The organism is Providencia sp. UF-183 (assembly GCF_058246155.1).
The window spans coordinates 1-115,343 of the sequence record NZ_JBSICD010000002.1 but is presented as its reverse complement, the minus strand read 5'-3'; the positions used below and the strand labels follow the sequence as shown (position 1 = coordinate 115,343).

General features: G+C 39.5%; 84 protein-coding genes (1 of these 84 running past the window's edge). 51 read left to right on the top strand and 33 right to left on the bottom strand.

The window, feature by feature from the left end:
- The 3 genes from AC4IFT_RS01940 to AC4IFT_RS01930 form a co-directional block, all read left to right on the top strand.
- A protein-coding gene (locus AC4IFT_RS01940; protein ID WP_490750496.1) for an MFS transporter crosses the window boundary here: on the top strand, nt 1–985 show its 3' portion. The gene continues 230 nt to the left of window position 1, outside the view; only the last 985 of its 1,215 coding nucleotides appear in the window; its start codon lies off the left edge, out of view; its stop codon occupies nt 983–985.
- Between the two features lie 86 nt (nt 986–1,071).
- Nucleotides 1,072–2,154: a bifunctional DNA-binding transcriptional regulator/O6-methylguanine-DNA methyltransferase Ada gene (ada, locus tag AC4IFT_RS01935; RefSeq protein WP_490732696.1), complete on the top strand. Its 1,083-nt coding sequence runs from the start codon at nt 1,072–1,074 to the stop codon at nt 2,152–2,154.
- 535 nt (nt 2,155–2,689) lie between these two features.
- Complete coding sequence (locus AC4IFT_RS01930; protein WP_490732698.1) at nt 2,690–4,096, top strand: aminotransferase-like domain-containing protein; 1,407 nt, start codon at nt 2,690–2,692, stop codon at nt 4,094–4,096.
- Nucleotides 4,097–4,154: 58 nt separating this feature from the next.
- Here AC4IFT_RS01930 and AC4IFT_RS01925 read toward each other — a convergent pair whose 3' ends face one another.
- Nucleotides 4,155–5,396 carry an MFS transporter gene (locus AC4IFT_RS01925; RefSeq protein WP_490732700.1) on the bottom strand — a complete coding sequence of 414 codons (1,242 nt, stop codon included), beginning with the start codon at nt 5,394–5,396 and terminating at the stop codon, nt 4,155–4,157.
- Nucleotides 5,397–5,930: 534 nt separating this feature from the next.
- Here AC4IFT_RS01925 and AC4IFT_RS01920 point away from each other — a divergent pair.
- Nucleotides 5,931–7,064: an MFS transporter gene (locus tag AC4IFT_RS01920; RefSeq protein WP_490732702.1), complete on the top strand. Its 1,134-nt coding sequence runs from the start codon at nt 5,931–5,933 to the stop codon at nt 7,062–7,064.
- A 51-nt stretch (nt 7,065–7,115) separates the two neighbouring features.
- On the opposite strand, the gene ydeE is transcribed toward AC4IFT_RS01920, so the two are convergent.
- Together ydeE and AC4IFT_RS01910 are read right to left on the bottom strand one after the other, a co-directional pair.
- A complete protein-coding gene (gene ydeE, locus AC4IFT_RS01915; protein WP_490732704.1) occupies nt 7,116–8,306 on the bottom strand; it encodes an efflux MFS transporter YdeE in 1,191 nt (396 codons plus the stop codon).
- Between the two features lie 310 nt (nt 8,307–8,616).
- A complete protein-coding gene (locus AC4IFT_RS01910; protein WP_490732706.1) occupies nt 8,617–9,774 on the bottom strand; it encodes an iron-containing alcohol dehydrogenase in 1,158 nt (385 codons plus the stop codon).
- 282 nt (nt 9,775–10,056) lie between these two features.
- Here AC4IFT_RS01910 and AC4IFT_RS01905 point away from each other — a divergent pair, with 282 nt between their 5' ends.
- Together AC4IFT_RS01905 and AC4IFT_RS01900 are read left to right on the top strand one after the other, a co-directional pair.
- Complete coding sequence (locus AC4IFT_RS01905) at nt 10,057–17,361, top strand: C80 family cysteine peptidase (RefSeq protein WP_490750495.1); 7,305 nt, start codon at nt 10,057–10,059, stop codon at nt 17,359–17,361.
- Between the two features lie 203 nt (nt 17,362–17,564).
- A complete protein-coding gene (locus tag AC4IFT_RS01900) occupies nt 17,565–18,449 on the top strand; it encodes an ATP-binding protein (protein WP_490750494.1) in 885 nt (294 codons plus the stop codon).
- A 32-nt stretch (nt 18,450–18,481) separates the two neighbouring features.
- Here AC4IFT_RS01900 and AC4IFT_RS01895 read toward each other — a convergent pair whose 3' ends face one another.
- On the bottom strand, nt 18,482–19,372 hold the full coding sequence (locus AC4IFT_RS01895) for an alpha/beta fold hydrolase (protein ID WP_490732712.1): 891 nt from the start codon (nt 19,370–19,372) through the stop codon (nt 18,482–18,484).
- Between the two features lie 137 nt (nt 19,373–19,509).
- Complete coding sequence (locus AC4IFT_RS01890; RefSeq protein WP_490750493.1) at nt 19,510–19,881, bottom strand: hypothetical protein; 372 nt, start codon at nt 19,879–19,881, stop codon at nt 19,510–19,512.
- Nucleotides 19,882–20,161: 280 nt separating this feature from the next.
- On the opposite strand from AC4IFT_RS01890, the gene AC4IFT_RS01885 reads away from it, so the two are divergent.
- Nucleotides 20,162–20,698 (top strand): metallophosphoesterase, encoded by a 537-nt coding sequence (locus tag AC4IFT_RS01885; protein ID WP_490732718.1) that lies wholly within the window; start codon nt 20,162–20,164, stop codon nt 20,696–20,698.
- 20 nt (nt 20,699–20,718) lie between these two features.
- On the opposite strand, the gene AC4IFT_RS01880 is transcribed toward AC4IFT_RS01885, so the two are convergent.
- The 3 genes from AC4IFT_RS01880 to AC4IFT_RS01870 all read right to left on the bottom strand — a co-directional run bounded on the left by AC4IFT_RS01880 (nt 20,719) and on the right by AC4IFT_RS01870 (nt 22,806).
- Nucleotides 20,719–21,342 carry a helix-turn-helix transcriptional regulator gene (locus AC4IFT_RS01880; protein WP_490750492.1) on the bottom strand — a complete coding sequence of 208 codons (624 nt, stop codon included), beginning with the start codon at nt 21,340–21,342 and terminating at the stop codon, nt 20,719–20,721.
- Between the two features lie 78 nt (nt 21,343–21,420).
- The gene (locus AC4IFT_RS01875) at nt 21,421–22,389 is read right to left on the bottom strand and encodes a threo-3-hydroxy-L-aspartate ammonia-lyase (RefSeq protein WP_490750491.1); all 969 of its coding nucleotides are present in this window, start codon (nt 22,387–22,389) and stop codon (nt 21,421–21,423) included.
- Nucleotides 22,390–22,416: 27 nt separating this feature from the next.
- Nucleotides 22,417–22,806, bottom strand: a complete 390-nt coding sequence (locus tag AC4IFT_RS01870) for a RidA family protein (protein ID WP_490750490.1) — start codon at nt 22,804–22,806, stop codon at nt 22,417–22,419.
- Nucleotides 22,807–23,194: 388 nt separating this feature from the next.
- Here AC4IFT_RS01870 and AC4IFT_RS01865 point away from each other — a divergent pair, with 388 nt between their 5' ends.
- From AC4IFT_RS01865 to AC4IFT_RS01845, 5 genes are all read left to right on the top strand, one after another.
- Nucleotides 23,195–26,929 carry a DUF4132 domain-containing protein gene (locus AC4IFT_RS01865; protein ID WP_490750489.1) on the top strand — a complete coding sequence of 1,245 codons (3,735 nt, stop codon included), beginning with the start codon at nt 23,195–23,197 and terminating at the stop codon, nt 26,927–26,929.
- Between the two features lie 23 nt (nt 26,930–26,952).
- Nucleotides 26,953–28,062 (top strand): ATP-binding protein, encoded by a 1,110-nt coding sequence (locus AC4IFT_RS01860; protein ID WP_490750488.1) that lies wholly within the window; start codon nt 26,953–26,955, stop codon nt 28,060–28,062.
- 70 nt (nt 28,063–28,132) lie between these two features.
- The gene (locus AC4IFT_RS01855; RefSeq protein WP_490750487.1) at nt 28,133–30,679 is read left to right on the top strand and encodes a DUF5682 family protein; all 2,547 of its coding nucleotides are present in this window, start codon (nt 28,133–28,135) and stop codon (nt 30,677–30,679) included.
- A 2-nt stretch (nt 30,680–30,681) separates the two neighbouring features.
- Nucleotides 30,682–31,836 (top strand): VWA domain-containing protein, encoded by a 1,155-nt coding sequence (locus AC4IFT_RS01850; protein ID WP_273838886.1) that lies wholly within the window; start codon nt 30,682–30,684, stop codon nt 31,834–31,836.
- A complete protein-coding gene (locus tag AC4IFT_RS01845; RefSeq protein WP_490750486.1) occupies nt 31,833–33,887 on the top strand; it encodes an SWIM zinc finger family protein in 2,055 nt (684 codons plus the stop codon). The genes AC4IFT_RS01850 and AC4IFT_RS01845 overlap by 4 nt, the downstream gene beginning before the upstream one ends.
- Nucleotides 33,888–33,893: 6 nt before the next feature.
- Here AC4IFT_RS01845 and AC4IFT_RS01840 read toward each other — a convergent pair whose 3' ends face one another.
- Complete coding sequence (locus AC4IFT_RS01840; RefSeq protein ID WP_490732734.1) at nt 33,894–34,379, bottom strand: MarR family winged helix-turn-helix transcriptional regulator; 486 nt, start codon at nt 34,377–34,379, stop codon at nt 33,894–33,896.
- Between the two features lie 84 nt (nt 34,380–34,463).
- On the opposite strand from AC4IFT_RS01840, the gene AC4IFT_RS01835 reads away from it, so the two are divergent.
- From AC4IFT_RS01835 to AC4IFT_RS01820, 4 genes are all read left to right on the top strand, one after another.
- Complete coding sequence (locus AC4IFT_RS01835) at nt 34,464–35,333, top strand: EamA family transporter (protein WP_490750485.1); 870 nt, start codon at nt 34,464–34,466, stop codon at nt 35,331–35,333.
- Nucleotides 35,334–35,382: 49 nt separating this feature from the next.
- Nucleotides 35,383–36,018, top strand: a complete 636-nt coding sequence (alkB, locus tag AC4IFT_RS01830) for a DNA oxidative demethylase AlkB (protein ID WP_490732738.1) — start codon at nt 35,383–35,385, stop codon at nt 36,016–36,018.
- 168 nt (nt 36,019–36,186) lie between these two features.
- Nucleotides 36,187–37,212 (top strand): threonine aldolase family protein, encoded by a 1,026-nt coding sequence (locus AC4IFT_RS01825; RefSeq protein WP_490750484.1) that lies wholly within the window; start codon nt 36,187–36,189, stop codon nt 37,210–37,212.
- A gap of 120 nt (nt 37,213–37,332) precedes the next feature.
- Nucleotides 37,333–38,094: a DUF4184 family protein gene (locus AC4IFT_RS01820; protein ID WP_490750483.1), complete on the top strand. Its 762-nt coding sequence runs from the start codon at nt 37,333–37,335 to the stop codon at nt 38,092–38,094.
- On the opposite strand, the gene AC4IFT_RS01815 is transcribed toward AC4IFT_RS01820, so the two are convergent.
- Nucleotides 38,091–38,672 carry a TetR/AcrR family transcriptional regulator gene (locus AC4IFT_RS01815; RefSeq protein ID WP_490732744.1) on the bottom strand — a complete coding sequence of 194 codons (582 nt, stop codon included), beginning with the start codon at nt 38,670–38,672 and terminating at the stop codon, nt 38,091–38,093. The genes AC4IFT_RS01820 and AC4IFT_RS01815 overlap by 4 nt on opposite strands.
- 109 nt (nt 38,673–38,781) lie before the next feature.
- On the opposite strand from AC4IFT_RS01815, the gene AC4IFT_RS01810 reads away from it, so the two are divergent.
- The 5 genes from AC4IFT_RS01810 to AC4IFT_RS01790 all read left to right on the top strand — a co-directional run bounded on the left by AC4IFT_RS01810 (nt 38,782) and on the right by AC4IFT_RS01790 (nt 43,049).
- Complete coding sequence (locus AC4IFT_RS01810; protein WP_490732746.1) at nt 38,782–39,999, top strand: MFS transporter; 1,218 nt, start codon at nt 38,782–38,784, stop codon at nt 39,997–39,999.
- Between the two features lie 46 nt (nt 40,000–40,045).
- Entirely contained in the window at nt 40,046–40,537 is a 492-nt protein-coding gene (locus AC4IFT_RS01805) for a GNAT family N-acetyltransferase (protein ID WP_490732748.1), read from the top strand.
- A gap of 169 nt (nt 40,538–40,706) precedes the next feature.
- Entirely contained in the window at nt 40,707–41,168 is a 462-nt protein-coding gene (locus AC4IFT_RS01800; RefSeq protein WP_353241682.1) for a YaiI/YqxD family protein, read from the top strand.
- Between the two features lie 114 nt (nt 41,169–41,282).
- Nucleotides 41,283–41,927, top strand: coding sequence for a LysE family transporter (locus tag AC4IFT_RS01795; RefSeq protein WP_490732750.1), 645 nt, complete (start codon nt 41,283–41,285; stop codon nt 41,925–41,927).
- A 78-nt stretch (nt 41,928–42,005) separates the two neighbouring features.
- Nucleotides 42,006–43,049 carry a transketolase-like TK C-terminal-containing protein gene (locus AC4IFT_RS01790; RefSeq protein WP_490750482.1) on the top strand — a complete coding sequence of 348 codons (1,044 nt, stop codon included), beginning with the start codon at nt 42,006–42,008 and terminating at the stop codon, nt 43,047–43,049.
- A gap of 38 nt (nt 43,050–43,087) precedes the next feature.
- Here the strand turns inward: AC4IFT_RS01790 and AC4IFT_RS01785 are convergent, their stop codons facing one another.
- On the bottom strand, nt 43,088–43,525 hold the full coding sequence (locus tag AC4IFT_RS01785; RefSeq protein ID WP_490732754.1) for a MarR family winged helix-turn-helix transcriptional regulator: 438 nt from the start codon (nt 43,523–43,525) through the stop codon (nt 43,088–43,090).
- 195 nt (nt 43,526–43,720) lie between these two features.
- Between AC4IFT_RS01785 and aceE the strand changes: the two genes are divergently transcribed.
- A complete protein-coding gene (aceE, locus tag AC4IFT_RS01780) occupies nt 43,721–46,396 on the top strand; it encodes a pyruvate dehydrogenase (acetyl-transferring), homodimeric type (RefSeq protein WP_490750481.1) in 2,676 nt (891 codons plus the stop codon).
- 76 nt (nt 46,397–46,472) lie between these two features.
- The gene (locus AC4IFT_RS01775) at nt 46,473–46,883 is read left to right on the top strand and encodes a hypothetical protein (RefSeq protein ID WP_490732758.1); all 411 of its coding nucleotides are present in this window, start codon (nt 46,473–46,475) and stop codon (nt 46,881–46,883) included.
- Between the two features lie 43 nt (nt 46,884–46,926).
- Here the strand turns inward: AC4IFT_RS01775 and AC4IFT_RS01770 are convergent, their stop codons facing one another.
- The 6 genes from AC4IFT_RS01770 to AC4IFT_RS01745 form a co-directional block, all read right to left on the bottom strand.
- On the bottom strand, nt 46,927–47,535 hold the full coding sequence (locus tag AC4IFT_RS01770; protein WP_490732760.1) for an ATP-binding cassette domain-containing protein: 609 nt from the start codon (nt 47,533–47,535) through the stop codon (nt 46,927–46,929).
- The gene (locus tag AC4IFT_RS01765) at nt 47,522–48,301 is read right to left on the bottom strand and encodes an ABC transporter permease (protein WP_490750596.1); all 780 of its coding nucleotides are present in this window, start codon (nt 48,299–48,301) and stop codon (nt 47,522–47,524) included. The genes AC4IFT_RS01770 and AC4IFT_RS01765 overlap by 14 nt, the downstream gene beginning before the upstream one ends.
- A 17-nt stretch (nt 48,302–48,318) precedes the next feature.
- Entirely contained in the window at nt 48,319–49,068 is a 750-nt protein-coding gene (gene modA / locus AC4IFT_RS01760) for a molybdate ABC transporter substrate-binding protein (RefSeq protein WP_272538413.1), read from the bottom strand.
- A gap of 270 nt (nt 49,069–49,338) precedes the next feature.
- Entirely contained in the window at nt 49,339–50,535 is a 1,197-nt protein-coding gene (locus AC4IFT_RS01755) for an MFS transporter (RefSeq protein ID WP_490750480.1), read from the bottom strand.
- Between the two features lie 18 nt (nt 50,536–50,553).
- Nucleotides 50,554–51,684, bottom strand: a complete 1,131-nt coding sequence (locus AC4IFT_RS01750; RefSeq protein WP_490732767.1) for a cysteine desulfurase family protein — start codon at nt 51,682–51,684, stop codon at nt 50,554–50,556.
- A gap of 19 nt (nt 51,685–51,703) precedes the next feature.
- Entirely contained in the window at nt 51,704–52,060 is a 357-nt protein-coding gene (locus AC4IFT_RS01745; protein ID WP_490732769.1) for a DsrE/DsrF/TusD sulfur relay family protein, read from the bottom strand.
- 188 nt (nt 52,061–52,248) lie between these two features.
- On the opposite strand from AC4IFT_RS01745, the gene AC4IFT_RS01740 reads away from it, so the two are divergent.
- Nucleotides 52,249–52,914, top strand: coding sequence for an ArsR/SmtB family transcription factor (locus AC4IFT_RS01740; protein WP_490732771.1), 666 nt, complete (start codon nt 52,249–52,251; stop codon nt 52,912–52,914).
- 45 nt (nt 52,915–52,959) lie between these two features.
- On the opposite strand, the gene mnmH is transcribed toward AC4IFT_RS01740, so the two are convergent.
- Nucleotides 52,960–54,048, bottom strand: coding sequence for a tRNA 2-selenouridine(34) synthase MnmH (gene mnmH, locus AC4IFT_RS01735; protein WP_490750595.1), 1,089 nt, complete (start codon nt 54,046–54,048; stop codon nt 52,960–52,962).
- A gap of 186 nt (nt 54,049–54,234) precedes the next feature.
- On the opposite strand from mnmH, the gene AC4IFT_RS01730 reads away from it, so the two are divergent.
- Nucleotides 54,235–54,498 carry a YjbD family protein gene (locus tag AC4IFT_RS01730; RefSeq protein WP_490732773.1) on the top strand — a complete coding sequence of 88 codons (264 nt, stop codon included), beginning with the start codon at nt 54,235–54,237 and terminating at the stop codon, nt 54,496–54,498.
- A gap of 118 nt (nt 54,499–54,616) precedes the next feature.
- Here the strand turns inward: AC4IFT_RS01730 and AC4IFT_RS01725 are convergent, their stop codons facing one another.
- Nucleotides 54,617–54,868 carry a hypothetical protein gene (locus AC4IFT_RS01725; RefSeq protein WP_490732775.1) on the bottom strand — a complete coding sequence of 84 codons (252 nt, stop codon included), beginning with the start codon at nt 54,866–54,868 and terminating at the stop codon, nt 54,617–54,619.
- A gap of 587 nt (nt 54,869–55,455) precedes the next feature.
- Here AC4IFT_RS01725 and AC4IFT_RS01720 point away from each other — a divergent pair.
- From AC4IFT_RS01720 to AC4IFT_RS01665, 12 genes are all read left to right on the top strand, one after another.
- Nucleotides 55,456–56,184 (top strand): type IV pilus major pilin, encoded by a 729-nt coding sequence (locus AC4IFT_RS01720; protein WP_490732777.1) that lies wholly within the window; start codon nt 55,456–55,458, stop codon nt 56,182–56,184.
- Nucleotides 56,185–56,250: 66 nt separating this feature from the next.
- Entirely contained in the window at nt 56,251–57,870 is a 1,620-nt protein-coding gene (locus AC4IFT_RS01715) for a type II secretion system protein (RefSeq protein ID WP_490732779.1), read from the top strand.
- Between the two features lie 11 nt (nt 57,871–57,881).
- Complete coding sequence (locus tag AC4IFT_RS01710) at nt 57,882–58,325, top strand: TcpQ domain-containing protein (protein ID WP_490750479.1); 444 nt, start codon at nt 57,882–57,884, stop codon at nt 58,323–58,325.
- A gap of 15 nt (nt 58,326–58,340) precedes the next feature.
- Nucleotides 58,341–59,813 carry a type II and III secretion system protein gene (locus AC4IFT_RS01705; RefSeq protein ID WP_490750478.1) on the top strand — a complete coding sequence of 491 codons (1,473 nt, stop codon included), beginning with the start codon at nt 58,341–58,343 and terminating at the stop codon, nt 59,811–59,813.
- A gap of 3 nt (nt 59,814–59,816) precedes the next feature.
- Nucleotides 59,817–60,359 (top strand): hypothetical protein, encoded by a 543-nt coding sequence (locus tag AC4IFT_RS01700; RefSeq protein ID WP_490750477.1) that lies wholly within the window; start codon nt 59,817–59,819, stop codon nt 60,357–60,359.
- Between the two features lie 10 nt (nt 60,360–60,369).
- Complete coding sequence (locus AC4IFT_RS01695; protein ID WP_490750476.1) at nt 60,370–61,185, top strand: hypothetical protein; 816 nt, start codon at nt 60,370–60,372, stop codon at nt 61,183–61,185.
- Nucleotides 61,173–61,694, top strand: a complete 522-nt coding sequence (locus AC4IFT_RS01690; RefSeq protein WP_490732789.1) for a hypothetical protein — start codon at nt 61,173–61,175, stop codon at nt 61,692–61,694. The genes AC4IFT_RS01695 and AC4IFT_RS01690 overlap by 13 nt, the downstream gene beginning before the upstream one ends.
- 1 nt (nt 61,695) lies before the next feature.
- Nucleotides 61,696–63,240 carry an ATPase, T2SS/T4P/T4SS family gene (locus tag AC4IFT_RS01685; protein WP_490750475.1) on the top strand — a complete coding sequence of 515 codons (1,545 nt, stop codon included), beginning with the start codon at nt 61,696–61,698 and terminating at the stop codon, nt 63,238–63,240.
- Complete coding sequence (locus tag AC4IFT_RS01680; protein WP_490750474.1) at nt 63,224–64,252, top strand: type II secretion system F family protein; 1,029 nt, start codon at nt 63,224–63,226, stop codon at nt 64,250–64,252. Before AC4IFT_RS01685 ends, AC4IFT_RS01680 begins: the two co-directional genes overlap by 17 nt.
- Nucleotides 64,253–64,263: 11 nt before the next feature.
- The gene (locus AC4IFT_RS01675) at nt 64,264–65,463 is read left to right on the top strand and encodes a hypothetical protein (protein WP_490750472.1); all 1,200 of its coding nucleotides are present in this window, start codon (nt 64,264–64,266) and stop codon (nt 65,461–65,463) included.
- Nucleotide 65,464: 1 nt separating this feature from the next.
- Nucleotides 65,465–66,307: a prepilin peptidase gene (locus tag AC4IFT_RS01670; RefSeq protein ID WP_490750471.1), complete on the top strand. Its 843-nt coding sequence runs from the start codon at nt 65,465–65,467 to the stop codon at nt 66,305–66,307.
- A 108-nt stretch (nt 66,308–66,415) separates the two neighbouring features.
- Complete coding sequence (locus AC4IFT_RS01665; RefSeq protein WP_490732799.1) at nt 66,416–67,294, top strand: hypothetical protein; 879 nt, start codon at nt 66,416–66,418, stop codon at nt 67,292–67,294.
- Between the two features lie 35 nt (nt 67,295–67,329).
- On the opposite strand, the gene AC4IFT_RS01660 is transcribed toward AC4IFT_RS01665, so the two are convergent.
- Complete coding sequence (locus AC4IFT_RS01660; protein WP_490750470.1) at nt 67,330–69,714, bottom strand: M66 family metalloprotease; 2,385 nt, start codon at nt 69,712–69,714, stop codon at nt 67,330–67,332.
- A 515-nt stretch (nt 69,715–70,229) separates the two neighbouring features.
- On the opposite strand from AC4IFT_RS01660, the gene AC4IFT_RS01655 reads away from it, so the two are divergent.
- The 6 genes from AC4IFT_RS01655 to AC4IFT_RS01630 are packed head-to-tail and all read left to right on the top strand — an operon-like array spanning nt 70,230 to nt 93,391.
- Nucleotides 70,230–77,387: a Tc toxin subunit A-related protein gene (locus AC4IFT_RS01655; RefSeq protein ID WP_490750469.1), complete on the top strand. Its 7,158-nt coding sequence runs from the start codon at nt 70,230–70,232 to the stop codon at nt 77,385–77,387.
- Between the two features lie 44 nt (nt 77,388–77,431).
- Entirely contained in the window at nt 77,432–81,829 is a 4,398-nt protein-coding gene (locus tag AC4IFT_RS01650) for a SpvB/TcaC N-terminal domain-containing protein (RefSeq protein ID WP_490750468.1), read from the top strand.
- A gap of 11 nt (nt 81,830–81,840) precedes the next feature.
- Nucleotides 81,841–84,723, top strand: a complete 2,883-nt coding sequence (locus AC4IFT_RS01645; RefSeq protein WP_490732807.1) for an RHS repeat-associated core domain-containing protein — start codon at nt 81,841–81,843, stop codon at nt 84,721–84,723.
- Between the two features lie 36 nt (nt 84,724–84,759).
- Entirely contained in the window at nt 84,760–87,624 is a 2,865-nt protein-coding gene (locus AC4IFT_RS01640; protein ID WP_490750467.1) for an RHS repeat-associated core domain-containing protein, read from the top strand.
- Between the two features lie 25 nt (nt 87,625–87,649).
- Nucleotides 87,650–90,499, top strand: a complete 2,850-nt coding sequence (locus AC4IFT_RS01635) for an RHS repeat-associated core domain-containing protein (protein WP_490750466.1) — start codon at nt 87,650–87,652, stop codon at nt 90,497–90,499.
- A 36-nt stretch (nt 90,500–90,535) separates the two neighbouring features.
- Nucleotides 90,536–93,391, top strand: a complete 2,856-nt coding sequence (locus AC4IFT_RS01630; protein WP_490750465.1) for an RHS repeat-associated core domain-containing protein — start codon at nt 90,536–90,538, stop codon at nt 93,389–93,391.
- A gap of 40 nt (nt 93,392–93,431) precedes the next feature.
- Here AC4IFT_RS01630 and AC4IFT_RS01625 read toward each other — a convergent pair whose 3' ends face one another.
- The 4 genes from AC4IFT_RS01625 to dpaL form a co-directional block, all read right to left on the bottom strand.
- Nucleotides 93,432–94,595, bottom strand: a complete 1,164-nt coding sequence (locus AC4IFT_RS01625) for a M20 aminoacylase family protein (RefSeq protein WP_490750464.1) — start codon at nt 94,593–94,595, stop codon at nt 93,432–93,434.
- A 1-nt stretch (nt 94,596) separates the two neighbouring features.
- The gene (locus tag AC4IFT_RS01620; protein WP_490750463.1) at nt 94,597–95,847 is read right to left on the bottom strand and encodes a M20 family metallo-hydrolase; all 1,251 of its coding nucleotides are present in this window, start codon (nt 95,845–95,847) and stop codon (nt 94,597–94,599) included.
- Nucleotides 95,848–95,882: 35 nt separating this feature from the next.
- Nucleotides 95,883–97,271, bottom strand: coding sequence for an alanine/glycine:cation symporter family protein (locus AC4IFT_RS01615; RefSeq protein ID WP_490750462.1), 1,389 nt, complete (start codon nt 97,269–97,271; stop codon nt 95,883–95,885).
- Nucleotides 97,272–97,373: 102 nt separating this feature from the next.
- Entirely contained in the window at nt 97,374–98,576 is a 1,203-nt protein-coding gene (gene dpaL / locus AC4IFT_RS01610; protein ID WP_490750461.1) for a diaminopropionate ammonia-lyase, read from the bottom strand.
- 199 nt (nt 98,577–98,775) lie between these two features.
- On the opposite strand from dpaL, the gene AC4IFT_RS01605 reads away from it, so the two are divergent.
- Together AC4IFT_RS01605 and AC4IFT_RS01600 are read left to right on the top strand one after the other, a co-directional pair.
- Complete coding sequence (locus AC4IFT_RS01605) at nt 98,776–99,237, top strand: Lrp/AsnC family transcriptional regulator (protein ID WP_490750460.1); 462 nt, start codon at nt 98,776–98,778, stop codon at nt 99,235–99,237.
- Nucleotides 99,238–99,348: 111 nt separating this feature from the next.
- Nucleotides 99,349–99,879, top strand: a complete 531-nt coding sequence (locus AC4IFT_RS01600; RefSeq protein ID WP_490732815.1) for a beta/gamma crystallin-related protein — start codon at nt 99,349–99,351, stop codon at nt 99,877–99,879.
- Between the two features lie 45 nt (nt 99,880–99,924).
- On the opposite strand, the gene AC4IFT_RS01595 is transcribed toward AC4IFT_RS01600, so the two are convergent.
- From AC4IFT_RS01595 to AC4IFT_RS01585, 3 genes are read right to left on the bottom strand one after another with little or no spacing between them, the layout of a single operon-like run.
- Entirely contained in the window at nt 99,925–100,635 is a 711-nt protein-coding gene (locus tag AC4IFT_RS01595) for an MgtC/SapB family protein (protein ID WP_490750459.1), read from the bottom strand.
- A gap of 18 nt (nt 100,636–100,653) precedes the next feature.
- Nucleotides 100,654–101,913 (bottom strand): MFS transporter, encoded by a 1,260-nt coding sequence (locus AC4IFT_RS01590; protein WP_490750458.1) that lies wholly within the window; start codon nt 101,911–101,913, stop codon nt 100,654–100,656.
- Between the two features lie 8 nt (nt 101,914–101,921).
- The gene (locus AC4IFT_RS01585) at nt 101,922–102,743 is read right to left on the bottom strand and encodes an MBL fold metallo-hydrolase (RefSeq protein WP_490750457.1); all 822 of its coding nucleotides are present in this window, start codon (nt 102,741–102,743) and stop codon (nt 101,922–101,924) included.
- A 291-nt stretch (nt 102,744–103,034) separates the two neighbouring features.
- On the opposite strand from AC4IFT_RS01585, the gene AC4IFT_RS01580 reads away from it, so the two are divergent.
- A complete protein-coding gene (locus tag AC4IFT_RS01580) occupies nt 103,035–105,221 on the top strand; it encodes an extracellular solute-binding protein (RefSeq protein ID WP_490750456.1) in 2,187 nt (728 codons plus the stop codon).
- Between the two features lie 46 nt (nt 105,222–105,267).
- Here AC4IFT_RS01580 and AC4IFT_RS01575 read toward each other — a convergent pair whose 3' ends face one another.
- The 3 genes from AC4IFT_RS01575 to AC4IFT_RS01565 all read right to left on the bottom strand — a co-directional run bounded on the left by AC4IFT_RS01575 (nt 105,268) and on the right by AC4IFT_RS01565 (nt 108,757).
- Nucleotides 105,268–106,320: a UDP-glucose--hexose-1-phosphate uridylyltransferase gene (locus AC4IFT_RS01575; protein WP_490750455.1), complete on the bottom strand. Its 1,053-nt coding sequence runs from the start codon at nt 106,318–106,320 to the stop codon at nt 105,268–105,270.
- A 19-nt stretch (nt 106,321–106,339) separates the two neighbouring features.
- The gene (galE, locus tag AC4IFT_RS01570) at nt 106,340–107,374 is read right to left on the bottom strand and encodes a UDP-glucose 4-epimerase GalE (RefSeq protein ID WP_490750454.1); all 1,035 of its coding nucleotides are present in this window, start codon (nt 107,372–107,374) and stop codon (nt 106,340–106,342) included.
- Between the two features lie 255 nt (nt 107,375–107,629).
- Nucleotides 107,630–108,757: a DNA alkylation repair protein gene (locus AC4IFT_RS01565; RefSeq protein WP_490732817.1), complete on the bottom strand. Its 1,128-nt coding sequence runs from the start codon at nt 108,755–108,757 to the stop codon at nt 107,630–107,632.
- Between the two features lie 125 nt (nt 108,758–108,882).
- Here AC4IFT_RS01565 and AC4IFT_RS01560 point away from each other — a divergent pair, with 125 nt between their 5' ends.
- Both AC4IFT_RS01560 and AC4IFT_RS01555 read left to right on the top strand, forming a co-directional pair.
- The gene (locus tag AC4IFT_RS01560) at nt 108,883–109,482 is read left to right on the top strand and encodes a TetR/AcrR family transcriptional regulator (RefSeq protein WP_490732846.1); all 600 of its coding nucleotides are present in this window, start codon (nt 108,883–108,885) and stop codon (nt 109,480–109,482) included.
- Between the two features lie 53 nt (nt 109,483–109,535).
- Nucleotides 109,536–110,636: an alkene reductase gene (locus AC4IFT_RS01555; RefSeq protein WP_490732819.1), complete on the top strand. Its 1,101-nt coding sequence runs from the start codon at nt 109,536–109,538 to the stop codon at nt 110,634–110,636.
- A gap of 113 nt (nt 110,637–110,749) precedes the next feature.
- On the opposite strand, the gene AC4IFT_RS01550 is transcribed toward AC4IFT_RS01555, so the two are convergent.
- Both AC4IFT_RS01550 and AC4IFT_RS01545 read right to left on the bottom strand, forming a co-directional pair.
- Nucleotides 110,750–112,057 (bottom strand): type II toxin-antitoxin system HipA family toxin, encoded by a 1,308-nt coding sequence (locus AC4IFT_RS01550; RefSeq protein ID WP_490732821.1) that lies wholly within the window; start codon nt 112,055–112,057, stop codon nt 110,750–110,752.
- The gene (locus tag AC4IFT_RS01545; protein ID WP_490732823.1) at nt 112,054–112,401 is read right to left on the bottom strand and encodes a helix-turn-helix domain-containing protein; all 348 of its coding nucleotides are present in this window, start codon (nt 112,399–112,401) and stop codon (nt 112,054–112,056) included. Before AC4IFT_RS01545 ends, AC4IFT_RS01550 begins: the two co-directional genes overlap by 4 nt.
- A 109-nt stretch (nt 112,402–112,510) precedes the next feature.
- Here AC4IFT_RS01545 and AC4IFT_RS01540 point away from each other — a divergent pair, with 109 nt between their 5' ends.
- Both AC4IFT_RS01540 and AC4IFT_RS01535 read left to right on the top strand, forming a co-directional pair.
- Nucleotides 112,511–112,912 (top strand): RidA family protein, encoded by a 402-nt coding sequence (locus tag AC4IFT_RS01540; protein ID WP_490750453.1) that lies wholly within the window; start codon nt 112,511–112,513, stop codon nt 112,910–112,912.
- A 72-nt stretch (nt 112,913–112,984) separates the two neighbouring features.
- A complete protein-coding gene (locus AC4IFT_RS01535; protein ID WP_490750452.1) occupies nt 112,985–113,527 on the top strand; it encodes a hypothetical protein in 543 nt (180 codons plus the stop codon).
- Between the two features lie 18 nt (nt 113,528–113,545).
- Here the strand turns inward: AC4IFT_RS01535 and AC4IFT_RS01530 are convergent, their stop codons facing one another.
- The gene (locus tag AC4IFT_RS01530; protein ID WP_490732829.1) at nt 113,546–114,010 is read right to left on the bottom strand and encodes a MarR family winged helix-turn-helix transcriptional regulator; all 465 of its coding nucleotides are present in this window, start codon (nt 114,008–114,010) and stop codon (nt 113,546–113,548) included.
- A gap of 69 nt (nt 114,011–114,079) precedes the next feature.
- On the opposite strand from AC4IFT_RS01530, the gene AC4IFT_RS01525 reads away from it, so the two are divergent.
- Nucleotides 114,080–115,018 carry a quinone oxidoreductase family protein gene (locus AC4IFT_RS01525; RefSeq protein ID WP_490750451.1) on the top strand — a complete coding sequence of 313 codons (939 nt, stop codon included), beginning with the start codon at nt 114,080–114,082 and terminating at the stop codon, nt 115,016–115,018.
- The last annotated feature ends 325 nt before the right edge of the window (nt 115,019–115,343 follow it).

Sequence of the window (115,343 nt, the reverse complement as noted above, 5' to 3'; positions counted from 1 at the left end):
TGAAGCGATACGTATCGCTGTTTTAGGTATAATTTTTTCACTGTTATTTACAGAGTTACTTTCATTCGGATTATTAATTTTATTTGGATTTATTGGCGCTGTTGGCACTGTAATCTACAGCGTTGCGACTTCAACCTATATTCCCGCAGTGATCTCCCGCGACCAATTAGTTAATGCAAATCGCTGGGTTGAACTTGCTCGAAGTTTATCTTATACGGCAGGACCTGCGTTAGGTGGTGTATTGGTTGGCTATATTGGAGCGTCATTTGCTTATAGCTTCGCCATTATTTTATCGATGATTGCTTTAGTTTTAATTTTTCAATTGCCTAAAGAGCAAAAGGGAACGCCAGTTTCCACATCTATATTAAAGCAATTGAAAGAAGGGGCTGACTATATTTTCCACAACCCATATTTGAAACCTATACTATTGACCGCGTTATTTTTTAATACAGCATGGTTTATTATTCAGGGTGTTTTTACGGCATATGCAGTGACGGTATTACAGCTTTCAGCTCAGCAAATCGGTATTTCGATTTCAGTTTATGGAATAGGAATGATTGTTGGCGCACTTGGTCTGCGTTACTTATCTTTGCAGTTTAGCTATGGGATTTTAGTGATATTTGGGCCGGTTTGCGGTTTATTGGGTGCGATAACGTTACTACTTAGTCTCTGGAACGCATCATTTTATTTAGTTTGTGTAGCCTATTTTTTATTTGGTGCAGGGCCAATTATTTGGACTATTTCTACAGTTTCATTACGCCAGTCGGTGACTCCTAACGTACTGATTGGCCGTGTTTCCGCGCTAATGTTAACAACTTCGTTTGGCGCTAGGCCATTAGGCTCAGCCATAGCCGCAATTATTGCTGCATTATGTGGTGTAGAATATTGTTTATGGGCCGCCGTTTTTTTCTTTGCTATTCAATTAGGGGTTATTATCCAGTCACCCATCCGGGCATTAAAAGTGATGCCGACAATAATCAGTTGATGTCATAATTAAAAAGCAATCTGCGGAGATTCTTTACGTAACGTATTCGCGATAATGGTGTTATTAAATTTAAAAAGGGCTATATCATGACGACGAAAAACGTATGGAAAACAGCAGAGCAGCGTTGGCAAGCTGTTGTCGAAAGAAATAAAATGGCGGATGGTCATTTTGTTTATGGTGTAAAAACCTCACGCATTTATAACCACCCATCAACCGCTGGTCGTTTACCTAAACGTGAAAATATTGAATTTTTTGATAATGAAGCCCAAGCGATTGCACAAGGTTATCGTCAAGGGAAACGACATCGCACAGAGGCGGCCCAGTTAACACAATTTTATAAACAAAAAATAGAAAAAGCTTGCCGTTATATTGAGCAAAATAACCAAGCATTAACGCTGGTTGAATTGGCAGATCATGTTGGGATCAGCCGTTACCATTTTCATCGCTTATTTAAATCGCAAACGGGTTTAACACCAAAAGCGTATGCTGATGCTTTTCGGCATAAAAAATTGCAGGTACAACTGCAAGAGCAAGAACGTATTACAGATGCAATTTATGATGCGGGGTATCAATCAAATAGCCGTTTTTATGAAACATCAACACAGCGATTAGGAATGACGCCTAGAGCTTGGAAGTCAGGAGGAAATGGGAGCAAAATTTATTTCGCACTTGCTTTGTGCTCATTAGGGACGGTATTAGTTGCACAAAGTCCTATAGGTGTATGTGCAATTTTACTTGGGGACGATCCAGAAAAATTACTCAATGATTTGCAAGACAAGTTTCCAAATGCTGAGTTGATTGGTGGTGATGGTCATTTTGAGCAACTCATTGCTGATGTCGTTGGTTTTATTGAGGCACCTGAGATTGGCTTTAATTTACCGCTTGATATTCAAGGAACTGCATTTCAACAGCGTGTGTGGCAAGCCTTGCGTGATATTCCTGTCGGAAAAACGGTGAGTTATCGTGAAATAGCAGAAAAAATAGGTAACCCTAAAGCGGTTAGAGCGGTAGCAAGTGCATGTGGTGCAAATATGCTAGCGGTGGCTATCCCTTGCCACCGAGTGGTGAGAAATAATGGTGAGCTGTCTGGTTATCGCTGGGGTATAGACCGTAAGCAGGCCTTATTATTAAAAGAGGCACAAGGCTGCTTAGCCAAACCTAACGAATAATTGGGTTAAGATATAAAACTATTATGTGAATTTATTAAGGAATAACTTAATAAATCATTAATTAATATTTCCTCCTGATTTTTGGTTTTAAGTTTTACTTATTTATCTCATATGGTTGTTCATCAAAAATATAAAAACTGATAAAAGTTCAACAAAAATTTTATTTATTAATATGTGCAAATCCCATTACATACCCTTTAAAAATCAATGAAATGATAAGTTTTTTTATATGAGTAATGGTTGGGTTAGATTTTTTGTCCTTTATATTTTTCATACCGTTTTTTTTTGATAAACATATTGAGCTTTTTAAATAACCACAAGATTGGCTGTAAAAAGATAAATTTTGGGTATAGTTTACCCCTTACGTTTTTTTCATATTCCATAAGTCATCCTAATGTCATTCTCATTTTTATTAAGAATTGCATGGGAGAAATATATAAAAAAGTGACAGATATGTTTTTTTGCAAAATACAGATCAAAAGCACTAACTTTTGTATTACATTATCCTTACGGGGAAAATGAAAAGGGTTTTACTGTGTTACTGTACAAACAAATTGCGCAAATGTTGCAAGAAAAAATTAAGCAGGGAGAGTTTCTTAATGGTGAGAAGCTACCATCAGTGAGGGAGATTGGAAGGGCTCATGATGTCAGTATTACCACGGCGCAACTTGCTTATCGTGAACTTGAAAGGTTACAGCTCATTTATGCGGTACCTAAATCAGGGTACTTTGTCATCCCCGAAAAAACGGAAGCTTTATTACCGAAAGTCGCGAATTATATTCAAAAACCCGTTCAAATCGCACAATGGAATCCAACTATGGATTTTTTGCGTGTTGCAGAGCGAGAAGGCGTGACATCTTTGTCTTGTGCTGTACCAAATATTGAAGATAAAAGTTTAGAGCCTTTATGGCAAGAAATGACAATGGTAACGCGCAGAAAACAATCATTGACACTTGAATATGATAGTTTACAAGGGCTTGCAGCTCTTCGAGAGCAAATTCATTTAATCTCGGATGATCGCCATCTTTTTACACCCGATGATATTGTCACGACAACGAGTGGTCATCAGTCTTTATCTATAGCCTTACAAGCTTGTACACATGGAAATGATGTTGTTGCGGTAGAATCGCCCACTTTTCCAGGGCTATTACAGACGTTGTATGGCTTAGGAAGAAAAATAATTGAGATTCCTATTGATCCTGAAACGGGTATAAATCTTGAAAGGCTTGAAGAGGCTTTCGAGTGTTGGAACGTTAAAGCCGTGGTGGTAACACCAACCTGTAATAACCCGATGGGTTGCATTATGCCCGATAATCATAAGCAACGTTTACTCGAAATTGTTGAAAAGTATCAAGGAACAGTCATTGAAAATGATTGTTTGGCGGGCTTGGCATATCAGTATCCTCGGCCATCCACAATCCAGTCCTTAGACAGAAACGGGCACGTAATTTTATGCAGTTCATTTTCCAAAACGGTCGCACCAGGCACACGTACTGGGTGGATAATTCCAGGTAAATATAAAGAAAAAGTTTTACACTTAAAATATTTATCCCATTGCTCAGGTGAAATCTTCATGCAGCAAGTAATGGCTAATTTTCTAAAGGAAGGGCATTATTTTTTGCATTTGCGCCGAATGCGCCAACATTATAGTGAACTTCAGTGCCAGTATAAGGAATTAGTGGAAACGCATTTTCCTACAAATACTCGAATATCTAGGCCTCAAGGTGGTTTCTCTCTTTGGGTCGAGCATTTACCCGTGGATAACCGTAAATTACGAGATATTTTGCATCGCAATAAAGTTACGGTATTAACAGGGGAACATTTTTCTACAGGCGACTGTTTTTCCAACCATTTGAGGGTGAACTATGCGTTACCTTTAATTGCAAGAAGGCGTAATGCAATTAAAATTTTGGGAGAGGCATTAAAGGTCACAAGTGTGTAATCAGGCATTCCCCCTATGATTTAACTTTATGTAAAATAGGGGGATTAAAGATGATTAACTAGTTGGCGGCTTGTGCCTTACGGTTTTTAGCGATTAACATATAAATCAGATATAAAAGTGTAAAACCAGCCGTATATCCAGTAAAGACTATCCAGAAAGTTTTCCAGTCGACAACGCCATTAATGGTATTAAGCTCAATCACCCAACCACATAATACCGCACCTAAGAATGTCCCAAACCCATTAACAAGTGTAGTGAAAACGCCTTGAGCCGTAGAGCGAAACTCGGGGGCAATTTCTTTTTCCAAAAACAATGCACCCGCGATGTTAAAGAAATCAAATGCACAACCATAGACAATCATGGATAGGAATAGGGCAATTGTACCTATGGCAGTAAAATCACCATACGCAAATAAACCTAACCGCAAAATCCATGCAATCATACTAAGAAGTAATATAGTTTCGATTTTGAATTTTTTTAATAAAATAGGCAGTAATAAGATAAAGATAATTTCAGAAAATTGTGAGATAGATAAGAAGATAGTGGGGTACTCAGAGAAAATAGAGCCTTTGGCTTCAGGGGCTAATGCCATATCTTGTAAGAACGGAACGCCAAATGTGTTGGTTATTTGTAATACAGAGCCTAATAACATAGCAAAGAACAAAAATACTGCCACTCTTCCTTTTCTAAAAAGGAGAATGATATTTTGACAGCTAAAATTAGACTTTTCAGGTTTTGTAACCTTTATACTATTTGTAGTAATAAAGAATATAGAAAATAGGCCCAGAGCAACAGAGGCGGCAGCCCCTACGTATAACTGGTAATAACTCATTTCTAGTTTTAATAAACTAATTGTCCACATTGCGACAATAAAACCTACTGTTCCATAAACTCTAATTTTAGGAAAATGAATCTCGGAATCTAATTTTTGTGCACCTAACATTTCAAATACAATGCTATTGCAGATTGAAATGGTGGGCATGTAAAACATTAAGTGAATTAATGTAGCAATAAATAAAAGAGTGATGGAATCACTATGAGCCATGACGATTAAAAAAATTGCAGAAAGAAAATGAGTGGAAACATAAACTAACTTTCTGTTATTAATTTTATCTGCAATAAACCCAATTATAATGGGGGAACATAATGAGGATATGCCTAATGTACTGAATATTAAGCCTATTTCCCCGCCTTTAAAGTGGAGCGTATTAAAAAGATATGAAGCAAATGTGACAAGCCATGAGCCCCAGATGAAGAATTGTAAGAAAGAAACTATTTTTAATCGAGTTATAATACTCATGTCTGCACACCTTGATTTAACTTAAAAACACTTAAATACAATTATTAATTTCACTGACGGATGTCGATTGTTTAATAATTAACCGTGAAAGCGTCTATCTTGTTATTGTTTTCGCATTATAAGGCAGGAAATAGCTCACTTTATTGATTTAAAGATGGCTATTTGTGAATTAGTAAAGCGGGTAACCTATTTTTAATCATTATTAATACTTAGCTTGTTATGTTTAAGCTAATTGATCACCAGTAAAAGGCTACGACATGATGGAGAAGATAAAAAATAGTTAATTAATATTTAAGTTTTAATACCCAATTGCAACAATATTCATTTTAGTGTTTAATTGGTAAACCTCCTGAAGTTTTCTATTTTTGCAATTCATCTGAGCATCCACCTAATCCCTCATATCCAAATACCTTTTGTTGCACAACCAGCTTATTAAATCGTTTTTCGTTCATTTGGTAACAATTAAATAATACTTCGATGGCTCGACTCTGTAGCCTTACTTAATACTTAACTAAAAACCTTAAAGGGAGTGTTATGACTTTATATCGTTTTTTACTCTTTGTACTCGCAATGGCGGTATATCTTGTTGGTGCTACTGAATTTATGCTCTCTGCAATTATGTTTCCGCTAGCGAATGTGTTTAATGTACAAACATCACAAATATCATGGTTAATATCGGCTTATGCACTATCGTATGCAGTGGCAGCACCTATTATCGGATTTTTTTCGGATAAAATGGACAAGCGGAAAATGTTACTCGCAGCTATGCTATTGATTTCAATCGATAGCATAGCAATAACATTTGCACCTAACTTATTGATGGCACTTATTTTACGAGTGTTTGGTGGCGTTGCTTCTGCTGCTTTAGTTCCTATTACGTTTGCGCTTATTTCAGATGTAATAGATGAAAATAAACAGGCGGTCGCAATGGGCTATGTCATGCTGGGAATGACACTGGGTATCATCACGGGGCCTATTATCGCGGGTGGACTGGCACAGTATTTTTCTTGGAAAATGCCATTTATCTTGATGGCGGTAGGTGGCCTTTTAGTACTGTTTATATCAATGAAGGTTTTACCATCCTCTAAATCATCAACGATAAAACAAGGTTCATTAAAGATTTATAAACAAAAAGCGATGAGCCAGTTTATTATTGCTAAGGGAATTTGGAATGGTATTACCGTCTGCGTATTTTTATTAGCAGGGGAAATTTTACGAAGTAGGTATCAACTTAATAGCGCAACTATCGGCAGCTTAATGGGGCTTTTTGGTATAGGACTAATATTAGGTAATAGTGCTGTCGCGAGAGTTGTATCATATAAAGTTTCAGAGCTATCACTGGTGTTAGCTATACTCGTTTTCTTGTTTATTACTATCATTTTGTTTATTAGTGGTTGGTTAGCGTTAATAGGTGATTGCTTTAGTTTATTTGGATTTGGCGTGTTATTAGGCCTAATTTCACCTATCAGTACTTCAGTACTTGCCAGATTAAGTGTTAACAATAAGGGGTTGGTGCTATCAATTTCCGAAAGCTTTAATAATCTAGTGTTGTTATTGGCGATCCCGCTCTTTTCTTGGCTGACCGCCAGTGGACGGTTTTTAGTCTCCGCAATATTGATTAGCCTATTATTTAGCATTGCGCTGTTGTTGATAAAAAAACAAAAGTAGCAATGAAATAGCAACATCCTTGTTGGTGATAAACAGGATGTTGCTAGGGAATTACCCTCGTTCAAGCAACTGATTTTGCCGTAATCTCATCCCATTAAGCATAGATAACCAAGCGAAGAACGTAATTATCATCAAAATAATAAATATAAAATAAGCAGGTAATTCAGTTAAGATCACACCGGTCATCATTGGGTTAAAAGCACCTCCCAATAAACCTAAAGATTGAGCTGAAAAATAGCTGGCTTTCATGCCTTCTGGTGCAATGCTATCAATCAACATATATTCGCCTGGAGCGTAAATAAGCTCTCCAAGCGTAAAAAGAAAAGCACCAAACGCCCATATATAAAGGTTTTCAGCCGCAAACATAAAGGTGGCTAAACCGAGTAAGAAAAATAAGCTTCCTAACGTCATTAGTTTTTTCAAATTGTCTGGAGTGATCCGTTTGCCAACAGCGTATTGCAGTGTTACAACCACAATTGCATTTACAGGGAGTATCACCCCGATGACGACTTGTGCAAAATCACTGTTTGCTACAGTAATTACATATTGAGAGATCCAGGTTGTAAAGGTACCAAAAACCAATGATCCTAAGAAAGTTGATAAGATAAACCAAGCAAGGACAGGGTCGCGTAGCATTAGCGCTGGGTTCCATGGGCGCTTATTGCCATCCAGTGATTGTGCGGGTTTTATGCTTTGCACAAATCGTTGAATAAAAAATATAGGAAAAGCAGCAGAGATTGCAGCTAAATAAAAGGGCAGATTGATGCTATACATTAACAGCCAAGTACCAATAGGCGGCCCAATCGTCCACCCTATGTTGATAAAAGTGTAATTTAAGGAAAATATTTTAGCTTTTAACGAGAGGGTCAGAGTATCTGCAAAGTAAGCTTTCAGTACTGTAGAGAAAACAGAATAGGAGCAATTGATCAAAGAGAAAAATATAATCACTAAGATGGCATTAGTGGAAAGAGGAATTGCAATAAAACCACCAATAAAAGCTGTGACAGCAAGTAGCATACATCTTTTTTTATCGACTCTATCAGCAAGCATGCCAAAAAGCATGCTAAATAACACCCCAACAACCATCGCTAATGACATTGCAATACCAACAATATCAATTGCCATTTGGTATTCTCGAGTGAGATAAATGGCCATGAAGGGGAGCGTTGCGCCTCGTCCAATGGTTAAGAGTAATGACGATGCAAGTAACGCGCTGTTAGATATACTAAATTTCACTGACATAACTCACAACCTAGGATTTTATTATTGTTAATTTTTTGTTTCGACTAAAAGATATTGTAATAAAATACATAAAATTAGCGTGGTGAGAAATGGGTAATAATGCGCTAAATTGAAAACAATATTTTGCGCAGATCAATCCGCCATTATCGATTGAATATATGGCAATATGAAAGCAGCTCAACAGTATTAAACGTTATATGCTGAGAATAAATCACCAAAAATTTTGTAGGGCGCTTAAGCTGTTTATTATTGTTTTTTAAAAAGAAAGATGCATCACTACACCTTTCTTTTTAAGTAAACCGCATTGAACTTATAGAGCAGCTGTATAGACACGGCGGCTGACTTCAAGGGTTATATCTTGGTGCTCACCAAGTGTAACCATATTGTGGGCTTCTAAGCTTTTTATTAGTGGTTCAATAACATCAGATGAAAGTTGGTAATCACTGAAATGCGTACCTACATTCATGCTTTCGAAAAATTCACGAGTTAGTTCAATGGCTTTTATTGACTTTTCCTGATCACTTCCCGTTGTTATTCCCCATACTCGTTCAGCATATTGCGCCAATTTTGCTTGTTTTTGTGGTAGTTTCTCAAGCAACATTGCTGGCAGTACAATTGCTAATGTTTGTGCGTGATCTAAACCATAAAGCACAGTAATTTCATGGCCTAACATGTGGGTAGACCAATCTTGTGGAACGCCTACGCCGATTAAGCCATTTAGCGCTAACGTTGCTGTCCACATTAAACTTGCTCGAATGTCATAATCTTTGGGCGTTTCGAGTGCTTTGGGACCAATTTCGATAAGGATTTTTAATAGACCTTCTGCAAATGCATCTTGCACGTAGGCATTAACTGGGTAAGTTAAGTATTGTTCAATAACATGAACGAAAGCATCAACGACGCCATTGCTGATCTGACGAGGTGGGAGAGTATAAGTTTTAACTGGGTCAAGAATTGAAAATTGAGGGAAAACTTTGTCACTCATAAAAGCAAGTTTAGAGTGCAGCTCTTCGCGTGTAATCACTGAGCCTTTGTTCATTTCTGAACCCGTAGCTGGTAGCGTTAGCACAGTCCCAAAAGGTAATGCAGTTTGAATTGTTGCCCCACGCTTAGTCACGACCTCCCATTTGTCACCAGAGTAGTTAACCGCAGCGGCAACAAATTTGACGCCATCAATAACGGAGCCACCGCCAACAGCCAGTAAAAAATCAAAGCCTTCTTTTTCTATTTTATCAACAGCTTTGATCAGTGTTTCATAACGGGGATTGGCTTCTATCCCACCAAAAAGTGAGAATTGTCGTGAACCTAAAGCCTGTTCGACTTCATCTAGTGTGCCGGTTTTACGTGCGCTTTCACCGCCAAATAAGATAAGTACTTTCGCATTTTTAGGGATTAATTGATCAAGTTCACTAATTTTTCCATCACCAAAAACAATGCGTGTCGGGTTATAGAACTCAAAATTATTCATATATAAGCCTTTGTTGAAATGAAAGAAGCATGGACTAGATGCCCATCGTACTACTGTGGCAGTTAGCTTTAATCTGAATAGTATAGCTTTAAATATTTCTAAAATTTATCAATTTGATGGTTTTTTATTTAAATTTCCTGTTAGGTGGTAAAAGCAAATTAGTTATTTAAATAAATATTTAATAAGTAGTAAAACTTATTCCTAAAGTTTCAAAATAAAAACAGGAGTAAATTATTTTTTGTTAAAGTTAAATTTGCTTAATAAAACAAAAAAAGGATTTAAATGATGGGAAATAATATTTATTTGAATGAATTCAATAGCAATGATTTACGTACTCTAGAGCATATCTTAAGTGATAATTCCTTAGTAGGCGAACAATCAAAAATAACAATAAATATTGATTTTTGGACTAATCCAATGGATTTATTTAATTTATTAAAGGAAATAAATGGTGATGAGGTTGAAAATGAAAATAAATCTCAATATGAAAATAACATTATTATTCAAGTCGGTGAAGATAAAGCAGTCGCGACTTCAATCGCTAAATTAATTAAAAAATACAATAATAAAACCATCGTAATGCAATTTGATTTAAGTAGCCATCAATGGAAGGTTCTTCATGGTGATATTAATATCAAACCCGAAGGGAAAATACGCTGGATTACGGTAGGCCATGGTAAGTATCTAGGAAAAAACCAAGAAACACTTTTTGAAGGTTATGATTCAAAAGCGTTTGTTGATGCTGTTAAGTATTTAAAAAAAAATATATTAAAAAATCATCAGCCGGATAAAATTGTATTGGCAGGGTGTGAATTAGGGCGCGGGGGTCCGAGTGAAAATTTTGCGTTTCGTATGGGAGTTGAATTAGCTAAGCACGGAATATACGTGCCTATTGTTGGTTATAATCGAGAAATTTCCATAACGAAAATAGGTAAGAAGAAAGTTAGTACATCAGGTTTTTCTAGTGAAGTGGTTTCCACAAAGCTACATCGATTAGAAATACGAATAAATCCTGATGACCAACAAGTTTTTATTAATGATAAAATTGCAGCTTTATATTTTGTCGATGAGCTGAGAAATGGCGAATTAGAGATATGGCAGCTTATAAAAGATAGTAAGTCAACTGCGTTAGATATATTTAGAGAGAATGTGAATGATATTGATATTGAGCTAGTAAAAACAGTTGCATACAATGAGAGAGCATATGGCGTTTTCAATTCAAAACTTGTTGGTGACCTGACTAACTTTAAAAAGGAGCTTGTGGCAGAGCTCACTCATTTGGGGATTGTAGAGGCTCCTTTATGGCCAATGATAAATGTGAGTAAAAAAAATAATACAAATACCCAACAAGCTGGAGGTTTAACTATTATTTTTCGGTCAGGCAATGGGTTAACGGGGAAAATATATGCTGAAAAGTTAGCATCTGCAAACCCTAATAATACCGTCGTGTTTCAGATAAACCCCAATACAATGCAGTTTTTTATTGAGTATGGAGATATAGAAAGTCTTGATACATTATCACCTCAGCAATGGGTTATCATTGATAACATTCGTTCTGAAGCTTCCTTCATGCAGAATCTAGCTAACTCAATTGATGTTGCTAAGCAGAGGTATCTACTTAAAAAACCTGAAAATATATCCATTTATTTAACAGATAAAAAAGCATTTTTAGATTTAAAGGATAAGTTTGAGTTTACAAAGCAGCTGGGAATAAGATTAAAAGAAAAGGGAATAAGTTCAAATGTTAATTTAGAAGTGTATTTTGATGATGTACGCAAGGTTATGTTTCTATTGGAAAACATAGCATTAAATAATGTTAAAAAAGAAGATGTTAGTTTAGCTCGCTATACTTATTTAAAGGGTTATTTTACGTTAGAAGATGGCAGCATTGATTATGGGAAAATTAATATTGCAATTTATGACCCAATAGTGAGTAAAAAAATAAATCAATATTTTAGGGAGTCAACTGGACAGGAGGGCTTTGAAAGGTGGAATGCTAATTTTGAAGATGAGCCAAATGTTAGTGTTAAGCAACAAGCAAAAGAGCTAAAAGAAATTTTAAAATTTTTAAGCTTACAACCAGAAAGGATCAATTATTTAAGTAAACCTTCCATTAACAGGTTGTCTGAATTATTTCCTGCAGAGGGAGGATTCAATCACTCCGATGTTCTTAAGCTAATTAACGATCCAGTGAATTTGGAGGATTATAACAGAGATATAGAAAACTTCTTAATGAGTTATGTTGAAATAAAAATGCCATATGGTGGTGGGAAATCACTAGGTGGGGAATTTAAATACATTTCTGATTTGAAAAATAAACAAAATATTAACTTCATAAAATTATTGGAAATAATAAAGGAAAACGAATCAAAAGCGACAGTGAAAAAAGTAGAACCGCCTATTTTTTATGATGATAGTATTAATTTTTTATATATTCTAAGTGATTATGATTCATTGGACGAAGAGGGGAATAGTATAAAAAAACACTTGGAGTCATTAAAAAATTTAATGCGAAAAGATGCTATAAATGAAGTGGCGTTAGACGAGAAGTTTATACTTGACCAATATCGGGCGTTATACGAAAAACAAAGTGTTTTTTTAGAGTCGATGACAGAAAACACTGATAGTCAAACGCATACTGTAATGATAAATAATATAAAAAACGGTCAATTCATTTATTTTCAAGCTGATAATGAAGTTTATACAATAGTAAGTTATACCCGTGATGGGCAATTTTATATTTCACTATCTGATACGGCAGGTGTTGAAATTACAGTTAGTCATACTGATTTAGCCATCGCGAAGGAAAAGTTGTTAGACATATTTACACGATTTATTAACCAAGACGTAGAGTTGGATAATGGAAAATCTATTACTAGAGAAGAAGTAACTGGGGTTGATCGTAAAGTGGGTGATAATCTCTATGGTGAAGTGCAAATTATAAACACTAAAAATGCTCAATTTAAAAGCGCACGAGATACAATAGCTACAGAACTAGACTCCCTATTTAAGCCTGTTGAAATTTCGGTTATCGATGATTTTGAAATTATATTTGGTGAGCAACGCACAACACTAAAAAAGCTTAGAGATATAGGGGCAAATATAAATGGTGCCCCCTTAAATGCAAAGCATACCCAACAAAAAAATTGGCAAGATTATATCAATTTCGATGAGCAAAAGCTCAGTGTTAAGCTCGCAATGGTAAAGAATGAGACAGAATGTATTGAATTAACATCAATATTAGCAAATAGCTTAAGCGAATCAGATTATGAAAATTATATTTCTAATGGGACGACGATACAAAATCAAGCGCTGTTGAGAGAGCAACTTTCGATTATTAATAATGTGAAAATAAATGAATCTGCTATTTCTAAGGAGACAATTCATAAACTACAAAAAACAGGAATGAAGTTACCTATTTACAATAGAGTTGCTAACTCCGTCGGTCAAGGTATTGGGGGAACAGGAATATTTCTCACCATTAATAATGTATATCAACTAATCGATGAGTTAGACAACCCAAATCTGACAGAGCGAGAAAGGGCCGAGTTACAAAGGAACCTTGATTTAGCTTGTGCAAATGCTTTCTTTAATTATGGTGATATGGTGTTACAGCCAATTTTACTTAAGTTAGCTTATAAGCAGGCAGGGTCATTTAATGCATCAGGTAAAATTACAGCACGCATTACATTAATATTTAACTTAATAGGTATGGGATTGGATGTTTACCAAGCCTGTGAAGCATTTCGGCAGCTCGATAACATTACTAACTCAAAGGATCGACAAGATCTTATTGTAAATGGGTCGCTATCAATAGCTAATATCGTTGTTGGTGGTATTACAGTGCTTGGAATATTGATAGGTTCATCTACATTGCCTGTTGTTGGCTTAATTGTTGCAGGCGCTCTACTTATAGGGGGAATGATTTATACGGGGATACGCGCTGTTGAAAAAATAGAAGAAGAGCTGGGAGAGTCACTTCAATGGGATGAAAAAGCAAAAGAAGGGATCCGAGCTGCTCTAGGCTTCAAACCTTCAGATGATATTCTTAACCGATTTAGTCAGAAACAGCATATTGAATTTTATAAGAATGTAGATTGGCAACGTGATCTGGTTCTTTTTAAAAGTGCACTATTACATCAAGAGTTTGAGGAGCATTTACAGCTTATTTCAGTACCCATTCTCGATGTTAATGATAAATACTATATTAAATATTGGGCGAGCAAAAATGTCATCCAGTCTCAAGTTTTTGTCGGAGATAGTTCAGGTTCAATACTCAGTAACATTGATGTTGATGAAGTCGGCCCATGCTATACGATAGAACAGGTAAATTATATTCGAGATAATTTTTTCTATGACGGAGGAAATCACAGATGGGTTAAATCAACATCATCTACAGAAATTAACTATCTAAATTTTAACTGGCGATTTAGTTTGATTGATAAAGAAGCGCCATTTTCGTACAAAGAAATAGGTAAAAATGAAACTGACGATATACTCATATTGAATGAAAATTATGCTAGTGATTTTTTTGACTTATTTTTAATAAATGAAGGTATGCAAAACTATTATGATTCACATAAGGAGGCTAGTATATTTGAACAGCTTAAGTTTTTATCTAATGAAGATTTGCGTTTCTTCCGTAGTAGGAATCAATATTCAAATACATCTCATCCGAGTTTTTCTCCTAATGAGGAGGTGCTAAGTATTGGGACTGAGTATATTAGCTCTCCTGATGAAATATTTAGGGAGCTTAGCAAAAAGAATAAAGAAATAGTTTTTGAGGGAATGCATAATCTCGGTTATAGCTTTGAACCCATAGAAAGAAGTAAAAACATAAGTCTAAACTTTGGACGAGGAAAAGATATTATAATTGGCAAGAAAAACGCAAAGAATGCATTTATTTTTCATGGTGGAATGAAGTTTTTTGCAGGAGGAGATAAAGACGATATTGTTAGTATATATTTTAACAATGAGAAACCTAATAATCCAAAAAACAAGGTGTATTTTGATGGTGGTAAAGGGATAAATGGCATCATTATTAATGACATCCCTGAGTATAGTCAGATTGAAATCGATCTTAAAATAAATAATGGGAGCATTTATACTAATGGGGGAGAGGAAGATGAACTCTATTTGAAAAATGTAAATAACGTAACATTGAATGGGCAATATAATTCTATCTTTTCATTGTGCGGCAATGAAGAGAATAATATTCTTGATGTAAGAGGTGGAGAGTGCTTTGTGAGTGGCGGTGCTGGCTATGATAGAATATATTTTGAATCCGGTATTGTGACAGGAGATGAAGGGGATGATACATACTTCTTAAGACGCTATGGTCAATCAGTAAATAAAACTATTTCAAAAGATGATGAAAACGATATTTTTCTTTCTGCGACAATAATTGAGAATAAAAAAGGTAAAAGTGCAGTTTATTTAGGCTATTCATTAAAGGAAATAAAAAATGTTTTTGTTGTTAATAATGACATAGTTGTGACTCTTAAAATAGAGAATACCCAAGCAGCTCAGGATGTTCAGTTTAATCTAACGCTTAAAAATGCCTATATTGGTACGGTCGAAAGTAGAATTAAACACCATGACTATCAATTAATTACACGTGATGGCTTTGTACTAACTAGTCAACTTAATGATATAAATGATAGTGAGCCAATGGTCTTAGGTCAGGGAATTTATACCGTTAATTATCAACGTAAATTTGATTTATCTGACAGAACACTTAAAGCAACGGTCAATGTCAACACTAATGAAAATATTATTGCAATAGATAATGATAGCTATTTAATAGGTAGTTGGGCAAGTGTAGGCTTTATAGAAAATAGTGCTGGGTTAGTCTATCATGGCAGTGATAAAAATGAAAAAATCGTTTTGTCCAACTTGGATAATAAAGTCATGGTTAGCAAGGGCACTGATATTTACCACGTTATAACAGATGATTTTAGCCCAGGGAAATTGGTTTTTGACTACTCTGAAGTGCAAGGGATTTATGCAAAAAATGGTAGTATAACGATAAAATTTACGTCTATAAATGGTTATGATCTTAAAGTCGATAATAAAGTAATTTATTTGGGAAATAAGTTTGGAGATAGGCTATTAGAAATTGAATTTATCAATTATAATTCGATAAATTTTGATCAAATAAAAATAATCGATGAAAAAAACAAATTATTTAAATTAGGTTATAACGGTGCAAGCATAATCATAGAAAATGGCAATGAAAAAATCCCCACTGAAGACGCTGATTATATTCACTTGCAACCTCATTATAAATTTCCTACAGAGATAGTCGATTCTCTAGTGGGCGATGATGTGATCTTCGATGAGAGTGGGCAAGGTAACATTATTAATGGTGGAGATGGTAATGATAAGATTATCGCCGTTAATGGTGAAAACACCTTATATGGTGGTGATGGGAATGATACTTTGTATGGAGGGGCTAAAAGCGACTTGTTACTTTCAGATTTAGGCAATGATATATTAGATGGAATGGAAGGGGATGATTATTATATCATTGATGGAAATAAAGGTATTGGAGAAACCACGATTTGTGACAGTCAAGGTTTTAGCAATATTTATTTAATGAACTTTCAACAGGACTATGAAATTAGAACGATTAAAAATAATTTATATCATATTTATACATCTAATTCGAATCAGCGTACTGTTAGAATAAGAATCCCTAAAGAAAGAACAATGAGCTCAATGAAGATACACCATCATGAACAACTCCCAAACCATATGCCAAATTATGTTAATGAAAATATGAGCCATCTAGTTCGCTATCTTGCAGAGCAAAAATATTATGCTAAACGAATGAACCCGTTAATCCCTTATCATCCCTTTAATGAGTTTAAATCTAAATTTACCCACAACTTACCAGAAGAAATTTCTTTGACTGAAAGTTCAATACGCATTTCACCACAATCAAATCCATACCATCACGCTATTCATACGAGAGGGGCAGAACAAAAAGTCTGGGATTCAAGTGGACATGGGCGAGTATTTAAAGCAGAAGCCCAAAAGGGGTTGATATCCATTCCTAATGGGAGTTTAGGCAATAATGTTTTATATGCAGCGCAGGGTGATACCAATTTATCCGCTGGTGGTGGTGATGATGTGTTTATCTCAAATGGGGTTAACGGTTTAATGACCGATGAAAGCGGTGAAAATTTATTTGTTATAAATGGTGATCTCCCAGGCTGGAATTCACTCTATAGTTTAGGCGGGGAGAATACGGTTTATTTGGTCAATTTTAAACATAATGTAACCCGAGAATCACCTGACCATATCAGTAATGCCACTCGCTATATTTATGAGTCAGAAAACGGACGAACAGTTAAAATATTTCAATACCCGAATACACAGGCCCCAACAATTATTCATCAACGATGGGATATTGAAGAGAATACAGACAGTGTTTCACAAAAATTAGAGTATTTAGTGAACACATTAGCGTCGTTACGTATGCAAGATGAAACGCAGAGTATTGCTAACAGCAATCATGGTGATATTTCAGTGAAATGGGAGCCCGTAAAATTGGTTAAAGGCTACCTAAATCATATGGGGTAATTTGCAAACCTAGAATCTACATGAACTATTGTATTAACCCCGTAATAAACATTTTACAGTTTTTGAGTACATTGTTTGGTTTAAATCATCTTTATAGACAGTAAGTTGCAGTAAACTTACTGTCTATTTAATGCTAAAATTTCCCATGAATTTCACGCATACATTTTTACGGTCATTGTTTGCCATATAAGGAGGGCTAAGTAATGAAACGTTTTATGAATCTAGAGCTTCCTCCTGAACCCATCATTAATAGCAACTGTGTGAGAAAGCGCCTTAAAAACAGTATTTGTGACAATTGTGCAGCCAGTTGCCCAGTAAATGCTATCTCATTTAGTCACATGGATGCCAAAATTGATAATGAACTTTGTTTCCAGTGTGGCAACTGTCTTTTTTCTTGCCCAGTTGATGCGATAGAAAATATTGCGCCACATGAACGTACCTATCAACAGGGTTACTTAGTGGTCAACCATGATGAACCTGTTGCAACGACGGAAGAGCTTATTGTTTGGCATAAACAATACCAAATTCGAGGGATTCAAATTGCGGAGCCATTGGTCGATAAATGGCTACCCACCTTAGCCGCACTTAATCTTAAATTAAAAACACTGCAAGAGCCTGTTTGGCAACTGCGAATTGAGCAGCCCCCTGTGGTGGATAGTGGGCGCCGTATGATGTTGTTTCGTCAAAAATTAGACCAAAAACCACTGGACAAAGGGCAGGTAAAAACAGGGCTCAATGCACGGAAACAATTTTACCCAGAAGACAGTTGGTTTCAGATAGAACTCGATAGCGAAAGCTGCATTTTGTGTGGGGCATGCGCGAAGGTGTGCGATGAAAATGCGATACAAATTGGTGATAATCAGTTTGTTTTAGATGAAAAACGCTGTACGGGGTGTATGAGTTGCCAAGTAGTGTGTTTTCCAAAATCAATTCACGTTCATGGGCACACGGCCAAACATAGTGAGCCAACCGTATTTCACTACTATGATGCAAAATGCCACACCTGTCATTTACCGTTTTTTTCTTGGGAAGAAGGCGTGCAAACCTGCCCAATATGCTCGCAGCATAAAAAACAAGGGTGGCTATAGAAAAAAGGTGCTATCAAGAGCACCTTTTTCAGTTAGTTGCTGACCGAATTTAAATTTTCAATCACTAATTTTGCAACCTGCGGGTTAATGGCAGGGGGCGTTTCATGTCCCATTCCTTCGATAATGGCTATTTTTGCGTTTGAGATGCTATTTGCAATATCTTGACCTGCCTCCACCGGGAATAACGGGTCAATTGAGCCATGGATAACCAATGTTGGGACATTGATTTGACTCAGATATGGCCGCATATCCCCAGTCACAGCAACTGCAACAATTTGGCGTTTAGTACCTTCCGGTGAATAATTTCGCGAAAGCGCTTGCTGCACATAATCGCGGTAATAGGCTTCATCAAATGGGCAACAACTTGAGCTAATACGACGATAAAACGCAAGTTGTCCAGCCAGATAACCTTCGAAATCTTCATTGGGGTTCGCACCCGAACTCATCAACATTTGCATCACATCAGGGGCACTTTGCGGTAAATTTGGGTTCCCTGTTGAAGACATAATTGGGCACAATGTTAATGTACGTTCAGGGTATTTTGCTGCAAATAATTGGGCAATCATTCCACCCATTGAACGGCCAATAATATGTGTTTTATCAATTGATAAGCTCTCTAATAAACGCACAATATCATCCACCATTTCGAATAACGTATATGCAATATCAAATGGTTGGCCTGTTTGCATTTTTTGAATCAATTCCCCTAGGTTAATTGGTGGAAAATGATCCATATGAGGAGATAAACCTGCATCACGGTTATCAATTCGAACGATATAGAAACCCGCATCAGCGATTTGTTGGCAAAAATCAGTTGTCCAACTAATGTTATGACCGCCTAGACCGGGTACTAATACAACGGCAGGGTTCTCTGGAGTGCCAAATGAATCATAAAAAAGTGAAATAGGTTGCTTGGTTGTCATTTTTTTTCCATTGAATTGAATGTTGTGCTATTTATGCCGCCATAGTGTAGCAAATGCGAGCCCCAAAAATGCACAAAGGTTGCCAAGATAAAACTTTAGCGTCATTGCTGTTATTTTACAGAAAATAACACAGTTTATTATCTAGCCGGTATAAATCGGCTAAATACCAGCACGATAAGTGAAAAAGTTAGCAAAACCAAAGCAATAAGTAAGTTCATATTTAGCGAGTAGGCAGAAACAATAAGGCTGCCCAAGGCTGATCCTAACGCGATTCCGCCATTGAAGAATGCAATATATAGGGCGCTTGTGATCTCAATTTGTGAAATGCTATATCCGATCATCCAATTCATTAATGAAACTGATACCCCGCCGTACGCCACACCCCAAAGTGCGATGACAAAATAGCTCACAAAAACGGTTAATGGCAAATATGCAAAGAAGATTAGACTAATGATAATTAAGCTAATTATCCAAAAAATGGAAAGTTTGATATTTCGGCTTGCGGCCATTCCAAAGATAAAATTACCTAAAATCCCTGCAATGCCATAAATGAGCAGGGCAAAACTGATTTGATTACTGTCTAAACGTTATTTGCCACCAAAAGTGCGCCAATTTTTACAGCTGTTTGATGAACATTGGCAAGGGCGTGCTATTTGGGATCAAAATGAGAACAGTTAAGATGATTTTTCAGCCTATTCTGTAAAGCAATTAAAAATCATTGGGATATGATAGGCATCAAGCAATTCGTTGCTTAAGAATATTTTTTAACAACAGATTTTTAGGTTTTATATGATTTACTTTATTTCAGATACCCATTTTTGCCATTCTAATATTATCAACCTTTGTGATCGCCCGTTCAAAAGTACCAGTCATATGAATGATACGCTAATTCATAACTGGAATGCTTATGTGACAGACCATGATGAAATCTACATCTTGGGGGATTTTTTATACAAAGGTAATGGCGCAGATGCGAATAAAATTTTGCGTCGGTTATCGGGCAAAAAATACCTTATTCGTGGTAACCATGACAAGTTTTTAGATGACCCTGATTTTGACGCATCCCTGTTTGAATGGGTGAGAAGCTATTATGAATTGGATTACCAAAAACAAAAAATTGTTTTATTTCATTATCCTATTTTAGAATGGCAAGGTTTTTTTCGTGATGCGATACACTTATATGGTCATGTACATAACTCAGGTAAAGACCCAGAGCAACGTAAGCGTCTAGATATTTTAGGGCCTCGTGCGATTAATGTTGGCGTTGATGTGAATGATTTTTTCCCGATTAGTATTAAAACCATTTTAAAACGCGCGAATAGTTAACTTACAAACAATAAATAACTTTATTTTTTGGCATACAGGTAAACAGAAGCACGTGATACACCAAGGTGTTGTGCAACGGTTTCCATGGCTTTTTTTACGTCAAGCAAGCCTTCGCTACGTAAAATTTCAATGAGGTTTTTTCTTTCTTCTGCTTTTAATGTCCGCGGTGTTGCTGCAAGTCTTGCGGCATACTGATCGATTCGATGGCGAATAGCTTCAGACCCATTGGGCTCAATATGCTCTTTGATTGGGCTATTTCCAACCTCGATAAATTGCGACAACATACTTTGCATGCCCCGAAATAAAGTCATATCTAAATTTAGGCACAAGGCAGCAACATATTCACCACTGTCATTTTTGATCCCGATGGATGTGCTTTTTACTGGGCGACCATCAGAAAATTGATTGGTATAGTTGGCAACAATGTTCGGGAAATCAGCAGATTCAATGCGAGCCAAGCCTAATTCAGTGGTCGGCTCACCCACTTGACGACCAGACAAATTATTGTGGATCGATAAAATTGAGTGCTCGGGTTTTTTTAAGTCATGAACGACAACCTCACAAAATGGCGCAAAAGTTTCGCTGAGCCCTTTTGCTATTGTGTCGATTTGTGCCAGTAATGTATTTTCATTGGTGTCAGACATAAAACCCCCTTATCTAAAAGCGCTAATCACTTAATTTTAACCTATTTTTTATCTCGCTAATAGATAAAGGGCGGGGAGTTACTGTGAAACTAATTCAGCAAACCGATTAATATCAACATTACCACCACTGACGATAATACCGACACGTTTACCCTGAAACTGCGCTTTTTGCGCAAGTGCTGCTGCGAAAGAGAGGCAACCAGTTGGTTCAACAACCATCTTCATGCGCTCCGCGTAAAATTTCATTCTATCGATAAGCTGTTTATCGGTAACAGTGAAAATATCATCAACATTATTTTTAATAATTTCAAAGGTATATTGTCCCAAATGCTGCGTCTGCGCCCCATCAGCAATAGTTTTAGGGGTATCGATATGAACAATTTTACCTTGACGGAAAGATTGCTGAGCATCATTGCCTGCTAATGGCTCAACACCGTAGACTTTGCAGTTAGGGGATAACTGGCGAGCTGCAAGCGCACAGCCAGAGGTCAAGCCACCACCGCCTAAGCAAACAAATAAGGCATCCAATTCACCCACTTCTTGGAACAGTTCCATGGCAGATGTGCCTTGTCCCGCAATGATATGAGGGTGGTCATAAGGTGGAATGAGGGTTAAACCGTTTTGTTCTGCGAGTTGTTTGCATAGCGCTTCGCGGTCTTGTGTATACCTATCAAAGCGGACAACATTTGCGCCGTAACCTTGAGTTGCAGCAACTTTGACGGCAGGTGCGTCATTTGGCATTAAAATGGTTGCCGGAATATTCAATAGTTGTGCTGCAAGGGCAATCCCTTGAGCATGATTCCCTGAAGAAAAAGCAATGACGCCTGCTTTTTTCTGCTCTGGCGTAAATTGAGCAAGCGCATTGAAAGCACCGCGAAATTTAAATGCACCCATTCGTTGGAAGTTTTCACATTTGAAAAACAACTCACCACCGAATTCTTTGTTGGCCGTTGTTGAGGTGAGTACTGGGGTTTTGTGTGCAAAGCCCGCTATGCGCTTAGCGGCTGCTTCAACATCTTGATAGGTGGGTAAAGTTAAACCAGTCATGTTTATGCCTCTTGAAAATTTTTTGAGTTAGCCTAAAACCGCAGTCGCTTCAATTTCGAGTGCTGCATTAAAATGGAGCTCTGAAACACCTGCAACAGCACGAGCAGGGCGAAAATCACCTATCCATGCTGCATAAATTTGATTAAATTCCTGCCAATCATTCATATCTGCTATATAAACCCGCACTTGAACTAAGCTTGCTTTTGTCAGATTGGCGGCTGACAAACAAGCATCAAGGTTGTTTAACACTAATTCCGCTTGAACCTTAAAGGGGGCATCAGTGATTGCTTGCCCAGAAGCATCAACGGGTAATTGCCCCGAAATAAACACAAACCCATTAGCACTAACACAATGGGAGTAGTGGCCTCGTGGCGGGATCAGCGTAGGGGCATTGATATATTGAATTGATTGGCTCATAGCAACCTCGAACATGATAAACTCACGGATTAGATTTTTAGTCTAATATTATACTATGTGTATAGTCAATCTGTTTTTGAAGAAAAAAACATCAATCTTTTAGTAATAATATGGGAGAAAAAACAGAACAATTTACAGTGAATGTTTTTGTGGATTGTTAGCGTGGGTGTTACTCATAAATATTTTTGCTTTGCAATTCGCCATTCTTTTATTCAGTAAAAGCGAATTTTTCAGTGAAAAAAAATGTAAAAATCAAAATGAATAAAATTAAAAATCGCTCACAATAAAAGGGAGTTATCTTAAATAAAAGTGATTAAGAATAATCAAATTGTGACGATAAAAATAAAATGGTAAGAAGTTGTTATATAAAAACTTTTAGGGATATGACATGGCGAAGTTTACGTTTGATATACTTTCTATTTTTGGGAAAAAAAGCAGCAAAGTGGCTGAACAATATGTTCAAGAAGCCGTTTTACCATTATCCGTCTTGGATGGTTCTTTACCCAAAATGGTGGTTGACTATGTACTGGAAGGAACATCGCCAGAAGTTTTGGTCAAGTTAAGCCAATTAGACACCGAAAAAGCGGTTATTTTATTAGACAAACCAGGCACTGTGGATTGGTGGTGGGGCGGTAATAATTTTAATACGGGCCAATATAATAAAGTGATCCGCCAAGGGATTAATGCTCGCCATAAACTTTACGCCAAAGTCGGTGATGGGGTGAGTGCAGAACAAATTGCGCGTTTTGCCAAAGTCTTAGCTGCTGCATGTCAAGATATTAATATTAAAGTGCTGACCTCTGAATTACCATCGTGGGTCAGTTATTTAGTTGGCGATGCATTTTCCAAAACTTTCGATAATTCTCGTGATGAAAAATTAGAGCACCGTAAGCATTGGAATATGGAATTGCTAGCTGAGATTATTGGTAAAGAAACCGATAAGCCAGCTAATTCAGTTTTATATATTATTTTTGATAGGCAACATTTATCTGACTATCACTATGAAAATTTAAACCGCTTATTTGTTCTCCCCGGTTTTAAAGAATATTTAATTGCGCAGCAAGATTTTATTAAGCAAACATTGATTGGTAATTTGTCTGCCGCTGGGCAGGTGCAGCTCATTAATGCCCTTAAAAAAGATGAGGTGTTATATTCTATTTTTGCCGATTGCTTAGTGACGTTTGCAACCAGCTCATTAAAAACGGTACGCAGTGCAGCAGAGCCTACACTGTCTATTCTGCCGGATGAGTCAGTCAAAATCTATTTAACCAAAGTACTGACTGAAGGGACACCAAAGCAACGTACGCAAGCTGCAGATTTATTTGCGCGAATTGGTAAAGATAGGGACGTTCTCGAAGCCGCGTTGCAAACGGAAACAAACAAAACGGTATTAAAAAGTATCGAAAGCGCCATTTCACGTTTTTCAGTGATGGATACGGCGAGCGAAATTGAAGAAACAGCACTACCAGCGCTTGTTGAGTTAGAAGATACTCCGCTTCCAGAAAGTGCAAAAGATATTTTAATCAGTAACTTCAATGAAATGCTGCAAAAAGCGAAAGAAAATGCAGAAAATGAAATTGAAGAAAATAAAAAGCAAAAGCACACATACAATTGGGCACAGCGCCATTATAAAGAATTCCAAAAGCTGGATGCGAAAACCTGCGCAAAAATTATTGATAAGCTGAATTCAGGTAAAGAGGTTATCACCGATCACGAATACAACGTGGTGAAATTCAAAGAGCGCATTAATAATCTTCCAGAGTTTACGTTATTTCATGCATTACGTCTGATAAGCCATAACCGTACAGGAATGGATCATTTCTCCCATTATTACCTAACCCGTGAAGTGCCACCGCGTATTATTGGCCAAATTGAATTGCGCCAATTAGAACAAGTTTTAACCCATTGCCATTACCAGCAAGCGAACCGCTTAATCGCCGATTTCTGCTTGCGTTCATACAATGACGGTTTAAAACTGTTTAATCAGCCAGAGCAAGTCTGGCCGTTCTTTACGCAATATCCTGATTTTATCGCCGAAGCGTTAGGCTTGATCCCTCAGCAAGCCAAACAGCGTTATTACCAAGAATATGATGCTTCAAGTGGTATTGAAGTATTAGCGATGTTACCAACCATTCCTGCACGCTTTATTCCACGTATTATGGAATTAGCGTTAGGGGAAAATAAAACTCATCGTCTAAGCGCGCAGAAATTACTCGAAACATTGCCGAATATTCATATTAATGCCGCAGAAGGGTTAGATTCAGGTAAGCAAGAAATTCGTGTAACGGCGATTGAGTGGCTAGCGCGCCTAAAACACCCTGACTCTTTAAAACCGCTGTATGCGTTATTGAAAAAAGAGAAACGTGAAATTGTGCGCGCTGCATTATTAACGGCGTTAGAGCAATTCGGCGAAGATATTTCCAGTTATTTATCGCCAAAAGTCCTATTAGCGGAAGCACAAAAAGGGCTTAAAGGGAAAGCTCCTGCGAGTATGTCTTGGTTTAATTTAGACACATTACCAGCACTGACTTGGCAAAATAATAAACCGGTGGATGGGGATATTATTCGCTGGTGGGTTATTTTAGCGGTGAAATTAAAAATGCCTGCAGGGAACGGCCTATTACAGCGTTATATCAGTTTGTTGTCTGTGGATAGCCAGCGCAAGCTTGGCAGCTTTATTCTAAATAGCTTTATTGCCCAAGATACTGCGGGCCCATCACTCGAAATGGCGATGGCAGAAGCAGAACGTGATGCGCCACAGCGTTTAACCAACTACCAAGATTGGGTTAAGCGTTGGCCGGAATATTACAGTCAGTATGAAAACTACACCCTTGAGCAGTGCATCAATGATATTAAAAATGAAGTGCTTCGCCGTTATTTAGGGTCAGCGATTACGGATAAAGGCATGCTAGCGCTGATTTGTGGTATAGAAGGGCATATTGCAGTCACAGCGTTACGAAATTATATGCGTGATCATTATCAGCGACGTGCGCAAATTGAAGCCATGATTGATGCAGTCGCAACTAGCAATGATCCGTTAATTATTCAGTTGTTACTCTCGCTATCACGCCGTTACCGTACCGCATCCGTGCAAGAAAAAGCCCGTGGTTTAGTGGCTCAAATTGCTGAACGTAATGGCTGGAGCGCCGATGAACTTGCTGACCGAACAATTCCGACGGCAGGTATGGATGAAACGGGGATTCTCGCCCTTGAGTATGGCGAGCGTACCTTTACCGCTAAGCTGGATGCTCAGCAAAAACTGGTGTTATTTAACCCTGAAGGCAAAGAAATCAAAGCATTACCCGCTGCACGTAAAACGGATAATGAAGAGCTGATTAAAGAATCGAAAAAACTACTGAGTTCCAGTAAGAAAGAGCTCAAGCAAGTGATTGATCTACAAACTGCACGTTTATATGAAGCGATGTGTGCAGAGCGTTTGTGGACGACTCAAGACTGGCAAGAATATATTCAAGCTCACCCAATTATGCGCGGCTTGATTGAAAGACTGGTCTGGATGGAAGTTGATAATGATAAGGTTATCAATATATTCCGTCCTTCTGATGATGGCAGTTTGCTGAACCTTGAAGATGATGAAATCGAGCTAAGCGCAGGGTCATCAATTAAATTGGCCCATGCTGCGTTGGTTTCTGAAGAAGAAAGAAAAGGCTGGATAGCCCATTTTAAAGATTACAAAGTGAAATTTTTGTTCTCGCAAATGGAGCATAAAATCCCTGAGTTAGACCTTGCACTCACTGAAATTGAAGACCGCAAAGGTTGGCTAACGGATACCTATACGTTACGTGGAGTACTCACCAAAATGGGTTATCAGCGTGGCCAAGCTGAGGATGGTGGTAGCTTTATGCATTACTCCAAACACTATGCTAGCCTAGGTTTCTACGTTTACATTGAGTTCAGCGGCAGCTATGTACCGGAAGAAAATATTCCCGCGGTCTTGTACTCCTTAAGCTTCGAAAGTGGGCAACAAAGCTCATGGAACCGCAGTTATATAGAGCTGAAAGATATCCCGCCAATTTTATTAGCGGAAAGCTATGCGGATTACTTAAAAGTGGCTGACGCGTGTGCAGGATTTGACCCTGAGTGGGAAAAGAAAACACCTTGGTAATTAGGGTTTAATAGGATAACTCGATGAGTAACAAAGACACAATAAAAGGATATGTTCTGCGCGAAAGCGCAGAAATTCGCTTTGCCGATGAACTGGAAAAACTCACGCAAGCCGATAGCCATAACCCGAAACCACAAGGCTGGTTACGTTCACCACGTGCGGTTCGCCAGTTTATTTTAGGTGATGAAGCACTAGGCATTACACCGAAGTTTTTTGGGGACGACGCCTTAGTTGACCGTGCAATAGTGACCCTGTTAGGTAAACAGGGGCTGATGTTAGTCGGTGAACCCGGAACAGCAAAATCAATGCTATCTGAATTATTAGCCGCTGCGATTAGTGGGGATTCGGGCTTAACCATTCAGGGAACTGCGGGAACAACTGAAGACCATATTAAATACTCATGGAACTATGCGTTGTTATTGGCAGAAGGGCCAACGGAAAAAGCGTTAGTTAGCTCGCCACTTTACCAAGGCATGATGGAAGGGAAAATTGTACGTTTTGAAGAGATCACCCGCTGCCCACCAGAAATACAGGATGTGTTGGTTAGCTTGATGTCTGAAAAACAGATGATGATCCCCGAAATGAAAGACAATGCGCGGATCAGCGCCAAGCAAGGTTTTAACTTAATCGGCACCGCCAACTTACGTGACCGTGGCGTTCATGAAATGTCGTCGGCACTAAAACGCCGCTTTAATTTTGAAACCGTTAGGCCGATCCAAGACCCTGCCTTTGAAATTGAGCTAATTAATAAACAGCTAACTAACGAATTAGGTGAGCTGAATGGTTTGGTAACGATCCCCGCAAATGTGATTGAATTATTAGTCACGACATTCCAAGAGTTACGCTCGGGTAACACCAAGGACGGCGGTAATATCAAAACTCCCGATGCAGTGATGTCGACCGCAGAAGCGGTGAATATCGCTTATGCATGTGCATTAGAAGCCCACTATTTAGGCGATGGTACGTTAAGCGCTGGGGCGGTAGCTCGTCAGTTAATTGGTGTTGTACTCAAAGATAATGCGGATGATATCAAGCGGATGCGCTATTACATTGATAATGTCGCACGAGAAAGAGCCAAACAAAGTCCAGAATGGAAAGCGTTTTTTGAAGCTTCTCGTCAGTTCTGGCAATAGACTCAATGACGTGTAGTGCAATGGCGAGGCCTTTGGCTTCGCCCATTTTTATCAATCAGGGAATATCACGGTGAGTTTGCCTTCCATACTTTTACCAGAGCGGCTTGAAAAAGCATTGACTAGCTGGCAACAGCTTGAATCAGAAAATATTTATTTTGCGCCGGTGCGCCACCATAGTCCGGCTTGCGCCTACAGTACACTTTCGTTAATCGAAGAAATTAAGCCTGATTATGTACTGATTGAAGGGCCTGATAGTTTTAATGGATTAATTGCAGGGCTGCTGCATCAAGACACGCTGCCTCCTGTCGCCATTATGGCGCAAACGGAAGTTAAAGCAGGGTCATTGAAGGGTGAAGGTGACACTGTCACGCGATCAGCTTATTTTCCTTTTTGTGAATATTCCCCAGAGTGGCAAGCAATTAAGCAAGGTTCATTGCATAAAGCACAATTACAATTTATTGATTTGCCATGGTCTACGCAGGTTAATATTGATGAGGCGGATGTTGGGCAAAGCCAAAGCTTGCAAAAAGAGCGTTATTTAGCACACAGCTTGTTTATTGCGCAATTAGCCAAAAAGAGTGGTTGCCGTGACCATGATGAGCTTTGGGAGCAACTATTTGAATTACGTACGCTAGAGCAGCTCACTGATTGGTCAACGTTTTTTAAAGACAGTTTCATCTGGTGCGGGTTAGCACGATTAGATTATGAGCCTGAAGTCCTTGAATCTGAAGGCTCAACACAGCGTGAAGCCCATATGCAGGCGCATATTCAAACCATTAAAGCACAACAACCTAACGCCAAAATTGTTGTCGTGACAGGCGGCTTCCATACTCTAGCGTTAATTGAAGGCTTGTCTGAACGCATATCGGCAAAATTTGCATTAACCGCGACAGAGCAAAAACAGTTTATAAAACAACAAAAAACGGCTGAAGACGATAACGCATGGCTGATCCGCTACAGTGACGATAAGCTGGATGCATTAAACGGTTATGCATCAGGTATGCCATCCCCCGCGTTTTACCAAAAGGTATGGGAAACGCTATTGCAGCAACGCCAAGACCATGAAAATGGCCACGTGCGCCCGACTCAAGCATATCGAAATGAATTGGGCGTTGCGTACCTGTCAAAAGTTGCGACTATTTTGCGCGAAAAGCAATTTGATGCGGCCCCGGGCTTTTTATCGGTAAAACTGGCTGCGGAACAAAGTATTCGCTTAGCAGCTTTCCGTGGGCATGCAGGGACAGGGCGCTATGATTTACTGGATGGACTACAAAGTGCATTTATCAAAGGCAGCTTGGATGAGAGCCAAGATGAACTTTGGCATGAAATTAAAACCTGTTTTTCAGGTTTTCGCCTAGGCCAAATCCCCAAAGGCACAACAACGCCGCCGTTGGTGGCACAGACCTATGAGATGGCGAAAGCGTTCCGCTTTAAAATCGATGATACATTAAGCAAAATCAGTCGGTTAGATGTTTACCGTAATAAGCAGCATCGTGTACGCAGCCGCTTTCTACATTTATTGGCTTTTTTAGATATTCATTTTGCCAAACACCTTTCTGGCCCCAATTTTATGTCAGGAAACCAAATGGATGTGCTATTTGAAGAGTGGCAATATGCGTGGACGCCAAATGTGGAAGGTGAGCTGATCGCGTTATCTGAAAAAGGCACCCAGCTTAAAGGGATCGCATTAAACCGTTTATTTGAAATGGAAAAAAACCTTGAGCAACAAGGCGTCAGCCGTTCAAGCCAAAGTGCAGTGACATTGCTAATGCAAGCTGCGCTTATTGGCTTACACCAGCGTATTCCTGCTTTATTTTCATTACTCGACAACTATATTCAACAAGATGCTAAATTCGAATCGTTAGTTGCTTGTGGCCATAAGTTAGTGCATCTATGGCGTGGTCGACAATTCTTTGATATAGAAGAAAACTTTGCGATTGAAGTCCGTCTGGATACCTTATTGCAACAAGTTTTTTATTGCTTTGAACAAATTACGCAGGGGGATGAACAGCAACAAGAAATGCATTTTAATGCGCTGCTTTCATGTCGTGAATTAATCACCTTTATGCCTGAAATTAATAAGGCTCATGATTACTCAAACGATTTTTATCACCAGCTAGCGCGTTGTGAAGGCAAACTAAACCATGTTCCTTTATTAAAAGGGGCGGTGGATGCGCTGCGTTATTTAGGTGCTAAAACCGATGAAAATACCTTAGTCAATGAGATCCAAAAGGCGTTTAGTACGGGAAGTGACCCAGAAATTGCCATTGGCTATTTTATTGGTGTAATGCGAGCAGCCCCTGAGTTAGTTTTACGTATTCCTCTTTTAATCGAACTGTTGAATGATTTGCTTAGTGAATGGGATGAAAGTCGGTTTATTCAAGTATTGCCTGATTTACGTTTTGCATTTAGCCAATTGACACCAAAGCAAAATGCGCAAATGGCACAGCATGTCGCGCAAAACTTATCAATAGAAGCCCAAGATTTAACGCTGCACCAAACTGAGTTTAATGAGAAGCAAATGCTGCAAGCACTGCAATTAGAACAACGGTTACAAAACCAACTTATAGATTTCGGGCTACAAAGCTGGTTCACCCACACGTCGGAGGCGAAATAACCATGAGTAAAAAAGAGACGCCATTGACGCCAGAACAGCTACAACTCGCTAAACGTTGGCGCTTGGTATTAGGCCAATATGCCGATAACGCACTGGGGCAAGCCGCCTTCAGTGCGCAAGAGTTAAAAATTGAACGTTCACTGGATTTTTTGTATCGCCGTGAATATCAACGGCGTGGTTTACGGCAAGAAAGCGGCCGTCATGGTTCGTTGGATGCCTCGCAACTTACCGCGGTTAATTGGTTAAACCAAGCACGAAAATTGTTTCCGAACAGTACGTTTGAGCGCATGCAATCACAGGCGCTTGAGCGCTATGAAATAAGTAGTTTGCTTAAAAACCCTGACGCATTGAATGCCATGGAGCCCACAAAGGCATTAGCAAAAACGTTAATGAGCTTACGGGGAAAAATGAACGAAGATACGCGTGATGCGGTGAAAAATATTATTCGCAAAGTAGTGGATGATATCCTCAGCCAAATGCGTAACCAGTTCCGCCAAGCACTAACAGGGCGCAAAAACCGTTTTCGACGTTCATTAATACCCAATAGCCGTAATTTCGATTGGCGGGCAACCATTGCAGCAAATTTGAAAAACTATGATGTGCAACATCAACGGTTAGTCATTAAAACACCGTATTTCAACTCACGCCAGCAGCAGCATTTACCGTGGGATGTCATTTTGTGTGTTGACCAGAGTGGCTCGATGGCAAGTTCAATTATGTATGCAGCGGTCTGCGCCAGTATTCTAGCGGCATTGCCAACGGTTCGGGTTTCATTAGTGGTTTTTGATACACAAGTGGTTGATTTAAGCCATTTAGCTCATGACCCTGTTGAGGTTTTAATGACGGTGCAATTAGGTGGTGGAACCGATATTGCGAAAGCGATGCAGTATTGCGAGAGCTTAATTCGCAACCCTAAACGAACAGTGATCAGCTTGATCAGTGACTTTGAGGAAGGCGGTGCGTTAAATCATCTGCTTAACTGCACACAGCGCCTGCACAGTCAGCAAGTGAAGCTTTTAGGCTTAGCCGCATTAGACGATGATGCATTACCTGTTTATGATCCTGAAATTGCCCAAAAATTGGCCGATAGGGGCATGCATGTCGCGGCCTTAACACCAGAGCATTTTGCACAGTGGCTGGCGGAGGTGATGCAATGAGTTGGCAAGCAATTTACTACCAATACGACGATGATGCATTAACTGTGTTTGCCAATGTCGGGTTATTGCGCCGGGCACGTAAAGATATAGAAAATCAAAAAGTTAGCCCTATAGATCTTGCTGTGGGGCAATTTGATAGTGATGGACAAACCGTACAGTTAGATGCGCAAGGTGTGCAAAAAGCAGCCTGTAATTGCAGCGCATCAGGTTGTTGTAAGCATATTTTGGCCGCTGTACTTTGGGTTCAAAATAATGCGGCGAATGAAAGCACTCAGGAAATTGGCAGCGAAACTGAGCTTAGTGAACCTGAGCCACTACTGCCTGAATTGCTCGCATTAGAACCGATGTCACTAATTAAACTCGCTTCTAAACCCGATTGTCGCTTAGCTATCCGCTTGTTAGATGAGTGGCAAGGGCGTGAGCTGACTTTTGATGATCAATGCAACCAGTTAAGAGTGACATTAACTGAATATGATGAGCCAATCATTTACCTGAAAGGTAGTGGTTTTCAGGGGATGATTTCCTCGGTACCTGAAAAACAGAAAAAAGCCGTTCACCTTGCAGTGATTGCTAAACTGTTGATACAAAATGGTGCGGTTTGGCAATGGCCTGATGATTTAACCCCTGCACCTGATACTGCACTGTCATTAACTGATGATGACAAAACCGTTATCGCCACTATCGGGCAATTTATCCAAGATTTGTTGCGCCAAGGTTTGTCGCACATTAGCCAAAGTAGCGCCACGCAATTGCATCTGTTGAATATGTCGGCGAAAGCGGAAGGTTTACCTCGGTTAGCTAATTATTTGAAAAGGCTCAGTCAACAAGTGAAATTGCTTGCTGATAAGCACTTTACCATGGATGAAGGGCAAGTTTTGCGGCTAATCGCCGAAATTGCTGCCTATCTACAGCAACTTTCAACGGCAGATGAAGCACAACTTGCCGTGCTTAAAGGTTTACAGCGTCGGCAATATACCGACCAAGCGTCAGTGCTTGATTTAACACCGATTGATGCGAATTGGTGGCAAACGCAAAGTGGTGCAATTGGCGCAACATTTAGTTTTTGGGATAACCAAGAGAAAAAAATTATTCAATGTACGCAAGGGCGCGCAAACCGGCTTGACCCGATGTTTGGTCGACAAAACGTTTGGCAAACGTTATCCATTTGGAAGCAAACGGCTGATAATTTGATGCGAACGCCGTTTAAATTGCATGATCCACGGCTTTCGGATGAAGGTAAATTATCGGCCAGTGGCGACAGTTTTGCTGTAAAAAATAGCCAAAAACTGTTAGCGGATGATGACTACCAAGCGCTTCAAAGGGAATTGGGCTTTACGCATTGGCAAGAGGCTAGTGAGTTCCTTTCGAGTTTATCTAACGAAAATGTTTATCAACCGGTTATTTTGCATATTGCTGATTACGAACAGTTGTATTGGGACGAAGCAGAACAGTGCATTTTGTGGGCGGTAGCCGATAGCGAAAAAAATAGGGCGTTTTTGCGGTTAAACTGGGAAGGGAATGAAAATCATAAAATCGAAGAATTACGTTTTATCACTAAGGAAAAATGGCCTATTGCCGCGGTGAGTGCTCTGGTCAATCAGACAACACAAGGTATTCAATTGGTGCCAAAAACGGTGTGGTTGAAGAAAGAACAAGGTATTGAGCTGTTTTACCTTGATTTTGAATCCATTCCCCGTAAGAAACAGCGTTCAGGTTTTTTCAATAAAATCATGGAATACATGGAGAAAAAACAGCAAAAGCACAATACATTCGTACCGGAAATCACACTTGCAAGTCAGTTAGTTCGTCCAATTTTATCTGTACTGGAAACCCAAGCCTGCACGGGAAGGCAGCAGCTTTCATCGTCTCAACACGCTGAAATTGGCTATGCAATACGTGTTCTGGAAGATTTGGGAACAATATGGTTAGCCAATCAGGTCAAATTGTTAACCGCTTCAGGGGAGATCCCCCCCGAAAACGTATTACGATTAGTGTACCTATGCGATAAATTTGAGCGCTTGCAAATACCGTTACCGTTTCAATTTACATAATAGTACTTAAGATTCAAACGTCCCAAGAAATGTCCGTAATAGTTGGTTGAGCGCCTGTTGCTCTTCCAACGTCAACTTGGCGACTAGCCGTGCTTGGTTTTTTGTATGGGCCTCAATGACTTGGTTAATTAATGTTAGCCCTTCATTAGTCAGTGAAACTAAAAAACCTCGGCCATCATCTGGGTTAGTGTGGCGGGAGACTAACCCCGCTTTTTCCAGTTGATCAATGCGGTTTGTCATGGTTCCCGAGGTTACCATTAGCGTCGCAAGCATATCCCCTGGGCTCAGGGTGTAAGGTTTACCTGAGCGCCGTAAAGTGGCCAGCACATCAAAACTTGACCGATTAAGGCCAAATTCAGCGAAGACTTTTTCCATTTCACGGGTGAGATGATAGGCAATATTGCCTAACCGACCAATTAACCCCATTGGGCTAATATCGAGATCTGGGCGCTCACGCTCCCATTGTTGAGTGATTTTATCGATTCTATCCATAGGCAAATAATGGGCTTTATTTATCTTGACGTCAAGGTAAATAGAATCTATCTTGACCTCAAGATAAATATTGAGAGTCAAACTATGAATCGCTATGTTGTTTTATGTTTCACTGCATTAGCCCCCATTGTGTGGGGAAGTACCTATTTGGTGACGACTGAAATGCTGCCCTCGGGCCTTCCACTAACATTGGCTGTTTTACGTGCACTGCCTGCCGGATTATTGCTGGTACTGCTTTTACGCCAGTTACCCTCAGGGATTTGGTGGTTACGAGTTGCTATCTTAGGGGCGTTGAACTTTTCACTGTTTTGGTGGTTATTGTTTATTGCAGCTTACCGTCTACCCGGTGGTGTTGCCGCAACGGTGGGGGCGGTACAGCCATTAATTGTGTTATTTTTAAGTCGTTGGTTATTGAATAACCGTTTGTCCAGCATTTCAATAATCGCTTCGTTTAGCGGAATTGTTGGTGTGGCGATTTTACTGCTAACACCTACAGCTTCACTCGATTGGGTTGGCGTGATAGCTGGCTTGGCAGGGGCATTTTCAATGGCCGCGGGCACAGTTATGAGTCGCCGTTGGCAACCCCCCGTTAGCGCATTAACTTTTACATCGTGGCAATTAACTGCGGGCGGTTTGATTTTACTCCCATTTGCCTTCATTTTTGAGCCTGCATTGCCGACGTTAACATCCGTGAATATTATCGGGCTCAGCTATTTAACCTTAATTGGTGGGGCATTAACCTACGCATTATGGTTCCGTGGGCTGGCATTATTAGGGCCGAGCTCAGTAGCATCATTAGGTTTTCTTAGCCCTGTCAGTGCGGTGGTCTTAGGGTGGTTTTACCTTAATCAGCAGCTCAGCACCTTGCAATTTATTGGTATGATAGTGATCTTAGGCAGTGTTTGGGTGATTCAACGCGCAGAAGCACGCAAAGCACGGAGAAGTGGCGTTTAATGGCGTATTATGCTCAGTTATTACCGTTAAATTAATGAGATAGTCGAATATGTTATTTTCTGATGATGAAAACACCATTGAGATAGCGCCAGATGCTTTCTTGCTAAAAGGCTTTTTGCTGGGCAATAGTCAGGCGTTATTACAATCATTAAATGACATTACTTCGCTATCGCCATTGAGAAATATGGAAACTCCGGGAGGGTACCGCATGTCAGTTGCGATGAGCAATTGCGGTGATTGGGGCTGGGTGACTGACAAAACAGGGTACCGTTATGCTAATAGTGACCCTGTCACTAATCAACCTTGGCAGCCTATGCCAATAATATTTCGCCAATTAGCTCAAGAAGCGGCAGAAAGAGCGGGTTTTTTGGGGTTTGAACCAGATGCCTGTTTGATTAACCGATATGCTGTGGGGACTAAACTGTCACTTCACCAAGATAAAGACGAAGCGGATTTTTCACAGCCGATTGTTTCGTTTTCATTAGGATTACCCTGCATATTTGATTTTGGCGGGATGACACGTGAAGCGCCTAAAATTGCGCTGGCACTGGAACATGGTGATGTGCTGGTTTGGGGTGGAAAATCCCGTTTAAATTACCATGGTGTTCGAACCATAAAGGCGGGTGAGCACCCATTGCTGGGGCCATACCGCTTTAATCTCACATTTCGCCGTTCACAAAAGTAACGGTTTATAAGCGTTGGTTTTGTTTACAAATTTCGTTGGTAGCTGTTATTTTTGTGTACCTATAAAAATGTATCAGTGAACGATAAAAAAGATCGTTGAATAATAAATTAGTTGTCTCTATAACTATTAGCTAATTATTTACATAACATGGTATTAGTGGGTGAATTAATGTACAGCTTTACAAATGATTATAACGAAATTGCGCATCCTAACGTGATGGAAGCATTGAACAACTTAGCTGGGAAACGTTTTACAGGTTATGGTACAGACGGTCTGTGCAAGCAAGTCGCTGAGCAAGTTAAACACCGTATTGGTCAGCCTAATGCGGATATCCATTTCTTTAACGGCGGAACGATCACCAATTTAACGACGATTTCCCATATTTTACGTCCACACCAAGCGGTGATCTCCGTTGTTGGTGGCCATATTGATGTTCACGAAACAGGGGCGATTGAAGCATCTGGGCATAAAGTTATCACAGTAGAATCTGCCTCAGGGAAACTGACTCCGGCGCATATTCAAAAAGTATTGTCTGAACATCCCGATGAGCATTCAGTTCAACCAAAAGTGGTTTATATCAGTAACTCCACTGAAATTGGTACGGTGTATCGCAAAGCAGAATTAGTCGCTCTGCGTAAAATTTGCGACGAAAACGGTTTGTTCCTATTTATGGATGGCGCACGTCTCGCATCGGGTTTGATGTCCTCCGCCAGTGATTTAACCATTGAAGGTATCGCACAACTCACGGATGTTTTCTATATCGGTGGGACAAAAATTGGGGCATTGACTGGGGAGATTTTAGTGATTTTAAACCCCGCGATAAAATCCGATTTTCGTTATAGCATTAAGCAAAAAGGCGGGTTACAAGCTAAAGGCTGGTTATTAGCTGCGCAGTTTGAAGCACTCTTTAATGACGACCTTTATTTCAAGTTAGGTCAGAAAATCAACGATGCCGCAAGTGAACTTGCCGATTTCTTTAGCGAAAAAGGGTTCGGCTTTTTAGCGCCGGTGGAATCAAACCAAGTATTTGTGATTTTGCCAAACTCACTCAGTGACAAAGTGTTGGCTCACTATGTCGTCAGTAAAGTTTGCCAGCCAACGGCAGATACAACCTGCTTACGTTTTTGTACCTCTTGGTCTACAAGCTCACAAGATATTGAAAAACTGAAACAAACTTTCAATTCATTAATCTAGTTTGTTTTAGATATATTGCCCGCATGAATGTGTGGGCAAATCTTTCCGATTTCTCGTATATCGTTTTCACAAATAAAACGGCATGATCCTTGTGTCTACTCAATTGATCTGGTCGTAAGTATGCCTTGGACGTTTTCCCACCCCGCGGTGGTTTTTCCCATTAAACAGGCCAAATATTTCCGTTGGTTAAGCTTGCCAGCACTTATTTTAGGCAGCTTGAGCCCAGATTTATTTTATTCATTGACGTGGTACCGTGCGGCATCAGTGGCGCATGAATATATTGGATGGTTCTATACTGGGCTTCCATTATGCATATTGGTTTATTGGTTAACGCAAAAAATGGCACCCGCATTGAATAGAATGAGCCCTTTGGCTGTTCATACCATGAATAAACTTACTATTCGACATACGTTAATTATCTTTATTTCGCTGTATATCGGGGCGTTAACCCATATTGTTTGGGACGGTTTTACGCATGAGTCCGGGGCATTTGTGCGGGAAATTTCATTTTTACAAATGAAGCTATTTGCGATGTCTGATAGCCAAGAAATTGCGTTTTATAAACTATTACAACACCTTGGGTCTGCGGGGGGCTTCGCCTATCTTTGCTATAAATACTTTCAATTTCATCGTTTTCAACCAATTGAAATTAAAAATAAAAATAATAAAAAGCTAAAGAGATTGATTATTCTTGGTGGGCCTGCATTCGTATCGACGTTGCCTTTCGCTTATTGGCTAACGCCGAAAATAAATGGTTTTAATTTCAACCGGTTCGTTTATTTAGAGTTAACACTAACGGTGCCTGTATTTTTACTAATTGTATTGATACTTGGATGGCGGCTTTATGTGAAAGATAAGCCGCTCATGGTCAATAGCGATTAGTTTTCCAGTAGTCCATTAAGAATTTTATCTATCGCAAAAATACTTTGTTGTAAGCGTTCTTGGCTATTAGCCTGAGAGATCCAATAGGCGGATTCAGCAAGCCCACCATTGATTAAAAAGGCAAGGGCGCGAGTATTAACATTGCTAATGATTTGCTGGTTCATTAATTCCTGTAGCAGGATATCGACTTGTTCGGTGCATTTAAGATTTGATTTTGCGAGATCTTCAGCCACAACAGATTTGGCATCCCGTAAAATAATCTGCTGATAGTCAGGTTCTAATGCCATCTCTAAATAAGCGTGGCAGCGTAGCCGGAAGTTATTCCATAGGTCAGTGGAATTGGCAGAGATTTTTTGTAACCGCCCATTCATTTCGCTATCAATCTGTTCAACTACAGCAGTGAATAAGCCTTTTTTATCACCAAAATGGTGATAAAGAGCACCGCGCGTTAAATCAACACTTGCCGCGATTTCATCCATGGAGGTGGCTGCAAAGCCCAAACGGCTAAAATGTTCCCGTGCTGTAGTTAATAAAAGTTCGCGCGTTTCTTCCATTTGAGCTTGTGTTCTTCTTGCCATAAAACCTCTTACAAACACTGAGTATAATTATTTACATTCACTGTGTATGATTATATCATTATTATACATACATAGTGTATGTATAAAGAATTTATTACCGGGAGCTTACATGCTAAGTCGCTATCAAGAACTCTTTAAAGCCAAAGGCAGCCAACAATTTGTCATTGCTGGGTTATTAGCCCGTTTAGCGTTACCGATGATGGGCATTGGTATTATTACTATGCTGGCGCAATTAAGGGGGAGTTATACGTTAGCGGGGTTAGTTTCAGCCACGTTTGTGCTTACCTACGCATTGCTGTCACCACAAATTTCCCGATTGGTCGATAAATTGGGTCAGTATCGAGTATTACCCGTGGTCACGCTTATCAGTTTATTGGGTGTTGTGTTGCTCGTTGCGACAACGTGGCTGGCGTTACCTGATGCTGGGTTATTTATTGGTGCGTTTTTAGCCGGCGCGATGCCGAGCATGTCGGCCATGATAAGGGCACGGTGGACGGCATTGTATAAAGGGAAGCCCATTCTACAAACGGCTTATTCACTGGAAACTGTGTTTGATGACGCGACGTTTATTGCAGGGCCTCCGTTATCAGTTGGGTTGACAGTTGCCTTATTTCCGCAAGCAGGCTTATTGGTTGCCGCTGTTTTGTTACTGGTGGGCGTGATGCTTCTTGTGCAACAACGCGGTACGGAACCCCTTGTATTTGCACAAGAAAGTTCAACACCGAAGCAAAAATCGATTTTGTCGATGGCAAGCTTACAATTGCTTATCGCATTGATGATTGCATTGGGGGTTATTGTGGGTTCTGTGGATATTTTAAGTGTCACGCTCGCACAATTACAGCAACAACCCGCTGCGGCAAGCTTAGTTTTATCCGCTTATGCGATAGGCTCTTGTGCGATGGGCTTGGTTTTCGGGGCACTCAATTTAAAAACACCATTACACCGCTTATTATTTATCAGCGGGATAATGACATTTTTATCTATCGTGCCAATGTGGTGGGTAAGCGGCGTTTATTCCCTCGCGGTTGTGGTGTTTATTTCAGGCTTATTCTTTGCACCAACCATGATTATTGCAATGTCATTGGTTGAAAATATTGTTCCACCAAATCGATTAACGGAAGGAATGACTTGGTTATTAGCTGGGTTAAATATAGGTGTGGCTATTGGTGCTATGATGACGGGAAAAATGGTTGATACTTATGGGTTGTATGCTGCTTTTCTTGTGGCGATCATTGGAGGTGTGTTTGTTCTGTTATCTACCGCATTAAGTTATTTACAACTGAATGCGCAGCAAAAGATGGTAGAAACGTGCGAGAATAGATTTTAACAATATGAATATTTCAATAAAATAAGTAAAAACAAGAGGTTAAAAAATGCATAAGCCAATATTTAGGCAAGCAACACAGGGTGATGTCGAGGCGTGCTTCACGATTGAAATTGAATCGTATGAAGGGGATGAGGCAGCGACTAAAGAAAAAATCGCAACGCGAATAGCGCAGTACCCACAAGGTTTTTTATGCATGGAGGTGGCGGGTGAAGTTGTCGGCTTCATTAATGCCGGCTGCGCGTGGGATGTGGTAATGTCCGATGAAGAATTCAAAGAGCTCATCGGCCATGACGCACAAGCGCCAAATGTGGTGATTATGTCGGTTGTGATCCACCCAAATCACCAAGGAAAAGGCTATTCATCGTTATTGATGAAAGAATTCATTGCGTTAATGCAAAAAAATAACAAAGAAACTATTCATCTAATGTGCAAAGAACGCCACGTTGATTTGTATAAACATTTTGGTTACCAATATGTCAAACCCTCTGAGTCAGATCACGGTGGAATGACATGGCATGAAATGGTTATGGTGCTTTAGTTTATCAATTTTCGCCAAGTTTATTTCAGATTAATTGCTAATATTATCAGTAATAAGCTTGGCCGATATAATGTTTAATTAACCCCCGCTAAAATCACATCGGTACTTTTCCTTGCTGTTATCGTGTTATGATATCCCCATAATATACCGCTAAGTTTTGGATAAAATAATGGAAATATGGGTTGATGCGGATGCGTGTCCTAAAGTTATCAAAGAAGTTTTATATCGCGCAGCTGACAGAGAAAATGTGCAAATTACATTTGTTGCCAACCAACGCTTGTCGGTTCCACCATCTCGTTTTTTAAAAACCTTACAAGTTCCCGCGGGCTTTGATGTCGCAGATAATGAAATTGTTCTTCGTGCGCAAAAAGGGGATTTAGTGATCACCGCAGATATTCCTCTTGCCGCTGAGGTGATGGAAAAGGGCGCGTCTGCATTGAATCCTAGAGGTGAACGATACAGTGATGCAACTATTCGTGAGCGTCTGAATATTCGTGATTTCATGGATACGATGCGGGCGAGTGGTGTGCAAACTGGGGGCCCTGCAAGTTTAAACCAACGGGATCGCCAGCAATTTGCAAATGAATTAGATAAATGGTTATTACAACGAAAAAAAGTGTTAAGCCAATAATACGATTTGTCGAATAATAACCCTGATTTTGTGCAGTAAATCTGCATTTTGAAATAGAGTTGATAATAATTTCGTGCCTATAATGGAAAACCCTAAATTTTCAAAGACAAAATTATGGATCCGTTACACAGCATTATTATCACTCTATTTTTATTTGTACTGACGTTTTTTAACCCTGGCGCCAATTTATTTATTGTTGTTCAAACCACGCTTAGTTCAGGGAAAAAGGCGGGGCTGACCTGTGGTTATGGTGTCGTTTTAGGTAATGCCATCTATTCAGGACTTGGGCTATTTGGGCTAGTGACCTTAATGTCAGAGTTTGGTGCGTTGTTTTCGTTAATTAAAGTACTAGGCGGATTATATTTACTGTATTACGCGATTAGCGTTTTTAAAAATAAAACCCAACTCAATTTATCCACGGAAAATATTACGGAACATTTCCCGAAAGGTGTGTATTTTCGTCGAGGTTTAATTTCCGATCTTTCAAACCCGCAAACCGTGTTGTTCTTCATGAGTATTTTCTCAACCACTATTTCCCCCTCAACGCCATTATGGGCAAAACTGGTAATTTGGCTTGGGATCGTATTGGCTTCATTGATCTGGCGAATCATTCTCTGCCAAACATTTTCTCTTTCATCGGTCAGACGGAGCTATTCGCGCATCCACAAAGTGGTGGGGAAAGTGGTCGGGTTGATTTTGGGGACATTGGCGACAAGGCTTATCTACCAAGGCGTTACTGAGCTAGTGATTAAAAAATAAGGGCATTAGACGTCATTTGACTTCGCCTTATTGTTGCGATTACAATGATTGCAATTGCAACAATAAGAGTGAGCGATAATGTTTATCCAATCAATGAAAATGCCAGCTGCAACAGCACAAACCCAAGCTGCCGCTAATTTGTGTTTACAACAAATTAATCAGGTCGCTCACGACAACGCCAACCTGCCAAGCTCTCCGACAAGTTTGCTTCATACAGCGATTAAACATATTGGTGACACTAAGCATAAGGACGCTTCGATTTGGGTTATTAATCAAAATGGCGTTACGGGCCAACAAGAAACAGCGTGGCCAATTTGGTTTAATAGCCAAGAAACCTATGAGAAACCCTTGTTTTACTTTGTGAATACTCCCTTAATTGAGCAGTTAGGCGCACTAGAGACAGAAACAAACCATAAAGGGATTTTCCTCAACTGCATCGATACCAGTGAAAGCTATTTACCAAAAGGGGTTTATCCGTGGTTTCCATTAAAGCTTACGTCGATGGAAAATTGGCTAGCTTATGATATCGCGAATGCGCAAGAAGCCGCAGCGATCGCCCAACAAGCATTAACACATTTGTATATATATGGTGATAAGTCATTGGTGTATATGGCATTACACAGTGTTAATCAAACAACTGAGCCTTTATCTGAAGACGCAGCCATAGCAGCTTTTAAAGGTATGTACCGGTTATCACGTAGTGCACCAAAAATTGATATTCAATTGTGTGGGGCAGGAAAATCACTCGAAAGGGTTAAGCAAGCAGCCCAACTATTGCAAACAGAATGGGGCGTTGAGTCTGAAGTATGGAGTTGCCCAAGTTATACGCGACTCGCGTTTGATGCAAAGCAGCAATACGCTTCTTCCCACCTTAAACACTGTTTAGGGAATACCAAGGTGCCTGTCATTGCGGTAACGGATTACTCTCACCATATCGCTAAGCAAATAAAACCATTCATACCTCAAGAGTTTATGGCGTTAGGTTCTGATTCTATTGATAAAAATGGCATTATTTACCCATCAGTAAATTGGATTGCCTTGTGTGCATTGAAGCAACTTTATGAGGCAAACCAGCTTTCTGTTGCTGTTTATGAAGAGGCAATTGAAAAGCTAACTCATTAGATTGTCGCGGTATCGTGAGTGGTACCGCGATATTTACGTTAATCTTTTGCACTTAATGCGGCGTTATCAAGGGCATTCGCAAAATCATTGATTTCAGTTTCGCTAAATTGACTGAGAAAATGTGTTTTAACCACTTCTCGGTAGATTTCCCACATTTGCTTGCGCAGCAGTTTGCCTTTTTCTGTGATTGTGGCAAAAGATGCTCGTCTGTCATCGTCTGAACGAGAGCGAATGACGAGGTCTTCCTTTTCTAAGCGGTCAATTAAACGTGTTAAGTTATAGCGTTCAATCACCACGACATCCGCTAATTCATGCATTCGCCGCGTTCCGTTTTCGCCGCTTTCCAAGCCCCATAAAACATCATACCACGCATAAATAGGCAATTTTGCTTCGGAAAGTTTAGCTTCGATTTTTCTGATGATGATCCGATGTGCGCGGACAAAGGAAAACCACAAATCCGCTTGTTTAGTTTTCATATGGCCTTTCTTGATTAAAGGGAGTTAGTTGCAATTGCAATTATAAAAGGATAAAGTCTTTTTTACCATTATTGCATATGCAACTATACCGATAGGTATGATGGTAATCGCAACTATAGCAATTGCAATTCAAGGTCAATAATCCGGTTTGAGACGTAAACCTGCCCTGACGGGAAAGTAGATTTGGGAGAAAGTATGAACCACACAACAATAGAAAAAGATGTCGATCCTCAGGAAACCGCGGAATGGCTTGAGTCCTATGAAGGCGTTACCGAAATTGACGGCCGTGAGCGCGCACATTTTTTACTTAACAAAATGGCGCAAGCAGATCAACGAAAATACGGTGATTTTCAAAGCATTGTGACCACACCGTATATCAATAGTATTCCTGTCCATAACCAACCTGAATACCCGGGTAATTTGGCAACGGAAGGGCGCTTAAACGCGTATATTCGTTGGAATGCGATGGCGATGGTGCTCCGCGCGGGGAAACACTCTAATGTGGGGGGACATATTGCAACCTACCAATCCGCGGCAGTACTATACGATATTGGTTTTACACACTTTTTTAGAGGGAGAACGGATGATTTTGCTGGGGACATGGTGTATATCCAAGGGCACTCTGCACCGGGAATTTATGGCCGTGCCTATTTAGAGGGGCGAATTGACGAAGAACAGCTCGATAATTTCCGCCGTGAATCTGTCCGCCGTGGCTTATCATCTTATCCTCACCCGCGCTTAATGCCTGATTTTTGGCAGTACCCGACAGTATCGATGGGGCTTGGGCCATTAACTGCGGCGTATCAAGCGCGTTATATGCGTTACCTTGAGTATCGTAACCTCAAACCTCATCAAGGCCGTAAAGTTTGGGCATTCCTTGGTGATGGGGAAATGGATCAGCCTGAATCACTAGCGGCAATCTCCTTAGGTGGGCGAGAAAAACTGGATAACTTAGTGTTTGTCGTAAACTGTAATCTACAAAGACTCGATGGCCCAGTACGTGGCAATAGTAAAATTATTCAAGAGCTTGAGTCTGTATTTAAAGCAGCTGGTTGGAACGTCATTAAGGTTATTTGGGGAAGTGCTTGGGATAAATTACTGGAAAAAGACACTTCTGGCTTATTGATGCAGCGAATGATGGAGTGTGTAGATGGTGATTACCAAACGTTTAAATCGCAAAGCGGTGCGTATGTGCGTGAACATTTCTTTGGTAAATACCCTGAGCTGCTTGCTCTAGTGGCGGATATGAGTGATGACGACATTTGGAATTTACACCGTGGGGGACACGACCCAGAAAAAGTTTACGCTGCCTATCATCAAGCGGTAAATACCAAAGGTAAGCCATCTGTTATTTTAGCCAAAACAGTAAAAGGTTTCGGGATGGGAGAGGCGGGTGAAGGGCAAAACATTAATCACCAATTGAAAAAGATGAGCCAAGATGCGGTTCGCGCCTTCCGTGACAAACTCAATTTGCCTGTGGCAGATGAGCAATTAGACGAAATTCCGTATCTCAAACCTGAAGTTGATAGCCCAGAAGCCCTGTATATTAAGAGCACGCGTCAAGTGCTGGGAGGCTATATTCCAGCACGTTTTGGCCAAACAAGCCCTGTGGCTATTCCGCCATTAGCCAATTTTGCTAATTTATTCAAAGGCAGTGGGGAGCGTAATATGTCCACCACGATGGCATTTGTGAACATTTTGAATGTGTTACTTAAAGATGCCGAAGTTGGCAAGCTGGTGGTGCCAATTGTACCTGATGAATCAAGAACCTTTGGAATGGAAGGGCTATTCCGTCAAATAGGCATTCACTCCTATTTAGGCCAGCTTTATACCCCACAAGATGCAGGGCAATTAAGCTACTATAAAGAGGCAAAAGATGGGCAAATTCTGCAAGAAGGGATCAACGAATCTGGAGCCATTTCTACATGGATAGCTGCGGGTACGGCATACAGCAACCATGATGTGCCAACGATCCCTTTCTATATTTTCTATTCCATGTTTGGTTTGCAGCGCGTAGGCGACCTAGCTTGGGCTGCGGCCGATGCGCGCACCAAAGGCTTTTTGCTGGGGGCAACGTCTGGACGAACCACCTTAATGGGTGAAGGCTTACAGCATGACGATGGTCACAGCCATGTTTTATCTTCCGTGATCCCAAGTTGTGTCTCTTATGACCCAGCGTATGCTTATGAGTTAGCTGTAATTATTCAAAATGGTATGCAACGCATGTTCGTTGATAATGAAGATATTTACTATTACATCACGCTACTCAATGAGGGCTACCCGCAACCCGCCATGCCAGAAGGGGTCGAGGATGGTATTCTAAAAGGCGCTTATTTATTTAAATCCTACGATAATGCACCTGAAAATTCCCCGCGTGTTCAGTTGATGTCCAGTGGTTCGATTATGCGTGAAACCCTTGCGGCGGCGGAGCTTTTAGCAAATGATTTTGGAGTGAATAGCGACGTTTGGAGTGCAACCAGCTTAAACGAATTACGGCGCGAAGCGATGAAAGTAGAGCGTTGGAATATGTTGCACCCGGAAGATGAGCCTAAAAAACCGTATGTGCAGCAAATGATAGAGCCATACAAAGGGCCATTGGTGGTTGCGACAGACTATATGAAAATCGTAGGTGACCAAATTAAACCCTATGTATCAGATAGAAAATTCATCTCATTAGGTACGGACGGATTTGGGCGTTCAGATACTCGTGAGGCATTACGCGAATTCTTCGAAGTCAACCGTCATTTTATTGTGGTGGCTGCACTGAAATTATTAGCGGATGAAGGCACGATTGCTCGTTCAGAAGTTAACCGTGCGCTACAACTTTATGAGATAAATGTGGATAAACCTGCACCTGATTCGATAAACTAGCCTTATAAATGAATGTGTATAGCGCAGCGGGGGGTAATCCCCGCTGTTGCTATATTCAGACAAACAAGGGCTTAACATGAGCAATATCGCATTGTATCTCGGTTCATTCTGTACATTTATCGCTGCATTACTGCATTTTGCGTGCTTGTTTCTCGGTGCAAAAGGGTACCGTTTTTTAGGTGCAGGGAACTCTATCGTAGAAAAAGCGCAAAAAGGCCATTGGTATCCGCATGTTACAGCCATTGTTGTCGGAACTATCCTGCTTATATGCTCTGCTTATGCGTTGACAACAGCGCTAGGGCAGCCAATTTTACCGTTTCACCAGCCTATTTTGTTCGCTATTGCGACCGTATTTTTACTTCGAGCCGCTTTATTTCCATTGATAAAAGCACGTTTTGTAGGAAACAGTGATTTATTTTGGTATGTCAGCTCGTCCGTGTGTTTTGTGATGGGAATGCTGTATTTAGTTGGTGTGGTTTTTATCTAATCGAGAAAGACAAAAAAGAGGTCTAAGCCTCTTTTTACTAACTCTAGAGTATATTGCCATTTTCTATGGCAACGTGGTATTCCGCCAATGCAGCCGCTTCTTTCGGTTCATGAGTAACTAATAAAATAGTGACGCCATCTTGTTTTAATTGATTCACTTGCGACCAAAGTTGCTCCCTTGTTTGCCAATCTAAGCTGGAAAACGGTTCATCCAATAAGAGCAAAGATGGCGATGAAATCATTGCGCGAGCAAGTGCAACACGTTGTTGTTCACCTCCCGAGATTTCATGGGGGTAACGTTTGGCCAAGTGCGCAATATTCATCTTATCTAACAAAGCGATAATGCGTTGCTTATCTCTGGGTATTTTAGCCGCATACTGGGCTAAACGGAGGTTGTTCATCACGTTCAACCACGGAAATAAATACAAACGCTGGTTGAGATAACGGCAAGGGCGCTGCCAGATGGGCAATTTATTCAATAAATTACCTTGGTAATAAATATCGCCTTGATAACGTTGATAGCCTGCAATGCAATTGAGCAGCGTGGTTTTCCCGCTACCAGAGGGGCCACAAATCGCGGTACAACATCCCTCTTTAAGTGACAGCGTCACGTCTTTTAAAATCCCTGCGTGAATATTCTCAAGGTTTAGCATGGGTTTTCCGCCTTTTTAAACGGTGAAGCGCGAGCAACAACACAACCGCTAATGCCATTAAAATCAGAGCACACCCAAGTGCGAGTGAAAAATCCCCGCTGGCAATATTCAAATAAATTGCCATGGGCAACGTTTCTGTTTTAAAGCGAGTGGCGCCAGCCAACATTAAGGTAGCTCCGAATTCCCCCAAAGCCCGTGAGTAGGCCAATATGCCGCCACTCATTAGTCCTTGCCAGCAAAGGGGGATCTCAACCAAAATTAATGTTTTCGCAGGAGATAGCCCCAAATTTAACCCGGTTCTGACAAAAGCAGGGTCAATGGCGGCAAAAGCCCCTTGTGCAGAACGATACAGCACCGCACTTGCCACATAAGTTTGTGCAATGATCACGCCGAGTGGGGAAAATAACCAACGGCTGAGTTCTGGGAAAATCACGGAAAAAGGCCCTTGGCTACCCAAAAATAGCAATAAGCCAATCCCAATGACTAACGGTGGGGTGACGAGGGGCAAGTCAAATAATGCGTCAACGGCACGTTTGCCGAAAAATTCGCTGCGTGCCATCACCCAAGCCGCAGGAATAGCAATTAAGAATGCGAAAAATAATGACGTCAAGGACGTAGCAAGGGACATTAAAATCGCGAAATGGAACTCAGGCTCTGCAATTAATTGCGAAAGTAGTGACGGCGTGAGTTGAAACAACAGCGCCGTCAATGACCCGACAATCAAGAGTAATAAGAGTAATAGGGGCACAAGTGCCCACTTCATGATTGGGTACATATTGAGAATTATTTTTTAGCAGTAACAGGTAAAAAACCGTAGTCTGTAAAGGCTTTGATACCTTCAGGCGCAGCAAAATACTCAGCAAGTAATTTAGCCTCTTTTGGCGCAGCACTGGTGCTTAGTACCGCAATGGTGGCGATTTCTTCAGGGCTACCTTCTGGGGATGGCAACACAAGCAGTTTATCTTGGTTTTTCATCGCGTCCGCTCGGCCAATAATTGCCGCATCCACTTCGCCATTGAGCAAATACATGGACAGATGTTTAATTGTTGCGGCGCGCACTATCACTTTATCGCGTAATTGGTCGCCATAACCGCTGGCATCAAGTAACAGTTCACCACTACGGCCTAAAGCGATAGCTTTCGGATCGCCCATACCTAGACGCAAATTACTTTTGGCGAGATCTTCAATACTGGCTATTCCTTGGGCTTTATCTTTTCGTACGGCAACGACTGGGATATGGCGCACGATAGGGTATGCATCAGTTGCTAAAGATTTGGCTTGCAGTTTTTCAACATAATCTTCAGATCCTGGGAAAAACAAATCCCCTTGCTGAGTTAACTCAAAGCGCGTCAAAATTTGCCCCGAACCACCATATTCAACAGTGACAGTGTTGCCTGTTTCTTTTTCGAATTTTTCGACCACTTTTTCAATCGGTGGGCGCAATCCTGCTCCTGCGTACATGTGTAGCTGAGCAGCCATCGCTTGGGGTAACGTAAAGCAGATAAATAAAGAAGAGAGTAATAGGCGGCGCATGAGTACCTCGTTATCGTTATATAAAAAAACACATAATGAAGAATCTGGTTAAGTTGCGCAAGGCACAACTGCGTAAGTTTTGATATTCATTAAGCTATTTGAGAATTTAATGATTAGTTGGCTTATCAGTCGAATGAACCTAAAGCCAAATCTGATTTGCTGGAGAGATAATTTGAAAAGGTTTCACACTCCCTATTATCGAGGGAGTGGAAGCTAAAATTAGCGCGCTTCTAACACCTAACTGTAGAAGATTGGCAAGCTAAGAGAAATTTAATTAATGCGGGCGGTTTTACGTTGAACGTAAATCAACCACACAATGGCAAGAACAGCACACACTAACCATGGCAACAACATGATATTTAAGGTTTGCCAACCTAGGTAATTTAATAGCCCGCCAGCAGCTAACGAACACGCAAGGCTAACCATAAAGATACTCATGTCATTGGTTGCTTGTGCTTTAGCCTTTTCTTCTGGCGTGTAAGTTGATGTCAAAAGAGCAGTGCCACTGATATACATAAAATTCCAACCAGTTCCTAATAAAATCAATGCACTAGCGAATGATGCAAAAGAAACGCCAGAGAGTGCAAATAGAATATGCCCAATAAACATGGCAATACCCGCAAACATGATCTTAAGCACACCGAATCGCGTGATAAGGCTACCAGTAATAAAAGAGGGTAAAAACATACTTAATACATGAAGTTGCATTACGGTCGTGGTTGCACCTAATGAATGCTGATGGTTCATCATTGCAATCGGCATTGCAGTCATCGCAAGTACCATTACGCCGTAGCTGGTCATCCCAATAAATACCGCGACCAAATAGGTAGGTTGTAAAACGAGGGTTTTCCATGAGCGAGCTGATATAGGGGTGTGAGCCACCGTTTTTGGCTCAGCCATTGGGATATCCAATTTGCATAAAACGGCGATAGCACCGAGGGAAATTACCGCTAATAATAGAAAGGTGCCTAAATATTGTGCGTCAAAAAAGCTGGCACCAGAACGGGCGAGTAAAGGCCCTAAAAGCGCAGCGACGACGCCACCAGTCATCACTAACGAAATTGCTTTTGGGCGATACAAATTATCGGCAACTTCACTGGCTGCAAATCGATAAAATTGCGCAAAAGCTTGGTAACCACCAATTAAAACTGTTCCAAAGCTAAGAACATATAATGATTGGATAATTATTCCATATGCTGCAATTAACCCACCGATTATCCCTAAGAGTGCACCAATCAAAAAGCCATTACGCCGCCCAATTTTGGCCATCCAAAGTGATGCGGGAAACATCATGGTGGCCGTTCCCAAAAACATACCGGCAATGGGCAATGTGGCTAATGTTGGAGATGAAGCCATCTGAGCTCCAGCAAGGGCTCCGATTGTCATCACCATGACAGAGACAATTTGAAATAATGCTTGGGCACTCGCTAGCAGCCACACTTGTTGGTACATTTTTCTGGGGTGCATAAAATACGGCCTTAGAAATTAATTAGAGGGCAGAACATGTTTGAGCTTTTGAATTACCAAGTCTATGTCTGCTTGGGTTACACCAAGGCCAAGACTAAAGCGGATAGCACCAAGACCATAACTAGGATCAACGTTCATCGCCGAGAGCACAGGTGAAAGGGTGGCTTGACCTTCGTGGCAGGCAGATCCTGTCGACGCAGCAACACCCGATAATTTACCTAGAAGATCAGCGCCTTGTTGGTGTTTAAAACCCACATTTAATGTATTTGGTAAACGGTGAGTTTCATGGCCGTTTAGTAAAACCCGATCACCATAAAGATCAACAAGTTGCTGCCAAAAATTGTCGCGTAATTGTTTTATGTCAGCGTTTTTATTTTGTGTTTGTGCAATTTCGCATGCAAGGCCAAGTGCCGTGGCAAGTAATAGGCTTTCCGTACCAGCACGAAGACCATTTTCGTGCCCAGCACCGTGGTTAATGGGCTCTAACATCGTGCCGCGGCGGACATATAAAGCCCCAATCCCTTTCGGGGCATAGACTTTGTGTCCAGCAATACTTAACAAACCTACATTCAGCTGATTAACATCGATTGCGACTTTTCCAATGGATTGTGCTGCATCAGTGTGAAAGCAAATATTGTTCTGTTTAGCAATCTCACCAATTTCTTCAATGGGTTGGATAGTACCAGTTTCATTGTTGGCGTGCATAATACTAATGAATGTCGTGTTAGACGTGATTGCATTACGCACATCTAGCGGTGACACACGACCCAATTTACCAACAGGAAGATAAGTGACTGTTGCACCTAATTTCTCAAGGAATGCGAGAGGGCTTAAAATTGAAGGATGTTCAGTGACTTGCGTAATGATATGTGGATTAGGATGGCGTGATAACTGCTTAAAAAAATGCCCTTTGAGTGCGAGATTATTTGATTCAGTTCCGCCACTGGTAAAAATAATTTCATCAGTATGTGCCCCTATTAGCGATGCAACTTGTGCTCGGGCATGTTCCAAACGCGATTTTGCATTATCGCTAGCCCAATGCTGGCTAGAAGGGTTGCCATACAGTGAATTCAATAGCGGCTGCATTGAGGCTTGAACTTCAGGGTGAATCGGTGTGCTTGCATTAAAATCAAAATAGAGAGATGGCATAGTTAACCCAATTAAGTAATTAGAATGTTAATAACTTATCACTAGTCATGACCCAAGTAGAGAGATCTTGCATGGTTGCTTTCTGCGCCCCTGCAAAATAAGGCTCATTTTTATAAATACCGCAGCGAGCTTGGCAAGTACCACACACTTTGACATAAGCACCTTGGGTGATTAGGTCTTTTAAATTTTGGCTAAGATCTTGGTCGTAGTCTGTCGGTGGTATGCAGATATCACGGGCGAGATCCACTGAGTCATTCATTAAAAAAATGCGAATTTCACATCCATCGGATAATAACTGTTTTGCTAAACGCAAAGCATTCCATGTGACATCGGTTCCATCATAGGGCTCACGGTTTAATATTATTAAGGCTTTCATGGCATTTTACCTGAATTTGGATTATAGTAACAATTGAAACATTCAATCAATATCGATAATGATTGATCATGAAGTTGACTATGTCAATGAGTTAAACGAAAAATTGCGGTATAGGGGAAAGGGATAAGGTACAATTCAATACAGATGAGCATGGCAGGTGAAAAGAAGTGGGATTTTCGGAGGAAAATATGGCCAATATCGACCCTAAACAGCGTATTTATGCCAATTTGGCAGAAATAGCGCAAAGTATCAGCCATCCAAGCCGATTAGAACTTTTAGAGTACTTAGCACAAGGAAAAAGAAGTGTTGAGGAACTTGCTACCCTTTGTGGCATTGAATTTGCCAACGCTTCCCGTCATTTACAAACATTACGTCGTGCGCGATTAGTTGAAACGGAGCGTAAAGGAAAACATGTTTATTACTCAATTGTGAACCAAGATTCGGTGATAGAACTCCTTAATGCTTTAGGCATTGTTGGTAAGCAAAACAATGCTGAAATTAAGCAAATCATGGCAGACTATTTTGAAGCAAGAGACAAACTAACACCGATTTCGCGTGAGGATTTGCTGGCTCAATTAATGGATGGCAGTGTCACTTTATTAGATGTTCGTCCTGAACACGAATTTAACCAAGGTCATCTACCTGGTGCGTTAAATATTAGCGTGGAGAAGCTTGCAGAGCAGTTGTCACAACTCCCTAAAGGAATGGAAATTGTGGCGTATTGTCGCGGCCCATATTGTTTGTTATCACTTGATGCCATTGAATTACTTACAGCCCAAGGGTTTAAAATTAGGCGGCTTGAGGAAGGTTTTCCTGAATGGAAAGCAGCAGGTTTGCAAATAGAAAATGCTTAAATTTTTAAATGAGAAAAGGCCCACAGTGTGGGCTTTCAACGTCTATTAACGGTGGTTTAGCCACTGTTCAACTTCTTGATATGTACCTTGAAAAACAATTCGCTCTTGTTTCTGGCTTAATTGATAACGATACATTGGGTCATAATATTCATGCAGTAATGGGCAAAGCCAAGAAAAATGTGATTGAGTTTCGCCCGTCGTTTGTTGGTGAATTAATGCAGTATCTAATAACGCCGTTAATTCAGCAGCCCGTTGAGAGCCCAATCGCTTTCGAATTGCAAACAGGCCATGATGCAAATACTCACTGTAAAATTGCCAGCCTCTCTCTTCACCGTATGCAGCAAGAAAATCATGTGTCATTCGGTCAAAATATTCATTTTTAAGGCGTTCAAGACGTAATTCAAAAGGGTCATCAATAACAGCGATAGCCGCTGATTCCATTTGAGAACGTAATGATATAGGCAGGCTATTTGCACCAATTGCTCGCCCTTCATCTTCAAGTACCCAACGCGTATGATTTGAAGACTTTTTGAGCATCTCGACAGCGAGATGATTTTCAAAAGTTGCTTGGGAAAACTGTGCTTGTAATGTACGGCCAAAAGATGAACCTCGGTGGTGGGCAATACCTTCTAAATCAATACCATCAGGCTGGCTATGCACTAATGTTGTTTTGCCATTCCCCGTACACCCTCCAATTAAAATGGTTGGTCTCATCGAAAATTCATTGATGATATCGATGGTTGTTTGTCGAAGGGCTTTATATCCACCATTGATAAGAGGGTACTCAACGCCATTTTCTTTAAGCCATGCTTGCACAATATGAGAACGCATTCCTCCTCGTGCACAACAAATAAAGCCATTCGGATATTGTTGGCAGGCTGCCTGCCACCTGGCGATACGTTCGTCTTTGATATCACCGCTGACTAATTGATGGCCAAGTTCAACCGCTTTATGAGAACCTTGCTGCTTGTAACACGTGCCAACGGCGGCGCGTTCTTCATCATTCATTAGTGGGATATTTATTGCAGAGGGCATGGCTCCTTGCTGAAATTCAATCGGTGCTCGAACATCGATAATAGGGGTGTCAGAAATGAGTATCTGCCGAATGTTTTGAGGTGAGGGGGTTAATTCCATATTATGACAAGTTAGTTCATCTAAGTGATATTGCGCCATACTATACGCTTAATTCTGTCTTTTTGCAGCCAATGAACAATCAAAAAACACGACTGTCGCGATGGGAGATGCAGTTTTTCATATTCGGGTTTAACGAATGATGGTATATTGAATTCAGGTGATTAAACATGAGTAAGGGGCAGTAGAATGAAAATGTTAACTATCCAAGAAATGACCGAAACACAAAAAAATCGTGTTCGAACTCGGTTAGCACAAGAACGGAAAAAATTAGAACGTGAATTAACCAATGCAGAGCAGGCAAAAGTAAGAAAAGAAATTATTACTGAAATTTCTAATGAAGTTGATAAAGAAGCAAAGAAAGCCAGAGCTCAGCAAAAAAAAGATAAATTAGTACCAAGTGATGCAACATACAGTTGGTCATCAACAAATCATAGGCGGGGATATCGTTAAGTTAAATGTACTAATAATATGTTCGATTTAATTTTCATTGTAATTCAGTATAAAAAAATCGCGTATTTCAGGGGGTATGAGATACGCGATTTTTTTATATTATAAGAGTTAATATAATTTATGAGTCCAACCTGGAAACATCGCAGATGATTTTTTCTTTTAATGCTTCGATAAGATAAGATGAAAATGATAATGATGTGTAACCTTCATTTTTGATACTTTCAAATGCATCTATATATATCATTGGAACTTGTATTAATTTTGCTTTTTTTACATCAGACTTGATTTTTTTTCCTTTTTTTGGATTCAGTGTGGATTCATGATTTGATGTAAAAGAAGTACCAGTAAAAGCCAATTTAGAGTATGCCATATTTATAATCTCATATCAGAGCTATTTGCTTGAATGTCATGCTATGCAATAGCGATAATAATTAGTAAAAGTAGTAGTTCGACTAAACTATAGAACATGATTTTATGTGTGAATAATAAATTGCATTTCAAAAGTAATAATTACTTTGAATAAGTGTATTTAGTCGAATATAGAGTAAAATATATTAATATTGCTTATTTGTATATGCTTGCAATGCATGAAATTAAATAAATAATGTAAGAGAATATTTCTTTTGATTTTAATTACATTAGGAATAATCCTAATTAATTTTTTTGGTTATATTTGGCGTGTATTGAATATATATGTATCTAATATAGTCAGTGTATACAATATTAAAATAAAGTTAATGATAATAACGTTAAATTCACAATAAGAAATAATAACAGTAATAAAATTCTATTGACTGATAAATAATTTGAACTAATAATTATTGTGATGAGAGGCAGTTATAAGGAAGTTAATTAGTCAAAAAAGTTATTAGTTTAATTAAAATAGTTTTCGTGTGTAATGTAAAGATTGAAATTAATAAATCAAATTAAATAAGATTAAATTCTTGAGGAATACCTATGTTTAAAGTCTACCAACAGACACAAAGCTTAAAAATGAAACTGCTTAAAAAAATACATAAACATCATGAAGCAAAAAAACAAAGGGGTATGACGTTATTAGAAATTATCATTGTATTGGGTATTATTGGAACCATCGCCGCAGGAGTAGTTATCTTGGCTCAGCGTGCATTTGATAGCCGCGCTATTTCCGACTTAGTCAGTAATACAAATACCGTTCGAATTGTTACCAAAGAAGCATACCAACGTGCTGCAGGCTATCCTGTTAATGTAGGAACAGAATCGGCAAATTATACATTTGATACAATCAAAGACCCTGCAGTAGCAAAATCAATTGTGGCACGTTTAGTACAACTCGGTAAAATTTCAACGGATGAAGCTTACAACAATATTGCGAGTAATTTTGTTGCAATTTCTGGTGCTAAAACGGCTGCAACTCAAACAGATAAAGGTTTACGTGGGTTTGTTATTGAGCTGAATGGTCTTAGTCAAGAGCAGTGCCGTGCGATAATCTCTCAATCAGGTAATTTATGGGATTATGTTGAGGTTGCAATTGCAGGTACAGGCGCGAGTAGTTTAAACGCAACAGCAAGGGATATGTCTGTAAAAGTAGAGGGAAATATTTTGAGATCGCTTGATGCGGATGGTAATAAAAATATTCAGCCTGACGATATTGCAAACGTCTGTGTAGAATCCTCAACCAATGCTGTAGTACTGGGTAGCCGCTAATTAATCAGTAGTAAAAGCAAACTAAAAGTCTCCCTATATTTTTAGGGAGACTTTAGAGAAATAAAGATGAAAAAAAATAAAATAGCAGGTTATTCATTACTCGAGGTGATCGTCGTTTTGGGTATTATTGGCGTTATCATGATCCCATTAAGTCGATTTATTATTAATCGAATCGAGGACAATCATCGGCAGCACATTGCAGATGTTGTTGTAGATGAAATTTATCGTTTTATCGATTTTATAAATAATGATGAGCTAGAGAAAGAAGATAACAATTTTATACGTAACCCTTTATTTCAAAAAGGCCAGAAGAATATCGCTTATAGTAAACGTACAAAAAATTATAAAATTGAAGACGCGATAACGAGCGATAATAAACAGTTTAATTGGGGAATTGGTTCGAATAGTGATAGACATTTATTTATTGATGAATCCTGTAAAGGGAGCATATTAGGTTTATCATTAAAAAAGGAATTTTTAAAATGTTCATTGGATTCATTACTTACTAACAATCCAGAGTTTTCTATAGAAAGAATAGACTTAGTTGGTGATGAATTAACAAAAACTATCGAACGTGTGGATTTTATTCTACTGTATCATCCGGTAGCAGATGAGAAAGGCCTCTATATTGAATCATTTTATAATAACTTCACTGAGGCATTCAAAAATAAATCGCTCTATATAACACAGGCAAGCATTGTTAAACGGAAAAAATCAGCTAACAACACAAGTTGGGAGTTAATTAAAAAAAATGAAAAAAATATTCTGTTTGGTGAGTTAGCATTGGATGCGGAACTATTGAATAATGCAAATTTTGAGTATGGTATTCGTTTTAGTTTTAATGTAAAAGCAGGGAAGTTTTTAAAGGCTGATGGTTCCGTAAATGCAGATAAATTATGTTGGAATACAAAAACAAACCAATATGGCCCATGCCTAAAAGCGAAAGATGAAAATACATTAATCTTGACAAGCGGTGATATGGATAATGAAAAAAAATCTCCAACCTTATGCTGGGATAGGGAAAATAAAACAAAATCAGTCTGCTTAGCATTACGAAAACAAGATCCAAAACTTTCAATTACGGATGCTCAGTTTTTACCTGAAAGTAATTTCATGCTAACGGAAACTGATAATAATGGCAATGAAACTACCGGTACTTTAGTGGCGAATGTCATTATTGAAGATAGTCATTATGAGGGGGGGCAACTTATAAAAGAGTATAGGACAGTACCTGAAGTGAGTTACCACAGTTTTACAGGTAATGATGAGATGATGATTAAGGACGAAAACTATGTGGGTGATGATGAAAAGGAAAATGGCAAAATAATTATCCCATTAAAAACTTGCCCTGTGGTACAGAATACTCGGTTATGGCCAAGACTCACTGTTGCTGTTTCATCAATGATGCCAGTTGTTTATGACAATGGTTTGGATATTGACCTAAGCAAAGAAGCTGGCACGCGTAAGAATAAGATAACCAATGTCGGTTTAGCCGCTGGTATTGTTTTACAGTCAAGAAATTCTTTTATCAACGGTAAAAATGTATGGATTATTAGCGCATCATTGGGTGTGAATAATCCAGCATTAAATGAATCTAAAATGTATATAAATCCGAAGTCTTTATCAGTAATGGCAGTTGAGTGGTGTAGCTCAATCAAAGGGGATTACACAACAGCATATGATTAAAAAGGCAAAAAATGATGAAATATAAATATATTATTCTTCTATGTAGTTTTTCATTAACCAGTTTTGCTGATTCTAATATAGAGCAGCAAGAATGGATTAATTTAAAACCGACCAAAGAGATTAAAGCCGTAGACAGTTTACCTCAAGCCGACACACAGAAACTTGATGAATTGAATTCTACACAAAATATTACTCCTGAAATAGATTACCTTAGTGAGTTAGTTTTAAAGAAAAATGAACTTCTTAGCCAAAGTGTAGATGATTGGGCGAAGTATAATGGTATCGATTTTATATGGAATAGCCCAAAAGACATCGTCGTATTTAATGAAATTAAAATTAATGGTAAAAACAAAATTGAAGTGATGGAGAAGCTAGGAAAGCAATTATCTTATCAAAAGGCCGGTTTTTACCTAAAGTTTTATGAAAAAAATAATGTTCTTGTTATAGATAACTAATAAGTAGAAACAGCAATGAAACTAAATAAAATACTTTTTTTACTACTACCATTATTAGTACAAGGTTGTAGCAGTTTTTTTGAAGAAAAATATGATAAAAAGGAGCTTTTTGATCGCGTGACAGGGTTGAAAGATATTGATGACAGTAAACAAAATACTTTTATGTCACTTGATACCCCATATCTAGGAAAAGAAGTGGATTATGGTCAGAAACAAAAGAAGGTATTAGATAAAGAAATTTCATTAACATCCTATTCACCCATTAACATTTATACAGTAATGGAAATGTTGGGTGAGCAAATGGAAATCACCTATAAAATTGATGCAAGTACACCTGGTGATGTCGAAAATCAAACATCAGGTGACGAAATATTAAAAAATACGGTTTACACTATTAACTTTACAGGTGATCTTAAAGAGTTTATCAGTTATTTATCCAATTTGTATGATGTAAACATTCAGCTTAAAAAGAATAATTTACTGGAAGTTAACTTATATACAAACTACGCGATAAGCCTTGACTATTATGGCAAGGATAATAATTACGAGGCTAGTTTAGATATCTCCAATAATGAAGCTGCATCATCAAGTGGTTTAAAAGGAAAATCAACAACATCTTTTAAATCCTCATTTTGGGAGGATGTAAAGGATATGATGGAGAAATATATTTCCTCGGGTGTTTATAATATTTTTCAAGACTCTTCAATTTTAACCTTTGTTGGGCGACAATCTGAGTATGATCATGTTAGTCAGGTTTTAGAACAGTATAAACAAGCTAATAATCGTCAGTTTGTTGTGAGTTATAAAATATATATTATTGATAAAGGTAAATCAAAAAATCTTGAGGCAGAATTAGGTTTTTCTTACAATAATGGTGGCACACAAATTGGCTTCAACCAACACTTACTATCTAAGTTAACCGGTAAGCTTAATGCGAACTCTAATTTTCATGGCGGAGAGGATGCTAAATTTCGTCTGGCAAGTCAGCTAGATGCAGTATATAAATTAACGGGAAGCAAAATATTACAGAGTGGATCATTTATTACACGCAATAATATGCCCATACCTTTGAATTTAACGAAGACACAACATTATGTTTCAGGGGTGACAAGTACGAAAAATGCAAATATGGATATTACTGAAAGCCAATTAACAACAGATCAAATTGTAACCGGAAGTAGTTTTATTATTACCCCAAGGGCATTATCAGATGGTAAAATTGAAGTCGCAAGTGGATTTACTCGTAAGAATTTGATAAGTATAGAAAAATTTGATGGCGTGCAATTGCCGAATTTCACTACGACGGAAATGTTTAATACTTCGACAATTAAACCTGGGGATTTGCTCATTGTCGGGAAATATGATGAAGACAGTGATTCAGACATGCAACAAGCAGGTATTTTTTCTGGCATTTTAAATGGTGAAGATGCAAATTCCACGGTGATTATGATCGTAGGTATAGATAATTATTTTTCAATTAATGAGTAAGTTATGACATTAAATGAATTATTAAAAGACAAACTAACGATTAATGGTATTTGGGTTGATTCCAACCAAACTGATGAGCATCGCCATCGATTTTGGCTGGAATCAATGAAAAAAAAGTATAAAAAAATACGTTATCAAACACAAAACGGGATGAAGGAAGTTTTATTTCCTAAACACGTTAAAGTACATGAAATTTTAGCTTTATATATTAAAGAACTATATGGTGATGGTTTTTTTTATGCTCCAATATCTGAAAATAATATCATCAACTATTATTTGATCTGTATTAAAAATGATTGTGTTATTTCACCTATTGACACTATCGTTTCAGAAAGAATGTTAACATATTTAATTAGTAAAAAAGAAAACACAGAATATGATTCATTAAATATCACTGTAATAAATGATGATATTTTTAATGCGATCTATGAGGAATACTTAAATCAAGAAAGAAAATACAAGAGTAAGAAAATGAAAATATGCATATCAATATCGATGGGTGTTTTTTTGTTTTCATTATTAACCTTTATTCTATCCATATATTAAGGCTGTTAAAATGAAAGACATTCTTTCTGGGTGGCGTGAACATGGCGTGATGAAAAATAAGCGCATGATTATAATGCTTTCATTAATTGTTTTTTTGATAATGAGTTCGGGATTAATTTATCATTTCTATCAAAAAAAAGTTGAGGCGGATAATTTAGAAAAACAAAGACTACAATTAATTGCGAATGAAAAAAAGAAAATTTCAGATTTTTATATTAAAGAATCAAATGGCTATCAATACCATGATTTATTAAAAATACTTGAGCAAATCATGTTTAGCCGATATGCACTAACAATGAGTGGTTTTTCTGAAGAAAGCTTTCATTGTGATACACAAGATTGTCATTTCTTATACAAACTAAGGCAAGGGGCAGTTTATAATGTACAAGAGAAATTGTTTTTTAATGAAAATTATGAAGGAACAATAAGCCCAGACAGCATTGAGTTTTCAAATTTAAGTATTAAATACAATGCGAATGAATCGATTAATAAAATAATCTCTTCAGGAGAAAATACACCACTGTGTAACGATTATATCAACTATGTTTATGCATTTAACTCCACAAAAAAAAATCAAGATGATCAAATTACTCTAATGGATTTGCCATCATCCTCTGTCACTAATTTAGAGGAGAAATACTCGGATTACATAGATAGTCATAATTTACTATTTGCAAGTTTTGAAATGATTTTTGATGAAAACCCAGCTAAAATTAAAAGCATACTAGATAGGCAATCTTATATTAATTTTTATATTTTTAATTCAATAGAAAAATTTGAAAGCAACAAAATTAAAGTAACAGGAGTTTTTACATGTACAAGGTAATTTTTTCTATATTGATTATTTCTTTAAGTATGAAAACTGTATTTGCTGAAGAGTTGACGCAAGAAGAAAATGAAGCACCAGTTACATCAGAAACAACACCTTTATCAGTTGAACAAAAAAATATTATAGATTTAATGCAAAACAACTTAAAGTTTGAATCTGAAAAGTTAAATATTGAAAATCAAATAACATTAGCGAAACTTAGAAAAGAGCTTAAAGAAGTTAATGAACTTCTAAATGAGCCTTCAATTCAAGAAAAGCCAGTTACTAATGAACCCGAAAATGAAGCTTATGAAAATAAAATTAATGAGTTAATGGATGCACCTATAAAGCCAGCTGAGAGGCCTAAAGTTATTATGATTTCTCATATAGCAGGCGTTAAAAAAATTGGGGTGATGAACCCTGAAAATAAACAAGTTACCTTCATTGCAGAAAATATTCCTTTTAGAATGAATGGGATGCGTTACCGTGTCGTCATGAAAAATCAACAATATAGAGTTGTTGAATGAAATGAATCAACCTGTAGATTTTATTTACTTAAATAACCTTGATAATGGGGTTAAAGCATTGGAGAAATGCCACTTTGATTTGCTTGAAAAGGGCTTGATCACTGTTGACTATAATAATCAAAAATACCTTATTGTTAATAAGCTAGAGATTGACCAACTCGCAAAAGCTTATATGGATTTGAATTATGTAATATCAGTCTATAAAAAGAAAATATCGGGGTTTATGTTAAGCACTGAATCCCAGTACTATCAAATAATTGAAAATGTCACCAGAGCAACGAATAGTAATATCTTGCTTGAATCGAGCAATGTACAAAAGGAGCTTGAAAGCCTTTTACAAATTGCGGTAGATACAGGTGCGAGCGATCTACACATCACCCGTGGAGATGTGATATCAAGAATTGAGTTTAGAGTTAATGGTTCTTTGATTCTTTATTCACAGATGACATCAAATAGTTGCGATGAGCTTGTGTTTGTGTTGTATAACGTTGAGGCAACAACAAAAGAAACAACGTGGAACCGTCAACAACCTCAAAGCGCGAATATCCTTTATGACTTGCAAGGTAAAAAATATCGTTTTAGGTATGCACATTTTCCTATCTTTGGCGAAAGTAGTGATTGTTATCATTGTGTATTAAGGATAATTCCTGCAACGATTGACACTAATCCTAACCCCAAGTTGGAAAACACAGGGCTTTCTGCCGTAGAAATTGAAGATATTAAAGCAATTTTAAGCAACCCTTACGGTGCATATTTTATTGCTGGTACGACGGGTTCAGGTAAATCAACAACACTGAAAACATTGATGGAATGGTTACAGATAAACCGCTTCAACAATAAAGGTTGTTTTTTAACTGTCGAAGATCCTGTCGAATATTATATCTACGGGACAAAGCAAAGCTCAGTATTAGATGTAGATGGTGGCGGTTTTCATTCAGCAATTAAATCTGCATTACGTCGTGACCCTGATGTTCTTATGATAGGCGAAATTCGTGACAAAATTTCTGCTAATGCATTATCTGGTGCAGTTGAGAGTGGTCATTACTGTTTCACCACAGTACATGCAGGAAGCATTGTCACTTTATTACAGCGATTATCTGCGCTAGGTATTGCGGGCGATAAGTTGTGTACACCAGGTTTTATCGCAGGCTTACAATGCCAAAAATTAATGCCTCTTTTATGCACACACTGTAAAAAAACGGAGACAGCGGTATTTGGTCAATTACAAAAAGAAGTTTCGGTTATTAACAATAATGGCTGTAAGCATTGTAAAAATACTGGCATCAGTGGGCGTAAATTAGTGATTGAATATATGCTTCCTTCTTTAGATGAACTTTCTGCGATTGCTAAAAATAACTGGTTAGAAGCTTATATGCATTGGCGAAAAAAACGTTTTGTAGGTAAAGGGATCGGTGAAGGTTTTCAAATAAAAGAAAAAACAATGTTACTCGTGATAGAAAATAAAGTTTGTTATCACTGGTTTAATCATGAATTCGGTGTTATTCCACAAGAAGATTTGGAGGTGATATTTGAAAAAATTCACTAAGTCTCAACGATTGTATTTATACCAATTTTGTGCAGATATGATTAATGCTAATCTTCCTATATACGATTCTATTATAAAATTAAAGAATGAAGGTGGTAGCGTTATTGGTAAAGGTTTTATAAAGAAATTAAGTTTTCTTTTAGATAAAATGACAAATAAAGAATCAATAGCCTCTGTTTTCGATGGTATGGTACCAAGAAATGAATTGAGTTTGATTTATTCGGCAGAGAAAAGTGGTGCGCTAGCAAGTGGTTTTACAAGTATTGTAGATGTCATAAAGTATAAAGATCAGCTAATGGCGAAAGTGATTAAATCAATGACTTTCCCATTCATTATGTTTATTTTATCACTAATTGTCATTACGGGGTATGCACTCAAGGTATTTCCTGCTTTTGAGCGTGTTTTGCCGGTAGAGCGTTGGCCTTTTGTAACGAGTTCACTGTATAACTTTGGTTTGTCACTCTATAATGGGTTGTGGATATATATACTTGTTTTTATTGTCATAATAACAGTTATTACACGCTTCTTAATGGCCAATCTGACAGGGTCAATACGAGACCGATTTGTTGATAAAGCAATTCCATTTTCAACGTTCAAGCAATTAAATGCATCAATTGTGTTAAACAGCTTATCTGGCATGCTTAAAAATAAAATACCAATAAATGATGCACTGACTATATTAAATTTGAATGCAAACCGGTGGTTGAAAAGCCATATTAAAATTATGCAAATAAATATGGCGAAAGGTATGAATTATGGAGATGCTCTTAATACTGGATTGTTAAATGTTCATGAGCTTTTGAATATTAGTTTATATTCTGCATTACCTTCTTTTCATGAGGTATTAACTTCAGTATCTGAAAAATCAAAGGTTAATATTAATGATAAAATGGATAAACTAGCGGCTATTTTAAAATCTTTTTCGACCTTAATTCTTGGCGGATGTGTAATTTGGGTTTTTATAGCGCTATTTTCGCTTTCCGATCAGCTATCAAAAATGTCACAAATGTAATGGAGATAAAAATGAAATTTAATAAATTATATTTAATAACATTATTGTTACCATTGGCTGCAAATGGAATTACGACTAAAGGGACTAAGTATATCGATGGTTCCGGGCCAGTGAACCCTGAGGGCATGGTTTGTGCTAATGCCTCGACACCACTGCCAATAGTGATATCGACACTGCGAGATTTTGGCTTGACTTCAATTTATAAAAACCGCGTAAAAGTAACATTAGAAGTAGTATTTTGGACTGAAAAAGAGCGAGGCATACCATTAAAATTAGCTAATTTTTTTAGTGATAGGCAAATTGATTGGGGGGGAACGCCGGCTTTTGGTGAAGAGGTATCAGGTAGCCGAGTTTCTCAGATTCCGTTGAGCACTCGATATGTACCAGGAATGAGTGTGGCTGATGCAGGGATTGGCAGGCCAACTAATGCTGATCAAAAAAAGAAATTTGAAGCGTATTACAGCCAAGTTGACTATGCAAAATCGCGTAATTTTTACACCATTAAATATAGCCCAACAGAGCAATATGGCGATTACCTCTTAAGGCAGCCAGATGAAATTATTTGGTTACCAACACGCTCAATAAAGAGTTTAAAAATAAAAATTGAGGACAAAAAATCCCCACCAAGGCCTGAGATTTCAAATATCACCGCTTTTGTTGCATTTACTTGGACTGCAAAACCAGGTTATAACCCTAAATCCATAGCACCACCTGTGTTAGAACTTAGCAAGGTTGAAATGTCTGGCTGGGATGCAGAGAATGGCAACAATATTTCAATGGCGGTTGATAACGAATTGCAGGTTGCATATTTATCAAACTTAAGTGCAAGAGTGAGTATGTCATTAGGAGAAACGTATGTTTTAGCTATGAACTGGAGCCGCATTCCGGATATTCGAAATCTTGCAACGAATACTCATTATTCAAAGCAATATAGAGAAGCGAGAAATGCATTTGGTAACACTAAAAATAGCTTTGCTGACCTTTATTATGGAATGGAAAATGGCAAAAAATTTCCACAATATGATATCTATTTAAAAAAGCTTGATTTCATTTATACCAATGCAGATTTGATTAAAGAAAATCTAGGCGATTTTGGTTATAACAATTTCGAACAAACGTATTTCCGAGGAAGTATTAATGCCTACAACAATGTTTATATAGATGAAGTAGAGTACAGAAAGAACGGAAATGTTTTAAAGGTTTGTGATTAGCATGAATGACTGTATTTATTTATTTTATGCTTTACTTACTTTCATCATCGGTTGTTGTATTGGCAGCTTTATTAATGTTGTTATTTATCGATTGCCATTAATTATATTTAATCGAGGGGAGGGGAAGTTACTGACACTAAGCTATCCACCATCTCATTGCCCAAATTGTAAAACTAAAGTTTTTAAACGAGATAATATCCCTGTTATTAGTTGGTTTCTATTAAAAGGGCATTGTAGACATTGCCACAATAAAATTTCAAAGATATACCCATTTTCGGAATTTATTTTTGGCATTGTTTTTTTGAGTGTTTTTTGTTTTTTTTACCCGAATGTCGGGTTAATGACACTTGCTATCTTTCTAGTATTGTTCAGCACTTGTTATGCCATAATTTTTATTGATCTAAAATGGTTTCTTATTCCTGATGAGCTCAATTATTTCTTAATTTGGTTGGGGTTACTCAGTTCAGTGATGAAATGGACATCCGTTCCTCCAATTCAAGCTGTTTTTGGTTGTATCATTATTTGGTTATTGATTAAAAGCATCATAAACTTATTTAAATGGGTTACAGGGAAAGAGGGTATGGGGGATGGCGATGCTAAATTATTTGCAGCATGTATGCCGTTTATCGGTATTGCACAGATCCATTGGTTGATTTTACTTGCCTCACTATTTGGTTTTTTACTGTTTTTTATCATTAAACATATCAGCTATATACCGGATAGAGGACAATATGCAATTTATTATGATATTGATGAGAAATATCACGTGCCTTTTGGCCCAGCTATCTGTATAGCGGCTTTATTATTATATTTTTATAATCAAGTTATTTGGCCTTGGTATTAACAATAGTGATGATGCTAAATATTATTTAATGCACCTATAATTATTTGTATGCTATTCATTTATCAAATTCCTAGTTATTGTTTTTTATTTTAATAGCGAGGTATCATAATGAAAAAATATGAAATTATAGATGAATCAATGGAATATGAAGGTACAATATTATACCGAATAAGGCTGATATTAACCGGTGAATTGGGGGGCTGGATTGAGCACGAAGGTAACTTAAGTCAAGCAGGAGCAGCTTGGGTTTCCGATGATGCTAAAGTATTTCAAGGCGCCTTAGTCACTGGAAATGCAAAAGTTAAAGAAAATGCGACTATTTCAGGTCAGGCGAGTATATTTGAAAATGCCATTGTGACAGGTAATGCGAAAGTGACTGGACAAGCAAATGTATTTGGTTCGGCATTTTTAGACCAGCAGGCGCATATTAGTGGTGCAGCTAAAATAAATGCATTAGCGATCATCAGTGGTTCTGCAAGAATTAACGGCACAACAGAAATTACAGGTCATGCATATGTTTCAAGTCAATCACAAGTTACTGATAGCGTAGTCAAAGATTATGCTAAGGTGGCTAATAATACGGTCATTAATGACTCAACTGTCGCTGGAAGCGCTATTATTTTAGAGAATGCAAAAATTGATGGTGGTGCCTTGGTGACAGATAATGCGATTGTAACTGGAGATGTTCGGTTAAATGGAACGGTTGTCATATCGGGTAATGCAACTGTTCAGCAAGAGGCGATTATACTCGGTCATTCTATTGTGACAGACGATGCAACGGTGAGTGGAAAAGCCATTATCCGGGGTAATTCACATATATATGAAATGGCGTCTATCTTTGAAAATGTTATTACAAGTGGTAATGCAAAAGTGTATGGTCATGCGGTCATTTCAGGGCATGCCATTATTGAAGATGATGCTCAAGTATCAGGCAATGCGGTTGTTTCTGGCTTTACAAAAGTCTCTGGCTCCCAACATATCACATAATTAAAATCGCCCCACAGTAGTTGCGGGGCGAACTATTAGCTCGTGATTATACTAACAGGCAAGCTGTCATTCCCTAAATCAATTTTTCGGTCTGCAATGATATTACCCTGATGAATAATCCTCGCATGTATTGGATGCAAACTACGATCAATATTGACATGAAACTGGTTCATTTCGCTCGACGAAAGGCGGGCAGATAACAAAGGGTAAACTAAGCTTTCACCGTTTGCCAATTCGACTTCTAAATAATTTTTATTAAAGTCTGTTTCACTTTTTTTATCGGCGTAGATCATACCGTATGAACCATTCAGCGCAGGGTAGATATAGCTACTAAGTTGTTCTTCTGGGTCATGTAGGCCGACCAGAGTAATAACTTTCGCTCCTTGTTTTTTTGGTATGGCCATGTCTAGTAAGTCATCTTCATTATGGATAACCCATTGTTTTCCATCAGAGGTATAATTTTTCGTCTCTCCTTTATGGATGATAACCTCCACACCATTAACATGTATAGCGATGCTATAACCTGCGGTTGTTCTAATCGAAATAAAATAATTTGGATAATCTGTTGCAGAAGGAAAATAAACATTAGGCGCATGGCTACCATCAAAGCAAGTTATGCTCACCGCATTGGTACGGTCAAATAACTCAATAAAGGTATTTTCATTAATATCTACACCATTTTGTACATCAATGATGGTGAAATAGTATTTGGGAATATAATGGCTGTATTCCTCCATTTGATTATTTTCTTTGTTCCATCGACGAAATCCCGTGGCTGAATTAGCATCAAACGTTATTTTTTCTTCTAAAAATTTTTGAATATCAGCAAGTGAATATGGGGTATGTAATGTAAATGTATTGTAGGTTTCATACATAGGCCCACCTCCACCCATCGCATCTCGACCAAATGAGTGCTCTTTGAATGGTAATGCAAATGGGCCAACACCTTCATCTTCAACATAGGTTGGTTTATTCCTTCTTTCTTCTTCGAAATTAGGAATAAATACGTCAAGATCGCTATCCCAGCCCCAAGTGGAGTTTCTCTGGCTAGGGATATTATTGACAGTGCCGTAAAAATCACCAGGGTAGTGATTTAAGCCATAATTGTGACCAATTTCATGGCTAAACTCATTACGGATTGTATCATCTAGCGTGGCGAGTCCTGCACCGCCAGAACCGCCATGTATTTGTATTCCATTTTCGTAATTACCAATGGCGGTGTGCACTGTAATTTGTGCGGCAAACATTTGGTTTGCTTTTTCTCGTATGCTATGAAAAATGCCATAGTTGGCATAATTTATGCCGGATGCAATGAGTGACTTAGCGATATTTTCACGCATAATTCCTGTATGCCACCCCCCATCCCCTGGGGCATGATCAACTAATAATCTTCCATCTTGCAGCATCACTTCGCTTAAATAAATAGGATCATAATGTGTGACAATTAGCTTTGAGAGGGGGACCTGGTGGAAATATTGACGATGGAACTCGGGAGTTAATTGAAATTCGAAGTTGTCTCTATATTTTGTTAATAAGCCAATAGCAATTGTATTTAATATAAGTTCATTTGGTGCGCCTAGTGCAATATTGTCAATATAGCCTATTTTATTTTCTTTGATTATTTTTAGTGTAATGCCTGGGTGAATATAGTCACTTGGAATAATTGCTGACCAGCAATTCCCCATGTATTTAATCGGTGAGAGAAATTCCCCATGATTGGTGTTATCATTGATTTGGTACCAAACACCCTCGAAATTTTGCAAGTATAACTTCTCACCACTGTTTAACTGTTTCTTTTGCGAGTTAAAAATAATTGAGTAACTTTCTTCTGAGCGGTTTTCAAAAATAACTTTTTTCCCTGATAATTTAATGTCATTGAATAAATCATATAATTTAGCCTGTCCCCCATCTTTTACTACAATATTAATAAAATCATGTTTTAAGAAGGCTTCATTTAATTTTATTGTATTATTTATATTAACAAATTCTTCCTTATTTTTAATGACCAAGCCTGACTCATAAGGAAGGGATTGTTCAAGGTCAATTTTTGTATAAACAGGTATGCAAGTTTCAGTGAGCAAACTTGGCGAACGAAAAGGGGTGCTGAATATCAAAGTATCCTTTTTGTCGTAAACTTCCAATTTGAGATCATCATCAGGGTTTGTAAATTCTGCTGGTTTGAATAAAACCATCGTTTTTCTATTTACAATTAGGGTTGGTTGTACATCATTTTCGACTGCTTCTTTGGCGGCAATAATGCTATTTTGAGCAAAATAGATTGCCCCCGCGATACCTCCATACAGATGGTTTTCGTGCTTATGGTCATTAAAATAGGTAGCATCAGATAAGGATAAGAATGTATTTTTACTGTAACCTATTGACTTTATATTATTTAATATTGATTTTTTATCCTGTCTCACAATATGTCCTTTTGAATAGAGTGGAGGGGAAAATACTCAGAATTATCGTTGATTAATCTATTAAATGACTTAATCAAAATCTTATTTTATTTATATCTAATGTGTATTTAAATAATATATTTTAATAACATTAGGTTGAAATTTATTTACTGTTCATTGTTTCTTTTAAATTGTTGCCTATTTAATTGTTGTGTATTTTATTTTTTGAAGTTATATTGTCTTGGTAAGTAATATTTAACTTTCATTTTCATGATTCGCTATTTTGGGGCACGTTGTGCCCCATTTTTTTATTTTATAATTATATATATTTTTATAATATTCAAATGATATTCCCCTCCCTGTTATTTATTATTAGTCATCGTCAAAAAAAATAATTTATTAATTTTATTTTGAATTTAAATTGGGGTTAATTAGTAAGTTAATAGATGTTATTACTTATCTAATGATTGTTAACATAATTTATAATTAACTCAATTACTTTAGTCGATGAAACGGTAATAAATAAGGGGTGTTTAATGGCATCATTCGGAAATATTGTAAAGAAAATTAATGAGATGGGTTCTGAATCCTTATCAATAGCGAGTATTATGTTAATGTCACAAGAACAGTTACACGACCAGTTTAGCCATTTTCTAAACATGGATGAAATAGTTAGTTTACATGAGGAAGCACAAAAAAGACACAGTGAAAATAAACTATTAGAGTCAAAATTATTGTCGCGTATCAATCCTCAAACATCCGCTTTGTTATCATTGAATGCAAACTCTATCATTGAAAAATACAGTTATATTAATACATTCCCTGAGCGGTCTAGTAATTTTGTTGCTGAGGGCTCTGTTTCTTCTATATTTTCTCCCGCCGCTTATTTAACGGAGCTTTATCGGGAAGCTCTGCCCATTCATGATAAACAGTCAATATATAGTCTAGCAAATAGGCGTCCTGATATAAGCAATATATTGTTATCCCAAGATAACATGGACATTAAAATTTCCACGCTCACGTATGCAAATGAAATTCTTGTAAATGCAATTTCAAGTATTATGGTTGAACCACCAGATAAAATTGAAGAAAAATTGTCATTCTGTCGGCAAGGCGGGTATCTACCTTATCATCACGCTTACAATACTGTCCGCTTAGGAATACTTCAGCAAGACCCTCATTTAAAAATAATAAAAAGTTTCCCATTTTTCAATCTGCTATTAACCGCTCAAAAATTAACTGCCCTTAGTTTAAATCTTCCACCAGAAGGCTTTGCTATTTTGACTGAAGAAGTCACAGAGATCGAAAAAGAAATTAGTGAGCTTTATGACAATAATTTTGAAGGCATCAATGAGTCCGATTTGTCGTCTATAAATCAATTGTCTCACTATTATCAAGTTTCTACAGATGAGATTGCTGCCTTAATTGAAATGACTAGTCAGAGCTGCGGGTTATCAGAAACGGGGGATAATGGTAACTATACCGCATTGTTTCTTCTTTATTTAAATAAAATGGTCAGGCTGTTCAGGGCGACAGAATTCACTTTGCAAGACATGGCTATCTTGGTTCTTAATACAGATTTACCCATTGATAAATTAACTCACGATATTGTTTATCAAATTGCGGATGCTAAAATATTTGTACAACAAGGTCTTTTAACATTGCCAGAAGCCTTAATTTTAACTCATGGGATGATTGGTGTCAGTTCGACGCCATTACAAGTTAGTCAGTTTGACCTTTTATTTAACACTCCATTACTCGATGGGAAAAGATATGAATTTGATGAACAATTAATTACAGTTCATCCAGATAAGCTATTTCAAGGCGAAACCTTTCATCGGTCAGTATTGAAGCGCAGTTTTAAAGTTGATGATGCAGGTTTATGGTTACTTCATCGAATGGGGAGTAGAGATGGCTCCGATGCGTTTAATAATACAAGGGAAAATCTATCAGACTTATACCGAATAGTATTGCTTGCACGAGTTCATTCATTAACCATTGATGAACTCGAAATTATATTGCAACTGTCTGTTTACCGTGAAGTGCCACTCTATAATCTCGATAATGATCAATTACATGAAATTATACAATATGTATCGAAGATCACGTTATGGCTAGCAGAACAAAATTGGAGTGTTTATCAGTTGTTTATTATGGTCGGCGATACCATAAGTACTGTGTGGACTCCAGCCCTCGATGATTTGCAGCAAACCTTATTAAATGGCATTGGTGCTGTGCCTAATTTACAAGGTGAGGAGCTTATCATATGGATGGCTCCATTTTTTGTCTCAACATTGTCTTTAAATTCTAATTATATTTCAGAATTATGCTTACATTGGGTTAATCAGATAAAACCCAACGGGCAAACAACGGATAAATTCTGGCAATTAATCCAAAAACAATTTCTTACGGATGCTGAACGCATTGATGTTATTGCATTTACACAAACATTGGCACAATTAGCAATTATTATTAATCAAATTCACATAAGCGAAGAAGAATTAGATCTGATTATTAAAAAGCCATCACTGTTGATAGCTGGATTGTCAGAGCTGGGGTTAACGACTGAAATATTAATGCAATTAACACAGTTTCATCAATGGGTTAACGGTTCAGGTGAATTTTCAAATGATGTACTTACTGCACTGAATCATCAACAATTATCTGCTGAAATTTTAGCGAATAGTTTGCAAGATGATGTGGCAAGAGTTGGGCAAGCACTCATGCTCGCTAGACAGATTGGGCTTCCGCATAGTAAGGATACCTCTTTGCGATTGCAAGAACGAACCTATTTAGGGCACTGGGACCAAGTTTCTATAGCAATACAGTTACTCATTGTATCAAAACAGCTTAATATCACACCTGACGGTATAGTTCAGCTTCTCGAATTATCCTACGATCCCAACAAAAATTATTCTACTTGGTCTGTACAAAGCCATCTTATTCAAGGTGCTTTGAAGCAACCTGATAATGAAATTGTCTATCATCAATTAGATGAACAGTGGGGAAATGCATTAAGCACATATTATCGTTTAAAAGCAGCCCCAGTTTCGTTACTTAGTCGTGATGATGTTTATTATTACTTATTAATTGATAACCAAGTTTCAGCGACAGTAACTACATCGAGGATCGCAGAAACGATTGCATCACTACAACTGTATATCTATCGGGCACTCAATGACCTTGAGGCGAAAACGGAAAGCGGTGTAATCGGCCGCCCATTTTTTATCAATTGGGATAAATATAATGCTAGATACAGCACTTGGGCAGGGAGCTCTCAATTACTGTATTACCCAGAAAACTACCTGGATCCAACAATGCGAGTTGGGCAAACGCAGATGATGGATGGCATGCTACAAGATATTAGTCAGAGCAATTTAAATGCAGATACGTTAGAAACAGCCTTTAATTCATACCTGAGCCAATTTGAACAAATCGCAAATTTAAATATTGTCAGTGGTTACCACGATAATATTAATTTCGACAGTGGGCTTACCTATCTTATTGGCCATTCATCAGATTCTAGTGAGTTTTATTGGCGCAGTGTTGACCAAAGCCAATTTAATGAAGATGGAAAATTCCCAGCGAATGCTTGGAGTGAGTGGAAAGTGATTCAAATAGGGGTAAACGTTGTTCAAGACTGGGTCAGGCCGCTTATTTTTAATTCTAGGCTTCATATTGTTTGGGTTGAAAAAGAAAAGCAAACAGATAGCGATAATCAACCGATAGATCGTTATGTATTAAAAATCAGCAAGTTAAACTATAATGGAACATGGGGAGGAATTAACGCTTTTAATATTGATGGTGCAATAAGTACTTTTTCAAAAGACAATTTACACCAAGTTGGTTTCTATTGCTCTTTGTATAGCAACACCGTTGAAGAGCTGGAACAAGACACGATAACTGTTCTTTTTTATGCAAAAAAAGAATCTTACACAGCAGAAATACTGACCACTGCTTCAGGTTTGTTTATTTATCCAAATATGGCAATTAAGCAGATGAGCACCCAAGACTCAAAAAATATAACCACCAGAGTCTATAATGACTTCGATACTTTAAAAAGCCAACGATTGATAAAAAAAACCACACAAAGCAATTACCTATATAACAAATTGGAACTTAACCAAAGTTATAATAAATATGGCTACGATGATTTAACAACGTTGGATGGCGGGGGACTGAGTAATGTCAGTATTGTTGAGGCTGAAATTGGCTCAATTATGCTGACTTTAGACGCTAATTTACGTATCACTTACCGAGGAATTGGGTCTCGCCAACACGAGCAATGTAATATGATGAAAAAATATTACAATCATACCCCAAGTGAATTTGTTATTTTCTATCAGCATACCTTAGCGGGTAAGCCACTTTATAATGTAGTTCATTTTACAAAAGATAATGTAGGGCTCACGCAAAAAATTTTACTTAATAATCCAAGTGCTGCCAGCTATTATAATTATTCAACGGGAACAACAGGGGCTAATTTATCAATCCCACCTAATGAAGAGTACTACCGACTCGATTATTCTTTTAATGTGACAACAACCATTTCTTCCCTCAATGTTTCTGATTCTGCAAATAATAAATCGATAACAAAAGGGTGCTATGAAATTAATACTCAGATAGACCCTCAAAATGTTTATGTGGTTATCACGGCGGGTAAAACCCAAAAACGATTTAAAGCTATAGATTATATAGATAACTTACCAAATTTTAGCCTTGAAGAGATGTTATATCACTTTGATGGTTTGAACATCGAGATCCCAACATCTGAGTTTATTAATAATACACTGACAGTTAACGTTGAGTGCCGTGCCTTATCTATTGAGGGGCGGCCATTAGGTAGCCAGCATTTTAGTTTTAAAGTTCAGCGACAAGGTATTGAGCTCGATGCTATCAGCTTATGTAAAACAGAAAGTTTTTCTCAATATTTACAGCGTGATGTGCACCGAATTCGAATCAATACTTTATTTGCACAGCAATTAATTACAAAAGCGAATAAGGGCATCGATCGGATATTAACAATGGACACACAGTACTTGCCTGAACCACGAATGGGGAATGGTGATTATGTTCGCGTTACAATACCTAAATACGACGCTGAGCTTCATGGAAATTCGCGGGCCGCTAAATTACTTATCGGATCAGATTCTTCTTCTATGACAGTTTTTTGGCAGGGGAAACTGAACGATATCGATACGAATATTGTCCTTTTTGTCCCGCTGAGTAAAAAAGCATCACCATTCAATGATATTATAGATTTCCCTGATAACCCTGGCTTAACTCTACAATTACATTTCCAAAGCCAGAGCGGCATTTCGCCCATTGGTATATTCGCTGTTACTGTAGCAAATAGCCGGCTTTCCCTTACCCGTTATACGCCAAATGATAATCAATCGATTCAGGTTGAATTGCTAAAAAATTATATCGAGCCAATGGATTTTGATGGTGCTAACTCATTGTATTTTTGGGAAATGTTCTATTATTTACCTGCCATGGTTTGCTCGAGATTGTTGCAAGAAAACCAATTTGACCAATCGCTTGTCTGGCTCAAATATATTTGGAGCCCAATGGGGTACCAGACATGGCAAGGGAACAAAGCGCCTTATCACTGGAATTGCCGACCACTTGAAGAAAGTATTTCTTGGAGTGCATCAACGGTTGATACCACTGACCCTGATGCAATTGCACAGAATGATCCGATGCATTATAAAATCACGACATTTATGAAAATGCTTGATTTGCTGATTGCGCGTGGGGATACCGCTTATCGGCAATTGGAAAGAGATACGTTGAATGAAGCCAAAATGTGGTATACCAATGCGCTCAGTTTACTTGGGGACAAGCCTTATGTACCGCATAAAGGTGATGAATGGGAGGATATTAATTTAGGTGCAGCCGCAGAACAACAACGTATTAAAAATTATCATGATGATCTTATTCAAATTCAGCAGCATGGCGTATCACATCGGTTACCAGCAAGCGTTGGTCGGGAGACAACATGTTTCTATCCACAGGTTAATACTAAGCTTGACGGTTATTGGAAGCTATTAGAACTACGGCTCTATAACTTGCGACATAATCTTTCAATTGACGGGCAGCCTTTGTACCTACCGCTATACGCAGCGCCAATTTCTCCTGATGTATTAAAAAGTGCAAATATAGCTTCATCACATGGCGGTGGAACATTGCCGAAAGTGCAATTACCCCTACAACGTTTTTCAGTCACATTAAATAACGCTCGTGGATTAGTCAGCCAATTGATTCAATTTGGCGGCATGTTACAGGGGATCATTGAACGACAGGATAGTGAAGCGCTTGCTCAGATGTTGCAATTACAAGCACGTGATCTTTCTCAAGTATCGATTGCATTACAAGAATCGACCATAGCTGAAATTGAAGCTGATGAAAAAGTCCTAAAGGCTAACCGACAAGGGGCACAACAACGTTTCAATAGTTATACCGAGCTTTATGATGAGAATGTGAATGAGGGTGAGCAATTGGCGATGGATCTCTTTTTATCATCATCCATCACAGTGGTTGGTTGCGAAGCATTACGTATGGCGGCGGCGATGATGAATATGATCCCCAATATTTATGGTTTAGCAATAGGGGGTGGGGAAAGTGGCGCTATTTTCAATGCACTAGCTATTGGCACCGAAATGAGCTCACATGCTATGCGAATCTCAGCGGAACGCCTAAGTTACAATGAAACTTATCGGCGACGACGTCAAGAGTGGGGGATCCATAAAGATAATGCAGAGAACGAATTGCGGCAAATAGATGCGCAGCTCGATATGCTAGGGATCCGACATAAATCGGCAATATTACAAAAGCATTATTTAGAAATGCAAAGGGGGCATACACAAGCTCAACTTGAATTTATACAGCGCAAGTTTAGCAATAAAGCGATGTATAATTGGTTACGTGGTTGTTTATCTTCAATTTATTACCAATTTTATGACCTAACATTGTCTCGTTGCTTAATGGCTCAAGAGGCTTTTCGTTGGGAAAGTAACCAAAGAGACGCTTCATTTATCAAACCTGGCGCATGGAACAGCAATTATGCGGGGTTACTTGCAGGCGAAAACCTTGCCTTGAATTTGACCCAAATGGACGAAGCATACATCAAACAAGAAAGCCGCCCGATGGACGTGACTCGCACAATTTCACTGGCTCAATGGTATTCTTCACAACCCGATGGTAACGGTTTTACCTTAGCCGATGAAGTAAAAAACCTCCTGATGAAGGGGGACGGATGGGTGGGAACTCAAGAAAATGGATTAACACTTGAGCGTAATGGTATTTTAATGAGCAAATTTAAACTCGCTGATTTTAATATAAAAAATGACTACCCGGATAACCTAGGAAATATTCGTCGAATCAAACAAATTAGTGTTTCTCTTCCTATGTTAATGGGGGCTTATCAAGATGTTCAAGCTGTTTTGAACTACAGTAGTAGCCTTATCGTACCAAGAGGGTGCAATACCATCGCGCTTTCTCATGGTACGAATGACAGTGGCCAATTCCAACTTAATTTTGACGATCCCCAATTCCTGCCTTTTGAAGGCATTCCTATTGATGATAGCGGGATTTTCACCCTCAGTTTTCCAAATGCAGTAGGAAAGCAAAAACTAATACTTTTGAGTTTAAGTAACATTATTTTGCATATTCATTACGGCATACGTCATTAATCTCATGGAAGCACAGGCAGGAAGCTGCCTGTCAGGAAAATACTATGGAAAAACAATCTGGTGTTAATATCGCGCCATTATCACTCCCCAAAGGGGGGGGAAGTAGTCAAGGTATGGGGGAGAACATTGGCAATGCGGGACCAAGCGGTATGTCATCAATGTCAATTCCACTTCCTTTATCTTCAGGGAGAACATATTCACCCTCTCTATCACTATCCTACAATAGCGGCGCAGGAAATGGTGCCTTTGGATTAGGTTGGCAAGTCGGACTGTTAGCGATAAGCCTTAGAACACAACATGGTGTTCCCCGTTATGCAGGCAAGGACCAATTTTTGTCTCCAGCAGGCGAACTATTAGTCATAGCGCTCAACTCGTTGGGTACTGCCGATGTTCAACGGCGTACAGAATTACAAGGTGTGACTCTGTCATCGACACATTTAGTGAGCACGTATCAACCAAGAGTTATTGAAGATAATAGCCGCTTAGAATATTGGCAACCGAGCCGTGAAGGCGACGAAAAGCCATTTTGGGTTATTTATACCCCCGATGGAAATATTCATTTTTTAGGTAAGACGAAACAGGCGCGTATTTATTCCTCTGAAAATACGGGGCATATTGCACAATGGCTTATTGAGGAGACGATTACCCCAACAGGTGAACATATTTATTATCAATATAAAGCAGAAGACCTCACTAACTGTGATGAACAAGAGCAAGCACGAGCTCCCGCAACTATCGGTGCACAACGTTACTTATGGCAAGTTTCTTATGGCAACATTCAAGTCGATAAAAAACCGTTCATTCTAAGCGATACTCCTATTCAACAACATGGTTGGTTATTTCATGCCATCTTTGATTATGGCGAACGCAGTATCATTGATACGGATAAGCCTGATTATCACGAACAACCACTCTGGTTGTGCCGACCTGATTGCTTTTCACGGTTTGAATATGGCTTTGAAATACGGACACGTCGCCTTTGCCACCAAGTTTTTATGTTTCATCGGGTTGATTTATTATCGGGGGCAACAGCCTCTGAACAACCCCCTGAATTAGTTGCTAGAGTGGTGTTTGAATATGATTTACAACCGACGCTAACTACGCTGGTGGCTGTCAAACAAATTGGGCATGAAATCGACGGGACAATTATTACTAGGGCGCCATTAGAGTTTGATTATCAACATCATGAGCCCCCTAAAGCGGATAAATGGACAGAGTTTACAGCGTTACGTTATTTCAATTCACAGCAGCCCTATCAATTGGTTGATCTACTCGGTGAGGGGATCTCAGGCATTTTATATCAAACGTTTGAAGCCTGGTGGTATCGTTCACCTGAACGGGATGCCATCACAGGGGGAAGCGCAGTCAGTTTCGCAGAACCTACTGAATTAATGCAAACACCGTCGTTAAAACAAAATGCAGTTTTGATGGATTTTACGGGGGATGGCCAACTGGACTGGGTGATTGCTCAACCTGGTCTTGAGGGTTATTACAGCCAAAAACCAGATGGTCATTGGATTCAATTTATTCCAATATCTGCATTTCCGACAGAATATTTTTACGCTAGTTCACAACTTATTGATTTAACAGGTGATGGAATTACTGACCTGGTTCTAATTGGCCCGAAAAGTGTGCGTATTTATCCCAATACACGCGGAGGGTTTGCGGCAGGTGAACTCACAATACAATCCACTGGGGTTATTTTACCCATTGCCAATGCAGAAACATTAGTCGGGTTTAGCGATCTTTTAGGATCGGGACAGCAGCATCTGATAGCCATTAATGCGCAAGGAGTGACTTGTTGGGCTAACTTAGGTTATGGGACGTTTAGCTCTCCATGCAAGCTCGACGGTTTTAATATGCCAAAAACCGAATTTAACCCTGATTTTATTTACCTTGTTGATACTGATGGCTCTGGCTATGTGGATTTAATTTATGTGCAACCGACTCAACTTTTAGTTTATTGCAATGAAGGCGGTAATCGCTTTAGTGAACCTTATACGCTTCCTCTGCCAAATGGCGTGCAATTTGATAATACGTGCATGTTGCAGGCCGCTGACGTCACAGGCATGGGAGTTGTCAGCTTAATCTTAACCGTTCCTCATCAAGCTCCTTACCATTGGAAATTGGATTTTGCCTCGGAAAAAGCGTGGCTATTAAATACGGTCAACAACAATATGGGGGCTGAAACTACTCTGAAATATCGAAGTTCGGCACAATTTTGGCTGGATGAAAAAGTCAAGTTGCAGCAAATGAACTTACCTGCAACATCACATCTTCCATTTCCTATCCATCTCTTATGGCAGACGCAAAGTGTGGATGAAATCACGCAAAACAGTCTGATCAGTAGTGTTCGTTATGAGCAAGGGGTTTGGGACAGTATTGAGCGTGAGTTTCGTGGATTTGGTTACTTGGAAAGTCTTGATACCGATGAACGAGCTCAAGGTAATGCGCCTGAGCGTACAGCACCAATACTAACAAAAAATTGGTTTCTAACGGGAAAACAAGCCGTTGACCAACAACAATACGCACATTTCTGGAAAGGGGATCCCCACGCATTTGGCCATTTATATCCTCGCTATACGCAATGGATTGATGATAAAGATATATTGCTGGATGTTTACCCTGATGGGAGTGAATATTGGCTATCCAGAAGTTTGAAAGGGATGCCACTTCGTACCGAAGTATTTGGTTTAGATGGCAGCGAAAAACAAGATATCCCTTACAATATTGCTGAATTTCGCTGCCAATCTCGCTTACTGCCTAGCACATCTGCTCAATATGTCACTCAAATTTCGCAAATAGAAGAAAGAACCTATACCTACGAACGAATTGTCTCTGACCCTCAATGCGCCCAGTCGATTGTTGTGGAGCAAGACTTATTTGGTGCATCCCTTAAAGATATCTCAATTGCCTATCCTCGTAGGCCAAAACCGAAAAGTGACCCTTATCCGACGACACTCCCCACAACAACGGTGGGGAGCAGCTATGATGAGCAACAAACTATTTTACGCTTAATCATAAAACAATCACGATGGCATCAATTAATCTCCTCAGATATCTATGTTTTAGGCATTATGGATTGCCAACGTAGCGATGCATTTGAGTTTAATGCCATCGAAGTACCAAAAGAAGGCATTACGCTCGAAACGTTAATAGCTGACAATGGTCTACTTGGAAAACATCATTCCTCAGCATACTTAGGACAACAACGAATTGCTTATACCGATGGTAAACAAGAATTTGTTGAGCCTGTTTTTCCTGTTCTTGTCGCTTATACCGAAACTGCGGTATTAGATGAGCAAGCATTAAAAGCATTTGATGGACATATTGGAAAAGAGGAACTTATTCAATATTTACATAAGGGAGGCTATGTACAAACACCACAACTATTAGGTAATTCCACTGAATTAGTTTGGTGTGCCCGTCAAGGATATACCGATTATGGAGATGCAAAGCAATTTTGGCAGCCATTGGCTACCCGAACCACGTTGTTGACAGGCAAGACACATTATCGTTGGAGCCAACATTACTGTGTTATCACTGCGACAGAAGATGCTGCGGGTATGACAACATACGCGCAGTATGATTATCGGTTTATGACGCCAATTCAGATTCAAGATATCAATAATAATCAGAGTCATGTTGCATTGGATGCCTTAGGACGAGTCACTTCTACACGTTTTTGGGGAACAGAAAATGGCTTACCTTGCGGTTACAGTCCTCCTTCAGATAAACCGTTTAAGGCACCATTAACTGTTGAGGGCATGTTGAGTTTACCGAAAGGCACTCCAGTTTCTCAGGCAATAGTTTACAAAGATGATAGCTGGATGTATCAGGTTGATAAAACGCATGATTTACCCTATGGGATTAGAGTATCAAGTGCAAAAAAAATAGGCGCTTTGGCATTACGTCGGTTGCGAAAATATTGTGCTTTAAAGCAAAATGCGTTTGACTCATTGACGGCAGGCTCTCGTATCCCTCCACATTTTTGTACGATTACGACTGACCGTTATGATAATGACCCTGAACAGCAGCTGCGACAACAAGTCGCTTTTTTTGATGGGTTTGGTCGTGAACTGCAAACTGCCGTACGCCATGAAGCCGGAAATGCTTACGTGCGTAATGACTTAGCTGGTCTAGATTGTGACTCTCAGGGGAGATTAATTGAGCGTTTTACGTCAACTCGTTGGGCAGTAACAGGAAAAACGGAATACAACAACAAAGGCCTTGCTGTCAGGACTTATCAACCTTATTTCCTCAATGACTGGCGTTATGTCAGCGACACGAGTAGCCGTAGTGATCTGTATGCCGATACAGTCTATTACGACCCTTTGGGAAGATCCAGCCAAGTGCTAACAGCTAAAAGCTATTTACGACGTACTCAAATATTCCCATGGTTTACGGTTGAAGAAGATGAAAATGACACGTTAGAAGGCTAAACGGGGGAGCGATGAAAACAAGCGTAAACCTGTCCTTTCATGCAGGTACACCAACAATACAAGTCGTGGATAATAGGGGCTTGGCCATTCGCCATCTACAGTATTATCGGGAACCTGAGCGGCCAACTGAGCTTGACGAACGGGTCACATTACAGCAGTTAAATGTACAAGGGTATTTAGTCAGTTTAGCTGACCCTCGATTTGCATCGAGCAAAATAAACAACGTGGCTTGTCTCTATAATTTAACGGGGGAAACACTGCGCACTCATGGGGTAGATGTGGGTACTGGTGTTGCGCTAAACGATATTGAAGGGCGTTTAGCGTTCAGTATCGATGCAAATGAAACACGTCGAACATGCCAATATGAAGAGAGCTCGATGTTAGGTCGTCCCGTCAGCATCATGGAACAAACGAAGAATAAAGCTCCTTGTATCAGTGAATACTTTGTTTATGCAGGTTTCTCTGCCGCTGAACAGCAAACCAATTTAGCAGGGCATTGTGTTCGTCATTATGATACCGCTGGGGTATTGGTTTTAAATCAGGTTTCTCTGCAAGGGAAGTCACTTTTAACCACGCGCCAGTTTATTCAGCAAATTGAAGAAAAAGAAACTCTGGTAAATTGGCCGAATAACGAACAAAAAGAAAAGCTTGAAACAGAAGAGTACCGTCATCAAATAAAGGTTGATGCGATGGGGAACCCATTGCAATCTATTGATGGGAAAGGTCATCAACAGCGCTATGCATACAATATTACGGGGCAACTTAAACAACATTGGCTAACTATCAATAACCAAAAAGAGCAATCGGTAATTAAATCGGTTGAGTACTTGGCAACCAACCAAAAACAGCATGAAGAGCATGGTAATGGGGTATTCACATATTATGAATATGAGCCACAAACACAGCGTTTATTACGTGTCAAAACACAACGCCCTAAAGCCCATCCACTAGGCTTCAAACTTTTCCAAGATGTCCATTATACATATGACCCTGTAGGGAATAGGGTAAGTATACGTAATGAAGCAGAACTAACGCGTTTTTGGCGTAATCAGAAAATTACTCCAGAACAATGTTATCAATATGACTCGCTATATCAACTGGTTAGTGCAACAGGTCGAGAAATGGCGAATATTGGGCAACAAGGCCATCAAATACCTGATTATATTCCTTTTGATAATGCAACTTATACCCAATATATGCGGCGTTATGAATATGACCGAGGGGGGAATTTAACTAAGATCTATCATCGTTCTCCTGCTACAAATCAAAGTTACGTAATGCATATGACGGTAAGCCAAAGCAGTAACCGTGCCGTTATCGCAGCATTAGTTACAGAACCAAACCAAGTCGATGATTTTTTTACCTTAAGTGGCCAGCAAAAACAGCTTTTGAAAGGGCAACATCTCCATTGGACACCTCGCCAAGAATTGCAACATGTTTCCAGTTTAAGTTTGAATGAACACTATCGCTATGACAGTGCAAGCCAACGTGTTTTCAAAATGAGCCAACAAGAGCATTCTTGCATCCAAACTAGGTATTTAACTGATTTGGATGTAAAAAACACACAAAGAAATGGTATCACAAAAGAATGCTTACAGGTCGTTAGTGCGGGTAGTGAAGGCTATACACAAGTGCAAGTTCTACACTGGGAAGGTAATGTTCCTAATGGCATAAAGAACAATTTATGGCGTTATCAATTTGATTTTTTAGCCGGTAATGGGGGATTAGAGTTAGATGAAGAGGGGCATATTATCAGCCAAGAAGAGTTTTATCCCTATGGTGGTACAGCTGTTTGGCTGGCGCGTAATCAAATAGAGGCTGACTACAAAACACGGCGTTATTCGGGGAAAGAGCGTGATGCAACAGGGTTATATTATTACGGCTACCGTTATTACCAATCTTGGGCGGGACGTTGGTTAAGCGCTGACCCTGCGGGAACAGCTGATGGGCTTAATTTTTATCGCATGTCTCGCAATAATCCAATTAATTATCATGATCCAGATGGTTTATTTCCTTTCCATTTACTTAACCCGCTGCATTGGGTTAGATCGCTAAGTCAAAAAATAGATGAATATAATACTGTGACGAATGTTGACTATTGTTACCTTTTTATGGGAAGAGGCCGTCTTTGGAGAAACCATTTTAATGGTAAATCAAGTTTTGATAAAAGGACTGGGGAAAATATTGCCGCTTTGCGCGAAAGCATAGGCAGTTCGTTGAATGAGCAAGAAACAGGTTTTGTTGAGCGGTTTAAGGCTCTCGATTTTTCATTACTACATGCTTCAAACACAGATTTTAGGGCAAATGGCGAAGTCCATTTTAAATCCCGCGTTAAATTAAGAACAACAAATACAATTGAATATGAACACCCTAATACCAGTTATGATGATGATAGTAATTTACAAACCAGAGAGTTCGTTTTTTTCTCCCTAGGTGTTGAGGGAGTTGAAGGAAAAAATGCGAGCCGATTTGGCAATAAGCTTTATATCACCCCCTTAAATCACGTAGAAAATGCGCGGTATATGCCATATGCACACATGGCACTTAATGACACACTGCGTTTTACCACGCGGCAATCCTCGTCACGCTTAGAAAGCGTATTTGGTCCTGCTGACGCAAAAATTCTGATAAGACAAACCATTGCTTCAGAGGCGATGGATACGGTTTTTGACATCAAAGATTTTAAAGAGGCCATCGCGTTTGCAATGGTTAATACTGCAAGACTGCTATCTCAAGAGGGTTACAACCGTGTGATGAATATTCACGATAACCTTGAATTTGACTTATTCATATCTCTACTATTTCGGCCTCAAATCCTTGTTCCAAGAGAACTAAAATCAAAGAATACCACTATGCGTGAGATCCGGTATCGACCTGAATTAATGGGAGTATGAGATGTTAAGAACGTTATTTAAAGAACGAGGAGGGATATGGCTTTTTTACTGTCAACAAACACACCAACAATAAGCGTGAGCGATAACCGAGGATTAAACACACGGACGCTTGATTATTATCGCCATCCTAATGCTAGGGATATTACCGACGAACAAATTTCATGCCAGTGGTTTGATATAAAAGGAAGTTTGCGCAAATATGCAGATCCGCGTTTACAGACTCATGGTCAAGCTAATTTCTACTATCAATATGATTTATTGGGAACATTACTTTATTCTCATGGAGTTGATAATGGCGAGGAACGGAGCCTCAATGATATTGAAGGGCGCTTGTTAGTGAGTATCGATGCTAATAATATTTATCGTACTTGCGATTATGAAGAAAACCACACGTTAGGGCGTGTAATCTGCCGCTATGAACGTGACGCCGTCACTATTGTAAATGATTATTTTATTTATGCAGGTCATTCACCAATAGAGCAGGCTAACAACTTAGCAGGCCACTGCATTTTTCACTACGATACAGCAGGGTTATTGCAGTTGAACCAAGTTTCACTCACGGGTGTACCACTTTCAACTACGAGACGTTTTATTCAAGATGCTGAAAATGCTGAAGTAATAGTAAATTGGCAACAGAAAGAAAGGGATAGTGCGCTTTCTAATGAGTTTTTTATTCATCAAAAAACATTGGATGCAACAGGTGCCTTGTTATCGACCATTGATGCTAAAGGCCATCAACAACGCTTAGCTTATAACATTGCGGGCCAATGCAAAGGTATTTGGCTAACCTTGTACGAAGATACTGAGCAAGTCATTGTAAAGGCAATTTATTATTGTGCAGGGGGGCAAATATGGCGTGAAGAATTGGGTAATGGCTGCGTATCTTGGTATGAATATGAACCTCAAACTCAGCGTTTAATTCGCTCCCGAACCGAGCGGCCAGTGACGCATCCTTTGGGTTTTAAGCGCCTGCAAGATTTGCACTACCAATACGACCCCGTAGGAAATGTATTGTGTATTCGCAATACATCAGGATTGACACGTTTTTGGCGTAATCAAAGAACTGAGCCTGAACAGCGATTTACCTACGATTCATTATATCAACTAGCTAGCGCCTCTGGGCGTGAAATGGCTTGCAATATGGTCGAAAGTTCAAAAACACCAGTCTGTTTTTCTTTCGAAAATACCACGGTAACTCAGTACTATCGGACATATTCTTATGATAGAGGGGGAAATTTAACTCAGATCAGCCATAGAACACCTGCGACCAATCAAGGTTATAAAATTTCGATGACAGTGAGTGCAGCGAGTAATCGTGCTGTCAGCGATACATTAACAGCAGACATTCACCAAGTAGATTCATTTTTCACATCAAGTGGACAGCAAACCCAGTTATCGCAAGGGCAATCTCTTTTTTGGACGTCTCGTCAGGAATTACAACACGTATATTGGGGGAATACGCATGAATACTATCGTTATGATGCAAATCAGAAACGTGTTGTAAAAATTCATAAGCAGCAGTCCTTTACTGACCAAATTTATTACTTAGCAGCGCTAGAGCTGAGGTACAAACAGAAATGTAATGCCTTAGAAGAATTAAATGTCATTGTTATTAATGATGATGTAGCAAAGACATCAATTCGAGCTTTGCATTGGAGGCAAGGTAAGCCGAAGAAAATAGTCAATAACTCAATTGTTTATAGCGTTAATGCGCTAGTAGGGAGTGAGAACATTGAGTTAAATGAAAACAGCGAATTGCTAAGTTATGAAGAGTATTACCCTTATGGGGGAACAGCTATTTGGGCTGCACGTAGTGCCCAAGAGGCGGATAACAAAACTCATCGCTATTCTGGTAAAGAGCGAGATGCAACGGGGCTCTACTATTATGGATATCGCTATTATCAGCCTTGGTGTGGGCGCTGGTTAAGTGCCGATCCAGGAGGCACAATCGATGGTTTGAATTTGTTCCGCATGGCAAGAAATAATCCATTAAAATATCAAGACAATAATGGGCTAAACCCCTTTAGCCAAATCGTCGAATATTACCATCGCCGTATTGATGAAAAAGCTAAAATAAGAGCCAATGAAAGCTACAAACTCATGGCGACAGGCTCTGATTGGGCCTCAGGTAACGATAACTTCACACCTTTTTATGATCTCGATTCTTTCAATGCAATGACGCAGGATAATATGCTGAACTTGCGTTTATCTACGGGGGAACTCAGGGGTAATGCATTAGAGTTTGTTGAAAATTTCACTGCATTAAATTTTGATTTAATTCATTTCACTGACAAGCAATTTTTAGAACGTGGCAACCATGCCGTTTTTCGTTCTCGGGATGAGTTGCTAGATAGAATGTTGGTTCGCTCTGATCAACTTAATACAACAGACTTTGATTTTACGGGCTTAAAAACCAAAGATTTTGTGTTCTTTTCGTTAGGTGTTGAGGGGGTGACAGGGAAAATAAACAGTCGCTTTGGTGATTTAAAATATGTGACTCCGCTAAATTCAGTAAGTAGCTATAAGTATTTAAAATATGGGCACATGGCAATAAATGATACGGCACTGTTTAATCGAAGGATGACATCCAGAGATAGGCTTGTCGAAAAATTTCAAGGTGATATTTGCACGGCGGTGAGATTAACACATGAAAAAATAGCGGCAAAACCTAGCGATACGCTTTATTCCTACAGTGATTTTAAAGAAGCATTAGCGTTACGAATAGTCAAATCAACACGGTTACTGACAAAAAGAGCACAGCAAAGCGTGTTTTTAACAGCTTCAGATGCAGAATTTGATAATTTAATTTCCCTTTTTTATCGCCCACAAATACTTGTACCTAAAAAATTACATTCGAAGAATACGCGAATAGTACAAGGACACAGAATGAATACTCAATAAGGAATTGGATATAAAGGAGAATGGTATGAGTTTGTCTTTGTTTTCATCAACACCTTTAGTGGTAGTGAGGGACAATCGAGGGAACACAGTTCGGAAAATTCACTATTACAGGCATTCTAAGTTTGTAGAACAGACAGATGAACGCATTGAGTGTTATCAATTTAACGCACAGGGTTTCTTAGCTGCGACCGCCGACCCTCGACAATTTCTAAGGAAACATTTTAATTTTAATTATCGATATAACCTCTCCGGGCTTTCGCTACAAATTCAAGGAATAGATAATGGAATATTCAGCGTTCTGCATGATGCTGCAGGGCGTTTGCTACTCAGTATTGATGCCAATCATTTATGGCGTACCTATGTGTATGAAGCTCCTGAGTCTTTAGGTCGGTTAACCAATATTAGGGAAAAAACAGCTGAGCAAGAGGAGTGCATCTGTGATTATCTTGAATATGCAGGGAACTCACTTCACGAGCAAAATGCTAATTTATCTGGTCAATGTGTTCGTCACTATGATACCGCAGGGTTATTGCAAATAGACCAAGTCTCGCTCACTGGGGAAGCCATTCATGTTACCAGGAAAGTAATTCAATCAATTGATAATATAGACTTTTATGTTAACTGGGATATTAATGACCGAGATGGAATGCTAAATCCTGAGCCTTTTTGCACAAAATTAAAAAACGATGCGACAGGGGCAAATATTCTAAGTATTAACGCAAAAGGGCACCAACAACGTTCACGCTATAATATCGCAGGGCAGTTGCAATCTTGCGGGTTAACAATAAAAGGGGAAACTGAACAATGCATTATCAACGTAATTGAGTACTCAGCGGCTGGGCAAAAAATATGTGAGATATTAGGAAATGGCGTTGTAAGATATTATGAATATGAACCACAAAGTCAGAGACTTATTCGACTTCGCACTGAACGAACAAACAATCACAAGTTGGGCTTTAAGTGTTTTCAGGATTTACGTTACCAGTATGATCCCGTTGGAAATGTATTATGTATCCGTAATGATGCAGAGCAAACACGCTTTTGGCGCAACCAAAAAATAGAGCCTGAACAACATTTTACATATGATACGCTGTATCAGTTGGTGAGTGTGACTGGCCGTGAAATGGCGAATGTTGGTCAGCAAATAAATGCCCTTCCTCAAAGCTTTGCTTTCGATAATTCAATTTATACCTATTATTCCCGAACATACCGATATGATAGATCAGGTAATTTAACTGAAACTCATCATCACACTCCAGCAACACACAGCGGCTATTCAATAAAACTCACTGTAAGTGATAGAAGTAACCGAGCAATAGATTTTTTACTGGCAACAGAAGCGAAAGATGTGGATGCATTTTTCACGAGCAGTGGGCAGCAAAAGCAATTAATGAACGGCCAAACGCTCGCTTGGACAGTGCGCCAAGAATTACTGAGTGTGAAGGGGGAAAATTTCTGTGAACAATATCGCTATGGTAGTGACCACCAAAGAATTTTTAAATTAACGCGACATAATCAACACATGTCGATGGTCATTTATTTGCCTAATCTCGAGCTAAGAAATATTGGCAATCATGAGAAACTCCAGGTTATTTACTCAGGTCAAATTAATGGTGTGCAGATTCAGGCTTTGCATTGGGAGCAAGGTAAACCGAGAGAAATAGACAATAATTCAATACGTTATTCACTTGATTCATTTAATGGTGATAGCGGATTAGAGCTAGATAGCCAAGGTAATTTAATTAGCCTAGAAGAGTACTACCCTTATGGGGGGACAGCAGTATGGCTTGTACGCCGTGAAATCGAAGCAGATTACAAAACGATGCGCTATTCAGGGAAAGAGCGTGATGTAACAGGGTTATATTACTACGGTCATCGTTATTATCAGCCTTGGTGTGGTCGTTGGCTAAGTGCAGATCCTGCCGGGGCAATAGATGGTTTAAATCTATTTAGAATGGCAAAAAATAACCCATTAAAATACCAAGATAATGATGGGCTTAACCCCGTTGACCGTGTTGTAGAATATTACCAAAAATTCAATAACTATAGGGCAAAAGTCCGAGCCGATGACAGCTATCTGATGATGTCTTTAGGCGAGAGATGGCTTGATACTGGAAGCCAGAAACCCGTTTTTGATAACTTAGAGGCTTTTTTTACACAAACACAGAAAAATATGGCGCAACTTAGCGTTAATGTTGGCAGTTTGAGTGATGAGGAGAGTGATTTCGTTGACAAATTTATTGAGTTAGATTTCACCTTATTGCATTTCTCAGGTCAGGAATTCCTTAAGCCTCCTAATCGTGCAACTTTTCGTTCTAGAAACGAGCTCCTTAAGAAAGGGGTCTTATCTGCGTGTGAAACCAATACGACTCCAACAGATATTAAGCAACTAAACACGGTTGATTTCGCATTTTTCTCATTAGGGATCAGGGGCGTGAGTGGGAAATCACAAAGTGAATTCGGGGATAACCTTTACATCACCCCAGTAGATGACATCACAAGCTATAAATATATGAATTATAGTCATATGGCGATCAACGATACCTTGGACTTTTATCGCAGAGAGACAGATATAAAACGTTTAAAAGCCCGCTTTCCTAATGACATTGCAGGGGCTAATGCACTAAAAAGTGAAACCATCGCAGAAAGTGCCATTGAAACGTTGTATTCATATCAAGATTTCAGAAAAGCGCTTGCTTTAAGGATCGTAGACTCCACCCGTTTACTCTCTTCTGAATCCCAGCTAAGTGTTTACGAAACGTCAACTAATGATGATTTTGACCAATTAATTTCGTTATTTTATCGTCCTCAAATGCTCGTTCCGAAGAAATTAAAATCTAAAGCGACGACGATGTCTAACGTTCGGCTTCATTAATCGCATCAAATTAAAACATTTTTTAAAGGAGGAAAAATGGATGAATTTTCAATGGAGAAAACACCGTCAATAACCATCACTGACAACCGCGGGCTCAATATTCGTAAAATTGAATATTATCGCCACCCGAATACTCCCGAAATAACAGAAGAAAGACTTACCTTTCAATTAGTTGATATTCGAGGTTTTTTAGTTGAGTTGAGCGATCCACGTTTGCATGATGAAGCATCATTCAATTTTCGTTTTAAAGCTGATTTGTCTGGGGTTGTATTGATGAGTGAGGGCGTGGATAACGGTCGTTCCGCGACGATTAACGACATAGAGAACCGGCTATTAGTAAGTGTTGATGCTAATGGTGTTACCCAAACTTACGATTACGAAGATAGCGACGCCATCGGTCGGCCATTGCGTTTAAAAGAAAAATTGGCGGATGGAAAGTGTCGTGTGACTGCGTGTTTTGAGTACGCGAATCATTCTATTCATTCTCAAGATGCTAACTTATGTGGTCAATGTATTTTACATTACGATACAGTGGGGTTATTGCAATTAGAGCAAGTATCGCTATTGGGGAAACCGATTTCTCAAACACGGCGTTTAATTCAACATATTGAAGATGTCGAATATGAGGTTGATTGGCAAACGGATGAACGAGAGGAACGACTCGATACGACCCCATTTTCCTGTTATTGCATCACAGATGCAACAGGGGCAAGTTTAGTGACCAAAGACGCAAAGGGCCACCAACATCGGCAATCTTATGATATCGCAGGGCAATTAAAAGCATACAGATTAAAAGTAAAAGACGAGCTAGAGCAATGTGTTTTAAAGGAGGCTCAGTATTCTCCTTTTGGCTTAAAAATCAGTGAAGTCCTCGGTAATGGCATTATTACAAACTACGAATATGACCAAAAGACCCAACGCCTAGTGAGTATGAAAACTCAACGACCAGCAGAACATTTACTGGGGTTTAAATTAATTCAGCACTTAATTTACCAGTATGACCCCGTGGGCAATGTTATTTGTATCCATGATAAAGCAAGCCAAACGCGCTTTTGGTACAATCAAAAAATAGAGTCAAAACAATATTTTAGATATGACTCATTATATCAATTAGTCAGTGCGTCTGGGCGAGAAATGGCAAACCAAACTCGCCAAACCTCATTGCCTTCTCGTGGTGTTACGTTTGATAATGCAACCTATACTCGATATTTCCGCGTTTATAGTTATGATAACAGCGGTAATTTAACCAAAATCTCTCATCGCTCACCAGCAACAAATCAAAGTTATTCAACGCAAATAGTTGTTAGCAATCAGAGCAATCGTGCAGTATTAAAAGAACTGATTTCAGGCTCTGAAAAAGTCGATGAGTTATTTACCTTTGCAGGACAACAGCAAACTCTCTTTCAGGGCCAACACCTTGATTGGACGTCTCACCAAGAACTTCGCTCCGTTAAAAGCGCCGATGTTATTGAACATTATCGTTATGATCATCAATATCAACGAACAGTAAAAGTGACTGAAAGTTCGGGACAAAAAACGCGCGTAATATATTTACCAAACTTAGAGCTAAAAAATCGCAATGATGATGAAAAATTAGAAGTGATTACGGTTAATGATTTGGTTGGGGTAACGTTGCAAGTTCTACACTGGGAATCCGGTATACCAAAAGGGATTGCCAATAATGCCATGTGTTACTCATTGAGTTCATTGACAGGAAACCAAGGAATTGAGCTTGATAACGACGGAAACATCATTAGCCAAGAAGAGTATTATCCTTATGGTGGAACGGCAATTTGGCTGGTAAATAATGCCTCTTTAGCGGGTTATAAAACGCGGCATTATGGCGGCAAGGAACTTGATATTACAGGGTTATATTATTATGGACGCCGTTATTATCAGCCCTGGGTTGGTCGCTGGTTAAGTGCAGACCCCCTTGGCGCTGCTGACGGGTGTAATTTATACCGAATGGCGCGTAATAACCCTGTGACGTATTATGATGAACAAGGGCAATACCCTAAAATTGCGCATTATATTTGGCTCGGTAACAAAGAGCTTCCCGCAGATGGCATCAGTAACATCGCTAGTTTTAAACATAATAACCCGCAATATAAGATTAATTTGTGGAGCGACAACCCGACTAAATTGAAAAATAACCTTATTGAACGCGGTTATAGCCAAGCAATATTCAATATTATCCATGTTCAAAAGCCCGCTCCCTTTGATTACCAATATCAAGCGGCGATTAACCGAGAATCAACGAATACCGCTTATGCAAATTATGCGGCGGCATCGGACATGATCAGGATCGGTGTCCTCAAGCGGTTTGGTGGGTTATATATGGATATTGATGTGATGGTCGATGGCCCAATTGGCGAAATTAGACCGTATTTAGACAACCAGGATGAACTTCCCGACCTCTTAATTCATCGGGGAAGAGATCACGGAGGGAAAACCGCGTTGGGCAATGCGGTTATTGCTGCCAAAAGGAATGCATTTAGTCTACATAGCGTAATGCGTTATATTCGTCATCTTTATTCACACAATGAAGTAGAGCCTTTTATTGGCGTAACCCCTCAAAATAGGTTCGATACTTTAACGGCTAAGAAAAACTATTATTATCCTAATTTTTCATGGAAATATCTTATGTGGCAAGGGAAACGTGCCATTCCACATATACGCCGCAATGTTACAGTTGATGGTACAGGTCCGGGTATGTTTGTCAGTTGGATACGTTCAAGTGCGCCATTTGATAAGGCATTGAGAGCCCGAAAACTGATTTATCAATCAGGTTTTTTTGGTCAGAGAGCCTCACTAATGAGTTGGCGGTTTGGGCTTAATGCAAATGGTCAAACATGGTATAAGCCACGTAAAGCTCGGCGGGCTTCTATCTGAAAATTTATTCCCCAATCTCTCAACGAGATTGGGGATTTTTTTATTTAGGGAGCTTTAATCGAATAATTTCAGAGAAAAACTCGGCGCCAGTAAGTAAGATATCATCATTAAAATTATACAAAGCATTATGCAGGGGTATATGACCAACACCTTCTTCCTCGTCCCCATTTCCAATAAAGACGAAGCAACCCGGAATTTTTTGTAAGAATGCACCAAAATCCTCAGAGGTCATCATGGCTTGTACATTGCTATTCACATTTTGCGCGCCGACTGTATTATTAGCAGCTTCAATCGCAACATCGACGCATTCAGCCCAGTTAACGGTTGGCGCAAATTCATGGGTGTATTCAAACTCACATTCAGCATCATTCATGGCGCAAATATGTTCGCAAATTGAACGCATACGAGTTTCAATTAATTTTTGCGCTTGTGGGTCATAACTGCGAGTATCTCCCTTGATTTCAACATGGGTAGGGATAGCATTACGAATACCATCGGTATGAATTTCTGTGCAAGAAATCACAATAGGAATGCTTGGGTCAATATTGCGTGATACGATAGTTTGTAAGCACAGAATAATTTCGGCGGCGATGACCAGTGGATCTTTCCCCATGTGAGGGCGAGAGGCGTGGCTACCAAAGCCTTTGATGCGAATAACAAAGTTATCTTCACTTCCCATTATACCACCAACACGGGTCGCTATTTGGCCTTTTCGAATGCCTGGCATATTGTGCATGCCGTATATTTCTTTGATATTAAAACGTTCAATCACGCCGTCATCAATCATGGCTTTAGCTCCCCAGCCGGGTTCTTCCGCGGGTTGGAAAACAAAACAGACAGTTCCATTAAAATCTTTTCGTTCTGCTAAAAGTTGTGCTGTGCCTAACATGACGGAAGTGTGCCCATCATGGCCGCACGCATGCATTCTATTCGGGGTTTGCGAGGCATAAGATAGGCCAGTTTTTTCCGTTAATTGGATGCAGTCCATATCCGCCCGCAACCCAATCACGTCCGTGCCATCACCGCATTTTAATAGGGCGACCAAGCCTGTTTTTCCGATATTTCGATGAACCTCTAACCCCATTTGAGTTAATTGTTCAGCAACAAAATCAGCAGTATGAGTTTCTTCAAATGCACTTTCTGGGTGCTGATGTAAATGATGACGCCATTTGATCATTTGCTGTTTTAATTGATTTTTATCCATTTTACTTGTCCTCTGAATGGGGGAGTTGGGCTCTTTGTAAAACAACATTGAGAAGAATATTGGCCCCACGAGCTAAATCTTCAGGTTCACTAAATTCATTGATGTTATGGCTTATTCCACCTGCACAAGGGACAAAAATCATGCCAGATGGGCAAATGCTAGCCATAAATTGGGCATCATGCCCCGCACCACTAGGCATTTTTCGGTAACTGAGGCTTTGCTGTTTCACTTCATGCTCAATTGCGTCAATAATCGTATTTGAGAAAATAACAGGATCAAAACGTGCTAATGTACGACTGCTAAGTAGAACGCCTTCTTCCGCGGCAATTTTCTGCGCGTAGTCTTGCATCATTTTTTCTGCTTTCTTGAGTTGATTATTGTCAGTGTTACGCAGATCGATAGTGAGGGTTGCTTGATTAGGGATCACATTGATCAGGTTTGGTTTAAAAGAGATAAAACCTGCCGTTGCGACTTGATTATCACCCAATGTTTGGGTGATTTCTCTCGCAAATGCGCCCATTTTAAATGCAACTAGACCTGCATCATGGCGCATCGACATTGGCGTCGTACCTGCATGGTTTGAAACACCTTCGATAGTGTATTCTGTCCATGAAATACCTTGAACACCTGTAACAATACCAATATTAATATTTTCTTTATCTAAAATCGGGCCTTGTTCGATATGCAGTTCAAAATAGCTGTCGACAGGGAAGCTACCAATTTTGGCTTCGCCTTTATAACCCATATCAAGTAAAGCTTGTTCAACGCAGATACCATCAAGATCTTTTGCTGCTAGAGCATCTTCCAGTGGATATTGCTCAGCAAAAACAACACTTCCCATCATATCGGGTTGGAAACGTACACCTTCTTCATTTGTAAAAAAAGTCACAGCAATAGGGCGGTATGGCTGAATATTGGCGTCTTTTAGTGTATTAATCACCTCAAGCCCAGCTAAAACTCCATAGTTACCATCGTATAACCCACCAGTACCAACCGTATCAATATGAGATCCCATCATGACAGGGGGCAAATCATAGCGACCCGGATAAATACCTGTTACGTTGCCAATCTCATCTATTCGGGTTTTTAGACCCAAAGATTGCATTTTCGCAACCACGAAATCCCGACCGAGTTTATCTTGTGGTGTTCCTGCTATACGGCAGCATCCCCCTTCGGGTAATGCCCCTAGTGTTCCCAGTTCAAAAATAGCGCTCATCAGGCGGTCTGGGTTGATGTAGAGTTTATCTTTCATTTTAATTCCTTGTTTTTAATCCTTATTTATTCTGCTTATTTGGTTTTAATTCGTGTTTTAACATCGCTTGCGTAATCCCACATCGGATCGCTGATACCCTTGTTTTTTTGCTGTATGTAGTCTCGTAGGACAAAAATGACATATTTTGAGAGGAGCAAGAGCGCAGGTACGTTGAAAATAATCAGCATGGCGGCGGCAAAATCCACTAATTCCCAAATAGTTGAAACAGGGATCATGCCGCAGAACACCACTAACGCACAGCACAGTAAGCGATAGAACTGCGTGACCATTTTATTATCAATAATCCAACGCAGGTTCACTTCCCCATAGTAGATATCGGCAATCACGGATTTAAAACCAAATAGTACCATCGCGACAAATACCACATGTTTACCCCAATCACCGACGCCCAAGGTGAAAGCGTGTTGGGTAAGTTCAACACCGGTGTGTCCACTGCCAAGCGCTCCAGTTAACAAAATGGTAAAAGCGGTACAGCTACAGACGATAATTGTTGTAAAGAAGGTGCCGAACATTGCGGTAAAACCTTGTGTCACAGGGTGGTTTACCGTTGCAGTGGCGTGCATACTCGGTGTTGTCCCATTCCCCGCATCATTAGAGAACAAACCGCGAGCAACGCCATATCGAAAGGCCATATAGATGGTATAACCTGCTGCACCGCCTGCTGCAGAGTCAAAATTGAATGCAGATTTGATGATGAGCGAGAGAATGGCTGGTAGCTCAGTGACATTCAGAGCAATGATAAACAGTGATAAAAGGATATAACCAATAGATAAAAATGGGACAAAAAACGAAGCAAAATCACTGATCCGTTTTACACCACCAAAGATAATAATGGAGACTAACAGCACTAAGATTAAGCCGACTAAAGCAGGGTGGATATCAATAACACCTGTTGTGGCCAAAATAACCGAGTTGCCTTGCACCATGGTGTAGAAAAAACCCATACCGATGATCATACTGATCGAGAAGGCAATGGCTAATGGCTTACAGTTTAGGCCTTTTGAAATATAGTAGGCGGGTCCTCCTCGATAGGTTCCATCTCCATTACTTTCGCGAAATAATATAGCTAAAATTGCCTCGCTAAAGCTGATCCCCATACCTAAGATAGCGGTAACCCACATCCAAAAAATTGCGCCAGGTCCACCCGATGCTAATGCTGTAGCAACACCGACTAAACTTCCTGTACCCACTTGGCTGCTTAAGGCTGCACAAAGTGCGCCAAAACCAGAGACACCTTTTTCGTTGGTAGATTTCTTATTATTTTTAAAAACATTAAATAACTGAGTAAAGTAACGGATTTGAGGAAAGGAAAATCGAAAAGCAAAAAAAATGCCTGTGCCTAATAGCAAACCGGCAACGAGCCATCCCCAGAAGATATTATTTATTGATTGTAAAAATTCCATGGTGAGCCTCTTACAGTGTTTATTACCTGAATTGCTGTTACCTCGACGCGTTGCGTCAATGATGTAGGGTCATTGATAACAGCAATACGGTCTGTTTTTTAATTATTCATTTCTGCCTAGCCAAACGATGTCTTCGTAAATATCGGGCGAAGTATCTCCTTCTGTGCTGATAAGTAATATGCGTGAGTGGTCATCAAGCTTGAGCTGTTGGCACAAAGTATGATGAGTTGGGTTTTTGGTGAGTTCGTACAAAAGGCCGAGGCCAATGGCACCGGATTCCCCTGAAATAAAAGGTGCATCGGTATCTGGACGAGGCGCAGCCGCAATGCGAACGCCGTTTGCGGCAAGGCTGTCATGTGCTGAGATGAAAATATCACTATAGTCACGTAACACAGGCCAGCTAATGGTATTGGGCACGCCACATGCTAAGCCTGCCATTACGGTATCCATGGCACCACCGACACTATGTGGCAAGCTGTCGTTAGCGATGGCAGATTGGTATAAACAATTCGCTTTATGGGGCTCGACAACGATTAAAACTGGCGGGTTGTCTTTCATTAACTCAACAAAATAACCCATGATGGCAGCGGCAAATGAACCTACACCCGCTTGTAAAATAAGGTGTGTTGGCGGTTGTTTTAATTGTTCAACAGCTTCCAAGGCGAGAGTCATATAACCCTGCATGATCCAAGTTGGGATTTCTTCATATCCATCCCAAGCGGTATCTTGCAGTAGGATCCAGTTGTTTTTAACTGCCATTTGGCTGGCGAGTTGCACAGTGTCGTCATAGTTTAATTCGGTAATTGTGCATTGAGCGCCGTGATTGCGGATGTTCTGTGCGCGGATTTCTGATGAACCCTTTGGCATGTAAACAACGGCTTTCATTCCTAGCTGCTCGGTGGCCCATGCAACGCCACGACCATGGTTGCCATCTGTTGCAGTTACAAAGGTAACATCACCAATTTGTGCTTTTATTGCAGGTGATGACAGCATTTCAAAGCTTAATGTATTGATATCTCGGTTTAATTTTTTCGCTAAAAATTTACCAATCGCATAAGAGCCGCCAAGTCCTTTAAAGGCATTTAAGCCAAATCGCTTTGATTCATCTTTAACATGGATAGCACCGAGCCCAAGAGCGCGGCTTAAGTGGTGTAATTCCCTAAGTGGTGTTGGTTGGTAATCGTGAAACTTACTGTGGAAATGCCTAACTTCATCTCCGACAAGTTGATTTAAAAATGACAAATCCGCGGCTTGTTGGCGTGGTTTTTTTTGTAAATTAAATTGATAGGCAATTTTCTCTAACATAAAAAATCCTTGTTAATTAACACAATATAATCGCTACATGGCAATAATCATGACCATCCCAATTAATGATGAATTAATCATATTGATAACTAACGCTAATAATTGACTTATTTTTGCAGGAAAAATGCAAAAATAACGTTAATATCGAAAAAATACGCAACAATGTTGCATTTTTTTCTGCTAATTAAAGGATGTAACAATGAAGTTAGATGCATTTGATAAGAAAATTTTGGCTATATTACAAAGAGATAATAGAGTTTCACAGCGGGAATTATCGTCTGAAATTAGTTTGTCAGCCTCTGCGATTAATCGGCGTATTGCGGCAATGGAAAAAGCAGGGGTTATCAAAAATAGTGTGACCGTGGTGGATGCCCACAAAGTTGGCAGGCCTATTACGATTATTACTCAGGTTAGTTTGATCAATGAGCGTTTAGACTTGCTAGAAAAGCTCAAAAAGAACTTTACGAACTGCCCTCAAGTTCAACAAGTTTACTATGTCACAGGGGATTTTGATTTCTTATTGATTATTAATGTCGCGGATATGGAAGAGTATGAACGTCTAACGCATGCGCTTTTTTTCAATTCTGAAAATATACAGAGCTTTAGAACGATTGTGTCTATGCAAAATGCAAAACAAGAGCTGACGGTTATACTGAATTGACCCTATAAGTAAAAATCACTAACCCTCTGTTTATCGGAGTGTTCTACTAGAAAATTTAGCTTATTCACCGTAATTTGGCGCAATTCAATATCGACCAAAGATGCTTTTACGATGAAAAAATGTATTTTATTGCTGATTATGTTTACCAGCTTTAGCTACGCAAAGTCCAATTATCACGGTAATTCCTCCCGTCATGATACACAAGTTGTGCATATTTGTGCACTGTCGCCATTTTCTGAATTTTATGCAGAAGCCGCTTTTTCTGAGCAAAATGCACGGCAAAAAGTCTCTCGCCGCTGTGAGTTAGGCCAAGGAAACGGCAGTATTTTTTGTAAAGCCAAAGATGCGAAATGCAGCACCAGTAAAATATCGTTCAATGGCGATTACATCGAAGAGAGTATGGTTGTCTACACAAAAACATGGCAAAAAGGGGAGTATCTAGAAATTGATGAAAATATTCCTAACCTATCCCGCTATAATTTTGCTGATAAAATCGCCTCTTTCAGTATTCCAGATGGTTGGACAGTGCGTTTTTATGAAGGATTTAACTATACAGGTAAATACCACACGGAATCAGGTGGTACACATAACGCGTTAGGTTATGGCGAGAAAATTCGCTCCATCAAAATTATCCGTCGTTAATTATTCTCGTGAATAAGGCCAGGAAAACCTGACCTTATTCGTGACTTAATGCTCTAATGTCACAGCATGAACATGGGGAAGTTGTTTCAACGTGCAATAAAGCTCAGGAAGGGTAATCCGCTGGCGTACGTTGAGCCGTAAATTCACTTCTACACGTTCTTTTTTAATATCGCGAATATTCAAATTATCGATAATATTTCGTTTGCTTCTCATATACTCCATTAAAATAGGAACACCTTGTTCATCATTAAATAATAGGCGTACATTTAATTTTCCAATACGTTTAGATTTTGATTGGTAGAGTAAGACTTGTGGGCTGAGCCAAATGGCAACAAAAAATAGCCCCGTGACGGCTAACGCATGAAGATAAAAACCGTTTCCTGATGCAATACCGATACCGGCAGAAGCCCAAACAATGGCTGCAGTGGTTAATCCAGAAATTGCGTCATCACTGCGATGCATAATGACACCCGCACCAAGAAAACCAATACCGCTGATGATTTGTGCGGCTAAGCGCATTGGGTCACTGCGAATATTGTCTGAAATTCCTGCATAGTATTCCGCTGATTGAATCGACACGATGGTTAACAAGCAACTGGCAACGGAAATAATGACACAGGTTGTAAACCCGACAGGTTTTCCTTTCGCTTCCCGCTCTAATCCAAGAAGGCCGCCCAGTACAAAGGCGACCGTTAACTTGATGAAGACGGGAGTGAAGTTGCTCAACATGGGATAAATCGAGGTCAAGCTGTTCATATAACTTCATTAACTCCTTTACTGGCCTTCTGAGTGATTCAGGCCATCCTTTTTACTTGAATTTGTGGTCGCTTTGTCTTTTTTTGATACATCATCTTTAAAGAAGAAGATAAAGAAGATAAAGACAATACCAGCAATCGCGGTTGGGTAATGCCAATAGTTCACCCATTGTGGCAATGATGCTGTACCTGTTTCAGTGACAGTGTTGTTGAAGATAAAGCCACAAACAGTTGATGCAAGTAGTAACCCTGCACCATTGGAGACAATAAAGCGGATACCTTGTGCTTGAGCTCGAATTTCAGGTTTCGCTTTTTTATCGACATAAATGTCGCCTGCGGTGAAGAAGAAGTCCCAACAGAGTCCTTGAAGCAACAGACCGATAATTAGAAATGTTGTACCTGAGTCGACAGCTGCGTATGAAAACAGAACGGTACGGATGATCCAAGACACAATGCCTAATGCTAATGTGATTTTGAAACCGAATTTAAGTAACACAAAGGAGAGCAAGAACATAAATACGATTTCACAAGCGACACCAATTTGCATCATCGAGGCCGCATTATCAAACCCTAATGCTTTGATAAACACAGGAATATAAGCAGAGTAAGCCGTTTTAGGGATCATTAAGACAAAAATACTGAACATCAAGATGGCAAAATAGCGGTCTTTGAACAGCGATAGTGCATCAAGGCAAAGAATATCCCTCGGTGCGAACGGTTTATCTTTTGCTTTTGGAGGGGTATCAGGTAGGGTCAAGCAGTAGAGAGCAAGTACAATACCGCTACAAGCCGCAATATACCAAGTCATGGTGCTGCCTGAGAAACCCATCTCACCCATGATAAACCCGACAACCATAAAGCCGAAGTTGCCGAATACACGGATCACTGGGAACATTTTGACGCCGTTAATATGGGAGAAGGTGATGCTATTGGATAAGGCTGTAGTTGGGTAAAAGAGTAACCCGACGGTAAAAATTAAAAACAGAGTCATGCCCACATTTTGCGCTTCCACAAATTGTGGCACAGTAAATAATACAGCTGCATTGATAATATGCAGTACCGCCATCACTTTTTGTGATGAGAAGAAGCGGTCTGCGATCATACCAATAAACAGTGGTGATAAAATGGTCGCTAAACCAAGTAGAGCGTATGCGTTTCCGATAATATTCGCCATACCGTAGGAGCTTAAAACCAGCCCCATGGTCATATTCCATGCCCCTTGCATAAAATACTGGATAAACATCATGACCAACAGTCGAGAGGTAATATTGATATTCATACTGCCTCCTATGGGCAAGTTACGGTAAGCCCATCAGAGGCAACAAGAATATTATATTCAGCACAAACTGTTTCTAAATCAGTATGTAACAAGCGAGCACTGTGGGAAATATGTGAAACAAGTACCTGTGTTTTGTCGTGAATACAACCTTGGTTAGTGAGTTTTTCTTTTGCTGCAAAGACCGTTTCTAAACTCATGTGGTTATCGGTGCGATCATTGCCATTTAACCCATAAGTACATTCAAGGACGACAATATCCAACGGTTTATTGATGAGCCAGTTCCACGTTAATTCAGGGAACCAGCCGGAGTCATGCCCATAAAAAATAACCTGGCCATTTTTCTCAATATGGTAAACAAAGCAATATTCCCATTTAGCATGGTTCGCCAGTAGCGGGGTGATTTTATAGCCATTATGTTCAATGGTTTCATAGGGCACTAAGCAGTGAAAACCAAAACGTTCTTTTGTATAGCCTGGTAAAACGCTAACAGAGCCATTGATCGCTCGGTCATTACCAAAAATATGCAGAGGGTGGCAGATTTCATAACCGTAGCCTTCCATTCTGCTATACAGATCGCCCACATTGAAGTGGTCGGGGTGAGTGTGAGTAAATAATAGCATTTCAATTTCAGTCGCATCACGACCATCGCGTAATAATTGGTAACTAAATGTGGGAGACATATCAACCAACATGAGGTCATCTATTATCGCGGAGGATTGTGTCCGTATGTCTTTTCCGCCTAAACGACGAGCTTCCAAACAATGTTCACAACGGCAAAATGGGTTTGGGATCCCTTCTGAAGCGGCGGTCCCTAAAAAATGGATTTTCATATTTCATTCCTTATTTTTCTTATTTCTGTTTAAATTTTTACCAATTGATACGTATCAATATATGATTGAATGGAAAAATAGAAAGCGGATATCGTTCATTCAGTGATCACTGTCAAAATAAATCGATGTTTAAAGCCAAATAAAGGTATTCGGGAGATAAGATTTTCGGTGTATTTAATAAAAACTATGTTGTTAAACGTGTCTTATTATTGATACGAAGCAATCAATATTTGTGTTATGCATATAAAAATCGGGTATGATGAATAAAACGTGGTGGAGAAGGGTTTTTATATGGCAACAATGAAAGATATCGCCAGAATTGCGGGGGTTTCTTATGGCACCGTTTCAAATGTGCTTAACGGTCGCGGTAATGTCAGTGTCGAAAAAATGGAAGCCGTCCTGAATGCAGCGAAAGAAGCGGGTTACAGTGTTAATACGCAAGCGCAAATGTTACGTTCCAATTCGAGCAATAAAATTGCCATTGTTCTACCTCAATTAGTTTCTGAAAAATACACTACATTTTTCAATGCACTGCGCCAGTCTATTGAAGATAGTACAGATTACCATTTTGATATTTACCTTACGGATGATCTTGAAGTCAAAGAACGCAAAGTTATCCAGCAAATTGCCTCTGGTGGTTATCGTTATGTGATTGCAATCAGTTGCTTAAACAATGCCACCACCTATTTTGATGCATTACAAATCCCAGAAGATGATGTGGTATTTGTGTATCGAAAACCGAAAGGGGCAAAGAATTTTTTTAGCCTCGATTATCGCCAAGCGGCAGAGGCGGTTTGTAGTCAAATTGATTTTAATGATGTTCAGGCTATTGGCATTTATGCCGATGGCTCTAATCGCTTAGACAGTGAAGAGTTTGTTGAAGCATTCCGAAAAGAAATACTACAAAAGAAAACAGCAGTTGAAATCGTAACCTATCACTCGTCTGATTCAGAATCGTATAACACGGCATTTGAGTTTTTCTCATTACACCTTCGTCCTGACATTATCATCACGCAAGATATTGAAAAAATGCGGTTTATCAGCCAAGCCAGTCATTTTGGTAGTACACAAGCCTGCCCACCATTATATACCTTATGCAGTAATACGCCGCCGATGCTCAACGGGCTATTTTGTTATCCCGTTAACTATGCGCAACTTGGCCAAGATGTTATTAACCATCTGTTTGAAAAAGAAAAATCTATATCGCCATCAAATATTCGCGTGCCTAATACTGGAAAACGTATTTATACTGGCTCGTTGCCTGATGAAAGCATTTGCATGTCAAACATGAGTTTAAATTTACTCACATTACCCAGCCCATCGACCAGTGCATTACAAAAGCTATTACCAAACTTTTATCGCCAAACAGGGATCTCCGTTAATCTTGCCGTTAGGCCGTTTAGCGAGATTTTTAATATTTTGTCAGAGATATCAAATTACCCTTACTATGATTTATTACGTGTTGATGTTGCCTTTTTTCCTTGGTTTGCCAATCAAACATTAATGCCGCTAGAGCAAATCGGTGACGGCGTCACCGATTTGCTGGCAAAATTCACCCAAAGCAAACAACAACGCTTCAGCTTAGTGAATGGCAAAGCCTACTCATTACCTTTTGATGCCAGCGTGCAGCTCTTGTTTTATCGTAAAGATTTATTCGATGACCCAGTCATTCGCCGCATGTATTTTGAGCATACGGGCAAGGAATTACGCCCACCGCAAACATTTGAAGAATATGACCGTATAGGCCGCTTTTTCCATTGCTATAAAGAAAGTGGCAATGTGATGCGCCCCTTTGGCACCTCGGCAACGACGGGAAGTGCGGGAATTATCTCGTCGGAATATTTACTGCGCTACTATGCTGCGGGGGGGAAAATTATTACGCCCAACGCACCCCCTCAATTAAATGAAGACATTGCCCTTACTGTGCTCAATGACTATATACGTCAATTACCTTACTCTGAGAGAATAAACAGTGAGTGGTGGAGCGATTCCATCAGCCATTTTGAAAATGGTAACTTGGCGATGAACATTGCCTACATGAACCTCTTTAATGATGTTGCACACAGTGCCATTTCATCCTGTATTGGTTTCGCGCCTGTACCAGGTGGGGTTCCACAAGTGGGGGGTGGGGCATTAGGGGTTTCAAAATACAGTCAGAAGCCGCACTTAGCGGAGCAATTCTTACGCTGGCTGTATTCGGATGTGATAATGGACCATATCGTTATGCTTGGAGGGAACAGTGTTCAGCGCGATTTTGTCTATACGCAAGAGATCACTCACCGCTATCCATGGTTACCGATGGCATATGATGAAATTAATGTTGGTATACGTGAGTCTACGTTTGAAAATGGCGAGGCATTTAACTTGAGAAAAGCAGAAATGGTCATTGGTCGAGGGGTGATTAATGCGGTGGATGGCATTATGTCACCGGCAGATGCCATCTCGTATATTAATCAATCATTAAAAGAACTCAATTAGCAAAAGCAATAAGCCGCAGAAATACCAAGGCAATCTGCGGTTGTGATTATCGCTGTTTATAATGCACAGCACTGACGTCACGCAATCTTTGCGCGGCTTGCTCTGGTGTTAAGTCTCGTTGTGTTTCCGCCAACATTTCATAGCCCACCATAAATTTACGCACAGAGGCTGATCGTAATAAGGGAGGGTAAAAATGTGCGTGTAATTGCCAATGTTCAACATTGCGACCATCTGTAAAGAAAGGCGCAAAATGCCATCCCATTGAATAAGGGAATGGTGTTTGAAACAGGTTGTCGTACCTTGAAGTAAGTTGCTTCAATGCTAGGGCCAAATCAGTCTGTTGTCGTGGTGCTAAATCCGTCATTCGAGTGATGTGGGCTTTAGGCAGTAATAACGTTTCAAATGGCCATGCCGCCCAGTAAGGGACAACCGCAAGCCAATGTTCTGTTTCCACAACAGTACGGTTGTTATCTTGCTTTTCATACTCAATATAATCGAGCAACAAGTTACGTTTATGTTTTTGGTAATAATGACGTAGGTTATCGTCCTTACGCTGTATTTCATTGGGCAAAAAGTCACTTGCCCAAATTTGTCCATGGGGATGAGGTTGGGAACAGCCCATAATTTCCCCTTTGTTTTCAAATACCTGCACCCAAATATAATCGTCTTTTAATTCATTTAATTGGCTTATCCAAGTCTGCACAACATGCTCAATTTGTTTAACGGGAAGCTCGGGGAGTGTTTTGCTGTGGTCAGGAGAGAAGCAAATAACTCGGCTTAAACCTTGTGTAGCTTGGGCTCTAATTAAATCAGTATTGTTTGTCGGTTGTTGGACTGCGTATGGCAATAGGGCTGAAAAATCATTTTGAAAAACAAATGTCTGTTGATACTTAGGGTTAGTATCTCCCGAAATGCGTTGGTTTGTCGGGCACAAAAAACAATGCTCATCATAGGACGGAAGAGCTTGTTCTCGCGGCGGCACATCTTGCCCACTCCAAGGCCGTTTCGCACGATGGGGAGACACAAGTACCCATTGATTAGTTAATGGGTTATAGCGACGATGAGGGGTGTTTGCAGGGTCAAAAGGTAAATTGTCCATATGATTTAGTCCTTTTTATTTATGAATCTATTGAGTGGTAGCCATTAGGGTTATTTGTCTGCCAGCGCCAAGCATCATTGGCCATATCTTGAACACTGCGTATTGCTTGCCACTGTAACTTTCTTTGTGCTTTTTCTGGTGTTGACCAATATTCAGCGATATCGCCTGCGCGACGAGGTTTAAATTCAAACGCAATAGGGTGCCCGCATGCAATTTCAAATGCTTTAAGCATTTCCAGCACACTGGTACCTTTTCCCGTCCCTAAATTAAAGACATGTAGCCCTGCTTGGTGAGAAACCGCTTTTAGTGCCGCAAGGTGCCCATCCGCTAAATCCATCACGTGGATATAATCGCGAACACCCGTTCCATCGATTGTTGGGTAGTCATTACCAAAGATAGACAGAATTTTTCTTTTACCAACAGCGACTTGGGCGATAAATGGCATTAAGTTATTGGGGAGCCCAAGTGGGTCTTCACCCATTGTGCCGGAAGGATGGGCGCCCACTGGGTTAAAGTAACGTAGTAAGGTTGCAGACCAGCGGCTATCCGATGCCGATAAATCAGTGAGTATGCGCTCGACCATATACTTACTCGTGCCATAAGGGCTGGATGTTGCGCCTGTGGGAAAGGTTTCATCAATAGGAACTTGAGCAGGTTCACCGTATACCGTTGCGGAAGAACTAAAAAGAATGCTAAAAACGCCCGCATTTTTCATTGCATCTAGTAGTACGATCGTTCCATTGACATTGCTTTCATAGTATTTAATCGGCTGTGCAACAGACTCTGCTACAGATTTTAAGCCTGCAAAATGGATCACGGATTGGATATTGTGGCTATTAAAAATACACTTTAATAAACGCTCATCGCGAATATCACCTTGATAAAAAACAGGGCGAATTCCTGTTAGTCCCTCAATGCGGTTAAGTACTGCAATGTTGGCATTAATTAAGCTATCAACAATCACGGGGCGATAGCCGGCAAGACTAAGTTGCACACATGTATGGCTGCCGATATAGCCCATACCACCTGTTACAAGTATTTCTGGCTTGTCCATTTGCATCCTCAATTTTCAAATTAAACTTAGGTGATATTATAATTTGAACGTATCAATTACTATGATCGTGATCTCTTTTTAAGTTTTAAGTCAAAGCGAAGCATGTCGTAATAAAAAACCGTTCTGCAAAGTAAAAGGGGATTTAACCTACAGGTGGATCTGATAGATGGTTTGGGATTAGTACTGGAAAATGAAATGTGTTGCACTTTCACCATTAATAAACGGGTTTTATTTCCGCCTATTAATGGTGACGTCTTAAGGTAAAACTAACTGCCAATCCTGCTCAGCCATTATTTTTCCATTGATTTGTAACTGTATTTGCTGCATTCCTGCATAATATTGTCTTGTAGTGATGGGTTTAACAGCATGCTTTTTCTCTAGGGTGAGGGTTTCATGGGCACCTAATGTCATAGTGCGCAATTTAAATACTTTGGGGGCGGTTTTTCCGTTTGCTTTCATAAAGCTAATAATATAATCGATCACCAAATTTTGTGGTTTATCACTGTATGAACGCAGAGAAAGTTTGAGTGTTAAATATTCGCCTAGTTTAATATTAGGCGTGACATTAAATTGCTCAATAGAGACATTTGCCTCATATTCAACGCCGATAAGTGCTAAGGCGTTGGGATCCCCTTGCTTAATTAATGTTCTTAGCGCTTGCTTAATAATCCACGTGATGTATTGCTGTTCTTGCGGCGTATTTGCCTGTTGTTTCCATTTTGCGAGTAATTGTGTCACGTAATCAGGGTGGTCTTTCGAAATATCATTAAGGTGATTTGCCACGCTTTTACGGACATATAGCTCACCATCAAATTTAAGTGCCTCCAAAATAGGGCGAGTAGCGCTAGGATCTTGAATGAACGCTTGTAATTGCTCCCCCCAAGGGAGGCGAGGCCGCGTGCCCTCTGATGCCCAGCGTCGTACATGCACATTATCATCATTAGCACACTTGGCGAGAAAGTGCATGGTTTCATCAGGGTATTGTTTGATAAAAGGACGAATAGCCCATTCAGAGGTAAAAAGGGTGGTGAGTAATCTTAAGGCATCTAATGAAATTTCATAATGTGCTAGACCTTGTACTTGAATAAACTCCGCAAAGGGCCAAAGAGTAAATCCTTGTAGTTGGTTTTGTTTTAGCACTGAAATAATAATTTTAAGTGCGCTAGGGTAATTAGACGGCAGCGCTGTAATTAAAACATCTCGAATTGCATGGACACGCGCCTTCATTTCGAGTTGGGATATTTTAGGGGCTAAATCATACAATGCTTTTGCATTAAATTCGGGGTATTCAAGGCAAAGGAGTTCAGCAAGCTGTTGCAGTAGTGTCTCGTTAAAAAGGTGTTTAAATGCTTTATCATTTTGCTCGTCAGTTGCGCTTGTCATATCCATTCCCACGTCGCTATTGTAAGGGGGTATATTGCCTGAAATTGAGTTGGCAGAATATGCCATTTTTGTGCGAAGAATGAAAAAAACTTGTACTAGACCAATCAGTCCAGTACAGTAGCATGATGAACAAACACACTGAACACGATACACGTGAACATCTTTTAGCAACCGGTGAGCGCCTTTGCTCACATCTTGGTTTTACTGGGATGGGGTTAAGCGAATTGCTGAAAACAGCGGAAGTGCCTAAAGGGTCGTTCTACCATTATTTTCGCTCTAAAGAAGCGTTTGGTGTTGCCATGCTTGAACGTTACTATGCAGACTACTTGCAACGGCTGACCACTCACTTTACTCAAGGGCCGGGAAATTATGGTGACCGTTTTTTCGCGTATTATGGTGAAATGTTTCAGCAGGTATGCCAGCTCAGCCAAACTAACGGTTGTCTCACGGTAAAGTTGTCTGCTGAAGTGTGTGATTTATCAGAAGATATGAATAAAGCGATGGATGATGGTGTTCGACAAATTATTGGTTTGCTTGCGGATACTTTAGAAAAAGGTCGTCAAGAAAAGTCGCTTTATTTTACGGGGGATCCTTTATCGAAGGCTCAAGTTTTCTATGCACTTTGGTTAGGTGCAAATTTACAATCAAAAATTACACGCAGCACAGTTCCATTGGAAAAAGCCTTGGAACATGTAAAAAATATACTGTGTACGCCAAATAATTAATTGGCGTTTTTATTTACTCAGTTAATAGTCGACTGGTCTAATACGGAGCCATTATGTCGCAACAAAAATTATTCACACCGCTCAAAGTCGGTGCTTTTACAGCAAAAAATAGAGTATTCATGGCACCACTGACGCGTTTGCGTAGCATCGAGCCGGGTGACATTCCCACTGCATTAATGGGGGAGTATTATCGTCAGCGTGCGAGTGCGGGGTTGATTATCTCAGAAGCAACACAAATTTCAGCGCAAGCAAAAGGTTATGCGGGGGCTCCAGGATTGCATAGCGCAGAGCAAATCACGGCATGGAAAGAGATCACAGCACAAGTACATGAAGCGGGTGGGCATATTGCTGTTCAATTGTGGCATACCGGGCGAATTTCTCATGAAACATTACAGCCAGAGGGGCAGGCTCCTGTTGCGCCTTCAGCGTTAAACGCCAATACACGGACATCACTGCGTGGCGATGATGGGCAAGCAATTCGCGTGGATACCACTACACCAAGAGCATTGGGACAACAAGAGATCCCAAAAATCGTTGATGATTTTCGTCAAGCTGTAGAAAACGCACGCCAAGCAGGGTTTGATATGGTGGAATTGCATGGTGCTCACGGGTATTTGTTGCACCAATTCTTATCACCAGAGGCGAATCATCGTGATGACCAATATGGTGGTAGCATTGAAAACCGCGCCCGTTTTCTGCTAGAAGTGATTGATGCAGTCTGTGAACAATGGGCACCAGAGCGAATTGGTATTCGTTTATCGCCAATTGGCAGTTTCCAAAATACGGGGAATGGCCCTGATGAAGAAGCGGATGCGTTGTATGTTATTGACGCGTTAAACCAACGTGGTATCGGTTATTTACATCTCTCTGAGCCTGATTGGGCTGGTGGAGAGCCTTATACCGAAGCATTTCGCCAGAAAGTTCGCCAATGTTTTGACGGTGTGATTATTGGTGCGGGTGCTTATACCCCTGAAAAAGCGGAAGACTTAATCGAAAAGGGATTGATTGATGCAGTGGCTTTTGGCCGTGACTTTATTGCTAACCCTGATTTAGTCGCTCGTTTACAACAAGATGCACCACTGAATCCTCAGCGACCAGAATCATTTTATGGTGGCGGCGCAGAAGGTTACACAGATTATCCTTTTATGAAGTAGAAATATAATAAAAATAGGCACAATCAATCGAAAACCATGAAGACTGATTGTGCCTATTTTGTAATGTATACATTACAATTCTCTATTTTTTTCTATCTTATGTAATCTAAACGTTACCAATCTAACCGAAGTGTGCTCCAAACACTCTCCCTCAGCGCAGTGGGAACACCATGATGTTCCGCCAGTTCTCGCCATGTTGAAACTACCGTAATTGTCTCATCAATAATCTTTTGCGCTTTATTACGGCGAAGGTGGGTAATTTGTTCGGTAATTGATAACAAATCATCATGGGTAAAATTATCACGCTTACCGGCTAAGGATAATTGGTGTGACTGTACCCATTCTGAGTCTTTTTTATAACTCCATGCGAGGTCATAAGCGGGCGCTAGTTGCCACTCATATTCGTCATTTACCATAAAGGACCAATTTTTGGTGTGGTCATCATGGTTACGGGCGATAATATTAAATACCATTCGGCGATAAATTTGCTCCTGTTCTTTATTCGACAAACCCAATTGCCGCGCCGTTAACAGCAATTCTTCGTAACTGAATGCGCCAGGTTTTCGAAAATCAGCATGTGCTAAACCGCACAAACTTAACACGTGATATTTTAAGTTACCCACACGATCAAACCGTTTGGTCATAAAATGGGCGCGACCACTTTGCGATTCCCGCAATAACTCACATTCGGACATTTCAATACCCACTTGCGTGGCCATTAGGTAATAAACATACTCCATGACCCCAAACCCTTTTGGGTCACCAAAGGTTTCTTTATTGGTTTGGTGTTCGACCACGCCATCAAATTTAAGTAAGTAATGTTCAAAACCTTCAGGGACGGTAACTTGGCCTGAACGTATTTCTGTTCGATCTTTATTGACTGCGACTACGGCTTTAGCGCGTGCGCCACCTGCGGAGGTACCGATTTGCAATAGTTTAGACATTGAAGATTCTTCGCTATCGGTTAAGTGTAAATCATCTCGTGCATCCAACACTTTTTGAGCGATATTCACCAATTCTTCAATCAAGATAGGGGCATCTTCTTCCGCGTTTGGATAATTTGTCGGTTGATATTCAAGTGCGCCCATGCCTCGAGTTCCGGTATAGAGCAAGCGGTCTAAGGCTAAAAATTGCGATTTATCTTTACCTTGGCGTGCAAGCCACGCATTGATTAAGGCGTTTCCAAAATCATCAGGTAATGAATCTGCAAATACAGCAGGTAAGCCACGATAGGTATCAACCGGCAAACTGCGAAATGTATAAGTTTGTGAACTTAATGGTAAGTGAAGCGGGGAGAGGCTAAAACCCTCTTTTTGCCACTCCTTGGTGTATTCGAACGTCGCAAATCCACTATCATCTGTGTAGGCCAAATAGCCAGTCGGGATATTATCAAAAAAGACGGTGCAAGATTTGGCTATCATATTGAACCTTTATTTTTTCGGTTAGCTAACATTTCTTTGACAGAGAGTTTAGTCTGTATTTGGTTACGTCTAACATTTTGTTGTTTAACGATTTCAGAAGGACGCAAAGACGGCGGGGGCACTAAGGTATCGAACCCTTCCAGTAAATTGAGTTCGCGTAATACACTAATAAAAGTGCCAAGGCTGCAAGTGCCTTTTTGTATTCGCGCATAAGTCGGTCGGCTAATCCCTAAATTTTCAACGAGTTCTTCCTGTGATATGCCTCTTGATTGTCTATAATATTCAAGGCGGTTATAAAGTTCTTGTGTGATTGCAAAGTCAGACATTGCCATTGAAATTTTCATATTAGCCTCGACTGTAATGTATATATTACAAATTAGCGTTTATTTGGCTATTTTGCAATGTATACGTTACAATTTACTCCTTGTCTATTAGCTTTAAAGAATCGAAAAAATGCCAAAAAGAAAACAAATTATTCCTAAATCAATGGAAAAATTAGCCCAGCGAGCAGGTTATGCCCCTGCTGTGCTCGTTGGCGATACGCTATATTGTGCAGGGCAAGTGGGGCGTACCGCAGATTTACAGGTGATTGACGATCCTGAGGCCCAATTTCAAGCCTGTTGGGAAAATTTACGTCTAGTTCTCAATGAGGCAGGCTTTACTTTCCACGATATCGTTGAAATGACAACATTTCATGTGGAGATGAAAAAGCATATGGATGTTTTTCGCCGCGTCAAAGATGCTGTTTTTCCTCGAGGTGAGTGTGCTTGGACCTGTATTGGTGTCTCTGAATTGGCCCACCCAGGATTGCTTGTGGAAATTAAATGTATTGCTGTAAAAACAGTTAATGAATAAGACAATTCGCTCTTTTCTTTTGCTGAAAAAACCTCGTACAGTAAAGGTCTATTTATTCTCATTGAGTTGCTTATGAAACGCATTCTTTCATTAATGACAGCGGGCTTTCTCTCATTATGCAGTATGACAAGTGCGCTTGCGGGTGACCCCGGTCCGTACCGTTTAGTGTTTCTCGATATATCCCAAGCCCCGTATAACGATGGGCAAAAATTATTGATTGAGCTGCGGGAAATGATCGCACTTCCTGACGAGCAAAATCGGCAATGTTTTATTTGTGACAATAATGATGATAGCTATTCTGTTGAAGTGCTCTATGTCTATTCTGCACCCGTGGGGCTATTAACGGAAGACCTCCGCAAAGCCGTGGAGGGCGATAAGCAAGCAAAAAACCGCATGCAAACAGTTTTAACTGAGTTTCATGATAAGCAAGGTGAGGGTGTCGATGGCTTACTGTTATATGAGCATGTGGCGGGTAAAGTGAATATCTATACGATGGATAAAAAAATTGGGTCTAAACTGGAGGTTGAAAGTAAAGCAGTGAAAAATCATTTACTGCATTCCAGCTTAGACAATTTGTTAGAGAAAGCGGCAAATAAAATAGATAGGCCTGTTTGATTAACAACGCCCCTGATGCTAAGGGGTTTCAAATTGCGTTAAGGCGGTTGAAAACTTCTCAATCAGCCGCTTAAAATCGCCAATCTCATCATCACTCCATTGATTAAACATTTGTTGATAAAACTGGTAGCGGGTTTGGTCAATTTTAGCGGTCATCTCTTTTCCCTGAGGGCTTATCAGAGCGTTATGAATGCGCTTATCTTGGCTATCTTGCTGGCGGATGACTAGTTGTAATGCCACTAATTTTCCCACTTGGCGGCTGACCGTGGTGTAATCCCGCCCAACCATATTGGCTAACTCAACAATGCCTACAGGCCCAAACCTGTCTATACCTATCAGCAAAGGGAACAATGCTTTATCTAAATTAATGCCTGCGGCTTTAATGAGGATATCATCGCGATTAGGATCATTAAATTGGAAAACAATCCGCAACAACGCGCTATGGAGTTCATCTATTTGCCGTAAATTAGGTGTATTTTGCATATTATTTCTTGGTGTTTAATTTATCTTCATTTAATATGTGCATTATACACCTATGTGAAAGGAATAAAAATGAAAGCAGCTATCGTGAAAAATAAAGGGGAGACCCCCGTTTATGATGATGTTGATGCGCCTATCGAACAAGAAGGGCACTTTCTCATTAATGTGGAAGCAAGTGCATTAAGTCAGTTGGCGAGAGTGCGTGCAGCAGGAACCCATTATAGCTCCCCTAAACACTACCCATTTATTGCAGGAATTGATGGTGTTGGTCGGCTCGAAAATGGTCAGCGCGTCTATTTTTTATTACCTGAAGCGCCATGGGGCGGCATGTCAGAACAAACGTTAGTGCCAATAACTCATTGTATTCGTGTACCTGAAAATTTCGACGCGGCACTGGCTGCGGCAATTGCCAACCCAGGTTTTTCATCTTGGGCAGCACTGACTCGCCAAGCGAAAATTCAAGTAGGGGATACTGTTTTAATTAATGGTGCAACGGGAACATCAGGCACGCTTGCCGTCCCCATTGCGAAACACCTTGGGGCATCAAAGGTGATCGTCACAGGGCGTAATCTTGAAAAACTTGAACAGTTACGCCAACAAGGTGCTGATGAAGCCATCCCACTGAATAAACTTGCAGAAGAATTACCGCGCTTATTTAATGAAGGCATTGATATTGTTCTTGATTATTTATGGGGGGAAAGTGCAACGGCCATCCTTAATGGCGCGATAAATGTGGAAAGTGACCCAATTCGTTTTGTGCAAATTGGGTCAATCAGTGGCGATGCAATCCAATTAAGCAGCAAAGTATTACGCTCTTCGAGCCTGACATTGATCGGCAGTGGATTAGGCAGTGTTTCCCTTGAGGATTTAGTGACTTGTGTTGGGGAGCTATTATTCGCTACCGCAGAGAAAGGGTTTAACTTGCCTTACCAAACAGTTCCATTAAGCCAGTTAGCCCATGTATGGCACGATGGCGGCAGCGATATACGCACTGTGTTTTTGGTTTCTTAATCAGTGGGGCATTAGGCCCCATTTTCGTTGCTTATCAGCTTAGTAGATTCAATTATTATCGCTATCCTACAGTGTCACACTTCAAATATTTACCTTAAGCTGCGCAATTTGTTGCATTTCATTTAGTGACACACATCATATGTTAATCATTTGTGACTTTTAAGTTATCGACAATTACTTTATATATAAACTATATCTAAACGGTAAAGTTAATAGATAAAGTATAGGAGTTGTTGATGACGAAATATTTTACTAAGCCCCACAAGATCCATTTCTCTGAGTGTGATCCCGCGGGGATCGTGTTCTACCCGCAATATTTCGTGAT

Excerpts from the sequence above, each read along its gene's own strand:
- AC4IFT_RS01790 (WP_490750482.1), top strand. The coding sequence starts at position 42,006 with ATGTTTATCCAATCAATGAAAATGCCAGCTGCAACAGCACAAACCCAA.
- AC4IFT_RS01690 (WP_490732789.1), top strand. The coding sequence starts at position 61,173 with ATGTACAAGGTAATTTTTTCTATATTGATTATTTCTTTAAGTATGAAA.
- AC4IFT_RS01725 (WP_490732775.1), bottom strand. The coding sequence starts at position 54,868 with ATGGCATACTCTAAATTGGCTTTTACTGGTACTTCTTTTACATCAAAT.
- AC4IFT_RS01595 (WP_490750459.1), bottom strand. The coding sequence starts at position 100,635 with ATGAACAGCTTGACCTCGATTTATCCCATGTTGAGCAACTTCACTCCC.
- AC4IFT_RS01905 (WP_490750495.1), top strand. The coding sequence starts at position 10,057 with ATGATGGGAAATAATATTTATTTGAATGAATTCAATAGCAATGATTTA.
- AC4IFT_RS01625 (WP_490750464.1), bottom strand. The coding sequence starts at position 94,595 with ATGGATAAAAATCAATTAAAACAGCAAATGATCAAATGGCGTCATCAT.
- AC4IFT_RS01900 (WP_490750494.1), top strand. The coding sequence starts at position 17,565 with ATGAAACGTTTTATGAATCTAGAGCTTCCTCCTGAACCCATCATTAAT.
- AC4IFT_RS01895 (WP_490732712.1), bottom strand. The coding sequence starts at position 19,372 with ATGACAACCAAGCAACCTATTTCACTTTTTTATGATTCATTTGGCACT.
- AC4IFT_RS01745 (WP_490732769.1), bottom strand. The coding sequence starts at position 52,060 with ATGAAAGCCTTAATAATATTAAACCGTGAGCCCTATGATGGAACCGAT.
- AC4IFT_RS01740 (WP_490732771.1), top strand. The coding sequence starts at position 52,249 with ATGGCCAATATCGACCCTAAACAGCGTATTTATGCCAATTTGGCAGAA.
- AC4IFT_RS01650 (WP_490750468.1), top strand. The coding sequence starts at position 77,432 with ATGGAAAAACAATCTGGTGTTAATATCGCGCCATTATCACTCCCCAAA.
- AC4IFT_RS01750 (WP_490732767.1), bottom strand. The coding sequence starts at position 51,684 with ATGCCATCTCTCTATTTTGATTTTAATGCAAGCACACCGATTCACCCT.
- AC4IFT_RS01665 (WP_490732799.1), top strand. The coding sequence starts at position 66,416 with ATGAAAAAATATGAAATTATAGATGAATCAATGGAATATGAAGGTACA.
- AC4IFT_RS01675 (WP_490750472.1), top strand. The coding sequence starts at position 64,264 with ATGAAATTTAATAAATTATATTTAATAACATTATTGTTACCATTGGCT.
- AC4IFT_RS01620 (WP_490750463.1), bottom strand. The coding sequence starts at position 95,847 with ATGAAAGATAAACTCTACATCAACCCAGACCGCCTGATGAGCGCTATT.
- AC4IFT_RS01705 (WP_490750478.1), top strand. The coding sequence starts at position 58,341 with ATGAAACTAAATAAAATACTTTTTTTACTACTACCATTATTAGTACAA.
- AC4IFT_RS01835 (WP_490750485.1), top strand. The coding sequence starts at position 34,464 with ATGAATCGCTATGTTGTTTTATGTTTCACTGCATTAGCCCCCATTGTG.
- AC4IFT_RS01820 (WP_490750483.1), top strand. The coding sequence starts at position 37,333 with ATGCCTTGGACGTTTTCCCACCCCGCGGTGGTTTTTCCCATTAAACAG.
- AC4IFT_RS01870 (WP_490750490.1), bottom strand. The coding sequence starts at position 22,806 with ATGAGCCAATCAATTCAATATATCAATGCCCCTACGCTGATCCCGCCA.
- AC4IFT_RS01815 (WP_490732744.1), bottom strand. The coding sequence starts at position 38,672 with ATGGCAAGAAGAACACAAGCTCAAATGGAAGAAACGCGCGAACTTTTA.
- AC4IFT_RS01600 (WP_490732815.1), top strand. The coding sequence starts at position 99,349 with ATGAAAAAATGTATTTTATTGCTGATTATGTTTACCAGCTTTAGCTAC.
- mnmH (WP_490750595.1), bottom strand. The coding sequence starts at position 54,048 with ATGGAATTAACCCCCTCACCTCAAAACATTCGGCAGATACTCATTTCT.
- AC4IFT_RS01640 (WP_490750467.1), top strand. The coding sequence starts at position 84,760 with ATGGCTTTTTTACTGTCAACAAACACACCAACAATAAGCGTGAGCGAT.
- AC4IFT_RS01850 (WP_273838886.1), top strand. The coding sequence starts at position 30,682 with ATGAGTAAAAAAGAGACGCCATTGACGCCAGAACAGCTACAACTCGCT.
- AC4IFT_RS01685 (WP_490750475.1), top strand. The coding sequence starts at position 61,696 with ATGAATCAACCTGTAGATTTTATTTACTTAAATAACCTTGATAATGGG.
- AC4IFT_RS01545 (WP_490732823.1), bottom strand. The coding sequence starts at position 112,401 with ATGAAAATTTCAATGGCAATGTCTGACTTTGCAATCACACAAGAACTT.
- AC4IFT_RS01555 (WP_490732819.1), top strand. The coding sequence starts at position 109,536 with ATGTCGCAACAAAAATTATTCACACCGCTCAAAGTCGGTGCTTTTACA.
- AC4IFT_RS01875 (WP_490750491.1), bottom strand. The coding sequence starts at position 22,389 with ATGACTGGTTTAACTTTACCCACCTATCAAGATGTTGAAGCAGCCGCT.
- AC4IFT_RS01720 (WP_490732777.1), top strand. The coding sequence starts at position 55,456 with ATGTTTAAAGTCTACCAACAGACACAAAGCTTAAAAATGAAACTGCTT.
- AC4IFT_RS01605 (WP_490750460.1), top strand. The coding sequence starts at position 98,776 with ATGAAGTTAGATGCATTTGATAAGAAAATTTTGGCTATATTACAAAGA.
- AC4IFT_RS01890 (WP_490750493.1), bottom strand. The coding sequence starts at position 19,881 with ATGGCCGCAAGCCGAAATATCAAACTTTCCATTTTTTGGATAATTAGC.
- ydeE (WP_490732704.1), bottom strand. The coding sequence starts at position 8,306 with ATGTCAGTGAAATTTAGTATATCTAACAGCGCGTTACTTGCATCGTCA.
- AC4IFT_RS01840 (WP_490732734.1), bottom strand. The coding sequence starts at position 34,379 with ATGGATAGAATCGATAAAATCACTCAACAATGGGAGCGTGAGCGCCCA.
- AC4IFT_RS01885 (WP_490732718.1), top strand. The coding sequence starts at position 20,162 with ATGATTTACTTTATTTCAGATACCCATTTTTGCCATTCTAATATTATC.
- AC4IFT_RS01825 (WP_490750484.1), top strand. The coding sequence starts at position 36,187 with ATGTACAGCTTTACAAATGATTATAACGAAATTGCGCATCCTAACGTG.
- AC4IFT_RS01530 (WP_490732829.1), bottom strand. The coding sequence starts at position 114,010 with ATGCAAAATACACCTAATTTACGGCAAATAGATGAACTCCATAGCGCG.
- AC4IFT_RS01580 (WP_490750456.1), top strand. The coding sequence starts at position 103,035 with ATGGCAACAATGAAAGATATCGCCAGAATTGCGGGGGTTTCTTATGGC.
- AC4IFT_RS01540 (WP_490750453.1), top strand. The coding sequence starts at position 112,511 with ATGCCAAAAAGAAAACAAATTATTCCTAAATCAATGGAAAAATTAGCC.
- AC4IFT_RS01615 (WP_490750462.1), bottom strand. The coding sequence starts at position 97,271 with ATGGAATTTTTACAATCAATAAATAATATCTTCTGGGGATGGCTCGTT.
- AC4IFT_RS01575 (WP_490750455.1), bottom strand. The coding sequence starts at position 106,320 with ATGGACAATTTACCTTTTGACCCTGCAAACACCCCTCATCGTCGCTAT.
- modA (WP_272538413.1), bottom strand. The coding sequence starts at position 49,068 with ATGCGCCGCCTATTACTCTCTTCTTTATTTATCTGCTTTACGTTACCC.
- AC4IFT_RS01865 (WP_490750489.1), top strand. The coding sequence starts at position 23,195 with ATGGCGAAGTTTACGTTTGATATACTTTCTATTTTTGGGAAAAAAAGC.
- AC4IFT_RS01590 (WP_490750458.1), bottom strand. The coding sequence starts at position 101,913 with ATGAATATCAATATTACCTCTCGACTGTTGGTCATGATGTTTATCCAG.
- AC4IFT_RS01655 (WP_490750469.1), top strand. The coding sequence starts at position 70,230 with ATGGCATCATTCGGAAATATTGTAAAGAAAATTAATGAGATGGGTTCT.
- galE (WP_490750454.1), bottom strand. The coding sequence starts at position 107,374 with ATGGACAAGCCAGAAATACTTGTAACAGGTGGTATGGGCTATATCGGC.
- AC4IFT_RS01645 (WP_490732807.1), top strand. The coding sequence starts at position 81,841 with ATGAAAACAAGCGTAAACCTGTCCTTTCATGCAGGTACACCAACAATA.
- AC4IFT_RS01715 (WP_490732779.1), top strand. The coding sequence starts at position 56,251 with ATGAAAAAAAATAAAATAGCAGGTTATTCATTACTCGAGGTGATCGTC.
- AC4IFT_RS01810 (WP_490732746.1), top strand. The coding sequence starts at position 38,782 with ATGCTAAGTCGCTATCAAGAACTCTTTAAAGCCAAAGGCAGCCAACAA.
- AC4IFT_RS01695 (WP_490750476.1), top strand. The coding sequence starts at position 60,370 with ATGAAAGACATTCTTTCTGGGTGGCGTGAACATGGCGTGATGAAAAAT.
- AC4IFT_RS01560 (WP_490732846.1), top strand. The coding sequence starts at position 108,883 with ATGAACAAACACACTGAACACGATACACGTGAACATCTTTTAGCAACC.
- AC4IFT_RS01805 (WP_490732748.1), top strand. The coding sequence starts at position 40,046 with ATGCATAAGCCAATATTTAGGCAAGCAACACAGGGTGATGTCGAGGCG.
- aceE (WP_490750481.1), top strand. The coding sequence starts at position 43,721 with ATGAACCACACAACAATAGAAAAAGATGTCGATCCTCAGGAAACCGCG.
- AC4IFT_RS01710 (WP_490750479.1), top strand. The coding sequence starts at position 57,882 with ATGATGAAATATAAATATATTATTCTTCTATGTAGTTTTTCATTAACC.
- alkB (WP_490732738.1), top strand. The coding sequence starts at position 35,383 with ATGTTATTTTCTGATGATGAAAACACCATTGAGATAGCGCCAGATGCT.
- AC4IFT_RS01775 (WP_490732758.1), top strand. The coding sequence starts at position 46,473 with ATGAGCAATATCGCATTGTATCTCGGTTCATTCTGTACATTTATCGCT.
- AC4IFT_RS01670 (WP_490750471.1), top strand. The coding sequence starts at position 65,465 with ATGAATGACTGTATTTATTTATTTTATGCTTTACTTACTTTCATCATC.
- AC4IFT_RS01800 (WP_353241682.1), top strand. The coding sequence starts at position 40,707 with ATGGAAATATGGGTTGATGCGGATGCGTGTCCTAAAGTTATCAAAGAA.
- AC4IFT_RS01730 (WP_490732773.1), top strand. The coding sequence starts at position 54,235 with ATGAAAATGTTAACTATCCAAGAAATGACCGAAACACAAAAAAATCGT.
- AC4IFT_RS01845 (WP_490750486.1), top strand. The coding sequence starts at position 31,833 with ATGAGTTGGCAAGCAATTTACTACCAATACGACGATGATGCATTAACT.
- AC4IFT_RS01880 (WP_490750492.1), bottom strand. The coding sequence starts at position 21,342 with ATGTCTGACACCAATGAAAATACATTACTGGCACAAATCGACACAATA.
- AC4IFT_RS01755 (WP_490750480.1), bottom strand. The coding sequence starts at position 50,535 with ATGCACCCCAGAAAAATGTACCAACAAGTGTGGCTGCTAGCGAGTGCC.
- AC4IFT_RS01700 (WP_490750477.1), top strand. The coding sequence starts at position 59,817 with ATGACATTAAATGAATTATTAAAAGACAAACTAACGATTAATGGTATT.
- AC4IFT_RS01920 (WP_490732702.1), top strand. The coding sequence starts at position 5,931 with ATGACTTTATATCGTTTTTTACTCTTTGTACTCGCAATGGCGGTATAT.
- AC4IFT_RS01565 (WP_490732817.1), bottom strand. The coding sequence starts at position 108,757 with ATGACAAGCGCAACTGACGAGCAAAATGATAAAGCATTTAAACACCTT.
- AC4IFT_RS01550 (WP_490732821.1), bottom strand. The coding sequence starts at position 112,057 with ATGATAGCCAAATCTTGCACCGTCTTTTTTGATAATATCCCGACTGGC.
- AC4IFT_RS01795 (WP_490732750.1), top strand. The coding sequence starts at position 41,283 with ATGGATCCGTTACACAGCATTATTATCACTCTATTTTTATTTGTACTG.
- AC4IFT_RS01860 (WP_490750488.1), top strand. The coding sequence starts at position 26,953 with ATGAGTAACAAAGACACAATAAAAGGATATGTTCTGCGCGAAAGCGCA.
- AC4IFT_RS01525 (WP_490750451.1), top strand. The coding sequence starts at position 114,080 with ATGAAAGCAGCTATCGTGAAAAATAAAGGGGAGACCCCCGTTTATGAT.
- AC4IFT_RS01535 (WP_490750452.1), top strand. The coding sequence starts at position 112,985 with ATGAAACGCATTCTTTCATTAATGACAGCGGGCTTTCTCTCATTATGC.
- AC4IFT_RS01630 (WP_490750465.1), top strand. The coding sequence starts at position 90,536 with ATGGATGAATTTTCAATGGAGAAAACACCGTCAATAACCATCACTGAC.
- AC4IFT_RS01635 (WP_490750466.1), top strand. The coding sequence starts at position 87,650 with ATGAGTTTGTCTTTGTTTTCATCAACACCTTTAGTGGTAGTGAGGGAC.
- AC4IFT_RS01585 (WP_490750457.1), bottom strand. The coding sequence starts at position 102,743 with ATGAAAATCCATTTTTTAGGGACCGCCGCTTCAGAAGGGATCCCAAAC.
- AC4IFT_RS01770 (WP_490732760.1), bottom strand. The coding sequence starts at position 47,535 with ATGCTAAACCTTGAGAATATTCACGCAGGGATTTTAAAAGACGTGACG.
- AC4IFT_RS01925 (WP_490732700.1), bottom strand. The coding sequence starts at position 5,396 with ATGAGTATTATAACTCGATTAAAAATAGTTTCTTTCTTACAATTCTTC.
- dpaL (WP_490750461.1), bottom strand. The coding sequence starts at position 98,576 with ATGTTAGAGAAAATTGCCTATCAATTTAATTTACAAAAAAAACCACGC.
- AC4IFT_RS01785 (WP_490732754.1), bottom strand. The coding sequence starts at position 43,525 with ATGAAAACTAAACAAGCGGATTTGTGGTTTTCCTTTGTCCGCGCACAT.
- ada (WP_490732696.1), top strand. The coding sequence starts at position 1,072 with ATGACGACGAAAAACGTATGGAAAACAGCAGAGCAGCGTTGGCAAGCT.
- AC4IFT_RS01910 (WP_490732706.1), bottom strand. The coding sequence starts at position 9,774 with ATGAATAATTTTGAGTTCTATAACCCGACACGCATTGTTTTTGGTGAT.